The following is a 108,267-nucleotide window of genomic DNA, read 5'->3' as shown; positions in this document are numbered from 1 at the left end:
CGGGGCACGTGAAACCCTGTCTGAACATGGGGGGACCATCCTCCAAGGCTAAATACTACTGACCGACCGATAGTGAACCAGTACCGTGAGGGAAAGGCGAAAAGAACCCCGGAGAGGGGAGTGAAATAGAACCTGAAACCGTGTGCGTACAAGCAGTAGGAGCTCCGCAAGGAGTGACTGCGTACCTTTTGTATAATGGGTCAGCGACTTACTGTTCGTGGCAAGCTTAACCGTATAGGGGAGGCGAAGGGAAACCGAGTCTGATAAGGGCGCATAGTCGCGGGCAGTAGACCCGAAACCGGGTGATCTAGTCATGCCCAGGGTGAAGGTGCGGTAACACGCACTGGAGGCCCGAACCCACTCCCGTTGCAAAGGTAGGGGATGAGGTGTGATTAGGAGTGAAAAGCTAATCGAACCCGGAGATAGCTGGTTCTCCTCGAAAGCTATTTAGGTAGCGCCTCATATGTATCCTCTCGGGGGTAGAGCACTGTTATGGCTAGGGGGTCATCGCGACTTACCAAACCATTGCAAACTCCGAATACCGAGACGGACTGTATGGGAGACACACGGCGGGTGCTAACGTCCGTCGTGAAAAGGGAAACAACCCAGACCCACAGCTAAGGTCCCAAATTTTGTGCTAAGTGGAAAACCATGTGGAAAGGCACAGACAGCCAGGAGGTTGGCTTAGAAGCAGCCACCCTTTAAAGAAAGCGTAATAGCTCACTGGTCGAGTCGGTCTGCGGGGAAGATTTAACGGGGCTAAGCACAGAACCGAAGCTTGGGGTGCATAACTTTGTTATGCGCGGTAGAGGAGCGTTCCGTAAGCCGTTGAAGGTGGATTGAGAAGTCTGCTGGAGGTATCGGAAGTGCGAATGCTGACATGAGTAACGATAATGCGGGTGAAAAACCCGCACGCCGAAAGCCCAAGGTTTCCTTGCGCAACGTTAATCGGCGCAGGGTGAGTCGGCCCCTAAGGCGAGGACGAAAGTCGTAGTCGATGGGAAGCAGGTTAATATTCCTGCACCTCGCGTAAGTGCGATGGAGGGACGGAGAAGGTTAGGTGTACCAGGCGTTGGTTGTCCTGGGGAAAGGCGGTAGGTTTGGATCTTTGGCAAATCCGGGATCCTCTAAGACCGAGCACCGAGACGAGCCTTTATGGCAAAGTCACTGATACCACGCTTCCAGGAAAAGCTCCTAAGCTTCAGCTTACGCAGACCGTACCGTAAACCGACACAGGTGGGTAGGATGAGAATTCTCAGGCGCTTGAGAGAACTCGGGTGAAGGAACTAGGCAACATGGCACCGTAACTTCGGGAGAAGGTGCACCCTTTTTGGTGGCTCGTGCGAGCTATAGCTGAAGAGGGTCGCAGTAACCAGGCCGCTGCGACTGTTTATCAAAAACACAGCACTCTGCAAACACGAAAGTGGACGTATAGGGTGTGACGCCTGCCCGGTGCTGGAAGGTTAATTGATGGGGTCAGCCGCAAGGCGAAGCTCTTGATCGAAGCCCCAGTAAACGGCGGCCGTAACTATAACGGTCCTAAGGTAGCGAAATTCCTTGTCGGGTAAGTTCCGACCTGCACGAATGGCGTAACGACAGCGGCGCTGTCTCCACCCGAGACTCAGTGAAATTGAAATCGCTGTGAAGATGCAGCGTTCCCGTGGCAAGACGGAAAGACCCCGTGAACCTTTACTATAGCTTTACACTGAACGTTGAGTTCGTCTGTGTAGGATAGGTGGGAGGCTATGAAACCATGGCGCTAGCTGTGGTGGAGCCATCCTTGAAATACCACCCTGTCGTGCTTGACGTTCTAACCTGGGCCCATTATCTGGGTCGGGGACCGTGTATGGTGGGTAGTTTGACTGGGGCGGTCTCCTCCTAAAGAGTAACGGAGGAGCTCGAAGGTACGCTCAGCGCGGTCGGACATCGCGCACTGTGTGCAAAGGCATAAGCGTGCTTGACTGCAAGATCGACGGATCAAGCAGGTAGGAAACTAGGACTTAGTGATCCGGTGGTTCTGTATGGAAGGGCCATCGCTCAACGGATAAAAGGTACTCCGGGGATAACAGGCTGATACCGCCCAAGAGTTCATATCGACGGCGGTGTTTGGCACCTCGATGTCGGCTCATCACATCCTGGGGCTGTAGTCGGTCCCAAGGGTATGGCTGTTCGCCATTTAAAGTGGTACGCGAGCTGGGTTCAGAACGTCGTGAGACAGTTCGGTCCCTATCTGCCATGGGCGTTGGAGATTTGAGAGGGGCTGCTCCTAGTACGAGAGGACCGGAGTGGACGAACCTCTGGTGTTCCGGTTGTCACGCCAGTGGCATTGCCGGGTAGCTATGTTCGGAAGCGATAACCGCTGAAAGCATCTAAGCGGGAAGCGCGCCTCAAGATGAGATCTCCCGGGGCACAAGCCCCCTGAAGGAACCATGTAGACTACGTGGTTGATAGGTCAGGTGTGTAAGTACAGCAATGTATTGAGCTAACTGATACTAATGATCCGTGCGGCTTGACCATATAACCTCAAGTTGCCTTGGCTTTACGACAACGTCGTAAGAGCATCCAAGTGCACGCTACGTCACAAGAACTATGCGAGGCTGGCGCCTTGTCCCACAGGGACGAGTGCGACGCTCCAAAAGCCTCCCTGGTGAAATTAGCGCTGTGGAACCACCCGATCCCATCCCGAACTCGGAAGTGAAACGCAGCTGCGCCGATGGTAGTGTGGCTCAAGCCATGCGAGAGTAGGTCATCGCCAGGGTTTATACCCAAAACCCCGCTGCTGGCGCAGTGGGGTTTTTCTTTGTGCGCAGGAAACGTGGGTAGTGCCGACCGCTGGCCGGCAACCCGATGGCGTTACATCGCCCGGTGGATCCACGCCATGCGTGGATGCCGTCCACGAGGAAGCATTGCGCCAACCAAGGTTGGCCGCTACCAATCGATTGCCGGCCAGCGGCCGGCACTACCGGTAGATCCACGCCGTGTGTGGATGCGGCGCCAAACAGGGCTGGCCGCTCCTCACGGCAGATCCGGAAGCGGACTTTTCCTGACCCATCACGCAGAAGCAGGCAAAAAAACGGCGCCCTGCGGGCGCCGTCTTGACCAGGATCGCATTGCAGGCCCGGATCAGGCGGCCCGCGGGACCTCGTGCGGTTCCTGCTGGCGGAACACCGATACCGCCTCGGTAAGCGTCCCCGCCTGCGACTGCAGCTCGCGTGCGGCCGCGGTGGCTTCTTCCACCAGCGCCGCGTTCTGCTGCGTGGCCTGGTCCATCTGCACCACGGTCTGGTTGATCTGCTCGATGCCGGTCGACTGCTCCTGCGACGCTGCGGAAATTTCGCGCATCAGGTGGCTGACATCCTCCACGCCGCCGGCAATGCCCTGCATCCGCTTGCCGGCGTCGGCCACCAGCTGGGCACCTTCGCCCACCTGCCGGCCTGCCTCATCGATCAGCTTTTTGATTTCCTGTGCGGCGGCGGCGGAGCGCTGCGCCAACACGCGCACCTCGCTGGCCACCACGGCGAAGCCACGGCCCTGTTCACCGGCACGCGCGGCTTCCACCGCCGCATTGAGCGCGAGGATATTGGTCTGGAAGGCGATCCCGTCGATCACGCCGGTGATGTCGCCGATCCGCTTCGAGGCGCCTTCAATCGCCTGCATGGTGTCGACAACCCGCTGCATCGCGGTGTTGCCATCACTGGCGGCGCTCTGCGTGGACGCAGCCAGCTCACTGGCCTCGCGCGCATGCGCAGCATTCTGGCGCACGGTGGCGGTCAGCTCCTCCATCGAGGCAGCGGTTTCCTGCAGGTGCGCCGCCTGGCGCTCGCTGCGCTCGGACAGCGCACCATTGCCTGCAGCGATCTCGCTGGCGGCGGTACTGATCGAGGCTGCGCACTGCTGGATGCGCCCCACCATGCGCGCCAGCTGGCCGGCGGTGGCGTTGGCATCGCGCTGGATCGCGGCGAAGGCGCCGTGGTACTCACCGCGCATGCGCCGATCGAGATCGCCGTTGGCCAGCGCCGAAAGCATCTGTCGTACTTCATCGACGGTGCTGCCCAGCGTATCGAGCAGCTGGTTGATGCCACCGGTCAGGCCATCGAGGAAGCTGGCGCCTTCGGTTGCCTGCAGGCGCTGGCCCAGATCGCCGGCAGCGGCAGCAGCGACGATGCCGGCCACGGCGTTCTCAAGCGCCAGCTCCTGGGTACGGTCATGCCATTCCACGGCGAAGCCGAGGCGCATGCCCTGTGCATCGAACACCGGGGTGACCACCTGGGCGAAGTGCACCGGGCCGATCTGTACCTTGCCGTTGTGGCTGGTCTGCAGGCCATTGAGGATGGCGCGGATGCGGTCCGGGTTGGCATGGAAGCGATGGATGCTGCTGCCGACCAGGCGTTCGGCATCGAAGTCAGGGAAGGCCTGGCGCAGTGTCGCCTGCTGGTTGCGCAGCAGAGCCACCACCGAGCGGTTCACATAGCGGATCACGTGATCGTTGTCGGCGATCATCATCGCAGTGCGCGAGGCATCCAGCGCCTGGCGGATCTGCGCATTCTCGGCATGCGCCGCCGCCTCGAGTCCACGCTGGGTCTGCACGTGGCGTGCAGTGTCGGCCAGGGCGTGGGCGAGTGAACCCGGTGCATAGGCGCTGGTGTCGGCATGTGCACCAAGATCGGCACCGGTGGCAATGTCGCGTGCCAGCGCGGCAAGCCGACGCGGGCCGTGGCCAAGGGCCTCGGTCTGCTGCCGAAGGCGCAGTGCGACCTGGCCGAGGAACAAGGTCAGGCCCGCGAACATGCTGGCCTGCAGCAGCGTTGGCCACAGCGCGGCACCGTCCTGCAACGGCGCCAGCAGCGCGAGCGTGCCGATGCCACCGGCCAGCCATACCGGCAGGCGATCACGATGGCTCAACAGCACGCCCAGCAGCAGTGCAATCGGCAACGCCGGTGACAGGCCCGTGATCGCGCACAGCCCTGCCAGCTGCAGCGACAACAACAGCGCCAGGCCATTGCGGGTGACGCAATGGCCGGCCTTGGGACCGGCCAGCCATATGGCAGGCAGCACAGCGGCCGCAACCAGCGAGGCGGTCAGGGCATGAGGCCCGCGCAGGGCCAGCATCAGGCCGGCCACCGCCAGTGCCGCACTGCCGATCAGCAATCGGCGGTCAGCGCGGTGGGCGAGCTGCTGCAGATGCGGCAGGCGGGCGGTATCGGGGGGACGAGTGGATGCAGCGGACATCGGCGACTCCTGGATCAGCAGACGGCTACGGCCACACGGTGGCGCACGCACGAGTGCGTGGCCAGGGCATGGACCGGGAATTCGGGGAATGCGACGCAATCAACGTCGCGCAGACGGGGCGCCGTGACCACATCCTGTGGGTGACGGAGCAATGGAGCGGGCATGCGGACTTCCTTGCAGGACCAGACACACGCCGCAGGCCCGACCGGGCCCACGTGCTGCGGACGCAGTGGCCCGCAACCGATGTATCGGCCGCAACTGCGCAGAATGAAGTGCGCGGACGCTGCGACTCAGCCGGCGTTGTCGTTGCCGAGGAAGCGCAGGATCACCCCGGCGATGCGTGCCGGGTCTTCCATATGCAGGTGGTGGTTGCCGGGAAACACGGCCAGCCGTCCATCACGCAGGTGCTGCAGGCGATCACTGCGCATCGGCTCGGGATAGTAGGACTGCGCCGGCGTGGCATAGATCACCTGCGTCGGGCAGGCGATGGCCTGCAGCAGGTTGTCGATCTGGCCTTCGCTGAGGCGGATCGCGGTGGGCAGCATCAGGCGCGGGTCGCTGCACCAGCGGTAGCCACCTTCGACCGGTTCCACGCCGCGCTCGACCAGCAGCCGTGCGCAGGGTTCGCTGAGCTGGTTGGTCATCATCCGCGCGCGGATCGGCGCTGCCAGATCGGGAAACACGCGCAGCTGCTTGCGTGCCAACGCCCGCGTGGCGTTCACATGCTCGCGCAGGCGATGCGCCGTTTCTTCCTCGGGACCGCGCAGGCCGCCGAGTGCTTCGATCGCCACCAGCCGATCAACACGGTCGCTGACCGAGGCGGTAAGGCTGGCAATGCCGGCACCCATTGAATGGCCGAGCAGGCTGAATCGGTCCCAGCCCAGCGCGTCGGCGACATCGAGTACGTGGCAGATCGCGGCGGCCGTGGTGTAGCTGGCACCCGCCGGCAGGTGTGCGCTGTGACCGTGGCCGGGCAGATCGATGGCAACCAGCTGCAACGCCGACAGGTGCGGCGCCAGCGGCACGAAGCTGGCGGCGTTGTCGAGCCAGCCATGCAGGGCCAGCACGCGTGGGCCGCCGCCGTGGTTGCGCAGGCCGGCGACGCGTGCGCCCCCGACCTGGAGTTCAAACGGTTGCAGGCTCATGCCAGCGAGGACACGGCCAGCCGTGCCAGGGCGCGTGCATGCTCCGGCTCGGCGTTGAGGCAGGGGATGTAGCGCATCGTCGCACCGCGCTCGGCCAGTGTTTCGGTGAAGCCCAGCGCAACCTCTTCCAGCGTCTCCAGGCAGTCGGTGGCAAATCCGGGGCAGACCACGTCGATCTGCTTCACGCCGGACTCGGCCAGCGCCCACAGGCTGGGCTCGGCATACGGCTGCAACCAGCGCTCGCGGCCGAAGCGCGACTGGTAACCCATCTGCCAGTCGTCCTTGCCCAGGCCCAGTGCATTGGCGATGGCCTGCGCACTGGCCTCGCAGCGCTGCGGATACGGGTCGCCCGCGTCGGCCAGGCGCTGCGGGATACCATGGAAGGAAAACATCAGTTTCTGACCGCGACCGTGCTGTTCCCAGTAGCGGCGGATCGATCCGGCTACGGCCTCGACCCAGCCGGGATCGACCGAGTAATCCCGCACCAGGCTCACGGTCACGCCCGGGTTGCGGCGCTGCCACGCATCGACCCGGTCTTCGACCGAGGCGGTGGTGGTGGTGGAGTACTGCGGGTACAGCGGCAGCACCACGATCCGGCGCGCGCCGTCGGCGGCCAGACGGTCGAGCTCGCCGGCCAGCGCCGGTTCGCCGTAACGCATCGCATGGCGCACCGTCAGGGTCGGCAGCAGGGCCTGCATGGCCTGCGCCAGCTGGCGCGTATGCACCATCAGCGGTGAGCCGTCGGGCAGCCAGACCTGGGCATACTTGGCCGCCGACCGGCCACTTCGCAGCGGCAGGATCAGCCCGCGCAGCAGCGGCTGCCAGAGCAGTGCCGGAATCGCGACCACGCGCGGGTCGGACAGGAATTCGGCCAGGTAACGGCGTACGGCGGGGGCCGTCGGCGTCTCGGGCGTGCCTAGGTTGACCGCCAGCACGGCGGTATCGGGTGCGTCGAGCATGGGCGATATTGTCGCCTATCCGGCGCCGCACCGGGATGCAGGGTTCGGATTGCAGGCATAGCGCGCATCAATGCGGGCAGGGAACGCTCATTGGGGATTCATGGCAACACCACTAATTTCAGTCACTTGCTATATCTTCCTATGGACTGACTTCTGGAGCCTGCCATGCGTCGCCCGATCCAAGCCCTGCTGATCGCCGCCAGCCTGCTGTCCAGCCAGGCCATGGCCGGACCGCAGGAAGACCAGCGCGCCCGCAACGCCGTGCGCGTGCTGGCTGAAATCCAGGAAATTCCTGAACAGGGCATTCCGGATAAATTGCTCGACGAAGGCCGCGCGGTCATCGTCATTCCCGACACGATCAAGGCCGGTCTAGTCATTGGCGGTCGCCGTGGCCACGGCCTGATGTCGGTGCGCATGCCCAATGGCGCATGGTCCAACCCGGTGTTCGTGAAGCTCACCGGTGGCAGCATCGGCTTCCAGGCCGGCGTGCAATCTTCGGATGTGGTGCTGGTGTTCCGCAACGACCGCAGCCTGGACAATCTGGTCAACGGCAAGTTCACGCTCGGCGCCGATGCCGGCGTTGCCGCCGGTCCGGTCGGCCGCAATGCCGCCGCCGCCACCGACGGCCAGCTGAAGGCCGAGATCTGGTCCTGGTCGCGTGCCCGTGGGCTGTTCGCGGGCGTCGCGCTGGATGGTGCGGTGCTGCAGATCGACGATGCCGCCAACCTTGACGCCTACGGCAGCAACACCACGCCGCGCATGATCTTCGAAGGTCGCGCCGCCGGTGCGCCGTCGATGGACGTGGTCGCCTTCCGTGATCGTCTGGAAGAGGCCACCTACGCCGCCCGCAACAACCGCAACGGCAACGGTGGCAGTGCACCGCGTCCGGCGGCGACCCCGGCGGTTGCGCCGGCGCCTGTTCAGGCCGCGCCGGCCGCCCCAACCGAAGCCACCACCGCGCCGCTGCAGAACGTGCCGCAGAACCCGCCGCCGCAGCAGCAGGGCTTCCAGCCGGTCAACGACGGCGAAATCCGCACGGAAACGCTGGGCGGAAACTGACTTTCGTCACGCGCGCCGGCTGACACCCGGTGCGCTATGCTCGACAGCCTGATCACTAACGTAACGAGCGTCTTTATGGGCAGTTTCAGCATCTGGCATTGGTTGGTCGTGCTGGCCATCGTCCTGCTGGTGTTCGGCACCAAGCGCCTGACCAGTGGCGCCAAGGACCTCGGCTCGGCGGTCAAGGAATTCAAGAAGGGCATGCGCGACGAAGACAAGCCGAACGCGCAGCTGGGCGATGAGTCGCGTAGCCAGGACGCCTCGCGCACCGCGCAGGACGAGCACGACCGTAACGCTCGCTGATCCGGAGCGGTTGCGGTGTTCGATATCGGCTTCAGCGAACTGCTGGTGATCGCGGTGGTCGCCCTGGTGGTGCTCGGTCCCGAGCGCCTGCCCAAGGCGGCCCGCTTCGCCGGCCTGTGGGTGCGCCGTGCCCGCAATCAGTGGGATTCGGTGAAACAGGAACTGGAGCGCGAACTGCAGGCCGAGGACATCAAGCGGCAGATGCAGGACGTGCGCCAAGGCATGCAGGACACCGAGAACCAGCTGCGCGCCAGCGGTGAAGCGATCCGTCGCGAAGCGCAACAGGCGCAGCAGCAGGGCGATACGCTGGCGCAGGAGGTTCGCGCACCGGCGCCTGCGGATCTGCCGCCGCATATGAGCGCTGCGCCCGATGCCGATGCGCCGGCACAGGAGAGCGTTGCTCCCGAGCCGACGCCGGCGACACCCCCTGAAGCCGGTGCGCCGCCGCCGCAGAGCAGCCCGGAGCGCCAGCCATGAGTGAACAGGATTTCGGCGAAAGCTCGCTGGTCGAACATCTGGTGGAGCTGCGCGGCCGCCTGGTGCGCGCATTGCTGGGCCTGGGCGTGGTGCTGCTGGCGCTGCTGCCATTTACCCAGAAGCTGTACAACGCGCTGGCCGAACCGCTGGTCTCGCAGCTGCCCAACGGGCAGACGATGATCGCGACCAATCCGGCCGGTGCCTTCTTCGCGCCATTGAAGCTGACCTTCTTCGTGGCCCTGTTCGTGGCGGTGCCGTGGCTGCTGTACCAGCTGTGGGCCTTCGTCGCCCCGGGGCTTTACGCGCGTGAGAAGCGCCTGGCGGTGCCGCTGCTGGTGTCTTCGGTACTGCTGTTCTACACCGGCTGTGCCTTCGCCTACTTCCTGGTGCTGCCGGCGGTGTTCCATTTCCTGACCACCTTCAGCCCGGACGTGATCGCGATCACCCCGGATGCGAATGCCTACCTGGATTTCGTGCTGGCGATCTTCTTCGCCTTCGGTGGCAGTTTCGAACTGCCGGTGGCGATGGTGATCCTGGTCCTGCTGGGCTGGGTGACGCCGCAGCAGTTCAAGGAAGGACGTGGTTACGCGATCGTCGGCATCTTCGTGCTGGCGGCGGTGCTGACCCCGCCGGACGTGGTTTCGCAGCTGATGCTGGCGATCCCGATGTGCCTGCTCTACGAGCTGGGCATCCACGCCGCACGCTGGCTGGTGCCATCGTCGGCGGTGAAGAAACCCGCCGCCTAAAAAAGGGGACGGAGGGGATTAAGTCGTTATCGGCACAGTGGCACAAACGACTTAATCCCCTCCGTCCCCTTTTTCGTCAGGCGTGGAAGATGTCGCTTGAGGCCGGGGTGGTCGGGACCGGCGGTGCTGCGCGGCTGCCACGGTGCACGAACATCTGCTTCCACGCGGCGTAGACCGCGCCGACATACAGCGGCATCAGCACCGTGGTCAGCACCAGCTGGGCGATGAAGGCGGCGGCCAGCGGGCCTCCGATCAGCATCGCGATCTGGATCACGATCACGAACAGGATGTAGATGCAGAACGCGGCGATCAGGCCGAGCACGGCGAACACGATCATCGCGCCGATGTTCTCGATGCAGCCCTGCAGGCTCAGGCGCAGCGCGTGCATGCCGCTCTGCTTGTCGAACACCACCAGCGCCGGCTGGGTGAACATCGCCAGCGAGAGCGCCACCGCGCTCAGGAACACCAGCAGCATCCACAGTGCGATGCGCTTGGCCGGCAGGTTGGCGACCAGCGCCGCGGCATCGTCCGGCTTGATCTGCTGGCCACTGCGGCTGATCTCTTCCATCTTGGTCATGACCTCGCTGAAGGCGGTGAAGCCTTCGCGGCCGATCATCATGAACAGCAACGCGCCCAGCAGCAGCACCGCCAGCACCTGGATCGCCAGCGGCACCAGCAGGTGGCTGACACGGTGGTCGCGGATCGGCTGCAGCAGGTGCGAGGACAGGCCCGGGCGGCCTTCGTCGATCTCACCCACGGCGTAGAGCATGCCGCCGAACATGATCGGCGAGATGGCCAGGGTCATCAGCTGCACGGCCATGCCGGCGGCGCCGGGAATCAGCGTCGACAACAGGGTGACCACCCAGCTCACCAGCAGCCAGGCCAGGCCGATCCTGGCCAGCTGCAGCGGCGCACGCCGATACAGCGAGAACGTATCCAGCAACCACTGGGCGCCCGCCGAGGCCGGCAGCTTGCGAATCTCTTTCATGGACATCCGGGAAGGACAGGAGGGGACGGGCGGTTGCCCGTGCCGCTGATTATCCCTGTTTTGCCGCCGGCTGGGCTGAAGACAGCCGCGCCTGTCGGACGAAGCGGCGCAGCAGCTGGCGGGCCAGCGGTGCGGCGCTGACTGCGCGCTCGATGCTGCGCGCACAGCCGCCGTGGCGGCCGATGCAGTCGGCGCGGGCGCGCACGTAGCCGCGCATGTGGTGGGTGGCGAATTCGGGGTGGAACTGCACGCCCCAGGCCTGGCGCCCCCAGCGGAACGCGTGGCAGCCATCCAGCGGCGAGCGTGCCAGCACCTCGGCACCGTCGGGCGCGCGCAGCACGGTCTGCAGGTGGGTGGCGTGGGCGGCAAAGTGCTGCGGCAGGCCCTGGAACAGCGGATCCTGTGCCGCCTGTGGCTGCAGCTCCAGCTCGATCGTGCCGGACTCGCGCCCGGCCGGGTTGTAGGCCACCTCACCGCCCAGCGCATGCGCCAGCAGCTGGTGGCCGTAGCAGATGCCGAACACCGGCAGGCCGGCGTGGACGGTCTGGCGCAGCCACGCCGCGCTGCGCTCGCTCCAGTCGGCGTGGTCAGTAACGAAGGCGGCCGAGCCGGTCACCAGTACGCCGGCAAAACCGTGCGGATCGGGCAGGGCGCCACCGTGTTCGACATCGACCACCACCGTCTCGTGCTCTTCCAGCCCGGCGGCGACGCGGATCCAGTGCGGAAAGCGCCCGTAGCGGCGCAGCGACGGTACCGGGCGGCCGGTTTCAAGGATCAGGAAGGGGGCTGGGTTCATCCGGGGGCGGCAGCACTGACAGGACTTCCTCGATTGTAGTCAGCCCCTGCGCCACCTTTTCAAGCCCGGCCTGGCGCAGGGTTCGCAGCCCTTCAGCGCGCGCGGCACGGGTGAAACCGGCCAGATCCATGTCGGCGCGGATCTGCCCGCGCAGCCGCGAGCCCAATGGCAGCAACTCATACAGGCCGATGCGGCCGAGGAATCCGGTGCGCCGGCACTCCAGGCAACCGACCGGACGACAGGGCGTGGCGGCATCTGGATATGCAGCCTGGCTATCAGCGAGCACCGCCCAGTCGGCAGCAGCAAGGGTGTGCGGCTGCTTGCAGTGCGGGCACAGGGTACGCACCAGGCGCTGGGCGAGGATGCCGTTGAGGGTGCTGGCCAGCAGGTAGTGCGGCACGCCCAGGTCGAGCAGGCGGGTGACCGCCGACGGTGCATCGTTGGTGTGCAGGGTGGACAGCACCAGATGGCCGGTCAGCGACGCCTGCACCGCCATCTGCGCGGTCTCCAGATCGCGGATCTCGCCGATCATGATGATGTCCGGGTCCTGCCGCAGCAGGGTGCGCACGCCGCTGGCGAAGTCCAGGTCGATGTTGGCCTGCACCTGCATCTGGTTGAACTCGGGGGCGATCATCTCGATCGGGTCCTCCACCGTGCACACGTTCACGTCCGGCGTGGCCAGCCGCTTCAGCGTGGAATACAGGGTGGTGGTCTTGCCCGAGCCGGTCGGGCCGGTGACCAGCACGATGCCGTGCGGGCGCTCGACCAGGGCATTCCAGCCAGCGGCCTCCTGCGGGCTGAAACCGAGCTGGTCGATGCTCTTGAAGGCGGCATCGGGGTCGAAGATGCGCATCACGCACTTCTCGCCGAACGCGGTGGGCATGGTCGACAGGCGCATCTCGACCTCGCGGCCACCCGGCGAGCGGGTCTTGATGCGGCCGTCCTGCGGGCGCCGGCGCTCGGCCAGGTCCATTCGGCCGAGTACCTTGATGCGGCTGACCACCGCGGTCATCACCGCCGGCGGCACCTCGAACACCTTGTGCAGCACGCCGTCGATGCGGAAGCGCATGCGTCCCATCTCGCGGCGCGGTTCCAGGTGGATGTCCGAGGCGCGCTGCTCATAGGCGTACTGCAGCAGCCAGTCGACGATGTGCACGATGTGCTGGTCGTCGGCATTGACGTCGCCGGTGCGGCCCAGCTCGACCAGCTGCTCGAAGCTGGGCAAGGTGGTGTTGGCCTCGCCGCGGACGTCGCCGCGCGCGCCACGCACCGAACGGGTCACCCCGTAGAACTCCATGGTGTAGCGGTGCAGGTCGAGCGGATTGACCACCGCCAGCTCGATGCGGCGGCGGGTCAGGTGCTGCAGGTCGCGGCGCCATTCCTGCACCAGCGGCTCGCTGGTGGCCACCAGTACCCGTTCGGCATCCACTGCCAGCGGCAGGAAGCGGTGGCGACGGGCATAGGCGTGGGAGACCAGCGCGGTGACCGCAGCGACGTCGACCCGGGTCGGATCGATGCGCAGGTAGCGGCTGCCGGTGCGTTGGGCCAGCCATTCGGTCAGGCGTTCCAGGGTCAGTTCGCCGCCGTCGCGGGTGGCCAGCTTGAGGTTGGACAGCAGCACCAGCGGGTGCACTTCACTGGCATTGCGCGCGCCCTGTGCGGAAAACCGCATGCGCTCGCGGTCCTGCTCGGCCACCAGGTCATCGGCGACCAGAGCCGCGGCAATCTGCTCGAAATGCAGCCGTCCCCAGGGCAGCGGGACGCCGCCCGCCTCGCCGGGCGTGCCTGCCGGCAGCCGATGTTCCATCTGCCTGCTCCTCCCGGGTACGGAATGCCCCGCAGGTCGGCCGTTATACTAGCGCACCCCCTTGCCGGCCAAGACTCGTACGCATGTCCGCGACCCCGACCGTTCCGATCACCTTCCAGGGCCTGATCCAGACCCTGAACCAGTTCTGGGCCCAGCAGGGCTGCGTGCTCATCCAGCCGCTCGACCTGGAGGTGGGCGCCGGTACCTTCCACCCGGCCACCTTCCTGCGTGCGATCGGTCCGGAAAGCTGGAATGCGGCCTACGTGCAGCCGTCGCGGCGCCCGACCGATGGCCGTTACGGTGAGAACCCGAACCGCCTGCAGCGCTACTACCAGTACCAGGTGGCGATGAAGCCGGCGCCGGACAACATCCAGCAGCTGTACCTGGATTCGCTGAAGGCACTGGGCATCGATCCGCTGGTGCACGACCTGCGCTTCGTCGAGGACAACTGGGAATCGCCGACGCTGGGCGCGTGGGGCCTGGGCTGGGAAGTCTGGCTCAACGGCATGGAAGTGACCCAGTTCACCTACTTCCAGCAGGCCGGTGGCCTGGAATGCCGCCCGGTGCTGGGCGAGATCACCTATGGTCTCGAGCGCCTGTGCATGTACCTGCAGAACTGCGACAACGTCTATGACCTGGTCTGGACCTACGGCCCGGACGGCCAGCCGGTGACCTACGGCGACGTCTACCACCAGAACGAGGTGGAGCAGAGCACCTACAACTTCGAATACGCCGACGTGGACGAAATGTTCCACCGCTTCGATGCCTGCGAGCGTGAAGCGCAGAAGCTGGTGGAAGTGGGCCTGCCGCTGCCGGCCTACGAGCAGGTGATGAAGGCCAGCCACACCTTCAACCTGCTCGATGCGCGCCGCGCGATCAGCGTGACCGAGCGCCAGCGCTACATCCTGCGCGTGCGCGCGCTGGCCCAGGCGGTGGCCAAGGCGTATTACGAGCAGCGCGAGAAGCTGGGCTTCCCGGGTGCGAAGAAGGCCTGACCGCCTTCCTGCACCGTCGCGCTTTTCATCAACTACCCGGGGCGCCGGACGCGTTGCGCGCTGCGCCCCCACCACAGGATCGAACCGATGAGCCAATTGTCCCCCCTGCTGATCGAACTGGGCACCGAGGAGCTGCCGGTCAAGGCGCTGCCGGGCCTGGCCCAGGCGTTCTTCGACGGTGTTGTCGAAGGCCTGCGCAAGCGTGGCGTCGCGCTGGAGCTGGGCGATGCCCGCCCGCTGTCGACCCCGCGCCGGCTGGCCGTGCTGCTGCCGGGCGTCGGCCTGGAACAGCCGGAACAGCACAGCGAAGTGCTGGGCCCGTACCTGAACATCGCGCTGGATGCCGAAGGCCAGCCGACCAAGGCCCTGCAGGGCTTCGCCGCCAAGGCCGGGATCGACTGGACTGCGCTGGAGAAGACCACCGACAACAAGGGTGAGCGCTTCGTGCACCGCGCGGTGACCCCGGGCGCGAGCACCGCCAGCCTGTTGCCGGACATCCTGCGCGAGGCGATCGCGGCGATGCCGATTCCCAAGCCGATGCGCTGGGGCGACCACGCCTGGGGCTTCGCCCGCCCGGCGCATTGGCTGGTGCTGCTGCACGGCGCCAACGTGGTCGAGGCCGAACTGTTCGGCCTGCAGGCCGGCCGCGCCAGCCGTGGCCATCGTTTCCACCACGACCAGGTCGTGTCGCTGGCGCAGCCGCAGGACTACGTTGAAGCGCTGCGCGCCGCGTTCGTGCTGGTCGACCCGAGCGAGCGCCGCGCGCGCATCGTCACCGAGGTCGAGGCCGCTGCAGCCGGGGCCGGTGGCAGCGCCCGCATCACTGAAGACAACCTGGAGCAGGTGGTGAACCTGGTCGAATGGCCGTCGGCGGTGCTGTGCAGCTTCGAACGCGCCTTCCTGGCAGTGCCGCAGGAAGCACTGATCGAAACGATGGAGATCAACCAGAAGTTCTTCCCGGTGCTGGATGCCGCCGGCACGCTGACCGAGAAGTTCATCGGCATTGCCAACATCGAATCGAAGGACGTGGCCGAAGTGGCCAAGGGCTACGAGCGGGTGATCCGCCCGCGCTTCGCCGATGCCAAGTTCTTCTTCGACGAGGACCTGAAGCAGGGCCTGGTGTCGATGGGCGACGGCCTGAAGACGGTGACCTACCAGGCCAAGCTGGGCAGCGTGGCCGACAAGGTGGCGCGCGTGGCCGCACTGGCCGAAGTGATCGCAGCCCAGGTCGGTGCCGATCCGGCGCAGGCCAGGCGGGCTGCCGAGCTGGCCAAGAACGACCTGCAGTCGCGCATGGTCAACGAATTCCCGGAATTGCAGGGCATCGCCGGCCGCCACTACGCCGTCGCCGGTGGTGAATCGGCCGACGTAGCACTGGCCATCGACGAGGCCTACCAGCCACGCTTCGGTGGTGACGACATCGCGCTGTCGCCGCTGGGCAAGGTGCTGGCCATCGCCGAACGCGTGGATACGCTGGCCGGTGGTTTCGCTGCAGGCCTGAAGCCGACCGGCAACAAGGATCCGTTCGCGCTGCGCCGCAATGCGCTGGGCCTGGCCCGCACGATCATCGAAAGCGGCTTCGAACTGGACCTGCGCGCGCTGATGGCCAGCGCCAATGCCGGCCTGGCCGCGCGCAACGTGCAGGCCGATATCGGCGAGCTGTACGACTTCATCCTCGACCGCCTGAAGGGCTACTACGGCGACAAGGGCGTGCCGGCCACGCACTTCAACGCGGTGGCCGAGTTGAAGCCGGCCTCGCTGTACGACTTCGATCGCCGCCTGGATGCGATCGGCACCTTCGCCGCGTTGCCGGAGGCAGAGGCGCTGGCCGCGGCCAACAAGCGCATCCGCAACATCCTGCGCAAGGCCGAGGGCGAGATTCCGGCGCAGATCGACGCGGCACTGCTGCAGGAAGATGCCGAGCGCGCGCTGGCCGAAGCGGTGACCGCCGCCATCGATGACACCGGCGCCAGCCTGCACCAGAAGGATTATGTGGCGGTGCTGGCACGCCTGGCGCGCCTGCGTCCGCAGGTCGACGCGTTCTTCGATGGCGTGATGGTCAACGCGGAAGATCCGGCACTGCGTGGCAACCGCCTGGCGCTGCTGACGATGCTGGGCGAGCGCCTGGGCAAGGTGGCGGCGATCGAGCATCTGTCGAGCTGACGCCCGTATCGGTAGTGCCGGCCGCTGGCCGGCATTGCCCCCGATCTGTGGGGTGCCGGCCAGCGGCCGGCACTACCGGAACATCGCCGGCGTTGTCTATCGGGGTCATTGCCGACATCGTGGACGATGCCGGCATCCTGATTGGTCGGTTGCGACAATCGACACTTTGCGGTGTATTTTGACCGCCACTTAACAACCGATCCGCAATGACGTGATGCATTTCGCATCGTCACCTCCGGTCGGTATGCTGTGCCGCATGCAGCCAAAGAAATACGCCCTGCCGCTGATGGTCCTGTCGCTGGCCGCCACTTCCGTGGTCCATGCGCGCGGCACCATCGACAAGGTGGACATCAAGGGATTGGACAAGGGCGACGACGCCGCAATCATCGAGAACATCCAGGAATCGCTGTCGCTGTACGACACGATCGGCAAGGAGCAGGGCGAATCGCGCCTGGAGTACCTGCTGTCGCAGGCCGAGCGGCAGACCCGCCAGGCGCTGGAGCCGTTCGGCTACTACAACCCGGTGATCAAGGTCGAGGCGCCGCGTGAGGACGAGCACGTGCGCGTGCTGATCCACGTCGACAAGGGCGCCCCGGTGACCGTGCGCCGCGAGCACATCGACATCACCGGCCCGGCGATGTACGACCAGTACCTGCAGGACGACCTGGCCGCCTTCAAGCCGCGCAAGGGCCAGCGCTTCGAGCACACCCAGTACGAAGCCAGCAAGATCACCATCACCCGGCGCCTGGCCGAGCGTGGCTACTTCGATGCCGACTACACCCAGCGCCAGGTGCAGATCACCCGCGCCGACAACGCCGCCGACATCGACCTGACCTGGGACAGCGGCCGCCGCTACAACATGGGCCCGGTGCGCTTCGAGCAGGATTACTTCGTCGACAAGCTGTTCGATCCACTGGTGTACTGGGACCAGGGCAGCTACTACCACGAGGGCAAGCTGGACCGGCTGCGCGAGTCGCTGACCAAGCTGGACTACTTCAGCGTGATCGACATCCAGCCGCGCCCGGACCAGGCCGATGAAAACGGCGAAGTGCCGGTGGACGTGAAGCTGACCCGGGCCAAGCGCACCATCTACACCGCAGGCCTGAGCTACGGCAGCGAGAGCGGCCCGGGTGTGCGCGGTGGCATCGAGCGGCGGTTCCTGAACAACCGCGGCCACAAGATGAACACGCAGCTGGACTATGCGCAGAAGCGCAAGAGCCTGGTCACCAGTTACCGCATTCCGGCCTTCAACTGGCTTGATGGCTGGTACACCTTCGCCGCCAGCGCGTACGACGAGCAGACCGACTACATCGACCTGCGCAACTTCAAGCTGATCGCCAGCCGCAGCGGCGAGATCAACGAGCACTGGACCGCGATCGCCTCGATCAACGCGCTGCGCGAGCGCTGGCGCTATGCCTCCGGCACCGAATTCACCGACGCCGTCTACAACACCTCGACGCTGGTGTACCCGCAGATGGTTGCCGACTACGTCAACGTCGACGACGAGATGTTCCCGCGCAAGGGCATCAGCGGCGCGGCGACGGTGCGTGCCGGCGTGGAAGGCGCCGGCTCGGATACCAGCTTCGTGCAGGCCAATGCCGTGTTGCGCTGGTACATCCCGGTGGGTGAAAGCAATCGCCTGATCCTGCGCGGCGAGGGCGGCACCACCTGGACCAGCGATCTGGTGGCGATGCCGCCGAGCCTGCGCTATTTCGCCGGTGGTGACCGCAGCATCCGCGGCTACGCCTACCGTGAGGTCGGCCCGCGTACGCCGAAGCCGGACAAGTACGCGCTGGGTGCCAAGAACCTGGTGATCGGCTCGGCCGAGTACGAGCACTACTTCAACGGTGGCCCCTGGGGTGCGGCGGTGTTCGTCGATACCGGCAGTGCCTTCGACAACACCATCGACCTGCATACCGGCGTCGGCTTCGGCGTGCGCTGGAAATCGCCGGTGGGCCCGGTGCGCATCGACGTGGCGCACGGCCTGAACAACCCGGATTCGCAGTTCCAGCTGTACCTGAACATCGGAGCGGACCTGTGAGCACGCCCGCACCGACCCCGAACACCCCGCCGCCACGCGTGCGTTTCTATCGCCGTCGCCGCTTCTGGGCATGGTCCGGCGCCGGCGTGATCGGCCTGGTGCTGCTGGCCCTGCTGGCGGTGTACTGGCTGCTGCAGACCGTGGCCGGACGTGACGTACTGCTGGCCCAGGTGGTGGCGCGGCTGCCGGTGGGTGCCAGCTTCACCTGGGACAAGGTGGAGGGTCCGGTGGCCGGACCGCTGACCCTGTACAACGTCGACTTCCGCTATGACGACATCCATTTCCACGCCGAGCGTGCGCACCTGGAGCCAGACCTGCGCCCGCTGCTGGGCCGCAAGCTGCTGCTGGACAAGCTGGAGCTGACCAACGCGACGTTGAACCTGGCCAAGAGCGATGAGCCGTTCAAGCTGCCGTCCTGGCCCGATTCCCTGCCGCAGATCGAGATGCCGCTGGCGATCCAGGCCGATGCCATCGCCATCGATGGCTTCCGCATCAGCCAGGCCAACGAACCGGTGATCGACATCAGCCGCGTGCGCGGCGGCATCGAGATCGCCAACGGCGAGTTCCAGGCGCACAAGCTGGTGGTCGACAGTGACATGGGCAACTTCACTGCCCAAGGCCATTACATCCCGGCCAAGGACTACGACACCGACGTGACGGTGACGGCGGTGTTGCCGGCACCGCGTGGGCGCACGGCCGCTACCGTTGGCCTGGTCGCCCGCGGTGACCTGTCGCACATGGAAGTGGCGGTGGCCGGGCGTGCACCGAAGCCGCTGCACGCGATGCTGGTGTTCGATGGCCGCACCGACCCGACGTGGAATGCCAGCGTGCGCAGCGACGAGCTGGATCTGGCGCTGCTGTCGCCGGCATTGGCGAGCTCGGCGATCACGCCGTTGTCGCTGGATTTCACTGCTGCTGGCAAGGGCGGCAATGCCACCCTGCGTGGCAAGGTGAAGCAGGGCGAGCAGGAACTGGAACTGGCACCGTCCGTGGTGTCATTGCAGGACCAGGTGCTGAAGGTTTCGCCGCTGCTGCTGAAGGGTCTCGGTGGCGAAGCCCGCCTGGAGGGTACCGCCGATTTCAGCCAGGAAGACCAGCAGAAGCTCAACTTCTCGGTGGTCGCGCGTGACCTGACCTATGTACCGGCGCCTGATCCGAACACCGCCGGCAGCGCGCCGGTGCCGGTCACTCTGAAGGAAGCACGCTTCGGCCTGGCCGGTACCCTGAAGGCCTGGGCGGCGATCGGCCGCGCCGAGGTCGAACGCGAAAAGCAGAAGGCGCAGCTGCACTTCGATGTGCGTGGCAACGACCAGGCCGCGTCGATCCACCAGCTGCAGGCGCAGACGCCGGGTGGGCAGCTGCAGGTGGAAGGCCAGGTGGCGTGGGCGCCGCAGCTGGACTGGGACGCCAAGGCCACGCTGAAGGACTTCGACCCCGGCTATTTCGTGCCGGGCTGGAACGGCCGCCTGTCCGGCAACCTGGCCTCCAAGGGCCGCCAGCTGCCGCCGCCAGCAAACGCGCTGCCGGGCACCGCCGGCACGCTGGAAGCCACCGTCGACCTGCCGTCGCTGAAGGGCATCCTGCGCCAGCGCAATCTCGACGCACAGGGCAAGTTCGCGCTGCAGGGCGCGCAGGGCCAGGGCGACCTGAAGCTGTCGCTGGGCAGCAGCCGGGTGACCGCGTCGGGCAAGGTCGGCGACCGCCTCGACATCGACGCGCGTTTCGAACCGCTGCAGCTGAGCGATCTGCTGCCCGGCGCCGATGGCGGCCTGCGTGGACAGGTACAGGTGAAGGGCCCGCGCGATGCGCCGGACATCACCGCCGACCTGGTCGGCAACAACCTCGACTGGGATGGCTACGGCGCCGAGAGCGTGAGCATCAAGGGCCGCCTGCCGTGGCGCGGCGACAGCGGCACGCTGGCGGTGCAGGGCCAGCAGGTCAACGCGGGCATGCTGCTGGAGCGGCTGAACATCGACGCGCAGGGCAGTGTGTCCAACCTGCGCCTGGCTGCGCAGACCCGCAACGAGATGGGTGCGGTCGAGCTGCAGGGCAGCGTGCGCCAGCAGGGCACGCAGTGGCGTGGCGAGCTGGCGTCGCTGCGCATCGCACCGGTGAAGGGTGATGCCTGGGCGCTGCGTGCACCGGCGGCGTTCGCGATCAACGGCAGCACCTACACGCTGTCCGAAGCCTGCCTGGCCGCGGCCAGCAGCGGCGCGCTGTGCGCACAGGCCAACTGGCCGCGCGAAGGCCTGGTGGTGCGCAGCGACGCGCTGCCACTGGCGCTGGTGCAGCCGTGGTTGCCGCCGCAGTCCGGCCGGCGCATCTACCTTCGCGGCGATGTCAGCCTGGACGCGCAGATCCGCCCGCGCGGCAACGCTTGGGAAGGCCATGTGGAAGTGCGCTCGAAGGAAGGCGGCGTGCGCCTGGGCGAGAACCGCAACACTGTGGGCGATACCACCCGCGGCGAGCTGGTGCGCTATGACCAGTTCTCGCTGAAGCTCGACATGACCCCGGCCAGCATCAAGGGCTACCTGGGCATGGGCTTCCAGGGCAATGGCTTCGTCGACGCCAGGATGCAGACCGGCTGGGAAGCCAGTGCGCCGCTGAATGGTGAGCTCTACCTCAACATGTCGCGGCTGTACTGGCTGGAGCTGTTCTCGCCGGACATCGTGCGACCGACCGGCCTGATCGAAGGCCACGTCAGCCTGCGCGGGACGCGAGGCCAGCCGTCGCTGGGTGGCGACGCACAGCTGAGCAACTTCAAGGGTGAATTCCCGGCGCTCGGCCTGACCTTCGACCAGGGCAAGGGCAGCTTCGTGGCCCAGCCCGATGGTTCGGCAAAGATCACCGCGCAGGCCAACTCGGGCCAGGGCACGCTGTACGTGGACGGTGGCCTGTCGTGGTTCGGCGATGCGCAGCCGCTGCAGCTGAAGATCCATGGCGAGAACGTGCTGCTGTCCAACACCAGCGAACTGCGCATCGTCGCCAACCCCAACCTCGACTTCACCCTGGCCAAGGCGGCGATGGAGCTGCGCGGCACCGTGCACGTGCCCGAGGCCGACATCGACCTGGAACGCCTGGACCGCGGCACCTCGGTGTCCGAAGACGTGGTGGTGCTCGACCCGGCCGATCCGGAAGAGTCGCGCACCTCGCCGCTGGACATGGACCTGACCGTCAGCCTGGGCGACAAGGTCAAGATGACCGGCTTCGGCCTGAAGGGCGCGCTGACCGGCAAGATGCAGGTCTGGGCCAAGCCCGGCCGCGAAATGACCGCCAATGGCGGCCTGGAAGTGAGCGGCCGCTACAAGGCGTATGGTCAGGACCTGACCATCACCCGCGGCAACCTCAACTGGAACTACAACGCGGTGTCCGACCCACGCATCAACATCCGCGCCGAGCGCCGCATCGGTGATGTCACCGCCGGCATCGACGTGACCGGGCGTGCCCAGCAACCGCGTGCCGACGTGTGGTCCGATCCGGCGATGTCGCAGTCCGAGGCACTGGCCTATCTGGTGCTGGGACGCAGCCTGACCGGCGCCAGCAGCGACCAGGCGCAGCAGGTCAACGCGGCCTCGGCGGCGCTCTCGGCTGGCAGTGGCCTGCTCGCCTCGCAGCTGGGTGCCAAGCTGGGCCTGGATGATGCAGGCGTGAGTCAGTCGCGCGCGCTGGGTGGTTCGGTGATCGGCGTCGGCAAGTACATCTCGCCCAAGCTTTACGTGGGTTACGGCGTGTCGCTGGTGGGCGCCGGTTCGGTGATCACGCTGAAGTACCTGCTGCGCCGCGGGTTTGATGTGGAAGTGGAATCGAGCACGGTGGAAAACCGTGGTTCGATCAACTGGCGGCGGGAGAAGTAACCCGCCGTGGCATCCCTGTAGAGCCGAGCCATGCTCGGCTTCTGCGCGCAGCGCGGGTTGAAGGAAGAGCAGCCGAGCATGGGCTCGGCTCTCCCCGTCAGGTCCCCAACCATTGGCCGTTGCCCCATCCGGCCCCAGCGGCTATGGTCCCGGGCTGTTCTGTCGTACCGGATTGCCTCATGTCGCCACGCAAAGCCCTTCCCACCGCCCTGGCCCTGGGCCTGACCCTTGCCGCTGGTGCCCACGCCGATGAAGGCATGTGGATGCCGACCCAGCTGCCGGACCTGGACAAGCCGCTGCAGGCCGCTGGCTTCAAGGGCAATCCGGCCGACCTGGCCAACGTCACCGCGCCGCCGCTGAGCGCGGTGGTGCGCGCGGGCGGCGGCACCGGCTCGTTCGTGTCCAGCGACGGCCTGCTGCTGACCAATCACCACGTGGCGATGGGCGTGATCCAGTACAACAGCTCCCCAGAGCACGACCTGATCAACGGTGGCTTCATCGCCAGGGACCGTGCCGACGAGCGCCCGGCCAACCCGGACTTCCGCGTGCTGGTCACCGTCGGCTTCGACAAGGTGACCGACCAGGTGCTGGCGCAGGCCCGCGGCAAGACCGGCCGTGCCTACTTCGATGCCGTCGATGCGGCCAGCAAGCAGATCGTGGCCGAGTGCGAGAAGGATGGCAGCGTGCGCTGCTCGGTGGCCAACATGTACTACGGCACCGACTTCTACCGCATCGCCCAGCTGGAACTGAGCGACGTGCGCCTGGTGTACGCGCCGCCGCGTGCGATCGGCAACTATGGCGATGAGATCGACAATTTCATGTGGCCGCGCCACACCGGCGACTTCACCCTGCTGCGCGCCTATGTCGGCAAGGACGGCAAGCCGGCGCCCTACAGCAAGGACAACGTGCCCTACCAGGCGCCGGCACACCTGCAGATGTCGGTGGAGGGCCCGAAGGAGGGCGACTACGCGATGCTGGCCGGTTATCCGGGCATCACCTACCGCCACCGTACCGCGGCAGAATTCGCCGGCCAGATCGACACCGTGCTGCCGCGCCGCGTTTCGGTGTTCCAGCAGATGATCGACACCATCGAGGCGGCAACCGCCAAGGACGCGCAGGCACGTACCCGTTACGCTTCGCAGCTGCAGTCGCTGAAGAACAACCGCAAGCGCGCCGCCGGTGAGCTGGAAGGCCTGCTGCGCAGCGATGCCAAGGCCCAGCGTGCCGCCGACGAGACAGCCATGCTGGCCGCCACCGATCGCAGGTACCAAGGCGACATCAAGGCGCTGCTGGCCAACCTGTCACAGGGCGCGGCGGTGGGCGAGCGTGACCTGCTGCTGGACCAGATGGCCGCACAGAGCCAGTTGCTGCGCTCGGCGCTGCTGCTGGAGCGCCTGCGCATCGAATCGGCCAAACCGGACGCGCAGCGCGAGAGCGGTTACCAGCAGCGCGACCAGGCGATGATCGAAGGCGTGCTCAAGCAGGTCCAGCGCCGCTACGCACCGGAGGTCGAGAAGGCCCTGCTGACCACCCTGCTGACCCGTTACCAGCAGCTGCCGGACGCGCAGCGCGTGGCCGAGTTCGACGCCGCCTTCGGCCGTACCCCGCAGCAGCTGGCCAAGGCGCTGGACACCCTGTATGCGGGCACCCAGCTGGGTGACGAGGCGCAGCGCCTGTCGCGCTTCGCCGCCGCACGCGAAGGCAAGGCGCTGGCCGCCGATCCGCTGATCGCTGTGGCCGGCCCGCTGGTGGCCGCGCAGCTGCGCATCGAGAACGAGAGCAAGACCCGCGAAGGCGAGCAGCTGCGCCTGCGCCCGGCGTACATGCAGGCGCTGTTCGCCTGGCGTGCCAAGCAGGGCCGCGCCGTGTACCCGGATGCCAACCGCACCCTGCGCATCAGCTACGGCAAGGTCGAGGCGCTGCACCCGCGCGACGGCGTGACCTACTCGCCGGTGACCACCGTGGCCGGCATCGTCGAGAAGAACACCAACGCCTATCCGTTCGACGCACCCAAGCCGCTGCTGGCCGCGATCGCCAAAGGTGACTTCGGCAGCACCGCCGATCCGGCACTGAACACCCAGACGGTCAACTTCCTGACCAACCTGGACACCACCGGCGGCAACTCCGGCTCGCCGGTGCTCAATGCGAAGGGCGAACTGATCGGCCTGAACTTCGACAGCAACTGGGAGTCGGTCAGTGCCAGCTGGTGGTTCGACCCGCGCTACAAGCGCGCCGTGCACGTGGACATGCGCTACCTGCGCTGGCTGCTGGCCAAGGTCTACCCGGCGCCGGAACTGCTGAAGGAAATGGGCGTGCCGGCCCAGTAAGAAGCCGGCCACGACCCACGGTCGTGGCCCGCACCGCGTAGGCCCCCACCTGGGTGGGGGTGGTTGCCCCCAACGCGCCCGCACCCCCGGCCACGCCTGGCCTACACTGCGGGTTCTTCCCACGGAAACGCACGCGTGGTCTCCAGCTGGATCCTGCTGCTGGTCTCGGTTGCCTATGCCGCGCTGCTGTTCGGCGTGGCGTGGTGGGGCGACCGTCGGCCGATGTACCCCGACCGGCCGTGGCTGCGGCCGGTGGTCTACAGCCTGGCGCTGGCCGTGTACTGCTCCTCGTGGACGTTCTACGGCGCGGTGGGTACCGCCGTGCGCAATGGCGTGGGCTACCTGCCGATCTACATCGGCCCGCTGCTGCTGCTGTTGTTCGGCTGGCGCATCATCGAGCGCCTGGCGCTGATCGCACGCAGCCAGAACGTGGTCTCCATCGCCGATTTCATCTCCTCGCGCTTCGGTCGCTCGCGGCGGCTGGCGGCGCTGGTGGCGATCATCGCGCTGATCGGCATCATTCCGTACCTGGCGTTGCAGTACAAAGCGGTGGCGATGAGCCTGCAGGTACTGACCGGCAACACCGGCCCCACCGGCTTCTTCACCGACCCGGCGCTGTACGTGGCGCTGCTGATGGCGCTGTTCGCCACCCTGTTCGGCACCCGCCAGGTCGATGCCACCGAGCACCACCACGGCATGATGCTGGCGATCGCCTTCGAATCGGTGATCAAGCTGCTGGCGATGCTGGCGGTGGGCGTGTTCGCCTACCTGTGGCTGAGCAACCGCACCGACGCGGTGGTCGAGTCGGTGCATACGCTGTTCACCGGCCTGCCGCCGGTCGGCTTCATCTCGCAGACCCTGCTCAGCTTCCTCGCCATCATCTGCCTGCCGCGCCAGTTCCACGTGGCCGTGGTCGAGTGCGGCGATGTGCGCGACGTGCGCCGCGCGCGCTGGATGTTCGGCGGTTACCTGGTGCTGATCTCGGGCATGGTGCTGCCGATCGCCACCGCCGGCGTCACCCTGTTCGGCACCGGCGGCAGCGTCGCCGACGATTCGATGGTGCTGGCGCTGCCGTTGGCCGAAGGCCGCAATGCGCTGGCGCTGATCGCCTACGTGGGCGGCTTCTCGGCGGCCACCGGCATGGTCATCGTCTCGTCCATCGCGCTGGCGACCATGGTCAGCAACGACCTGGTGATGCCGGTGCTGCTGCGTCGGAGCGGTGACCACCAGGAAGCCGCCGACGTCGCCTCGCGCGTGCTGTGGATCCGCCGCCTGGCGATCCTGCTGCTGGCGCTGATGGCCTACAGCTACTACCGCACCAGCAGCAACGACAGCACGCTGGCCTCGTACGGCCTGATGGCGTTCGCAGCGGTGGCGCAGTTCGCGCCCGGCCTGATCGGCGGCCTGTACTGGCGCGGTGCCAGCCGGCGCGGCGTCGAAGTGGGCATGCTGCTGGGCTTCGCCACCTGGCTGTACACCCTGCTGCTGCCGGCGATGACCATGGCCGGCTGGGTCGACGCCGCCTGGGTGCAGCACGGCCCGTTCGGCATCGAGTGGCTGCGTCCGCAGCAGCTGTTCGGCATGTCCGGCTGGGATCCGCTGACCCACGGCACGTTCTGGTCGCTGCTGGTCAATGCGGCGACGATGATGCTGGTGTCCGCGCGCTGGCGGCCCGGCGTCGACGAGCGCCTGCGTGCGGCACCGTTCCTCGACCCGTATGCCGAGCGCCCGTCGGTGGCCGGCGGCTGGCCCGGCCACGTGCATGTGGGCGACCTGCTGGCGCTGGCCTCGCGCGTGGTCGGCGAGCGCCATGCGCGGCGTTCGTTCTTCGAGCAGGCGCAGTCACTGGGCCGTGAACTGCAATCCTCCGCGCCTGCAGACCGCCCGTGGGTGCAGTTCACCGAACGCCTGCTGGCCGCGTCGATCGGCGCGGCGTCCGCACGCCTGCTGCTGACCAGCCTGCTGCGTGGCTCGGGCATGGACCTGGGTGAAGTGGTGGCGGTACTGGACGAAGCCGGGCAGGAACTGCGCTTCAACCGCGAGATCCTGTCGACCACGCTGGAGAACATCAGCGCCGGGGTCAGCGTGGTCGATCCGGACATGCGCCTGACCGCATGGAACCGCCGCTACCAGGACATGTTCGGCTACCCCGACGGCATGCTCTACGTGGGCCGCCCGGTGGCCGACCTGATCCGCTACAACGCCGAGCGCGGCGAGCTGGGCGAGGGCGATATCGAAGTGCAGATCAACCGCCGCATCGGTTACATGCGCGCCGGTTCGCCGCACGTGTTCGAGCGCACCCGCAGCGACGGCAAGGTGATCGAGATGCGCGGCCAGGCGCTGCCGGGCGGCGGCTACGTGACCAGCTACAACGACATCACCGACTACAAGCACGCTGAAAGGGCGCTGCTTGAAGCCAACGAGACGCTGGAACAGCGCGTGGCCGAGCGCTCGCATGAGGCCGAGGTCGCGCAGCAGTCGAAGACGCGCTTCCTGGCGGCGATCAGCCACGACGTGCTGCAGCCGCTGAACGCAGCACGCCTGTTCGCTTCGGCACTGCGCGACAGTGATCACGTGAGCGACGAGCAGAAGCATCTGGCCGAGCGCGTGGACGCGTCGCTGCGCGCGGCCGAAGAACTGCTTGATGGCCTGCTGGACGTGTCGCGGCTGGATGCTGGTGGCCTGCACCCGGTGATCGGCGAATTCGACGTGAGTGCGTTGATGCGCGAGCTGGCGGCGCAGTACACGCCGGTCGCTGCGGGTCGCGGTCTGCGCCTGGACCTGTTCACGCGTCCGGCCTGGGTGCGCAGTGACCGCCGCCTGCTGCGCCGCGTACTGCAGAACTTCCTGGCCAATGCGCTGCGCTACACACGCCAGGGGCGCATCGTGCTGGCCGTGCGCCAGCGCGGCGACGAGGTGGAACTGCAGGTGTGGGACACCGGACCGGGCATTCCCGAACACCACATGCGGCAGATCTTCGACGAGTTCCACCGCTACCAGCAGCCGTTCGACTGGGGCGAGCAGGGGTTGGGCCTGGGCCTGTCGATCTGCCAGCGCATCTCGCGCCTGCTTGATCATCGGTTGAACGCACGCAGCCGCGTCGGCAAGGGCTCGATGTTCTCGATCATCCTGCCGCGGGTGGCGCCACTACCCGGGTATACCGAGTTGGCCACGCCGGTGCAGGCCGTGCCCGCACCGGTGCGCAGCGATTCGCTGGCGGGCCTGCGGGTGTTGTGCGTGGACAACGACGAGGAAATCCTCGACGGCATGCGCGCGCTGCTCGGCCGCTGGCAGGTGCAGGTGATCACTGCCGCCACCGTCGACCAGGCGCTGGAGAAGATTGCCGAGCGTCCGCAGGTGATGCTGGTGGACTACCACCTGCACGATCGCATGGATGGCCTCGATGCGCTGGTGGCGCTGCGCGAGGCGGCCGGCTATCCGCTGCCGGGTGCGCTGCTGACCGCCGATGGCCGCGACGAACTGAAGCGGATGGCACGCGAGCGTGGCTACCGCGTGCTGACCAAGCCGATCAAGCCGGCCTCGCTGCGCGCCTTCCTCGGCGCGCTGCGCGACGCCGGCAACAGCGATGCCTGATGGCAATGTAGAGCCGAGTCCGCACTCGGCTGCTGCGCGGGACATGGTGTTCCGTGGGCCGGCCGAACAGCAGCCGAGCATTGGCTCGGCTCTACAAAAATCCAGTTGCGGGGGCCCTCTGTAGAGCCGAGCCCGCGCGCAGCGACGTGCTGATATAGCCATCGCTATACAAACCAGCCCTGCCTGCGCGTTTCGATGGAAATGCGCCACGCGTGGATCGCGATGCTAAGCTTCGCGTCCCCTTGGGGAGTAGCCGGATTCCTTCGCAGGAATCGTCCACGTCAACATACTCGGCCAGTGCGCCGTGGCGTGGACAACCATGATGGTTGGCGAGACCAGCGGCCCGCGCGCGCAATGTCAGGTTGGGCGCGAGCGCAGGCCGTGCGTCCGTCCTAGCCCGACCTCAGCCGCTGTCCATGTCCCCCATTTCGATCCTCCTGATCGGCTTTGCCATGTCCACCGATGCCTTTGCCGCCGCGATCGGCAAGGGCGCGGCCATGCGCAAGCCGGTGTTCCGCGATGCCTTGCGTGCCGGCATCATCTTCGGCGTCATCGAGGCGATCACGCCCATCATCGGCTGGCTGCTCGGCCGCGCCGCCCTGCAGTATGTCGAAGCCTTCGACCACTGGATCGCGTTCGGCCTGCTCGGCGCGCTGGGCATCCACATGATCTACAACGGCCTGCGCCCGGACAGTGCTGACGAAGACGAAGACCCCTCGCAGCACCACGGCTTCTGGAAGCTGGCGTTGACCGGTTTCGCCACCAGCATCGATGCGATGGCGGTGGGCATCGGCCTGGCCTTCATGGACGTGCATATCGGCGTGATGGCCGCGGTCATCGGCCTGTGCACGCTGACCATGGTCACCGCCGGCATCATGCTCGGCCGCGTGCTGGGCAGCATGGTCGGCAAGCGTGCCGAGATCATCGGTGGCGTGATCCTGGTGATCATCGGCGCGACGATCCTGTACGAACACCTGCACGGCGTGGGGTGAGCAGGGAAACCTGTAGAGCCGAGCCCACGCTCGGCTGCTTTGCATGGCAGCCGAGCATGGGCTCGGCTCTACATCAGGGTGTTGGCTGACAAGCATTGCGGTGTTGCACTGATGGAGAGACTGGCATGCGTGCCATAGCCTCTTCGCATGGCCAGTCCCGCACTCCGTTATGGTCGTTGGTCGCATACCGGCAATGTCTATGCACTTACCACGGTGACGCATGCGCGTCGTCCCTGGTTCAGTGACAAGGCCAACGTCGATCTGCTGATCGAAGCCCTGCGCACCGTAGAGCGGACGGGGCGGACCTCCTCCCTCGCCTGGGTGGTGATGCCGGATCATCTGCACTGGCTGTTCGAACTCCGTACCGGCACGCTCGCCGGCTGCATGCAGATCCTCAAATCACGGAGCGGGCGTTCCATCGGCAGGCGCACTGAGGCGAACGCGCCGATCTGGCAGCCGGGATACTACGATCATGCGCTGCGCGGCGATGAGTGCCTGCGCACGCAGGCGATGTACATCGCGGCCAATCCCGTGCGTGCTGGGCTGGCCACGCGCATCGGGGAATACCCCTATGTGTGGAGTCGATGGTTGCTTGAGGAGTGATTGGTATTGAGGCAAAGAGCAGCCGAGCGTGGGCTCGGCTCTACAGGGGCATCATGACGTCTGTAGAGCCGAGCCCATGCTCGGCTCCGCAGTCCGTCACCTTCAGTCTTCTTCCGGCGGCAGCACGATGGCGTCGTCGTCGATCGCCAGCTTGCCGGCCATCAGCACGGCCTGGGTGCGGTTGGTCACGCCGAGCTTGCGCAGGATGGCGGTGACGTGGGCCTTGATCGTCGCTTCGGAGACGTTGAGGTCGTAGGCGATCTGCTTGTTCAAGCGGCCGGCGCCGAGCATCTGCAGGACGCGGAACTGCTGCGGGGTCAGCTCGCGCAGGCGCTGGCCGACTTCGCGTTCTTCGCTGCCGGTGGGCGGCACGTTGTGCGCTTCCGGCGGTGCCCAGGTCTCGCCATCGAGGATGGTGCCCAACGCATGGCCGATGGTGTCCGAATCCGCAGACTTCGGGATGAAGCCCAGCGCACCGTGGTCGAGCGCGCGGCGCATCACCGTGGCCTCTTCGCGCGCGGACACCACCACCACTGGCAGCTGGGGGTGCAGTGAGCGCATGTGCACCAGTGCGTTGAAACCCTGCGCACCGGGCATGTTGAGATCCATCAGGACCAGGTCGGCGTCGTTGTGCTGGTCGGCCAGCGCGTACAGCGCTTCCACGCTGTCGGCCTCGAACAGCTGCACGCCCGGGATGACCCGCTGCACGGCGCCGCGCAGGGCTTCGCGGAACAGCGGGTGGTCATCGGCAATCAGGAGGGTGGTCATGGTCGGGGGGAACCGTGGGGGAAAGCAGATGGGGTCAGAGCCCTTTCCTTGAGCAAAGGGATCCGACCCCGGGTCGTACGTCATCGCACCTTGCGCTCGTCCACCAGCGACGCCACCACCGATGGATCGGCCAGGGTCGAGGTGTCGCCGAGCTGGTCCGGTGCGTTCTCGGCGATCTTGCGCAGGATGCGGCGCATGATCTTGCCCGAGCGGGTCTTCGGCAGGCCCGGCGCCCACTGCAGGTGGTCCGGTGTGGCGATCGGGCCGATCTCCTTGCGCACCCAGGCGATCAGTTCCTTGTGCAGCTCATCGCTCGGCGCCTCTTCGGCCACCAAGGTGACGTAGGCGTAGATGCCCTGGCCCTTGACGTCGTGCGGGAAGCCCACGACCGCCGCTTCGGCCACCTTCGGATGCGAGACCAGCGCGCTTTCCACTTCGGCGGTGCCGATGCGGTGGCCGGACACATTGATCACATCGTCGACGCGGCCGGTGATCCAGTAATAGCCGTCCTCGTCGCGGCGGCAACCGTCGCCGGTGAAGTAGCTGCCGGGGTAGGTGCGGAAATACGTATCGATGAAACGCTGGTGGTCGCCGTACACCGTGCGCATCTGGCCCGGCCAGGAGTCACGGATGATCAGGTTGCCCTCGGTCGGGCCGTCCTGGATCTCGCCATCGGCATTGACCAGCGCCGGCTGCACGCCGAAGAAGGGCAGGGTGGCCGACCCCGGCTTGAGGTCCATCGCACCGGCCAGCGGCGAGATCAGGATGCCGCCGGTCTCGGTCTGCCACCAGGTATCGACGATCGGGCAGCGGCTGTCGCCGACCACTTCGTAGTACCAGCGCCAGGCTTCCGGGTTGATCGGCTCGCCGACGCTGCCGAGCAGGCGCAGCGACGCGCGCGAGGTCTTCTTCACCGGCTCCTCGCCCTCGCGCATCAGCGCACGGATGGCGGTCGGGGCGGTGTAGAAGATGGTCACCTTGTGCTTGTCGATGACGTTCCAGAAGCGCGAGGTGTCCGGATAGTTCGGCACGCCTTCGAACATCAGCGAGGTCGCACCGTTGGCCAGTGGCCCGTACACGATGTAGCTGTGGCCGGTGACCCAGCCGACGTCGGCGGTGCACCAGTAGATGTCGTCCTCGCGCAGGTCGAACACCGCTTCATGGGTGCAGGCCGCGTACAGCAGATAGCCGCCGGTGGTGTGCAGCACGCCCTTCGGCTTGCCGGTGGAACCGGAGGTGTAGAGGATGAACAGCGGATCTTCCGCGTTCATGCGTTCCGGTTCGCAGGTGGCCGGCTGGCTGTCCACCACATCGTGGAACCAGCGGTCGCGCGGGGCCTGCATGTCCACCGCGCCGCCGGTGTGGCGCACCACCAGCACGGTTTCAACCGTGTGAGTGCCCGGCAGCTTCAGCGCGGCATCAACGTTGGCCTTCAGCGGAATCCTGCGGCCACCGCGCAAGCCTTCGTCGGCGGTGATGATCAGCTTGCTCTGGCAGTCGCTGACGCGGTCGGCGATCGAGTTCGGCGCGAAGCCACCAAACACCACCGAGTGGATCGCACCGATGCGCGCGCAGGCCAGCATGGCCACCGCAGCATCGATGATCATCGGCAGGTAGATGGTGACGCGGTCGCCCTTTTTGACCCCGAGGTTGCGCAGCGCATTGCCGAGGCGGCAGGTGCGCTCATACAGCTCGCGATAGGTCACGTGCTGGGCCGGTGCATCCGGGCCGTCCGGCTCGAACAGCAGGGCGGTCTTGTCGCCGCGCGTCTCGAGCTGGCGATCCAGGCAGTTCACGCTGGCATTGAGCTCGCCATCCTCGAACCACTTGATGTGGAAGTCGGACAGGTCGTAGCTGACGTTCTTGATCTTCGTCGGCTTGCGCATCCATTGCAGGCGCTCGGCGGCCTTGCCCCAGAATCCATCCGGGTCGGTTACCGACGCCTGGTACTGCTGTTCATAGGTCTTCTTGTCGATGCGTGCCTTGGCGGCGAACTGCGGATCGACGGGGTAGATATCAGCCATGGCACCCTCACTTGCACGTTGACTTTGTATGTGCGGTCGCAGCATCGCAACGACCGATCCCCCTCAGTTTGCCCCATCCACCCCCGGCCGCGTCACCACCCTGGTTAGACCATGGTCGAAAGTGAGCGCCCTGCAGGGCCGGGTTCGACCAATGGCGAATAGCCGCTATACATAATCGCCCCGCAGTCTCGGCTCGACCGTGCCCCACGCGCGGCATCACCTTGCCACTTGGGAGAGAGGGCAACATGAGCCACCGTACGTTGAAAGCCGTGCGCACACCTTTGGCGGCCTGCCTGCTGGTCGCCCTGGTCGCACCGGGCATGGCGTTCGCAGAGACCGCCAAAGAGAAGGCACTGGAAGCACGCGTTGCCGAACTGGAACGCCAGGTCCAGCTGCTGCTGTCTTCGCAGCAACAACAACAGACCCAGATCAGCCAGACCCAGCAGGCGGTGACCGAAGTCCGCACGGTGCAGGCCGGGCAGAAGCCGGTCGCACAGGTGCCGGCCGGCAAGCAGCCGATCCAGGTCACCACCCTCACCCCGGGCGCGGCACCGGGCACCACGGTCAAGATCGGCGGCTTCATCAAGGCCGACTTCCTGGCCACCCAGACCAGCGATGGCCAGCTGGCCGACGACGCCACCGGCCGCTCGCTGTACCTGCCGGGCCAGACCCCGGTGGAAGGCGCTGGCGGCAGCGGCAAGCGGTCGGGCACCGATTTCAACGCCCATGCCAAGTTCTCGCGCTTCAACCTGGGCATCGACAACGTCAGCGAATCGGGCAACAAGGCCGGTGCGTTCTTCGAGATGGACTTCTTCGGCAACTCACTGGGCAACCAGACCGCCACCAATACCTACGGCGTGACCCTGCGCCACGCCTACATGTACTGGAACAACTGGCTGGCCGGCCAGACCTGGTCCAACTTCATGGACGCGGCCGCACTACCCGAAGCGGTCGACTTCGTCGGCCCCACCGACGGCGTGATCTTCGTGCGCCAGGCGCAGGTGCGCTACACCCAGGGTGGCTTCAGCGTCGCGCTGGAAAACCCGGAAACCACCACCCTCACCGGCACCCGCAACCCGGTCACCGGCGCCTGGACCAACGCCAGCGCCAACTCCGACCGTGGCAGCCTGCCCGACCTGACCCTGCGCTATGGTTGGAAGGGCGACTGGGGCACCTTCGGTGTCGGCGGCATCGTCCGCCAGTTGAAGGTCGACAACCAGGCGACCGGCGCGAAGGCCGACAAGGTGGCCGGCGGCCTGACCCTGGGTGGCAAGTGGGTGATGGGTGACAGCGATTCGCTGCATTACCAGCTGACCGGTGGCGAAGGCATCGCCCGCTACATCGGCCTGGGCATCACTGCCGACAGCGCCTATGACGTGGCCCGCGACGAACTCAACCCGACCGGCGTGCTGGCCGGCTATGTCGGCTGGCGGCATGCGTTCTCGCCGAAGCTGCGCACCAACCTGATCTACGCGCGCAGCGACTACGACAACGACAGCATCCTCGGCCCGCTGGTGACCAAGAGCGTGCAGAGCATCCGCGGCAACATCTTCTATTCGCCGCTGCCCAAGGTCGATATCGGCGCCGAGCTGATGTATGGCCGTCGCGAAGTGGAGAACGGCAACAAGGGTGACATCACCCGGTTGCAGTTCACTACGAAGTACAGCTTCTAAGAGCGTGCCGGCCGGCGGCCGGCACCTACCGAGATGGGGTGCCGGCCAAGGTCGGCATCTACCGAATTGAGTGCCGACCAACGGTCGGCACCCACCAACAACGATTGCTTCGGAGGGGAAGCGTCCCATGTCCAGTACACCCAGCACCGCACATAAAGCGGGCACCCTGACCAAGGGCCACAAGAAGGTCATCTTCGCCTCGAGCCTCGGCACGGTCTTCGAGTGGTATGACTTCTTCCTGTACGGCTCGCTCGCGGCCATCATCGCCAAGCAGTTCTTCAGTGGCGTCAATGAAACCACGGGCATGATCTTCGCCCTGCTGGCGTTCGCCGCCGGCTTCTTCGTGCGCCCGTTCGGCGCGGCCTTCTTCGGCAGCCTCGGCGACCGCATCGGCCGCAAGTACACCTTCCTGGTCACCATCCTGATCATGGGCATCTCGACCTTCCTGGTCGGCGTGCTGCCCAACTACGCCTCGATCGGGTTTGCCGCACCGGTGATCCTGATCATCCTGCGCCTGGCCCAGGGCCTGGCGATGGGCGGCGAGTACGGCGGTGCCGCCACCTATGTGGCCGAGCACGCGCCGGACGACAAGCGTGGCCTGTACACCAGCTTCATCCAGTGCACCGCCACGCTGGGCCTGTTCCTGTCGCTGCTGATCATCCTGGCCTGCCGCATGACGCTGGGCAACGAGGCGTTCGAAGCCTGGGGCTGGCGCATTCCGTTCCTGGTGTCGATCCTGCTGCTGGGCATTTCGGTGTGGATCCGCCTGCAGCTGAGCGAATCGCCGCTGTTCCAGCAGATGAAGGCTGAAGGCAAGGGCTCCAAGACCCCGTTCCGCGACAGCCTGAAGGGTGGCAACCTGAAGCTGATGTTGCTGGTCCTGCTCGGTGCAGCGGCTGGCCAGGCCGTGGTCTGGTACGGCGGACAGTTCTACGCGCTGTTCTTCCTCAGCAGCATGCTGAAGGTCGATGCCACCACCTCCTACCTGCTGATCGCCGCAGCGCTGGCACTGGGCACGCCGTTCTTCATCTTCTTCGGCTGGCTGTCCGACCGCATCGGCCGCAAGAAGATCATCCTGGCCGGCTGCCTGCTGGCGGCCATCACCTACATCCCGATCTTCAAGGGCCTGACCCACTTCGCCAACCCGGCCATCGAAGAAGCGCGCAGCAGCTCCCCGGCACTGGTCGTCGCCGACCCGGCCACCTGCTCGTTCCAGTTCGATCCGGTGGGCCTGCGCAAGTTCACCAGCTCCTGCGACGTGGCCACCGCCGCGCTGACCAAGGCCGGTGTGCCGTACGACGTGCAGCCCGCCGCCGCCGGTTCGCTGGCGATGGTGAACGTGGGCAGTGCCAGCGTCACCTCGTATGAGGCCGCCGGCCTGACCAAGGAAGAAGGCAAGGCCAAGGCCGATGCGTTCGGCGCGGAGCTGAAGACCGCGCTGACCACCGCCGGCTACCCGGCCAAGGCCGATGGTGCGCGCATCAACATCGCCGGCACCATCTTCATGCTGTGGCTGCTGGTGCTGTACGTGACCATGGTCTACGGCCCGATCGCCGCCTACCTGGTGGAACTGTTCCCGACCCGCATCCGCTACACCTCGATGTCGCTGCCGTACCACATCGGCAACGGCTGGTTCGGTGGCTTCCTGCCGGCGATCTCGTTCGCACTGGTGGCCGGTACCGGCAACCTGTACTACGGCCTGTGGTACCCGATTGCGATCGCACTGATGTCGGTGGTGATCGGCGGCCTGTTCCTGCGCGAGACCAAGAACGTGGATATCACCAAGTAGGAATGATGTTCACCGGATGAAGGAAAGGCCGCGGTGCAGACCGCGGCCTTTTCTTTTCCCTGTAGCGCCGAGCCATGCTCGGCGACCGCGCAACGCGCGGCACAGAGTTCCGCAGACGCGAACAGACAGCGCTCAATGCCGTCGATGTGTCCGCGCTCGGCGTTCAGGCCGACTGCCGCGACATCAATGGACTGCTCGCTGGCATCGGAAGCTCCGGCCACGAGAAGACATCCGGTCAGAAATGCAAATACGCGTCGCATCTACGCATGTTATTGGAGGTGGGATACTACCTTCAGCGCGCTGACGTCGTGCGGCAATGAAACAAGTACGAATCTACATATCAGCCCAGTATTTGATCGTACCGGTGCGGGATGACGTATCCAGCCACACGGAAGACGGGGACTTCTAGCAAGAACTGCCAACGTCTGACGCAAATGGCCCGAACTCCCTTTGTTCATCCGTACGCCCCATAGCATGTGTGATTCATCGAATCGGATCGGGGAATGCGCAGGGTACTTCTGGCAGCGATCATCACTGTCTCAGCGTCAGCGGCTGGCGCAGAAACGCATGTAGCTGCCGACGACGCGACACGGCAGGGAAGCCTGCGAGTCGAGGAAAGATCGCCCGTGATCAAGCAACTATGCGAGACAGAGACGGTCTGGCTGTCCTGGAACGACGCCGTACCAAGCGCAAGACTGGTGACCTGCGATTGCAGTTGCACATCGCATGACAACTCAGGATGGCTTGTCGAGGCGCAACCGGAAGTCGACACCTATCGGGTGCATCGAGTCTCTCTCGGCAAGGTTTTCAGTCCCACGGAGTTCCGTCGGGCTGGTGCGCGGATTCAGGACATCGTCTCGTCGCATCCGTGGTGCTCAGGCGCCAAACCGAGCATGCCGACGAATGCCGTGTTTGCGACGTTGGTGAAGCAGCCCACGGAATCGGGCGATGAGCCTTACTGCTTTACGCCCCACTTCTTCGTAGGTGATCGGAATGTCCCCCTGAAGAGGATTCCAATGTCGGGCGAACAGTTATCCGACGCGTCCGCAGCAGGATCAGCACTGATCGCGCGGGAGGTCAAGTTCCTGCGTGATTGGCGGCTGGAGTTTGCGCCTGAGTAGCGCATTCGTTCCCTCGGACAAAGTATGAGGGCTATACATTATGGGGTTTCAATGATGCTTGTTTTGAAGCGCGTGGTGCTGGCATTTCTTGCCGGCCCACCTCTGCTCCTATCTGCCTATGCTGTGGATGCGAGTGCGATCTATGGTGTCAACCACACCCACTGGGCGATCAACCGGTTCAGTGTCGATGGCCGTTCAGCCGTTGACAGCATTGGCCGATATCAAGGCGGCGGTGGAGGGTGCTGCTACAGCGCACCAGAACGCTGGCATTCTGGGCTGACGGTGCGGGTTGACTGGGAAACGGGTGCCGGAAGCTCGAGAGATTTTCCTGGAACCAGAGACTGGCCAAAATTTCTGGAGTGGGAGAAGAAAATCCTGGCGCAGAAGCGCAGGCATAGCAAAGTCGTCTCCGTCCCGGATTACACCGGCCAGGACGTCTGCGGCATCACCGTACATTTCCTGCCCTGCGATGAGATTCAGGTCACCACCTCCTGTTATGCCTACGGCAGCCCCGAGTACCCGATCAAGATTCCGCTTGAGTTGCCAGAACCCCAGTCTTGCCCGGCACAACCTACCGACCAGCAGAAGACGTAGTGATGGACGGGTTTGCATGAGGGGGTGAACGCATGCAAGGCGGTCGGGAGGTGTCCGAATGAGACCCCGTGCCACGGCGTGAAGGTTGGCATGCGAGCCGGGCACGGCTCGACCCTACAATCGGCCCATGACCACCACCGCCCCCGCCGACCTTCCCGCCATCCTGCACTCCCTGCGCAGTGCCTGGCAGTCGCAGCGGCCCACGCTCGACCAGCGCGAAGCCGACCTGCGTCGTCTGCGCGAGGCGCTGAAGGCGCGGCTGGATGAAATGGCCCAGGCCATCGCCGAGGACTTCGGCCACCGCGTCCACGTCGAATCGAAGCTGGCCGATGGCATGAGTGTGCTGTCGGCCATCGACCACCTGCGCCGCCACCTGCGGCGCTGGTCGAAACCGCAGCGGGCATCGGCGGGATGGAAACTGTGGCCGGCGCGCGCGCAGTTGCGGCCGACGCCGCTGGGCGTGGTCGGGGTGATCTCACCGTGGAACTACCCGGTCACGCTGGCGCTGGTGCCGCTGGTCACCGCCATCGCTGCCGGCAACCACGTACTGCTGAAGCCTTCGGAACACACGCCGCGCACCAGTGCGTTCCTAGCTGATCTGCTGGCCAGCGTGTTCCCGCCCGATCGGGTGGCGGTGGTGCAGGGCGGGGCGGATGTGGCCGCGGCGGTGTCCTCGCTGCCGCTGGACCATCTGCTGTTCACCGGCTCGACGGCCGTTGGCCGCAAGGTGATGGCCGCCGCCGCCGAGCATCTGGTGCCGGTCACGCTGGAGCTGGGCGGCAAGTCGCCGGCCATCGTCTGCCGCGATTTTCCGCTGGACAAAGCCGCTGCGCGGCTGGCCACCGGCAAGTGGTTCAACGCGGGCCAGACCTGCATCGCGCCGGATTATGTGCTGATCGATACGGTCCGCCAGCGCGAGTTCGTACAGGCGCTGCAGCAGCAGGTGCACGAGCGCTATGGCGACTTCAGCAATGCCGACGACTACACGCGCATCATCAACGAGGGCCAGTACCAGCGCCTGCAGGGCTATCTGGTGCAGGCGCGCGAACGTGGCGTGCCGGTGATTCCGTTGGCGCAGGTGGATGAGGCGCGCGCCGACCGCGAGCGTCTGCTGGTGCCGACCGTGGTGCTGGACCCGCCCGACGATCTGGACCTGATGCGCGAGGAAATCTTCGGGCCGATCCTGCCGGTGCGGGCCTATCCGGATCTGGATGCCGCGCTGGCCGACGTGCTGTCCCGCGACCGGCCGCTGGCGCTGTATCCCTTCAGCCATGACACGGCCACGGTGGAGCGCATCCTCGGCCAGGTGGCGGCCGGTGGCGTGACGGTAAATGACACGTTGCTGCACTTCGCCGCCGATGGCCTGCCGTTTGGCGGGGTGGGGGCCAGCGGTATGGGCGCGTACCACGGCCGGGCCGGGTTCGATGCGATGAGCAAGCGGCTGCCGGTGCTGTGGCAGTCGCGCTGGGCGGCCAGTGACCGGCTGCGCCCGCCGTATTCGAAGATTGTGGGGTTGTTGAAGCTGCTGCTGCGGTGAACCCAGGCAGGGCGTGGCACTACTGAATCAGGGCCCGATTCTTCTGTAGAGCCGAGCCCACGCTCGGCTGCTCCTGGCTGGGTGCCTGGTCAATGCAGCCGAGCGTGGGCTCGGCTCTACACGGGAATCCGGGCCGCCCCCATCCCGGCCACCCGGGTAGAATGCCCGCATGAAAATCGCCTCGTGGAACGTCAATTCGCTCAATGTCCGCCTGCCGCACCTGGAGCAGTGGCTCAAGGACTTCGGCCCGGACATCGTCGGTATCCAGGAAACCAAGCTGGAGGACCACAAGTTCCCCGACTCTGCGCTGATCGCCGCCGGCTACCGCAGCGTGTTCGCCGGCCAGAAGACCTACAACGGCGTGGCGCTGCTGTCGCGTGAGCCTGCACAGGACGTGCAGATCGGCATTCCCGGCTTCGAGGACGAACAGAAGCGCGTCATCGCCGGTACCTTCGGCGACCTGCGGGTGATCAACCTGTACGTGGTCAACGGCCAGGACATCGGTACCGACAAGTACGAGTACAAGCTGCGCTGGCTGGAAGCGGTGCATGCGTGGGTCGCGCAGGAGCTGCAGCGCCACCCGAAGCTGATCGTGATGGGCGACTTCAACATCGCCCCGGACGCCCGCGACGTGCACGACCCGGAGGTGTGGAACGACAACCACATCCTGACCTCCACCGCCGAGCGCGGCGCGCTCACCAAGCTGCTGCAGCTGGGCCTGCACGATGGCTTCCGCCTGCACAACGACGAGGCGGGTACCTTCAGCTGGTGGGATTACCGGGCGGCCGGTTTCCGCCGCAACCTCGGCCTGCGCATCGACCTGACCCTGGTCTCCGATGCGCTGAAGAGCGGTGCGGTGGCCTCGGGCATCGACCGCGAGCCGCGCACCTGGGAACGCCCGAGCGACCATGCGCCGGCGTGGGTACAGATCGGTTGAATGAACGAGGCCCGGCGATTGCCGGGCCCGTTCTGAAAGGCCCGCCGGCCAGCGGCCGGCGTTACCGCCGCGTCAGCGTATGCTCTTGCGGGTGAACAGGTTGACGATCGCCAGCAGGATCACCGCACCGATCAGCGAGAACAGGAAGGTTCGAATGGTGATCGCTTCGTTGATGCCGCCGCCGAACAGCCAGCCGGAAATCAGCGCGCCGACGATGCCGACCACGATGTTGAGGATGATGCCCTGCTGGGCATCGCGCTTCATGATGATGCTGGCCAGCCAGCCTACGATGCCGCCGACGATCAGCCAGATGATGATGCCCATGATCGAACCTCCGGTGGGGAACGGTGACCAGTTGACGCGCACGGCCGTGAACCCGTCGTGCAATCGTGTGACGGGCGCGTGCGCATGAGCCTGCCAGCCACCCTCGACGGCCCGTGGCGCTTTGGTCCGGTGACGGTCTGGCGGCGCCCGCACGTGCCCGGCCATCGCGGCGAACCGCAGGCACGGCAGGTGCTGGCGCAGGCCCTCGGGGCCGATCCGGAGACGCTGCCGCTGGTCCGCGATGACAAGGGCCGGCCGGAACTGAGCGGCGCATTGGCCCACTACGGCACTGGCTGGAGCCACAGCGGCGAGGTGCTGCTGGTGGCGCTGGGCGAAGGCGTGCGGCTGGGCGTGGACCTGGAACTGCTGCGGCCGCGCGCCCGCCTGCTGGAGATCGTGCAGCGCTTCTTCCACCCGGAGGAGGTGGCGTGGCTGGAAAGCCTGGACCAGGCCGACCGCGAACACTGGTTCTTCCGCGTGTGGTGCGCCAAGGAAGCGATGCTGAAGGCGCACGGCCAGGGTATCTCGTTCGGCCTGCACCGCCTGCAGCTGGCGCCGGGGGCCGATGGCGCCCTGCACCTGCGCTGGTGCGACCCGGAACTGGGCGAGGCCGCGCGCTGGCACCTGCACGAATGGCAGGCCACCGGTCAGTTCCGGGCGGCGTTGGCCTGGTATCCGCACTGAGGCGGGGAATCAGCGCGCAAAACCGGCGATAATGCCGGCATGAGCGAACACCCACTTCCCGCCAGCGTGGCTGCCACGCTGGAACAGGGCCTGGCCAGCATGGGCCTGGATGCCGCGCTGGCGCCGCCGCTGCTGCGCTACCTGGCCCTGCTGCACCGCTGGAACGGCACCTACAACCTCACCGCCATCCGCGACCCGCAGGAGATGGTCACCCGCCACCTGCTCGACTCGCTGGCGATGCAGCCGTTCGTGGCCGATGGCAGCCTGGCCGACCTCGGCACCGGGCCCGGGCTGCCCGGCATCCCGCTGGCCATCGCCTGCCCGGGCCTGCAGGTGACCCTGGTCGAGAGCAATGGCAAGAAGGCGCGCTTCATGCGCGAGGCCGTGCGCCAGCTCGGCCTGGGCAATGCCCGCGTGGCCGAATCGCGCGCCGAGGCGCTGGACGAGGCCGGCCGTTACGACCAGCTGACCGCGCGCGCAATGGATACCCTGGCCGGCATCGTCCGCGTCGGTGGCCATCTGCTGCGCCCCGGTGGCGTGCTGCTGGCCATGAAGGGCGTCTACCCGCATGAGGAGATCGCGGAACTGCCGGCGGGCTGGCAGGTGCGCGAGGTGACCCCGCTGAGCGTGCCCGGCCTGGCCGGCGAACGCCACCTGGTCACCGTTACAGGTCCCTGATTCCCGCCGCCAGCCCTTTGTGGAACAACGGGTTGGCGATCCACGATTTCCGCAAGGGGCCGGTTGTACGCATAATGACCGGTCCCAACCATCCGTCGACGAGGCACACCCGCATGGCCCGCATCATCGCCATCGCCAACCAGAAGGGTGGCGTCGGCAAGACCACGACCGCCGTCAACCTGGCCGCTTCCCTGGCCAATGCACCCAAGCGTGTGCTGCTGGTCGACCTCGATTCGCAGGGCAACGCGACCATGGGCAGCGGCGTGGACAAGCGTGAGCTGGCCGCCTCCACCTACGATCTGCTGCTGGGCGAGTCCAGCGCCGCCGATGTACGCGTGCAGACCGCCGAAGGCTACGACCTGTTGCCCGGCAACATCGACCTGACCGCCGCCGAGATCCAGCTGATGGCGCAGAGCGAGCGCGAGCAGCGGCTGAAGCGCGCGCTGGCACCGATCCGCGACGAGTACGACTACATCCTGATCGACTGCCCGCCGGCGCTGTCGCTGCTGACGCTCAACGCGCTGGCCGCCGCCGATTCGGTGATCGTGCCGATGCAGTGCGAGTACTACGCCCTGGAAGGCCTGAGCGCGCTGGTGGAAACCATCGAAGCGCTGCGTGCCGACCTCAATCCGGCGCTGGAGATCGAAGGCGTGCTGCGCACCATGTTCGATGTGCGCAACAACCTGGCCAACGCGGTGTCGGCCGAGCTCACCGAGCACTTCGGCGATCGCGTGTTCCGCACCATCGTGCCGCGCAACGTGCGCCTGGCCGAGGCACCCAGCCATGGCCAGAGCATCGTCGGCTACGACCGCGCCTCGCGCGGTGGCGTGGCCTACCTGGGCCTGGCCGGCGAGATCATCCGCCGCAACAACGAACGCAACAAGGCCACCAAGGCCGTGGAGACCGTCTGATGACCAGCAGCAAGCCGGCAGCCAAGAAGCGAGGCCTCGGCCGTGGCCTGGACGCGCTGCTGGGCCCGAAGGGCGCGGTCAGCCAGGTGCAGGCCACCACGGCGGTGATCGAGCCGCTGCCGGGGGAAGTGCTGCGCAAGTTGCCGGTCGGCCAGCTGCAGCCGGGCAAATACCAGCCGCGCCGCGAAATGGACGAGGGCAAGCTGTCCGAGCTGGCCGACTCGATCAAGTCGCAGGGCGTGATCCAGCCGATCCTGGTGCGCCAGCTGCCGGCGGGCAACTACGAAATCGTCGCCGGTGAACGCCGCTGGCGCGCATCGCAGCTGGCCGGGCTGGACGAAGTGCCGGTGGTGGTGCGCGAGCTGGAAGACCGCACCGTCATCGCGATGGCGCTGATCGAGAACATCCAGCGCGAAGACCTCAACCCGCTGGAAGAAGCCGAAGCGCTGCAGCGCCTGATCAGCGAGTTCACCCTCACCCATGCCGAGGCCGCCGAGGCCGTCGGCCGCTCGCGCGCGGCGGTGTCCAACCTGCTGCGCCTGCTGGAACTGCCGGTGGCGATCCGCCTGCTGCTGGAAACCCGCCGCCTGGAAATGGGGCATGCCCGTGCGCTGCTGACCCTGGCCCCCGAACTGGCCGGCAAGCTGGCCCAGGAAGCGGCCGACGAAGGCTGGTCGGTGCGCGAGGTCGAGCGGCGCGCGCAGGCCTTCGCCGCCGGCAAGGTGCCGAGCAGCCGTCCGGTGGCCACGCCGAAGGTGCAGCAGGCCGACATCGCCTCGCTGGAAACCGAGCTGTCCGAAGCGCTCGGCGCCAAGGTGGCGATCAGCCACGGCCGTGGCGGCAAGGGCAAGCTGATCATCCACTACACCGACCTGGACACCCTGGACGGCGTGCTGGAAAAACTGCGCACGCGCCAGGGCTGAGCCCGGCGCCACATCACGCCGGCCGACGCATCCCCGCGACGTCGGCCACGCCGATGGCAGCGGGGTGCTTTGATCGAGACCCGCGATGACCATCCTGCTCACCGGCGCTGCCGGCTTCATCGGTGCCTACACCGCCCGCGCGCTGCTGGAGGCCGGCCGGGCCGTGGTCGGTCTGGACAACTTCAACGATTACTACGACCCGCAGATCAAGCGTGACCGCGTGGCCGCGCTGTGTCCGGCGCTTGACCTGCGCACCCTGGACCTGACCGACCGCGAAGGCCTGGCCGCGCTGTTCGACGAGGTGCAGCCGACCGCGGTGATCCACCTGGCCGCGCAGGCCGGCGTGCGCTATTCGCTGGAAAACCCGCATGCCTACGTCGACAGCAACCTGGTCGGCTTCGTCAACATGCTCGAGCTGTGCCGCCACCGTGGCGTGCAGCACCTGGTGTACGCCTCCAGCAGTTCGGTCTACGGCGATTCGGCCACGCCGCCGTTCTCCGAAGACCAGCGCGTGGACCAGCCGCGCTCGCTGTACGCGGCGACCAAGGCCGCCAACGAGCTGATGGCCTACACCTACGCGCAGCTGTACGGCCTGCATGCCACCGGGCTGCGCTTCTTCACCGTGTATGGCCCGTGGGGCCGGCCGGACATGGCACCGCTGCTGTTCTCGCGCGCGGTGCTGGCCGGTCGGCCGATCGACGTGTTCAACGAAGGCCGCATGCAGCGCGATTTCACACATGTCTCCGACATCGTCTCCGGTATCCTCGGCGCCCTCGCGCATCCGGCCGACGGTCCGGTGCCGCACCGGGTGTTCAACCTCGGCAACCATACGCCGGTCGAGCTGGAGCGCTTCATCAGCGTGATCGAGCAGGCCGCCGGCCGCCCCGCGCAGAAGGTCTACAAGCCCATGCAGCCCGGCGACATGGTGCGCACGATGGCCGATACCCGGCGCGCACATGACGCTTTCGGCTTCGATGCGGTGACCCCGATCGAACAAGGCCTGCCGCCTGTGGTGCAGTGGTGCCGCGAGTATTTTGGTGATCGCGCCTGAGGACGGATCCTCACGCCGCCGGGTTCATCTTCGGATAACCTCGGTTTCGGAGAATGCGCGGTCTTTGTCCCCCCTTTGGCCGAGTGCCTTATGAGCCAACCCGAGCTTTCCGTTGTCGTCCCGGTGTTCAACGAGCGCGACAATGTTGCCCCGCTGGTCGCCGAAATCACCGCTGCGCTGCGTGGCCGGCTGCCGTTCGAGATCGTCTACATCGACGATCACTCGCGCGATGACACCCTGGCCGTGTTGCAGGGACTGAAGGCGACCACGCCGGAACTGCGGGTGCTGCACCATGTGAACCAGAGCGGGCAGAGCACCGCCGTGCGGACCGGCGTCAAGCATGCGCGGGCGCCGTGGATCGCCACCCTGGATGGCGATGGCCAGAACGATCCGGCCGATATTCCCAAGCTGCTCGCCGCACGCGACGCCGCCGAGGCGCAGGTGAAGCTGTTCGCCGGCTGGCGCGTCAACCGCCAGGACAGCGGCAGCAAGCGCTGGGCCAGCAAGTGGGCCAACGCCATCCGTGCGCGCATGCTGCGCGATGACACGCCCGACACCGGTTGCGGCATCAAGCTGTTCGAACGCAGCGCGTTCCTCGACCTGCCGTACTTCGACCACATGCATCGCTACCTGCCGGCGCTGATGCAGCGTGCCGGCTGGAAGACCATCAGCGTGCCGGTCAACCACCGCCACCGCACCGCCGGCGTGTCCAAGTACAACAACCTCGGCCGTGCGCTGGTCGGCATCCGCGACCTGCGTGGCGTGGCCTGGCTGATCACCCGAAGCAAGCGCACCGCGGTGGAGGAGCGCTGATGGATCTGGAGCTGCACTGGCTGGATCAGCCCTTGACCTGGCTGTACTGGACCGGCCTGCATGTGACCGGCTGGAAGCTGATCGGCTACACCGGCGCACTGATGTTCGGCGGCCGCTGGCTGGTCCAGTTCATCGCCTCCAAGCGCGCCGGCAAGCCGGTCATCCCGCGCCTGTTCTGGTACATGAGCGTGATCGGCAGCCTGATGACGCTGAGCTACTTCCTGTTCTCGGCCAAGCAGGACTCGGTGGGCGTGCTGCAGAACCTGTTCCCGGCGTTTACCGCCCTGTACAGCCTGCACCTGGATATCAAGCACCGCGGCTGGAAGCGCGACAGGGCCAGTCACTGAGGCTGCGCCGGGATGCGGTCTGCCGTGGGTAGAGTCGACTGTCAGTCGACTTTCGCGCGGAGCGCGGGCTTTCTTTGCCACGTCTGGCCGAAGAGCAGCCGACTAGCAGTCGGCTCTACCACGCGCCTTCGGCGCTGGGGCCCCGGCCTGCGGCCGGTTCCCGGTCCTGCCTGCGCTGCAGGCAGGACCTTCGTCCCATGCCATGAGCCGTGGGCGGTGCCATCATCGGGGCCTGCCTTCCCGGGAACCTGTGCTCGTGAAAACCCGCCTTGCCGTTGCCCTGCTGCTCGCCCTGTCCGCCCCCACCGTGGCCTCGGCCGCTGCGCCCACCGCCGCCGCCGCGCCCGCAAGCGTGGCCACCGAATCGCCCGCAGATGCCGCCTTCCGCGCGCTGTACGAGAAGGAATGGAAGTGGCGCCAGCAGGGAGGTGGTGAAGCCAGCGAGGACGAAGACGCGCCCGCCAACGCCACCCGCATGCCCGACGTCGGCCCGGCCGCGCAGCAGGCACGCCTGAAGGTGTGGGACGAGACCCTGGCCGCGCTGAAGAAGATCGACCCGAAGACCCTGTCGCCGGACAACCAGGTCAACTACGCGATCTACCACGACCAGGTGTTCAACCTGGCCGAAGAGACGCGCCTGCGCGGCTACGAAATGCCGTTCAACGCCGATTCCTCGTTCTGGTCCAACCTGTCCTTCATGGCCCGGCGCGAGATGAAGACCGTGCAGGACTACCAGAACTACATCGCACGGCTGAACGACGTGCCGCGTTACTTCGGCCAGCAGACCGAGAACATGCGCGCCGGCCTGAAGCGCGGCTTCAGCGTGCCGCGCGCGGTGCTGGATGGCCGCGAAGTGTCCATCGCCACCGTCGCCGAGCTGAAGGACCCGACCGAATCGCCGCTGTACGCGCCGTTCAAGAAGCTGCCCAACAGCATCCCGGCCGCCGAACAGGCCAGGCTGCAGGCGCAGGCGCGTGAAGCGATCAGCGGCAAGGTGGTGCCGGCGTTCCAGCAGCTGCGCACCTTCTTCGTCAACGAGTACGTGCCGCAGGCGCGCACCACCCTGGCCGCCGAAGCGATGCCCGATGGCAAGGCCTACTACAGGCAGCAGATCCACGAGTACACCACGCTGGACCTGTCGCCGGACGAGATCCACCGCATCGGCCTGGAGGAAGTCGCACGCATCCAGGGCGAGATGAACGACATCATCAAGCAGGTGAAGTTCAAGGGCAGCTTCGCCGAGTTCCTGACCTTCCTGCGTACCGATCCGCAGTTCTATGCGAAGACGCCGGAAGAGCTGCTGTCGCGCGCCGCGTGGATCTCCAAGCGCGCCGATGGCCAGCTGGGCAAGTACATGACGTTGCCGCGCGCGCGCTTCACCATCGTGCCGGTGCCGCCGGACATCGCACCGTTCTGGACGGCCGGCCGCGGTGGCATGGGCACCTACTGGCTCAACACCTACAACCTGCCGTCGCGCCCGCTGTACAACCTGCCGGCACTGACCCTGCATGAATCCGATCCGGGCCATTCGCTGCAGGGCGCGATCGCCGCCGAGCAGAAGAACCTGCCCGAGTTCCGCCGCAACGCCTACATCTCCGCCTATGGCGAAGGCTGGGCGCTGTACTGCGAGAAGCTGGGCGTGGAGATGGGCATCTACGAAACCCCGTACGAGGATTTCGGCCGCCTGACCTACGAGATGTGGCGCGCCGCGCGCCTGGTGATCGACACCGGCGTGCACAGCAAGGGCTGGACCCGCGAGCAGGCGCTGGCCTACCTGCGTGACCACACCGCGCTGAGCGAGCATGAAGTGACCACCGAAGTGGACCGCTATATTTCCTGGCCGGGCCAGGCGCTGAGCTACAAGCTGGGCGAAATCGCCATCGTGCGCCTGCGTGCGCAGGCCGAGAAGGAGCTGGGCGACAAGTTCGACATCAAGGGCTTCCACGACACCCTGCTCAAGCAGGGCTCGGTGCCGCTGCCGGTGCTGGAACAGCAGATCCAGGCCTACATCGCCGAGCGCAAGAAGGCCTGACCGGTACCGGGTAGTGCCGGCCGCTGGCCGGCAATCCGACCCGGTCACCGGGTCGGATCCCTTTCCCGTGGAAAGGGCTCCGACCCCCTCTCACCTCAGCCTACCGCCCGCGGCCTGGCCACCCGTGCTGCGAAGGTCGGCAGCACCAGCAGGGTCAGCACGGTGGCGGTGATCAGGCCACCGATCACCACCGTCGCCAGCGGCTTCTGCACCTCCGCACCGGAACCGCTGGCGATCGCCATCGGAATGAAGCCGACGATCGCCACCAGCGCCGTGGTCAGCACCGCTCGGATGCGGCTGGAGGCACCGTTGATCGCCGCCTGCAACGGCAGGTCGCCGGCGTCCAGGCGTTCGCGGATCGCCTGCATCAGCACCAGGCCGTTCAACGTGGCTACGCCGGAGACGGCGATGAAACCGACCGCCGCCGATACCGAGAACGGCATGCCTCGCAGCAGCAGCGCGAGGATGCCGCCGACCAGCGCCAACGGCACGCAGCTGAATACCAGAATGGCTTCCTTGCCGCTGCGCAGGGCCATGAACAGCAGGCTGCCGATCAGCAGGAACACTACCGGCACCACCGTTGCCAGCCGCTTTTCCGCGCGCTGCAGGTTCTCGAACTGGCCACCCCAGGTCAGATAGGCACCCGGCGGCAGTGCCACGTCGGCTACCGCGGCCTGCGCTTCGCCGACGAAGCCGCCCAGGTCGCGGCCACGCACGTTGGCCTGCACCACCACGCGGCGGCTGCCGTTGTTGCGGCTGATCTGGTTCGGCCCTTCGCTGACCGTGATGCGGGCAACCGACGACAGCGGAATCACCAGCCCCGACGGCGTGGCGATCGGCAGCGAGGCCAGCTGGTCCGGATCGTTGCGCGCGGCATCGTCCAGGCGCACCACCACGTTGTAGCGGCGGTCGCCTTCGAAGATCTTGCCGGCGGCGGTACCGCCGATGCCGGTGGACAGTGCATCACTCACATCCGCTGCAGTCAGCCCGTACTGCGCCGCCGCCACATGATCGATCGCCACGTTCAGCGTGGGCAGGCCGGAGATCTGCTCCACCCGCACGTCGGCCGCGCCCTCCACCGCACGCAGCTTCAGCGCCACCTGGTCGGCTACCTTCTGCAGCTGGCCGAAGTCATCGCCAAAGATCATCACCGCCAGATCGGTACGCACGCCGGAAATCAGCTCGTTGAAGCGCAGCTCGATCGGCTGGCTGAACTCGAAACTGTTGCCCAGCTGCTGCCCGGCCAGCTTTTCGAAACGGGCCACCAGCGCGTCCTTGGCCAACTTCGGATCGGGCCAGTCCTTGCGTGGCTTCAGCACGATCACGCTGTCGGAGATGTTGGTCGGCATCGGATCGATCGCCGCCTCGGCGGTACCGGTACGCGAGAACACGGTTTCCACTTCCGGCTGCTTGGCAATCACCTTTTCCAACGCCAGTTGCATGGCCAGTGACTGCTCCAGCGACGTCGACGGCACGCGCAACGCCTGCATCGCCACGTTGCCTTCATCCAGCGTCGGCATGAACTCGCGGCCCAGCAGCGAGAACGAGCCGATGCCCACCACCACCATCATCACCGCACTGGCCACTACCGTGCGCGGATGCGCCACGGCCTTGCGGATCACCGGCTCGATGCGCGCACGCAGCACGCGTATCAGCCTGGTCTCGTGCTCGCCGTCGTCCGCATGTGCATCGCCGTCCTTCAGCTTCGGCTCGCGCACCAGCAGCGCCGTCATCGCCGGCACGAAAGTGAAGGAGAACAGGAAGGCACCGACCAGGGCCAGCATGAAGGTCGCCGCCATCGGGTGGAACGTCTTGCCCTCCACACCTTCCAGGGTGAGGATCGGCGCGAACACCAGCAGGATGATCAGCTGGCCGAACGCCGCCGGGCGCGCCATCTTCAGCGCGGAATCGGCGGCCACGCGCAGCCGTTCCATCGCGGTCAGCGTCCGGCCCAGTTCGGCGCGGCGCTGGCCCAGCATCAGCAGCGTCGACTCGACCACGATCACCGCACCGTCCACCAGGATGCCGAAGTCCAGTGCACCCAGGCTCATCAGGTTGCCGCTGATGCCGAAGCGGTTCATGCCGATCACCGCGAACAGGAACGACAGCGGAATCACCAGCGCGGTGATGGTGGCCGCGCGCAGGTTGCCCAGCAGCAGGAACAGCACCACCACCACCAGCAGCGCGCCCTCGGTGAGGTTCCGGGCCACGGTCTTGATGGTGGAATTGACCAGCACACTGCGGTCCAGCACCGGTGCGGCCACGATGTCGGCCGGCAGCGAGGTGTTCACCTGTTCCAGACGTGCGGCCGCGGCCTGCGCCACGGTGCGGCTGTTGCCACCGGCAATCATCAGCGCGGTGCCCAGCACGGCCTCGTGGCCGTTGCGGCTGGCTGCACCCAGGCGCGGCGCGCGGCTCAGTTCCACGGTGGCTACATCGGCCACGCGCACCACCACGCCATTGCGGGTGGCCACCGGCGCCTGTGCAAGATCCTCGGTGGTCAGCGCCAGGCCATCGGCACGCACCACTAGGCCTTCGCCGGCCCGCTGCACGAAGCCGGCGCCGGCCTGCACGTTGGAACGCTGCAGGGCAGTGACCAGGTCGGCCAGGCCGAGGCCATGCGCGGCCAGTTTGGCGCTGTCCGGATGCACGCCATATTCCTTGACGTAGCCGCCGACCGTATCGACACCGGCCAGCCCGGGGCTGGAGCGCATCTGCGGCGCGATGATCCAGTCCTGCACGGTGCGCAGGTAGGTCGCGCGCTCTTCCGGCGTGCGCAGCAGGTTGCCTTCCGGCGTGCGGTAGACCTCGCCGGCCTGCCAGCCGGCTTCACCGGGCTTGGCCAGCCTGGCCGGATCGAACGCGGTGAAGTCCACCGTCCACATCAGCACCTCGCCAAGGCCGGTGGTGACCGGCGACAGCATCGGTGATGCACCATCGGGCAGGTCTTCCGATGCCTCGCGCATGCGTTCGGCCACCTGCTGGCGGGCGAAGTAGATGTCGGTGGCATCGGTGAAGATCGCGGTGACCTGCGAGAAGCCATTGCGTGACAGCGAACGCGTGGTGGTCAGGCCGGGAATGCCGGCCAGCGCGGTTTCCAGGGGATAGGTCACCTGCCGTTCGATCTGCTCTGGGGTCAACGCTGGGGCCACCGTGTTGATCTGCACCTGGCGGTTGGTGATGTCCGGCACGGCGTCGATCGGCAGCTTGCCCAGCTGGAACAGGCCCACGGCGGCGATCAGCGCCGCCATGAACACCACCAGCCAGCGGTGGCGCACCGCTGTTTCAATGATCAGCTTGAACATGGTTGCCTCCTCAGTGGCCGTGCTCGGCTTCGCCCTTGGCCAGCTCGGCCTTGAGCAGGAAGGCGTTGGCACCGACGATGCGCTCGTTGCCGCTCAGGCCACCGAGGATCTCGATGCGGTCACCGGCACGGCGCCCGGCCAGTACCGGCTGCGCCTTGAAGCCACCTTCGACGGCGACGAACACCGCGCTGCTGCCATCAACGTTCTGCACCGCATCGGCGGGCACGCTGAGCGAGCCGTCCTGGCCTTCGGTGACCACCACGGCCGATACCGGCGAACCGGCTGGCGGCAGCGACGCATCCACCGGCGTGGCGCGGATCACTGCGACGCCGCCCTGCTGCCGTACATCGGCGGCCGAACCGGTGACGGTAGCGGTGAAGCTGCCACCCGGCACGCTCACTTCCAGCGTCATGCCGGGCATGACCTGTGCAGCCAGCGCTGGCGGTGCGGTGAACACCAGCTCGTTCATCGACGGGTCGGCGACGTCGGCCACCGCACTGCCGGCGGCGACCACACCGCCCGGTGTGACCTGCACGTTGCCGACGATGCCGGCCACCGGGCTGGTGATGCGCACGCGTCCACTGGCATCGGGCGCGCCGTTGGCGGCGGCCTGTGCCTGCGCGGCAGCGGCCTGGGCCTGTGCCGCCAGCGAGCGTGCACGCGAGGCTTCCAGCTCCTGGCGGGCGACCACGCCCTGCTCGACCAGGGCCTTGTCGCGGCCATAGGCCAGGCGTGCGGCCTCGGCTTCGGCGGATGCGGCCAGCGCATTGGCGCGGAACACCGCTGCCTCGCCACTGACCACGATGGCCAGCGCCTGGTTCTGTTTCACCGCCGTGCCCGGCGCGACCAGTACGCGCTCGACGCGGCCGGTCACGGTCGAGGCCACCGAGGCACGGGCACCGACCGAGGGTTCCACCCGACCGGCGAGGCGGGTGGAACCGCCACCGCCGCGACCGACGGCAACCACTTCGATACCGGACGCCTTGATCTGCTCGGGCGTCAGCTGCACCACGCCTTCGTCGGCGTCAGCAGGCGCCTTCGCGATTTCTGCCTTGGCTTCCTTGCTGCTGCCGGCGTGGCCATGGCCATCGTCGGTGCCGGCCTTGGTCGCAGCCGGATCTTCATTGGCAGGTGTCTGCGCGTTGCCAGCGCAGCCGGCCAGCAGCACAGTCAGCAGCATGCCGCCGATGAGCGGAAAAGTACGGGAGAGAGTCATGGGGCCTCCACAAAGGGTGCGCGCCCTTCAAGGCGGGCAAGATCGATTTCCGCGCCGACGCGCGACAGGCGCGCATCCACGGCGGCGGCGCGGGCGGCGATAAGAGCGCTGCGCGTGCTGCGCAGTTCCAGCTGCGAGATGCGTCCGGCGTCGAAGCCGATGCGGGCCAGGCGATACGCCTCTTCGGCGGCGACCACGCTTTCATCGGCGGCGCGGGTTCGGCTGCCGGCGGCCTTCAAACCGGCCACGGCCGAGAGGCGTGCCGCCTCGCTGTCGCGGCGCTGCTGGTCCAGGCGCGCCTCGGCCGCGCGCTGGTCGGCATTGGCGGCGCGGATGCCACCGCGGTTGCGGTCGAACAGCGGGATGCTGATGCCGACGCCGAGGTTGTAGGCACGCTCGCCGCCTTCGCGGAAGCGTGTCTGCGCGGCGGTGACGCTGAGGTCGGGCAGGGCGCGCTTGCGCTCCACCTCGACCAGTTTGCCCGCCGCATCGGCTTCGGCTTCGGCGATGCGCACGGCCAGTGCTACATCGGTGGCACCGCGCGGCAGCGGCGGCGCACGGTCGAGCAGGCTGTCGTCGATCGACTGCACCGGCGCATCCAGCAGTGCAGCACCGGCCAGGCGGGCCAGCGCGGCATCGCGGAAGGCCTGCGCTTCATCCAGCGCGGCGTTGGCGTTGGCCACTTCGCTCTGCGCCTGCACCGCGCGCAGTTGCGGTTCGCGGCCCTGCTTGACCATCGCGTTGACGGCGTTGGCGTCATCGCGGGTGAGGCTCAGTGCCTCTTCGGCCAGGGTGTAGCGGCGCAGTGCACTTTCCGCCTGTGCGTAGACCACCGCCAGCTGGCTGGCCACATCGCTGCGGCTCTGCGCGCCACGCAGGTTGGCCGCCTGTGCCTCGGCGCGGGCCGCACGGACGCGCGCGCCACGCTGGCCCCAGACCTCCAGTGGCTGGGACAGGGTGAGCACAGTATCGGCCCTGCCCATGCCGACATAGGAGCCGGTACCCCAGGCGTTCTCGGCGGAATAGGAGAGTGAAGGGTTGGGTAGTGCGCGGGCCTGGTCGGCGCGCGCATCGGCGGCCTCGGCCAGCGCCGCACCGACGCGGGTGCCGGGCAGCTGGTCCAGGCGTTCAAGCAGGGTGTCATAGGAAGGGGCGGCTTGCGCCGACGCCTGCATTGCCGGGGCCAGGCCCAGCAACACGGCGACGACCCGCCCGGCCGCACGCAGCGACCGAGGTGTCAGGATCGACATAGGGGGATTCCGGTTGTGAGTGAAACGGGAGCCCGCAATCGCGGGACGCGCTCAACTCACGCCCGGGGGGGACGCTTCAATTCATCCTGGGCGACCGCATAGGTCGCCGCGTCGCCGGCATTCATCCAGCGCGCCGGCAGCGGCGCACCGAAGGCGGCGAGGGTGCTGGCCGGCAGGCTCAGGTTGGAGTGGTGGCAGTGGTTGTGGCTGCAGGCACCGGCGTGCTTGCCGTCACTGTCACCCTCGGCATCGTTGGCGTTGCTTTCCACGTGCACCGCAGTGGTGTCGTGCGGTTCGACCGCGCAGGCCAGCACGTCGGCCACCGGCACGACCACGAATGCCGCCATCAGCAGCATCATCAGGTACGTACGCAGTTGGCGGGTGATCCGGCGCATGGAAGGGAGGCTAGCAAGCGGTTTTCGCCGGATACAATATCAATGGCCGCTTCGGGAATACGTCGGATTCTCCCGTTCAGGTGGACCGGGCGCGGGGTCGGATCCCTTTCCTCCGGAAAGGGCTCTGACCCCACCGCGTTGCCGGCCAGCGGCCGGCACTACCCGGGTCACGGCAGCTTCGCGATCACCTTGATCTCGAACTGGAACCCATACAGCCAGGTCACACCGATACCGGTCAGGGTCGGGTGCGGCGCCTCGCCCCAGTACTCGGGCACGATCGCCCAGGCCTTCTCGAAGTTCTTCTCCGGATCGACCAGGAACACGGTCACGTCGATCACGTCATCGAAGGTGCAGCCGGCGGCAGCCAACACCGCATTGAGATTCTCGAAGGCGCGGCGCACCTGGGTTTCGAAGTCCGGTTCGGGCGAGCCGTCCTCGCGGCTGCCGACCTGGCCGGAGACGAACAGGAAACCGCTGGATCGGATCGCCGGCGAGTAGCGGTTGCGCTCGTACAGGGCCTGGCGGCCGGTGGGGAAAACGACATCACGCTGTGACATGGGAAGGAATCCGTGGGAGAGAACGCCATCCTCCGCGCCAGTGCTGTCTGGATAAACCGCGATGATCAGCCTAGATTGATTGCCAATCCCAAACAATCATGGCCCGCCATGGACCGTTTCGAGGCGATGCGGGCGTTTGCCCGGGTGGTGGAGACTGGCAGCTTCACCCGTGCGGCGCAGACCCTGCAGATCAGCCGCACCACGGCCACCCAGCTGGTGCAGCAGCTGGAGGCACACCTGCGGCTGCGCCTGCTCAACCGCACCACGCGCCGGGTCAGCGTCACCGCCGACGGTGCGGCCTACTACCCGCGCATCGCCCGCCTGCTGGCCGAGCTGGAAGAGGTGGAGGGCGGGCTGGGTGACGCAGCCAGCCAGCCGCGCGGCCGCCTGCGGGTGGATGTGCCGGGGCCTTACGCGCGGCTGCGGCTGGTACCGGCGCTGCCGGAGTTTCAGGCGCGCTACCCGGAGATCCAGCTGGATATCGGCGTCAGTGACCGCGAGGTCGACGTCATCGCCGACAACGTCGACTGCGTGATCCGCGGCGGCACCCCGGCCGACCCGGCACTGGTCGCGCGGCCGCTGGCGGCGCTGCCGATCGGTTTCCACGCCAGCCCCGGCTATGTGAAGCGTTTCGGCGTGCCGACCGACCCGCGCGCGCTGGAAGGGCCGGACCACCACATGGTCGGCTTCCTCAGCCCGCGCAGTGGTCGCGCACGCGTGTTCAGCGCGCAACGTGGCGATGAGCGCATCGAGGTGCAGGGCCGCTACACGGTCGGTTTCGACGACGGCAACGCCTATCTGGCGGCGGCGCTGGCGGGGCTGGGCGTGGTCGCGCTGCCCAGCTACATGGCCGCGCCGCACGTGGCGCGCGGCGAATTGCTGCCGCTGCTGCAGGACTGGCAGCTTCCACCCATGCCGATGCATGTGATGTTCCCGCCGAACCGGCACATGAGCCAGCGGCTGCGGGTGTTCATCGATTGGGTGGTGGAAGCGTTGGGGTGATGCACACGCACCTGTAGAGCCGAGCCCACGCTCGGCTGCTTCTCGCTCCAACGCTCAAGGCCCGCGCTTCGCGCGTGAGCCGAGCACGGGTTCGGCTACAGGGAGGGCTTCCTGCTGCAGGCATGCGAAAATCATCGCGGCACGCAACAGGAAACATCGCCACGCATGAATCGCATCGTCGCACTGGACACCGAAACCACCGGCATCTCCCACCGCCTGGGGCACCGCGTGATCGAAATCGGCGCCGTCGAACTGATCGACGGCCAGCTCAGCGGCCGCCAGTTCCACACCTACCTGCAGCCGCAGCGCAAGGTGGACTGGGGCGCACAGCGCGTGCATGGCATCAGCGATGCAATGCTGGTGGGCAAACCGCTGTTCTCCAGCAAGGCCGCTGAACTGCTGGACTTCCTGCGCGGCAGCGAGATGGTCGCGCACAACGCCACCTTCGACGTGGGTTTCCTGGACAACGAGCTGCGCCTGGCCGGCATTCCCGGCACGCTGGCCCAGCACTGCCGCATCACCTGCAGCCTGAAGCTGGCGCGCGGGCGCTGGCCCGGCCAGGGCAACAAGTTGGACGATGTGCTGCAGCGCCTGCGCATCCCCGGCAACCGGGGCCTGCACGGTGCGCTCAAGGATGCCCATCTGCTGGCCCAGGTGATTCCGCACCTGCGCTGAGGCTTGCCCGCTGTTACATCGGCCGTAACCAGCGCTCGATCATCGCCACGCCACAGGCCACCCCGTCTTCATCGCTCATCGCCACGCCCAGGGCCGCCGCGCGTGCGCGTACTGCGTCGGCTTCTGCGAAGGTGATGGCTGCTGCCAGCGTTGCTGCATCCAGTCGCTTCGGTGACAACGGTGCCGGTGCCACGCCCAACCGACACAGGCGATCGGCCCAGAAGAACTGATCCGCAGCGAACGGCATCACCAGCGAGGGAATGCCGGCCCGGCAGGCCGAATGCGTGGTGCCGCTGCCACCGTGGTGGATGGCGAGTGCGCAACGCGGGAACAGCGCTTCGTGTGGGGTCGGCCCCAGTACGAAGACCGAATCGGGCAAGCGCATCGCAGGCAGTCCCACCCAGCCAGGAAACAGCAGCACCCGGCGTGGCGCCAGCGCCTGCAGCAGGGCCGGCAGCACGCGTTCGCGATCAAAGCCGGTCATGCTGCCGAAGCCCAGGTAGACCGGCGGCGGGCCGGCATCAAGGAAGACCCGCAGATCGGCCGGGGGCGTCCAGGGCGCATCAGGAAGCCGCCATTGGCCACAGACGATGTGGTCGGCCGGCCAGTCCGCCGGTAGCGGCAGCAGCTGCGGTGAGATGCCATAGAGCATCGGCAGGCCGGACCACAGCGCGCGGCGCGGCGATTGCCCCAACTGCTGGCGTGCCGCGTTGATCGGCCGGCGGAACTGGCGCCAGATCAGGCCGTTGACCAGCCCATAGCTGGCGCGGTTCAACCAGCCCGGCGAGCGTCCCGGTGGCAGGAACGGAGAGCGGAAGGCCCGCGTCGGGGTCAGCGGAATCATGCCGCTGCCGATGACGGGAATCCTGCGGCGTTCGCCCACGCTCATGCCGACGAAGGCCGCCAGGCCACCGGTCAGAATCGCATCGCAGCCTTCGGCGGCGGCATCGGCTTGGCGCATCCAGCTGCTGACATGCTGCAGCGCCATCCGTGCCAGGCCGGTACTGGCGGCGGCAACGCCGTTGCCACGCGAGACCAGGGCGACCACGTCGTCATGGATGTCACCCTCAAGGGCCGCGTGGGGCACATCCAGGGCCTGCGCGCTGCCCAAGGTGCCGCCATCGGCCAGTAGCGTCACCTCGTGGCCCGCGCCGATCAGCCCATGGCAGAGCATGGCCAGGGGACGTGTGTCGCCTTCGGTTCCGTAGGTCAGGGCCAGCAGCCGCATGGGAAGCTCCGCAGTGGTACGGGCCAGTATGCCGGTTGGCGGAGTGCCCCCGGTCCTGCCGGTTCAGTCCCCGCCTGTGGGTAACTTGCGCAAGTGCTTGAACCGGTGCATAATGCGCGGCTCGCTGTGTCCGGTTTTCTACCGGGCGGCGTCCCCGGGAGCACGTCCCCGGCCGCCCAACGCCAGCGTAACCCTTTGATTCTCTTGACGTGTGGTGGGCAACCATCGAGGCCGCCGTCTCCCGGGCTACGGGCTGACAACTACTACTATCGAGGTGCGCAATGTCCCGCGTATGCCAGGTTTCCGGCAAGCGAGTGCAGACGGGTAACAACGTCTCGCACGCCAACAACAAGACCCGTCGTCGTTTCCTGCCGAATCTGCACGAGCGCCGTTTCTGGGTGGCCAGCGAGAACCGCTGGGTCAAGCTTCGTGTTTCCGCGCATGCACTGCGCACCATCGACAAGAACGGCATTGATTCCGTTCTGGCTGAGCTGCGTGCGCGCGGCGAAAAGGTCTGAGGAGTAAAGCATCATGGCAGGCAAGCGCGATAAGGTCCGTATGATTTCCTCGGCCGGTACCGGCCACTTCTACACCACGGACAAGAACAAGAAGAACACCCCGGGGAAGATGGAATTCCTGAAGTACGATCCGGTCGTGCGCAAGCACGTCCTGTACAAGGAAGGCAAGATCAAGTAATCCGCACGGATTGCTGATCCCCGCGAAGAAACCCGCCCTTGTGGCGGGTTTTTTCATGTCTGGCATTCGGGTGGTGGGAACTTCCTGCATTGCCGTGGTGGGTGCCGACCGTTGGTCGGCACTGGGCAGTCCCTGCGCACGCTGTCGCCAATGGCACCATGCCTGGAGCGAAGGGCTGAATGCGATAAGTGATTGTTCCTACCGGTTCCGGCGCCTCGCACGGTTCAAATCGATTGGAACGACGGGCGTGGCCGTGCCCATGATGGTGAGCCGCTGCGGTTGCAGCGGTCGGGCTTGCAATCCCGAGGAATCGAGTAACGGTAAATTCGCCAGCCGCTGTCTCTGCGTGTGCAGCGGCTGGCGACCCGCTCTGCCTTATGGCGGGCGGTGCGTGGGGGCCGCGTGCCCGCCGGTTTGGTTTCCGTTGCTTGTTCCCCGGTATTGCAACCACGCATCGTCCGCCACTTTCACGGTGGCCAGATCCGTTGAAGGAGGTTGCATGAACACCCCATCACACCGCCAGGACCTGGAACTGGGCTGGCTGCGCCTGCAGCGCATGCTGGAAGGCATCGAGGGCATGGCGCTGCTGCTGTGCGACCACCACCTGGCACTGGCCAACGGCGCACCGCCGACGCTGCCGGAGGCGCAGCTGGAGCGGGCCGCGCAGGCGATCGCCTGCATGGCGCTCAACGGCCGCCGTCACGCCGAATCGGTGCGGCAGCTATGCGAGGTGCCAGTGCGGCATTGAGGCTCTCCCTTGTAGAGCCGAGCCCACGCTCGGCTGCTCCGCTGTCGGGCCGAAAGGCAGTCGAGCATGGCTCGACTCTACTAATCCTGCTGGGCAGAATGGCCCATCACCTTCCGACGGGCGACACGATGCTGTTCGAGTGGTTGCTGGGTTCCTACCTGCTGCTGATCGACTGGCTGATCCGGCTGGTCGCGCTGTGCTGGATTCCCACCCGCACCACGCCGGGGGCGGCGCGCAGCTGGCTGCTGCTGGTCGGCTTCGTGCCGCTGCTGGGCCTGCCGCTGTACCTGCTGTTTGGCCACCCGTGGCTGTCGCGCGAGCGCATCCGCCGCCAGGCCGAGGCCTCGCAGGTCATCCGCGAGGAACAGGCGCTGCAGCATCGCCTGCGCTGGACACCGCAGCCGGACACCGCCAGCGCCGAAATCGTGCCGCTGGTGCAGCGCCAGGGCGATTTCATGCCGGTGCACGGCAACGCCGTCGATCTGCTGACCGACTACGACGAATCGCTGCACACGCTGATCGCCGACATCGACCAGGCCGAAGACCGGGTGCACCTGCTGTACTACCTGATGTTCGACGACGCGGTCGGCGAGGCTATCGTCGAGGCACTGCAGCGTGCGGCTGCACGGGGCGTGCAGTGCCGCGTGCTGCTGGATGCGGTGGGTGCCAAGCGCGGCCTGCGCGCCTATCGCAAGCGCCTGCAGGCGCGCGACATCGAGGTACGCGCGATGCTGCCCGGTGGCCTGCGCTGGCGCCGCAGCGGGCGTATGGATCTGCGCAACCATCGCAAGATCGCGGTGATCGACAACGAAGTGGCCTATGTCGGTTCGCAGAACCTGGCCGGCCCGCAGTTCGTGCCCGGCCACCCGAACCGCGAGCTGGTGGCGCGCGTGCGTGGCCCGGCAGTGGCGCACCTGGAAGCGGTCTTCGCCAGCGACTGGTACATGGAAACCGGCCAGCGCCTGGACGTCATCGCCGATGTGCCCGAGTGCAGCGACGACATCGCCACCCAGCTGCTGCCCAGCGGCCCGGCCTATCCGTACAGCAATGCGCGCGATGCGGTGGCGGCGCTGATCCACCTGGCGCGGCGCCGGCTGGTGATGGTCACCCCGTATTTCGTGCCCGACGAAGCCACGCTCAGCGCCTTGCGCATTGCGGCCTTGTCCGGCGTGCAGGTGCAGCTGATCCTCTCGGCCAGCAACAACCAGCGGCTGACGTCGTGGGCGCAGGAGGCCTACTACGACGAGCTGCTGCGCTGTGGCGTGCGCATCGCGCTGTACGAGCCGCAGTTCCTGCATGCCAAGCACATGAGCGTGGACGAGGACATCGCCGTGCTCGGCTCGATCAACATGGACATCCGCTCATTCGCGCTGAATGCCGAGATCGGCCTGGTCTGCTACGACCGCGCGCTGGTGCAGCAGCTGTGTGCGATCGAGGATGGCTACCTGCGTGAGTCGCGGCAGCTGGACCTGCAGCAGTGGCGCAGCCGCCCCACGTGGCGGCGCAGCCGCGAAGGCATCGCACGGCTGGCCGATGCGTTGATGTGAGGCGGCGGCAATCGCCCGCTTCGGCAACCCGGCCCGTCATCGCCGATGGCCTACAATCGGCGCATGACTGATTCATCGCGTAATGGCGAACTGGACCTGGCAATCATCGGTGGTGGTGCGGCCGGGGTGCTGGTGGCGATCCAGGTACTGCGCCAAGCCAAGGCGCCACTGGCGTTGGCCATTCTCGAACCGGCTTCGCAGCTGGCCCAGGGCATCGCCTATGCCACGCCGTGGCCGGAGCACCTGCTGAACGTGCCGGCGGCGAAGATGAGTGCGTTTGCCGACCAGCCTGGCGATTTCCTCGACTACCTGATGGCCGCCAACGCCTACCCGGGCGAGGCGCGCGAGGTGCTGGGCGAGCGTTACGTATGCCGCCACTACTTTGCGGCCTACCTGCAGCAGCGCCTGCAGGAGGCCGCTGCGGCCAGCCCGGCGCAGCTGCAGGTGATCGCGCAGCCGGTGCTGGGCCTGCAGCCGGATGACCATGGCTACCGGCTGACACTTGGCGATGCCCAGACGCTGCACGCCGTGCAGGCGGTGCTCGCCACCGGCAACAGCATGCGGCCGCTGCCGGTGGCCGGTGCCGAGGCACTGCCCGCCGATGATGTGATCGAGGCCTGGGACTACGACGGCGTGCGTACCCTGGCCGGTGAGCAGGCCGTGGCCATCGTCGGCTCCGGCCTGAGCATGGCCGACACCGTGCTGGCGCTGGTTGCCGCCGGCCACACCGGCCCGCTGCACGTGATCTCGCGCCATGGCCTGCTGCCGCTGCCGCATGCGCATGGCGGCCTGCCCACGTTCGACCCGGCCACGCTGCTGCCGATGCGCCTGCGCCAGCGCCTGCGCGCATTGCGCGGGTTCGCTCGCCAGGCGCAGGCCGACGGGCTGCCGTGGCAGGGCGTGATGGACCGCATCCGTCCGCATGGACAGGCGCTGTGGTGCAGCCTCGACGCGGCCGACCAGCGCCGCTTCCTGCGCCATGTGGTGCGCTACTGGGACGTGCATCGCCACCGCATCGCCGAAGAGGTCGACGCACAGCTGCAGGCGCTGATCGAAAGCGGCCAACTGCGCATTCACCGGTCCCGCCTGCAACGCGTCGGCCGCGAAGGCGATGCCCTGCGGCTGTCGGGTCGCGATGCCAACGGCAATGAACAGCACTGGACGATCGGCGGCGTGGTCAACGCCACCGGCGTGGAAACCCGCGCCAGTGCGCTGCGCAATCCGTTGCTGCAGCAGCTGCAGGCCGAGGGCCTGGCACGCCCCGGCCCGCATGGGCTGGGCCTGGACAGCACGGTGCCGGGCGACCGCCTGCGTGCTGCCGGTGGCCAGCCGCAGGCACGGCTGGGCGTGCTCGGCAGCCTGCGCATCGGCAGCCTGTGGGAAAGCCTGGCGGTGCCTGAACTGCGTCAGCAGGCGCAGGCGCTGGCCAGCCAGGTGGTCGCAGGAGCCGCGACGGCGATGCCGTAAAATGGAGGCATGGATGTCTCCCACCTGCTTGATGGCCTGAACCCGGCCCAGCGCGAAGCCGTCTCCGCTCCCCCCGGCCACCACCTGGTGCTGGCCGGTGCCGGTTCCGGCAAGACCCGCGTACTCACCCACCGCATCGCCTGGCTGCATGAAGTCGATGGCGTGCCGACCCACGGCATTTTCGCGGTGACCTTCACCAACAAGGCGGCCGGCGAAATGCGCCACCGCATCGACGCCCAGCTGCCCCATGGCAGCCGTGGCATGTGGATCGGTACCTTCCACGGACTGGCCAACCGCCTGCTGCGCCTGCACTGGCAGGACGCCAAGCTGCCAGAAGGCTTCCAGGTGATGGACTCGGACGACCAGCTGCGGCTGGTCAAGCGCGTGGTGCAGGCGCTGGAGCTGGACGACGGCAAGTACCCGCCCAAGCAGATCGCGTGGTGGATCAACGCGCAGAAGGACGAAGGCCGCCGCCCGCAGCACATCCAGCCCGAACCGCACGATGCGTGGCTGGAAACCATGCGCCAGGCCTACATCGAGTACCAGGCACGCTGCGACCGCGCCGGCCTGGTCGACTTCGCCGAGCTGCTGCTGCGCGCGCATGAACTGCTGCGCGACAACCCGGCCCTGCTGGCGCATTACCGCGCGCGCTTCCGCGAAATCCTGGTGGACGAGTTCCAGGACACCAACGCCATCCAGTACGCCTTCGTGCGCGTGCTGGCCGGCGATTCCGGCCACGTGTTCGTGGTCGGCGACGATGACCAGGCCATCTACGGCTGGCGCGGTGCCAAGGTCGAGAACGTGCAGGGCTTCCTGCGCGACTTCCCGGGCGCACAGACCATCCGCCTGGAGCAGAACTACCGCTCCACCGCCAACATCCTCGGCGCCGCCAACGCGGTGATCGCGCACAACCCGGATCGCATCGGCAAGCAGCTGTGGACCGACAGTGGCGACGGCGAGCCGATCGACCTGTACGCCGCGTACAACGAGATGGACGAGGCGCGCTACATCGTCGAGCGCGCCCGCCAGTGGGTGCGCGACGGTGGCAGTTACACCGAAGTGGCCGTGCTCTATCGCAGCAACGCGCAGTCGCGCGCGCTGGAAGAAGCGCTGCTGAGCGAGCAGGTGCCGTACCGCGTGTATGGCGGCATGCGCTTCTTCGAGCGCGCCGAAATCAAGGATGCGCTGGCCTACCTGCGCCTGCTGTCCAACCGCAACGATGACGCCGCCTTCGAGCGCGCGGTCAACACCCCGACACGTGGCATCGGCGACCGCACGCTGGACGAAGTGCGCCGCGAGGCGCGCGCGCAGGGCATTTCGTTGTGGGAAGCGACCATGCTGGTCACCCAGGGCAACGCGCTGGCCGCACGCGCGCGCAATGCGCTGGCCGGCTTCCTGGGGCTGGTCAACGAGCTGCAGGCGCAGACCGTGCACATGACCCTGGCCGAGCGCGTGGACCACGTGCTGGCCCGCTCGCAGCTGCGCGAGCACTGGAGCAAGGAAAGCCGCAATTCGCTGGATTCGGAATCGCGCACCGACAACCTCGACGAACTGGTCTCGGTCGCTTCGCGCTTCGTGCGCCGCGCCGACGACATCGAGGAAGTGGGCGAGGACATGGACGAGCTGGTCGCGTTCCTGGCCTATGCCGCGCTGGAGGCCGGTGAAGGCCAGGCGCAGGCCGGCGAGGATGGTGTGCAGCTGATGACCCTGCACTCGGCCAAGGGCCTGGAATTCCCGCTGGTGTTCCTGGCCGGCCTGGAAGAAGGCCTGTTCCCCAGCGCACGTTCGCTGGAGGAAAGCGGGCGGCTGGAAGAAGAGCGCCGCCTGGCCTACGTCGGCATCACCCGCGCGCGACAGAAGCTGGTGCTGAGCTATGCCGAATCGCGCCGCATCCACGGCCAGGACAACTACAGCCTGCCGTCGCGCTTCCTGCGCGAGATCCCGCGCGAGCTGCTGCACGAAGTGCGCCCCAAGGTGCAGGTCTCGCGGCCGGCCTCGATGGGCGCCAGCCGAGTGATGGGCCATGCCTCGATCGAGGCGCCGCCAGTCAAGCTCGGCGCGCTGGTTACCCATCCCAAGTTCGGCGAAGGCATGGTGACCGACTACGAAGGCAGCGGCGCGCACGCCCGCGTGCAGGTCGAATTCGCCGACGCCGGCAGCAAGTGGCTGGTGATGGCCTACGCCAACCTGACGGTGATCTGATCACCGCCGAGGGGTCGGATCCCTTTCCGTTGGAAAAGGGATCCGACCCCGATTAGGCTGCGCTCATGACCCGCAACGTGCTCTTCCTCTGCAGCCAGAACCGCCTGCGCAGCCCCACCGCCGAGCAGGTCTTCGCCGATTGGCCGGGCATCGAGACCGCCTCAGCCGGGTTGCTGGCCGACGCCGAGGAAGTGCTCAGCCCCGAGCTGCTGCAGTGGGCCGACCTGGTGTTCGTGATGGAGAAGGCGCACCGCAACCGGCTGTCCAGCCGCTACAAGCCGTGGCTGAAGGAGAAGCGAGTGATCTGCCTGGATATCCCGGATGACTACGAGTACATGGACCCGGTGCTGGTGGAGCTGCTCAAGCGCAAGGTGACCCCGTACCTGCGCTGACGGGCTGTTGTGGAGCCGAGCCCATGCTCGGCTGCTTCTGGCGGGAAAAGCAGCCGAGCATGGGCTCGGCTCTACAATAGGCGGCACTTCTTTCAGGAACGCTCCCATGACCGAACCCGCGCTGCACGTCACCGTGACGTTGAATGCCCGGCTGCAGCCCGAACATCGCCACGAACTGTTCGAGGACCCACTCGATGCGCTGCTGCAGGCGGCCAATGTCGGCGAGATCACCGGCGGCGGCACCGCGATGTCCGACGACGGCGAGGTCGAATACGGCGATATCGAACTGGCGCTGGTCGATGCCGATGGCGTGCCCAAGCTGATCGACCTGCTGGAGCAGCTGGGTGCACCGAAGGGCTCGAAGATCCAGGGCGCGGGTGAAGCCGATCGCAGCTTCGGCGTGACCGCGGGCCTGGGCATCTACCTGGATGGCCTGAACCTGCCGGACGAGGTCTACGAACAGTGCGATTCCAACCACGTGTTCGAGCAGCTGTCCGAGCGCATTGATGGCCTTGGCGAGATCTGCAGCTGGTGGCAGGGCCCGAGCGAGACCGCGCTGTACATGTACGGCCAATCGTTCGAGGCGATGCGCGATGCGATCGCTGAATTCGTGGGCAGCTACCCCCTGTGCCAGAACGCACGCGTGGTGCAGATCGCCTGAGGGCGGAAAATGTGGAGCCGAGTCATGCTCGGCTCATGCATCCGAAGCCGAGCATGGGCTCGGCTCTACAGAAGGGGGGCGGGCAAGCGGGTGGCGCGCACGGGCCGCTGCACGGCGCCGGATTGATCCTGCTCAAGGCGCCGCCTCCACATCCGGTGTGTAATGGTGTTGTTCCCATCTGGCAGACCGCCACGGAGCCCTACCATGTACAAGCGCATCCTGATTGCCACTGACGGGTCCGAGCTGGCCGACAAGGGCCTGGCCAAGGGCCTGGAGCTGGCCAAGGACCTCAATGCCGAGGTCGATATCGTGACCGTGTCCGAGCCGTGGGCCGTGGGCATGTATGACGCCATGGGCTGGAGTGTGGGCTACATGAACAGCCCGGAATACAAGGCTGACCGCGAGGAAGGCGCGCAGAAGGTGCTGCAGCCGGCGCTGGCCAAGGCCGCCGAGCAGGGCATCACGGCCAACCCGGTGCACGTGCTGGACCGCTACGCGGCCGACGGCATCATCGAGACGGCGGCCGAGCGCAACAGCGACCTGATCGTGATGACCTCGCACGGCCGCCGTGGCGTGACCCGTGTACTGCTGGGCAGCCAGACTGCCGAGGTGCTGGCGCGCAGCACGCTGCCGGTACTGGTCATCCGCTGATCCATACCCCCTGATTGAAGCGTTCCCCGGGGAGGGGACCCGACGCCGGTGCGCAGGATGCGTGCCGGCGTTGTTTTTTGTAGGGGGCTGGGGTGAATCCACGCATGGCGTGGATCTACTGGATCGCAGGGATCCGACCCGGTCACCTCACCAGCTGTACAGCTTCCAGTAGACCGGCGACACGCCATCCTTGTCGTTGTCGAATCGGCCATCGCCGTTCTTGTCGTACATGTAGAACGGGGCACCGCGCGACGGGGTCACCTTGACCATGCGCAGCTGGCCGGACACACGGTATTCCTCGATGACATCGCCGTTGTCCATGGTACGCCTGGACACATCCGCGCCCTTGACGTCCACCGGGGGAGCACCCGCGCCACCCATGCTGGCGCAGCCAGCGAGCAGGAGCAGGGAAGCCAGCATCAGGGTCTTCATCGGCGGGGGCCTTTGCCTGGAAAGAGCCCTGATTATGCCCCATCGCGGTGTGCGCGCCGTGTCGCCGCGGTGCAGGCACGGGCGCGTAGAATCGGCGCATGAGCAGATTAGTCCTGATCGACGGGTCCAGTTACCTGTACCGCGCGTTCCACGCGCTGCCACCCCTGTCCAATGCACAGGGTGAACCCACCGGCGCGCTGTTCGGCGTGGTCAACATGCTGCGTTCGACGCTGAAGGAGCGCCCGGCCTACGTCGCGTTCGTGGTCGATGCGCCCGGCAAGACCTTCCGTGATGACCTGTACGACCAGTACAAGGCCAACCGCCCGCCGATGCCCGATGAACTGCGCAGCCAGGTCGAGCCGATGTGCCGCATCGTCGAAGCGCTGGGCATCAGCATCCTGCGCATCCCCGGCGTGGAAGCCGACGATGTGATCGGCACGCTTGCGCTGCAGGGCCTGGCGCAGGACCTGAAGGTGACCATTTCCACCGGTGACAAGGACTTCGCCCAGCTGGTACGGCCGGGCATCGAGCTGGTCAACACCATGACCGGCAGCCGCATGGATTCCGACGCGGCGGTGATGGACAAGTTCGGCGTGCGCGCCGATCAGATCATCGACCTGCTGGCGCTGATGGGCGACGCGGTCGACAACGTGCCGGGCGTGGAGAAGTGCGGGCCGAAGACCGCCGCCAAGTGGCTGGCCGAGTACCAGCACCTGGACGGGGTGATGGCGGCCGCGCCGACCATGAAGGGCAAGATCGGCGAGAACCTGCGCGCTGCGCTGGAACGCCTGCCACTGAACCGCGAGTTGGTGACGATCCGCACCGATGTGGAACTGGAGGCCAGCCCGACCACGCTGGCGCTGCGCGAGCAGGATGTGCCGGCGCTGACCGAGCTGTATACGCGTTACGGTTTCACCCAGGCCCTGAAGGAGCTGGGCGCGCCTGTGCCGGCACCGGTGGCTGCCAGCGAGGCGACCCCGAGCCTGCGCGGCACTGCGGCCGGCTTCGCGCGTGGCAGCGTCGAGGCGCCCGCCGCCGGCACGCTGGATCCGGCACTGTCCGCGCCGGGTGAATACGAGACCGTGCTGACCAGCGGGCAGCTGCAGGCCTGGGTCGAACGCCTGCAGCAGGCCGAGCTGATCAGCTTCGATACCGAGACCGACGCGCTGGACGCGATGCGCGCGCGCCTGGTGGGCATCAGCCTGGCCGTCGAGCCGGGCAGGGCGGCGTACATTCCGGTCGGCCACGATTACCCGGGTGCGCCGGCCCAGCTGCCGATGCAGCAGGTGCTGGACGCACTGCGCCCGGCGCTGCAGGACCCAACGAAAAAGAAGCTGGGCCAGCACGGCAAGTACGACCTGCATGTGCTGCGCCGCCACGGCGTGGCGGTGCAGGGCTACCACGATGACACCATGCTCGAGAGCTTCGTGCTCAATTCCACCGCCACCCGCCACGACATGGATTCGCTGGCCCTGCGTTACCTGGGCTACAGCACCATCAAGTTCGAGGACGTGGCCGGCAAGGGCGCCAAGCAGATCCCGTTCTCGCAGGTAGGCATCGACGAAGCCAGCCGCTATGCGGCCGAAGACGCCGACATCACCCTGCGCCTGCACCACGCGTTGCAGCCGCAGCTGCTGGCCGAGCCGGCGCTGGACAGCGTGTACCGCACCATCGAGATGCCGCTGGTGCCGGTGCTGACCACGATCGAAGCCAACGGCGTGCGGATCGACACCGACGAACTTCGCCGCCAGAGCCAGGACCTGTCCTCGCGCATGCTGGCCGCGCAGCAGAAGGCCACCGAGCTGGCCGGCCGCAGCTTCAACCTCGATTCGCCCAAGCAGCTGCAGGCGGTGCTGTTCGACGAGCTGAAGCTGCCGGCAGTGGTGAAGACCCCGAAGGGCCAGCCCAGCACCAACGAAGAGGCGCTGGAAGCGATTGCCGACCAGCACGAACTGCCGCGGGTGATCCTCGACTACCGCGGGTTGGCCAAGCTGCGCAGCACCTACACCGACAAGCTGCCGGAGATGGTCAATCCGGACACGGGTCGGGTGCACACCAGCTACCACCAGTCCGGCGCCGCTACCGGCCGCCTGTCCTCGTCGGACCCGAACCTGCAGAACATCCCGATCCGCACCGAGGACGGCCGCCGCATCCGTCGCGCGTTCGTGGCGCCGGAAGGCTGCCAGCTTCTGGCCGCTGACTATTCGCAGATCGAGCTGCGGATCATGGCGCACCTGTCCGAGGATCCGGGCCTGGTGCGCGCCTTCGAGCAGGGCGCCGACGTGCACCGTGCCACCGCCGCCGAGGTGTTCGGGCGCACGCTGGAGGAGGTGACCCCGAACGAGCGCCGCGCCGCCAAGGCGATCAACTTCGGCCTGATGTACGGCATGAGCGCCTTCGGCCTGGCCCGCAACCTGGGCATCGACCGGGGCCAGGCGCAGGACTATGTGGCGCTGTACTTCAGCCGCTACCCGGGCGTGCGCGACTTCATGGAGCGGATGCGCCAGCAGGCCCGTGACCAGGGCTATGTGGAAACCCTGTTCGGCCGCCGCCTGTACCTGAACGACATCCACGCCCGCAACCAGGGCCTGCGTGCCGGGGCCGAGCGCGCCGCGATCAACGCGCCGATGCAGGGCACCGCCGCCGACATCATCAAGCGTGCAATGGTGGATGTGGACCAGTGGCTGCGCGACAGCGGGGCACCGGCACGGATGATCCTGCAGGTGCACGATGAACTGGTGTTCGAAACCGAAAGCGGTTTCTTGGAAAACTTGCGTTTGCAGGTGGTGGAGCGCATGTCGCAAGCGGCCAAACTGCGGGTGCCTCTGGTGGTCGACACGGGCGTCGGCAACAACTGGGACGAAGCGCACTGACGGCATTTCAGGCCGAAAACGACGTGAATGTGTTCATGAGTCGGGGGTTTCTGACTCGACCATGAATGTTGCCCCGATTGAATTTCATTAAATGGGGCCCCTTCACGAACCGTTAGTGTTCGGAGTGCTTCTATAACTCCCGACAGGCGCAATGCCTGTTGTGGATCTCTCCCATCCCCTGGAGCAGATCTCGGAACGGGGACTCCTCCCCAAGTGCCCGTTCCCCGGCCCCGTTGACCTCCCCCTGGTCAGCGGGGCTTTTTATTTGTGTCGCCGGAACCTCGGATGGGGTCAGATCCCTTTGCCCGACGGGCAAAGGGATCTGACCCCAGGTGCTAGGCTGGGCCACCGCTCCGCAGGGGAAGACGATGCCCGATCTGTTCGCACTGGCGATGCCGTGGTGGGAATTTATCCTGCGCGCGGTGGTGGTCTATGCGGTGGTGCTGGGCATGGTCCGGCTGGGCGGCAAGCGGGCTCTGGGGCAGATCACGCCCTTCGACGTGCTGCTGATCGTGCTGCTGGGCAACGCGGTGCAGAACGCGCTGCTGGGCACTGACACCTCGCTGGGCGGTGGCCTGCTGCTGGCGGCCACCCTGATCGTGCTGAACTATGGGGTGGGCTGGTTGACCACCCGGAATCGGCGCATGGAGCGGATGATCGAAGGAGAGCCCACCGTGATCGCGCGTGATGGCCGGCTGTTGGAGGGCGTTCTCCGCCGCGAACTGATCAGCCGTGCAGATTTCGACGCCGCGCTGCGCCAGCAGGGCGGGCTGCAGATCGAGGACGTGAAGATCGCCCTGCTGGAGACGACCGGGCACATCACGATCATCGCGCGGAAGAGCACCTGACGTGTAGCGCCGAGCCCAGGGCCGGCACGACCAGGCCGCCCCTCACAGCCAGTCGCGTGGCACCAGGTAGTCGGCCAGGCGCGATTCGGCACTGCCGGGTTCAGGCGAGAAGCCGTATTCCCAGCGCACCCGCGGCGGCAGGCTCATCAGGATGCTTTCGCTGCGGCCACCGCTCTGCAGCCCGAACAGGGTGCCGCGGTCGTAGACCAAGTTGAATTCCACGTAGCGGCCGCGGCGGTACAGCTGGAACTCGCGTTCGCGTTCGCCATGCGGGGTGTCCTTGCGCTGCTGCACGATCGGCAGGTACGCATCGAGGAAGCCGTCGCCGACCGCGCGCAGATAATCGAAATCGCGCTCGAAATCGCCGTGCAGGTCGTCGAAGAACAGACCGCCGACGCCGCGCGTTTCGTTGCGATGACGCAGGAAGAAGTATTCGTCGCACCAGCGCTTGTGCGCGGCGTAGCGTTCGTCGCCGAACGGCGCACACAGATCGCGTGCGACCCGGTGCCAGTGCTGCACGTCCTCGTCGAACGGATAGAACGGGGTCAGGTCGAAGCCGCCGCCGAACCAGCTGGCTACCACTTCACCGTCGCGCTGCGCCTGGAAGAAGCGCACGTTGGCATGGGTGGTCGGCACGTACGGGTTGAGCGGGTGGAACACCAGCGACACGCCGGTGGCGCGCCAGGAGGCGCCCGCCAGTTCCGGGCGGTTGGCCGAGGCCGACGGCGGCAGGCGACTGCCAGCGACGTCGGAGAAGCCGATGCCGGCCTGCTCGAACACCGCACCGTCGCGCAGCACGCGGGTACGCCCGCCACCGCCCTCGGCACGCTGCCACAGGTCTTCCTGGAAGCGGGCCCGGCCATCGACGGCCTCGATCGCCGCACAGATGCGGTCCTGCAGCTCGGTGAGGTAGGCGCGAACGCGCTCGAATTCGTTCATGTCGCGTACTTTACCGCAGGGCCCGGCCAACGCTGCGGACAGGACCTGGCAGGCTCAGCGCTTGCGATTGGAAGTGCGCGGAGCCGGAGCGTCCTCGGCCGTCGCTTCGTCCACCGCCTCCTGCAGGACGCGACCCAGCTCCAGGGCGCTCCAGTTTCCGGTGTCCAGCACATCGCAGGCGACGTGGCGCCCGCTGCGGTCGGCGGCGCACAGCCGCTCCAGCGTCGCATGGGCGTCGACGTCGCTGCTGCGGCCCTGCGCTGCGACCAGGTTCTCGCAGCCCTCGCGCACGCCGGCACGGCACACGGTGGTGTAGTGCTCTGCCGCCTGTCGCCACTGGCCGGACAGCGCAAGACGGTTGCCAAGAATGTTGCAGCCCTGCAGCTTGCCCTGCGCGCAGCAGGCTTCGGCACCGCCGCTGGCCAGCGCTTGCGGGCAGTCCTGCGGCAGCGGCAGCACCGTGTAGTGTTTCGGCGGGCTGCAGGTGCTCGCGCCCTCGCCGGTCGGCACGAACACCTGGAAGCGTGTCCACGTGTCCAGGCCCAGCAGCTGGCCGCCGGGCAACGGCCGCAGCACGAAGTCGCCGCCCTTGTCGTGGCGGATGCGGACGTCGCCGTCTTCGACACGGGCACGCAGCTGGCTGTCCCAGCCGATGCCGACCCGTCCTGCATCGCCGAAGTCCAGCGTATCCATCAGGCCACCTGCGGCGCGGAAGGTGCCGCAGGGCAGCGCCGTAGCCGGCTGCGGCCGCAACGAGGGGCCCAGCGCCTGCAACGCAGGCAGGCGCTCACAGGCGGCGCTGTCATTGCCGGGCGCGCACGCTGTGGCCAGTGCCTGCACCGCCTGCAAGGGGTCGCCGGATTCCCACGAGAGCTCGGCCACGCGGCTGCAGAAGCCGCCATGGCCGACCTGCTGGCACAACTGCAACAGCTGCTGGCGCTGCGCGGCCGGCACCACCACCGGCGTGGAGGGTGACAGCACGGAGCTCACGGCTTCGACCATCGCCGCACCCATCGCGGCCTTGACGATCTGCTCCTGCAGCGCCGGATCCGCTTCCAGCGCCGCTGCACAGGCCGGTGTCTCGTTGCTGAAGCCGCCATTCCGGCACGGCACGGGCAGTTCGATGCCGGCCAGTGCGGTATCGAGGATGGCCTGTTGCTGCGCCTCATCCGGCGTGGCCGGCGCCCTGGCCTCGTCATGCCAGCGATCGGCCAGCTGCAGGCACATGCCGGGCACGCCTTCCCGGCACGCCGCTGCCAGCGCGGTGGGGGTCGCCTCGTGGCGGTTGTCCAGGCAGGCCGCCGCATCGGCCAGGCAGCTGCCCGCAGCCGGCGCGGCGGCTGCGGCGCACTGTGCAGGGGCCTGCAGGGTGTAGACCGTGCCGTCCACCTCGAGGGTGCGGCCACGGTCGCGCACCTGCAGCGCGCTGGGCAGGCCATATTCCAGATTCACCAGCTGCAGCTCGCCTTCGATCTGCTGGAACGCGACCGGGGTCGGTGCGCTGCCGAAGTGCTTCTGCTCGCCACGGTTGGATGAGCTGACGCGCAGCGTGCTGCTGCCTTCGTCGGCCTTGAACAGGCCGCATTGCGGTGACTGTGCCGCGGCCACCGGCGTGGCCAGCAGCAACGCCCAGGCCAGCCAGTGGCGGTACGGTGCGAGTGAGAGCATGTCGTCTCCTTGACGATCAAAGGCAAAACGCCGGGTGCTGCCGGAGGCCCTGGCCCACGCCCGGAAGAACTCAGTGGAAGCGCGCGCGCACGTCGGGGCGCAGCAGGCGCCAGGCCAGCCAGCCCTGCAGGCCGAGAAGCACGAACGACATGCCGACCACGGTCAGCGTGATCAGCCAGCGTTTCAGCTGCAGTTCCTGCAGCAGGGCCGGGTCATCGGCCAGCAACGGAATGAAGTCGCCCATGAACAGGTCCAGCCACCAGGCGGCTGCGAAGTTGGTCAGGGCACTCAGCAGCAGCAGTACCACGAAGCTCCACAGGCCCCAGCGACGTTCACGCAGCAGGCCCCAACTGGACACGGTCGAGGCCAGGCACAACAGCGCGACGATCATTGACGCGGCCACCGGGTGCGCCAGCAGCCAGACCAGGCTGTGCATCTGCTGGAGCTGCACTTCGCTTTCCACCAGGCGCCACAGCGTGAGGTTCTGCAGCGGCCACAGCACCAGTCCCTGCAGCACGAAGTAGATCGTCAGCAGCAGTGACAGCCAGAACGAAGCCTGTGCGACCGGGCGCACCCAGGCGTGATAGGCCGGGGAAAGCGGCGAGGGGATCGACGGGATCGACATTGACATCCGATGTCCTTGCAGTCGGCGCCCGCCTGCTCAGCGGGCCGTCGCCCGGGTGGCGACGGCCGGCAGGATATGGTGTTCGCTCAAGGGTGCCAAGGGCAGGCCATGCGGCGGTTGCAGCGGCACCCAGGCCAGTTCGGCAATTTCGGCGCGCGCCTGCGGCGTGCCGTCCACCTGCACCCACCACGCCTGTGCCTGCACGCGGTGGCCGGGCTCGTTCACCGCCCAGTCCTCGAACGTGCCCAGCGCGATGGCGGCATCGGCGCGCAGCTGCACGCCCAGTTCCTCGTCCAGCTCGCGGGCTAGCGCCTGCAGGGGCGCCTCGCCGGGTTCGGGCTTGCCACCGGGCTGGATGAAGCGGCGCGCACCCTGCTTGCGCACCACCAGCGCCCGGCCGCGGTCATCCAGGATGACCGCAGCCACGATCCGGATCGTGGCTGCGGCGTTGCTCACTTCAGGTTCTGCTCGAACAGCTTGAGGATGCGCTTGTACTGGTCCAGCCAGGAATCGGCACGCACATAGCCGTGGCGTTCCAGCGGGTATGGGGCGATCGACCAGTTGTCCTTGTGCAGTTCGATCAGGCGCTGGGTGAGGTTCACCGAGTCCTGGAAGAACACGTTGTCATCCATCATGCCGTGGGCGATCAGCAGGTTGTCCTGCAGGTTCTGCGCGTACTCGATCGGCGAGGACACGCGGTACGCCTCCGGGTCGATGTCCGGGGTGTTGAGGATGTTGCTGGTGTAGCCGTGGTTGTAGTTGTGCCAGTCCACCACCGGGCGCAGCGCGGCGCCGGCCTTGAAGGTGCCCGGCGCACGGAACAGCGCCATGAAGGTCATGAAGCCGCCATAGGAACCGCCGTAGATGCCGGCGTGGTCGCGGTCACCCTGCTGGGTGTCGACCAGCCAGTCCAGGCCGTCCTTGTAGTCTTCCAGTTCCGGGTGGCCCATGTTGCGGTAGATGGCCGTGCGCCAGTCGCGGCCGTAGCCCTCGCTGCCGCGGTAGTCCATGTCCAGCACGATGTAGCCCTTCTGCACCAGCAGGTTGTGGAACATCTGCTCGCGGAAATAGGCCGGGTAGCGCTGGTGCACGTTCTGAAGGTAGCCGGCGCCGTGCACGAACATCACGATCGGATACTTGCGGCCCGGTTCCTTGTTTTCCGGTTCGTAGTACTTGGCCCAGACCACGCCGGCACCATGCTTGGACGGCACTGCCACCAGCTTCGGCTGGATCCACTGGCGTGCCTTGTAGTCGGCGGTGCGGGTGTCGGTCAGCACGCGCGCCTGGCCACCGGCACTGGGCAGTACCGCCAGCTGCGGCGGCAGGTAGGCGCCGGAGTAGCGCACCAGCAGCTGCTGGCCGTCGGGCGACAGCGAGAAATCCTCCACGCCGTTGAGGCTGGTCAGCTCGCGCACCTGGCGGCTGCCGGTGTCGACCGCGCAGACTTCGTAGTCATGCGGCGCCTGCTGGTTGCACAGGAAGTAGAAGCCCTTGCCATCGGCCGACGGCACCGGCGCCGAGGTTTCCCACTTGCCGCTGGTCAGCGCCTGCGGCTTGGCAGTGCCGGCCTGGGTGTACAGGTGCGAGAAGCCCGATTCCTCGGACAACAGCCACAGCGTGCGGCCATCGGCCATCCAGCCGAAATCGTTGAAGCCCCAGTTGATCCAGGCGTTGTCGGTCAGGCGGTGGCGGTTCTGCACGCGGCCGTCGGCAGCATTGACGCTGATGATCCAGCGGTCCTTGTTGTCGTTGGCGCGCAGCATCACCGCGGCCTGCTGGCCGTCGGCGCTCCAGCGGATGCCGCCGCCCATGAAGTCGCTCATCACCTGCACGCTGCGCTCGCCCTTCAGCGCATCCTTGCCGGCCTTGCGGCGCAGTTCGGCCAGCGGGTCGGTGCTGATGCCCGGCAGGCCGGACAGCGAGACCTTCTCGGCCTTGCCGGTGCGCACGTCCACGTACCACAGGGTGTGTGGCTCGAAGCCGTTACGGCCGACGCGGGTGCGGGTGTCCTCGGTTTCCTCGTAGCCCGACTCGGTCACGTACAGCGGCATCTTGCTGGTGCGGCCGTCGTCGAAGTCCTTCGGCTTGGTCACCACGATCAGGTGGGTCAGGTCCGGCGACAGCACGCTGTCACCGATCTCGACGTCGGCGCCCAGGTAGACCGGGCCCGGTGCGCGGGTCGGATCAGCCTGGCGCCAGCGCTGGTCCTGGTCCTTCAATGCCTCGCGCTGCTCGCGGTCGCGGCGCAGGGTTTCCAGCGTGCGCAGCTGCTGGTCGCGCAGCACGTCGGCCTTCGGCGGCGTGCGCGGGTCCTTCTCGGCCTTCAGGCTGGCCACCTGCTGCACGCCGCTGGCGGCGGTCCAGTGGAACCAGTTCTGGCCGACGCGCCAGATCACGCCGTTGTCTGCGGCAAAGTTCACGTTGCCGGCGCGCTCGTTGCTGCGGGTCAGCTGGGTCAGCGCGCCGCTGCGCAGGTCGCGCACGAACACATCGCCATTGCGCACGAAGGCGCTGCGGCCGCGGCTGCGGTCGTAGACCGGATCGGCGACGTCCAGGGTGCCGCGCTGGTCATCGGCCACCTGCGCGGCCACGCCGCCGGCCACCGGCTGGCGGAAGGTGTCGCGCACCGGGCTGCCGTTGCGCTTGAGCTGGTATTCCACCTGCTGGCTGTTCCACGACCACCAGGCCTTCTCGACCGGCGGACCGATCCAGTCCGGGTCGGCCATGGCCTGTTCGATGGTGATCGGCGTCGGCGCGGCATGCGCGGCCGGTGCGGCCAGCACGGCCGACAGCAGGAGGGACAGGGGCAGCACTCGGGACATGGGCGGACGGCACCAGAAGAGGAAACCGGGCAAGGGTAGCAGCCGTCCGGGCCGGGGGCAGGGGCCACAGGTCATGGCAGCGGCATTGGCAAAGTGGCGCAACCGGTTGCCGTGGTCGCGCATCCATTCTCCTGAACCCGCATCATCCACCGAACAGGAGCCCGACCATGCAGGAACTGATCCCGATCACCCTCTTCATCTGCATCGCCTACGCGATCCATGCCATTGCCGATGCGCGCGCGCGCAGCAAGCTGGTGGCCCCGCACGTACCGGAGGAAGTGATCCGCTCGCTGGCTGTGCTGGAAGAAGAGCGCCGCCGCCAGGGTGCGTTGCGCTGGGGCATCAGCCTGGTCTGCCTGGCCCTGGCCCTGGCCCTGCTGGAAGCCATCGGGGCCCGTGACCTGACCTTTGGCGCCGCTGCCGCGCTGGTCGGCAGTGCCGGCCTCGGCCAGCTGCTGGCCTGGCACTTCACCCGGCCTGCCGCGCGCAAGGGCTGAGGCAGGCATGCCACGGGCACAGGGGGCGCCCCGCGCATGAGCCTGCTGGGCGAAGCGCTGTCGGCACTGCGGGGCCGTCGCCGCGAGGATACGGCGGCGACGGCGGCCCCCGCCAAAGCGCTGGACGCGGACCAGGCCCTGGTGCGGGCCATCATCGATGGCTCGCAGTCGGCCTTCGCGCAGCTGGTGGAGACCCACCAGCGCACCTGCGCGCATGTGATCGGACGCATGGTGGGCGACCGCGACCAGGTCGCCGACCTGCTGCAGGAAACTTTCCTTGCCGTGTTCCGCCAGCTGCATCGGTTTCGTTTTGAATGCTCGCTGCGCACCTGGGTCTCAAGGGTGGCCTACACCACGGCGTTGCAGCACCTGCGCCGGCGGCGACTGGAAGCGCAGTGGATGGTGGCGGTGGAGGCGCCGGAGGAACTGGGGATCGGCGATGAAGGCCCCGGGCCGGCCGAGTTGAGCGAGGCGCTGCAGGCCGGGCGCGAGCTCGGCGCGGCACTGGAACGGCTGAGTCCGCCGCAGCGCCTGATCGTCGGCCTGCATTACCTGGAGGATTTCGATCTGGCCGAGATCGAACAGGTGACCGGGCTGGCGCGCGGTACCATCAAGAGCCATCTGCACCGCGCGCGCCAGATCCTGAAGCAGGAACTGACGCGGCATGCCACCGCCGGAGAGCTGCTGTGAATCCACCGACCGACCCTCGCGATGCGGAAGCGCGCGCGCTGGCACAGGCGTTGCGTGAGCAGGCACAGCAGGAAGACACGCCGGATGTGAGCGAGGCGCTGCAGAAGCGCATTGCCGCTGAGTCGCGCGACGGTGGCGTGGGTTATGTGGTGGTGCAGGTGCTGTTGTTTGGCGCCCTGCTGGCTGCGGCGGCCTGGTATTTCTGGCACTGAGGCACCCGCCGGGCAAGGGGCCGCTCCAATCGCGGTGGGTAGAGGCCGACCTGGGTCGGCGTTTGGGCGTGTGTGCCAACCAAGGTTGGCAGCTACCAGAACGGTTGACCCCTGCGACAAAGTGAAGCAGCGCGTCACCCGGTCGCATCCCGTTTTAACGAAATCCTCCTAAAGTGGTCCGGTATCCCACCGGTCGCAGGCAGGAGGCGTCCCTTGGACGCGTTGTTGTTGTCCCGGATCCAGTTCGGATTCGTCATCAGTTTCCACGTGCTGTTCCCAGCCTTCACCATCGGTACGGCCAGCTGGCTGGCCTTCATCGAGTGGCGCTGGCTGCGCACGAGGCTGCCCGTGTGGCGCGAGCTGTACTTCTTCTGGCAGAAGATCTTCGCGGTGTCGTTCGGCATGGGCGTGGTCAGCGGCATCGTCATGGCCTTCCAGTTCGGTACCAACTGGCCGCGGCTGAGCGAGGTGGCCGGCACGGTCATCGGCCCGCTGCTGACCTACGAGGTGCTGACCGCGTTCTTCCTGGAAGCCAGCTTCCTCGGCGTGATGATGTTCGGCTGGGGCCGGGTCTCGCCGCGCCTGCATTTCCTGTCCACCTGCATGGTTGCGCTGGGCACGCTGTTCTCCACGTTCTGGATCCTGTCGTCCAACAGCTGGCTGCACACGCCGGCCGGCTACGAGATGGTCAACGGCATCGTGCATCCGGTGAACTGGTGGCAGGTGGTGTTCAATCCCTCGTTCCCCTACCGCCTCGCGCACATGGCGCTGGGCTCGTTCATTACCACCTGTTTCGTGATTGGTGGCGTGGGCGCGTGGTACCTGCGCAAGGGCACGCACGTGGAAGCGGGCCGGCGCATGCTGATCGCCGCCGTGGCATTCGCCGCGCTGACCGTGCCGGTGCAGATCTTCGTCGGCGACATGCACGGCCTGAACACGCTCAAGCACCAGCCGATGAAGATCGCGGCGGTGGAAGCGCATTGGCATGAGACCCGGGAAGGCGAGGGCGTACCGCTGGTGGTGTTCGCGCTGCCCAACGAGAAGGAGGAGCGCAACGATTTCGAAGTGGCCATCCCGAAGCTGGGCAGCGTGATCCTGACCCACAGCCTGGACGGCACCTTCGACCCGCTGACCTCGGTACCGGCCAGCGAGCGGCCGCCGGTGACGCCGGTGTTCTTTGCCTTCCGCATCATGGTCGGGCTGGGCACGCTGATGCTGCTGCTGGCCTGGGTGTCGGCCTTCCAGCTGTGGCGCAACAAGCTGCTCGATTCGCCATGGCTGCTGCGCGGCTGGAACTGGATGCTGCCCAGCGGTTTCATCGCGCTGCTGTCGGGGTGGTTCGTCACCGAGATGGGGCGCCAGCCGTGGGTGGTGTATGGCCTGCTGCGCACCGCCGATGCGGTCGGCCCGCAGAGCGCGTGGATGACCGCGCTGTCGCTGGGTGTCTACGTGGTCGGCTACGCCTTCGTGTTCGGCTGGGGCATCTGGTACCTGGTGAAGATCCTGCGCCACGGACCGCAGCCCTACGCCGAAGGGCCGTCGCTGGACCACGGCAGCCACACCCCGGCGCGCCCGCTGTCGGCAGCCGACGAACCGCTGGAGGAGCGCTGACATGGACCTGATGACCTGGCTGCCGGTGGCGTGGTTCGCGGTGATCGGCTTCGGCGTGCTGATGTACGTGGTGCTGGACGGCTTCGTTCTTGGCATCGGCATCCTCGCCCCCTTCGCCGAGGACGAGGAGCAGCTGGACCTGATGATGAACACCGCCGCGCCGATCTGGGACGGCAACGAGACCTGGCTGGTGCTGGGGGGGGCCGGCCTGCTGGCGGCCTTCCCCAAGGCCTATGCGGTGCTGTTGTCGGCGCTGTACCTGCCGGTGCTGGTGCTGGTGGTGGCGCTGGTGTTCCGTGGCGTGGCCTTTGAATTCCGCTTCAAGGCACATCGGTCACGCCGGCTGTGGAGCGTGGCCTTCGGCCTCGGTTCGCTGCTGGCGACGTTCGCCCAGGGCGTGATCCTGGGCACGCTGGTGCAGGGCATCCCGCTGGTGGACGGTGTCTATCAGGGCGGGCCGTTCGCCTGGTTCAGCCCGTTCGCGATGCTGACCGGTGCCGCGCTGGTGGCCGGCTATGCGCTGCTGGGCAGCACCTGGCTGATCCTGAAGACAGAGGGACGCGTGCAGGCGCTGGCGCGGCAGATGACCCGGCCGCTGGTGGTGGCGGTGATCGCGGCGATGGGCCTGGTCAGCAGCTGGCTGCCGTTCCTCGATTCGCGGCTGATGGCGCGCTGGTTCAGCGACGGCAACTTCTGGTGGCTGTCGCCGGTGCCGCTGCTGACCCTGGCGGTAGCCGCCGCGCTGTGGCGCAGTGCCAACCACCCGCGCCATGACCTGCCGCCGTTCCTGCTCAGCCTGGCCCTGTTCGTGCTCGGCTTCCTCGGCCTGGTACTGGGCATGTGGCCCTACCTGCTGCCACCGTCGATGACCCTGTGGCAGGCCGCCGCGCCGGCCTCCTCGCTGGGCTTTACCCTGGTTGGCCTGGTCATTCTGCTGCCGGTCATCCTCGGTTATACGGCGTGGTCGTACCGGGTGTTCCGTGGCAAGGTGCACGCCGATACCGGTTACCACTGATCGTTTGAAGCGGGGCCGCCGGTGCCGGCTCCCGTGTTGGGGAATGTGAAACCTGCACACCCCGTGCAGGACGTGCTAGCGTGCGCTCCTTTCCGGCAGCCAGGGGGGCAGCCGGCGACGTCCTGGACGGACGCACGGCTGCAGGACTGGGGGGCCGCCGCGCGTCGCCGTAATGGCTCGTGCCTATCGTTCTCCCGTTGAAGCACCTTCGCTAAATGATCGAATTCTCCATCGTCGACTGGGCTGCCTGGGCGCCCGGCCTGAGCGAGCGTAGCCAGTGGCTGGGCTGGGCCGATGCGCCGTATCCGCCGGTTGGCGAAGACACGCCGGCGCTGGCCGAGATCCCGGCAATGCAGCGCCGGCGCATCGAGCGGCTGGGCCGGATGGCGATCCAAGCCGCCTGCTGGTGCGAGGAGGGGCAGGGGGCGGACAGCCAGGTCCCGCTGGTGTTCGCCAGCCGCCACGGCGACGTGGCCCGTTCAATGGAGCTGCTGGGGGCGCTGTCCAACGATCAGCCCTTGTCACCGACGGGGTTCGGCCTGTCGGTGCACAACGCGATTGCTGCGTTGTACTCGATCGCGCGCGGCCACCGTGGCAACTACCTGGCGCTGGCCGCCGGCCAGGCCACGGTCGAAACCGCCTGCCTGGAAGCGGCCGGTCTGCTCGCCGATGGCGCCGGCGAAGTGCGGGTGGTGGTGTATGAGTCGCGCCTTCCCGAGATTTACTCGACGTTCGCCGACGAACCCGACCCGTTCTTTGCCTGGTGTTGGCGTTTGACGGCGCCGATGCCGGGCCAGCCGACCCTCTCCCTGCAGTGGGAGGCGGCGCCGGAGGCCACTGCCACCGCCCCGGGCGCGCTGCCGCACGCGCTGGACCTGCACCGCTTCCTGCTGTCCGGTGCGCCGGGGCTGGAGCACGTGGCCCAAGGCCAGCGCTGGCGCTGGGGGCGCCGTGGCTGAGGCGCTGCGCCGTCTCGATCATGCCTGGCGGGTGCTCGGCACCGGCCTGAGCTTTGCCGCATTCGGCATGGGTGGCCTGTTGCTGGGTGTGCTGGTGATGCCGGTGCTGCTGCTGATGCGCGACCCGGTGGTCCGTCGCCGCCGGGCGCGCCGCGTGGTTCAGGTTGCCTTTGCCAGCCATCTGCGCCTGATGCGCGCGCTGGGGGTGATGACCTACCAGATCGAGGGCGGTGAACGCCTGCAGCGCGACGGTTTGCTGGTTCTGGCCAATCACCCGACCCTGATCGACGTGGTCTGCCTGATCTCGCTGCTGCCCAACGCCGATTGCGTGGTGAAACGGGCCGTGGCCCGCAACCCGTTCATGCGCGGTCCGGTGCGGGCGGCCGGCTACATCTCCAATGACGATGGCGCTGGCCTGGTCGATGACTGCGTGGCGGCGGTGCACGCCGGCGGCACCCTGGTGATCTTCCCCGAAGGCACCCGCAGCGTGCCGGGCCAGCCGCCGCGGCTGCAGCGCGGGGCCGCCAACATCGCCGTCCGCGGCCGGCTGGACATCACCCCGGTGCGGATTACCTGCACCCCGCCCACGTTGACCAAGGGACAGAAGTGGTATCGTGTCCCCTCACGTCGCTTTCACGTTCGGCTGCAGATCGGCGAAGATATCCCGATCGCGCCCTTCCTGGCCGATGACGACTCGCCAAGGGGGGATGCCTTGGCAGCCCGCCGCGTCACCGAGCACCTTTCTCGTTATTTCGACCTGTCTGGAGATCCGCCCCGTGCAAGCACTTGAGCACGAGATCAAGGAATTGATCATTTCCTCCCTTTCGCTGGAGGACATCACGCCGGAGGACATCGATCCGACCGCGCCGCTGTTCGTCGAGGGCCTCGGCCTGGATTCGATCGACGCGCTGGAGCTGGGCCTGGCGCTGCAGAAGAAGTACGGTGTCAGCCTCTCGGCCGATTCGGAAGAAACCCGTCGCCATTTCTCCAGCGTGCGCGCGCTCGGCGAGTTCGTCGCCGCCCGCCAGTCGTAACGGCGCCAGGAATTGCCATGACCAAGAATGAACTGTTCGAACGCATCGTCAGCATCCTGACCGACAGCTTCGAGATTGAAACCGCCCGGATCACCCCCGAGGCCCGCCTGTATGACGACCTGGACATCGACAGCATCGATGCGGTCGACCTGATCGTGCAGCTCAAGCCACTGCTCGGCCGCAACCTGCAGCCGGAAGCGTTCAAGGCCGTGCGCACCGTGCAGGACATCGTCGATGTCGTGCATGGACTGCTGCCGGACCAGGCAGCCGCCTGACCGCAGCGCCGGCGGCTTCGCCATGGCTCGCGCACGTACCGTCGTGGTGGCAGCGATTTCGCTTGCCTACCCGCTGCTGGTGTACCTGGCGATGGGCCGCTTCGAGCCGCGCTGGCTGTCGCTGCTGCTGTTCACCCTGGCCCTGCTGCGTGCGCTGAGCACGCGCCAGCCGTTGTGGTGGGCCGCCGCCGCCGGCACCGGCCTGCTGGCGGTGCTGGCCACCGTGCTCAACCAGGCCCTGCCGCTGAAGCTGTATCCGGCGCTGGTCAATGCGGTGATGCTGGCGGTGTTCGGCACCAGCCTGCGCTTCGGGCCGCCGTTGGTGGAGCGCCTGGCGCGGCTGCAGGAGCCGGACCTGCCCCCGTTCGCGGTGGCCTATACCCGCCGCGTCACCCAGGTGTGGTGCGGCTTCTTCGTTCTCAACGGCAGCCTGGCCCTGCTGACCGCGCTGTACGCGTCGGACCGGGCCTGGATGCTCTACAACGGATTGTTGGCGTACGTGATGATTGGCGTGTTGTTCGCAGGTGAGTGGCTGGTGCGGCGGCGGGTGAAGGCGGCGCACGCGCATGGCTGAGTGGATTGCCCTGGACCGGCTGCTGCTGGAGGCGCGGCCGCAGCGCAGCGTCGGCCTGTGCGACGGAGACATGGTTGACCACGCCTGCTTCCGCCAGCGCGTACGGGGCTGGCGCGCCGCCTTTGCGGCGGCTGAAGGCCGCGACTGGGCCCTGTATTTCGATGACGCCGTGGCCTTCGCTGCGGCGCTGTTCGGCGCCTGGCATGCCGGCAAGCGGGTGTTCCTGGCCGCTGACAACCTGCCGGCCACGCTGCAGGCGCTGCAGCCGCAGGTGAGCGGTTTCGCGGGCGACGTACCGGCCGACTACCGCCCGCTGGCGGCGCTGGACGCCACACTGGACGACGAACTGCAGGCGCTGGACGAGCGCGCCTGCGAGCTGTGCGTGTTCACCTCCGGCAGCACCGGCCAGCCCAGTGCGATCGGCAAGCGCCTGGACCAGCTGGCGCGCGAGGTGGAAGCGCTGCAGGCCGCGTTCGGTGCGCAGCTGGATGGCGCGCAGGTGCACGGCACGGTGTCCCACCAGCACATCTACGGGCTGCTGTTCCGCGTGCTGTGGCCGCTGGCCGCCGGCCGCCTGATCCATCCGCGTCGGTTCTTCCACGAAGACCTGGTGGGTGCGCTGGCCGGTACCGACACGGTGCTGGTGGCGACGCCGGCCCATCTCAAGCGCCTGCCCGAGCAGCTCGACTGGGCCAGCCTGCATGGCCGCCTGCGTGCGGTGTTCTCCTCCGGTGGCCCGCTGCCGGAGGACGCGGCGCGACAGGTGCGGCAGTGGTTGGGCGTGGCGCCGACCGAGGTCTATGGCAGCAGCGAGACCGGCGGTATCGCCTGGCGCCGCTGGGACACCGACCTGCCGCCGTGGCAGCCGCTGCCGGGTGTGCAATGGCGGATCGACGACGGCTGCCTGGCGGTGGCCTCGGCGCATCTGGAAACTCCCGGCTGGTGGCGCACCCAGGACCGCGTGGAAGCCTTGGCCGATGGCCGTTTCCGGCTGCTGGGCCGCGCCGACCGCATCGTCAAGATCGAAGAGCGCCGCGTCTCGCTGGATGCTCTGGAACGCGCGCTGCGCGAAGACACCGAAGTGGATGACGTGCGCGTGCTGGTGCTGCCCGGGCAGCGCGAGCAGCTGGCCGCCGTGGTGGTTCCGGCCGATCCGGCGCTGCTGGAGGGCGGCGACGCCGCGCGCCGTGCGCTGGGCCAACGCCTGGGCGCGCGCCTGGCGCATGCGCATGACGCGGTGACCCGGCCGCGCCGTTGGCGGCTGGTGCAGGCGTTGCCGATCAACGCGCAGGGCAAGGTGACCCAGGCGGCATTGGCGGCGCTGTTCCAGCCACTGATGCCGGTGCCGGTCTGGGACTGCCGCGACGCCGCCAGCGCCACGCTGCGCATGACCCTCGACCCGGCGCTGCGGCCGTTCCAGGGCCACTTCCCGCAGGCGGCGATCCTGCCCGGTGTTGCGCAGCTGGACTGGGCGATGCGTTTCGGCCGCCAGGCATTTGCGATGCCGCGCGCGTTCCTGCGCATGGACGCGGTGAAGTTCCAGCACGTGGCCCGCCCCGGCGATGAGTTGACCCTGCAGCTGGACTGGGATGCCGCACGCAACGTGCTGGCCTTCCGCTATACCTCCAGCCACGGTGTGCATGCCAGCGGCAAGGTGGTTTTCGCCGATGCGGACTGACCCGGCCGTTGCCGGTGCCGCGTTCGCGCCACTGGTGGTGATTCCCGTCTACGACCACGAGCACGCCATCGTGGCGGTGGTCGACGGTGTGCAGGCCGCTGGCCTGCCTTGCCTGCTGGTCGACGATGGTTCGCATGAGGCGTGCGCGGCGGTGCTGCGCACGCTGGCACAGCGCCAGGGCGTCGACCTGCTGCGCCTGGACGCCAACCAGGGCAAGGGTGGGGCGATGCTGGCCGGTTTTGCTGAAGCCGGCGCGCGTGGCTACAGCCACGTGCTGCAGATCGACGCAGACGGCCAGCACGATACCGCTGACCTGCCACGCTTCATCGAGGCCGCGCGTGTGCATCCCGACGCGGTGATCTGCGGCATTCCGGCCTACGACGCCAGTGTTCCCAAGGCACGCCTGTATGGCCGTTACGCCACCCACGTCTGGGTCTGGATCAACACGCTGTCGCTGCACCTGCGCGACACCATGTGCGGATTCCGGGTGTATCCCCTGCCACCGGTGCTGCGCCTGATCGGTGAAGAGACCATCGGCCGGCGCATGGATTTCGATACTGAAGTGATGGTGCGCCTGTACTGGCGCCAGCTGCCGGTCGAGCACCTGGCCACGCGCGTGACCTATCCCGCCGATGGCGTGTCGCACTTCGATGTGTGGCGCGACAACGTGCGCATCAGCCGCATGCACACCCGCCTGTTCTTCGGCATGCTCTGGCGCGCACCGCGGCTGCTGTGGCGCCGCCTGCAGGGGCAGCGCTGAGATGGCGACCGCGCAGGACGCCCCGCACTGGGCCGACATCGGCGAATCGACGTCGGTGGCCGGCGTGCTGTTCCTGTGCTGGGTGCACCGCTGGTTCGGGCGCTGGCCATTCCGCCTGTGCGCGTGGCCGGTGGTGGCCTGCCATTGGCTGGGTAACCGTGTGGGGCGACAGGCCTCGATGCAGTACCTGCAGCGGCTGCAGGCATACAGCGGCGTGCTCGGCCGCGCGCCAACCCGGCGCGACAGCCTGCGCCACTTCTTCGCCTTCGCCGACACGATGCTGGACAAGATCCTCGGCCTGGGCGGGCGCTACCCGGCCAACCGTATCCACCTGCACCGCGACCTGGTGCTGCAGAAGATCGCGCGCCGCGAAGGCGGTCTGATCCTCACCGCGCACATCGGCTGCCTGGAACTGTGCCAGGTGCTGGCCGAACAGGTGCCGGGGTTCCGCATCACCGTGCTGGTGCACACCGCGCATGCGCAGCGCTTCAACCGCCTGCTGCAGCGGCTGGACCCGCTGGCGGCGGTGGAGCTGGTGCAGGTGACCGGAATGGGGCCGGCCACAGCGATGATGCTGGCCGAGCGCGTGGCGGCGGGTGGCTTCGTCGCCATCGTCGGCGACCGCACGCCGGTGCAGGGCGGTCGCAGTGTCACCGCCGATTTCCTCGGCCACCGCGCACCGTTCCCTATCGGCGCTTACGTGCTGGCTGCGGCGCTGGGCTGCCCGGTCTACACCATGGCCTGCCTGCACCAGGGCGAGGGCTACCGCGTGGCTTTTGAACAGTTCGCCGAACGCATCGTGCTGCCGCGTGGCTCGCGCGACGCGGCACTTGCCGAACAGGCACAGCGCTTCGCGCGCTGGTTGGAACTCCAGGTCATCCAGTCCCCGTTGGACTGGTTCAATTTCTTCCCCTTCTGGGATCAGGCTCCGCATGACGACTGACGCCGTACCCGTGTGCCGCTTTGGCGATGCACCGTTGACCATCGAAGACGTGGTTGCCCTGGCCCAGCGCCAGTGCGAGGCCGCACTGAGCGACGCGCCGGCGTTCCGCGCGCACATCCAGCGCGGTGCCGACTTCCTTGACCGCCTGCTGCGCGAAGATGGCGTGATCTACGGTGTGACCACCGGCTATGGCGATTCGTGCACGGTGAACATCCCGCCGGCACTGGTGGCTGAACTGCCGCACCACCTGTACACCTACCATGGCTGCGGCCTGGGCCGTTACCTGGACCCGGTCGAGACCCGTGCGGTGCTGGCCGCGCGCCTGGCGTCGCTGGTGCGTGGCATGTCCGGTGTCAGCATGCCGCTGCTGGAAGGCCTGGCCACGCTGCTGCAGCACGACGTGCTGCCGATGATCCCGGCCGAAGGCTCGGTGGGGGCCAGTGGTGACCTGACCCCGCTGTCCTACGTGGCGGCGGTGCTGTGCGGCGAGCGCGAGGTGCTGCACGATGGCCGCGTGCAGCCTGCTGCCGAGGTGCTGGCGAAGATCGGCATGACCCCGCTGAAGCTGCGGCCGAAGGAAGGCCTGGCGATCATGAACGGCACCGCGGTGATGACCGGCCTGGCCTGCCTGGCCTGGCAGCGCGCCGACTACCTGGCACGGATGGCCACGCGCCTGACCGCGTTCAACGTGCTGGCCAGCGACGGCAACGCGCACCACTTCGACGAAACCCTGTTCGCGGCCAAGCCGCACCCGGGCCAGGGCCGCATCGCCGCGCGCCTGCGCAGCGACCTGCACAGCGAGCGTCCGCCACGCAATGAACAGCGCCTGCAGGACCGCTATTCGCTGCGCTGCGCACCGCACGTGATCGGCGTGCTGGAGGACAGCCTGCCGTTCCTGCGCCAGCTGATCGAAACCGAACTGAACAGCGCCAACGACAATCCGCTGATCGATGCCGACGGCGAGCGCATCCTGCATGGCGGCCACTTCTACGGCGGCCACATCGCGCTGGCGATGGACACCCTGAAGAACACCGTGGCCAACGTTGCCGACCTGCTCGACCGGCAGCTGGCGCTGGTGGTGGATGCCCGTTACAACCATGGCCTGCCGGCCAACCTGTCGGCGGCCACCGGCCAGCGCGCGGCCATCAACCATGGCCTGAAGGCGCTGCAGATCAGCGTGTCGGCCTGGACCGCAGAAGCACTGAAGCAGACCCTGCCGGCCAGCGTGTTCTCGCGTTCCACCGAGTGCCATAACCAGGACAAGGTCAGCATGGGCACCATCGCCGCGCGCGACTGCCTGCGCGTGATCGAGCTGACCGAGCAGGTGGTGGCCGCGATGCTGATCGCCGCCCGCCAGGGCCTGGCGCTGCGCGAACGGGTTGGCCTGAACGCCCAGCTGCATGGCAGTCTGGCCGACATGTACGCCGACCTGGGGCAGCGCATCGCCCTGGTTGAAGAAGACCGCGCGCTGGATCGCGAACTGCGGGAACTGCTGGTGGAGATCCGCGCGCAACGTTGGGAGCTGTATGCCGGTGAATGAGGCTATTGAACGGGTTGGCGAAATTGCGTTGACCCCCGCCTTCCATGACTGCGATCCGATGAACGTGGTCTGGCATGGCAACTACTTCAAGTACTTCGAGATCGCGCGCTGCGCGCTGCTTGGGCGCTACGACTACGACTACCCGCAGATGCTCGAATCGGGCTACCTGTGGCCGGTGGTCGATGCGCGGGTGAAGTACGTGCGCCCGCTGCTGTTCAACCAGGCGCTGCGCGTGATTGCGCGCATCGTGGAATGGGAGAACCGGCTGAAGATCGAGTACGAAATCGTCGATGCGCAGAGCGGCCAGGTACTGACCCGCGCGATGACCATCCAGGTCGCGGTGGACGCGGCCAGCAGGGAAATGCTGTACCAGTGCCCGCCGGTACTGTGGGAACGCCTGGGAGTGCCTGCGCCTTGAACATGCTTGCCCGTCTTTCCAGCGTGCTGCTGTGCGCGCTGATGTTCATTGCCGCACCGCAGGTGCAGGCCGCCGACCCCGCCATCGATGCGATCACCCAGGCGGTGGCGCGGCCGGACGTGCTGCGCGGCCAGTTCAGCCAGGAAAAGCAGGTCAGCGGCTTCAAGAACCCGCTGCGCTCGCAGGGCCAGTTCGTGGTCGCGCGCCAGCACGGCGTGATCTGGACCACGCTCAAGCCGTTCCCCTCCGAAGTGGTGGTCACCGCCGACCGCATCCTCAGCCGCCAGCGCGATGGCAGCACCCGTGTCGAGCTCGATGCACGGCAGCAGCCGGCGATGCGTTCGGTGAACGCGATCATGTTCGCGCTGATGAGTGGCGACGTTCAGGCGCTGTCCGGCCAGTTCAACGTGGCGGCCAGCCGTGAAGGGCAGGGCTGGCGGCTGCGGCTGACGCCGAAGTCGGCGATGCTGGCCAAGGCGTTCCAGTCGCTGACCCTGCAAGGTGACCGCTACGTGCGCCAGGTCGAGATCGTCGAGGCCAACAAGGACCGCACGCAGATCCAGTTCAGTGCACTGAGCGAAGCGCCGGCCACGCTCACCACCGACGAGGCACGCCGCTTTGAGTGAGGGGGCAGCATCGAACGGGCCGGACCGGTTGCGGCGCTGGTGGCACTGGCTGGGCATCGCCTGGCTGGTGCTCCTGCTGGTGTTGGGTGCGCAGCAATGGCGCCTGTGGAGCCAGCAGTCGCGGATCGACACCGACATCCTCGCCCTGCTGCCGCAGGACGCGCATGACCGCCTGTTGAGTGACGTCACCCGGCGCATCGCCGACGGCAGCTCGCGCCAGGTGGTGGTGCTGCTGGGCAGCAAGGATGGCGCCGCCGCCAAGCGCGCACAGGCGGCGTTCGCTGCGGCGATGGCGGCGGATGCCGACAGCGCGTTGCTGGTGCCCAGCGGTTCGATCGGAGGCTGGTTCGACGAGGCGCGCGCGTTCTACGCGCCGTACCGCGACCGCCTGCTGACCCCGGCCCAGCGCGAGCAGCTGCAGGGCAGCGAGCCGGGCGCGTTGGCCGAGCAGGCGTTGGCTGCGCTGTACGGTCCGATGGGCGCACCGCGCCTGACCGATTGGCGGCAAGACCCGCTCTCGCTGTGGCCGCAATGGTGGCAGCAGCAGGCGCAGGGGTCGGGGTTGCGGCTGGGCGATGACGGCCTGCTCGAAGCCGAGGGCAGGCATTGGGCCGTACTGCAGTTCGATACGCCGGGGTCGGCGTTCCAGCTTGACGGCGAGCGCCATCTTGACGGCCTGCTGGAACGTGCCGGGCTGGCCGCCAGGACGGCGGCGCCAGAACTGGAAATCCTGCATGCGGGTGTGCCGCTGCACGCCGAAGCGGCGGCGGTGCAGGCCAACCAGGAGATCAACACGATCGGCTGGGGCTCGCTGGCCGCGGTGCTGCTGCTGGTGTGGCTGGCGTTCCGTTCGCTGCGACCGATTCTGCTGGTTGCCGCCTCACTGCTGATCGGCTGTGGCGTGGCGCTGGCGGTGACCGTGCTGGTGTTTGGCAAGGTGCATGTGCTGACCCTGGTGTTTGGTGCGTCGCTGGTGGGCGTGGCCGAGGACTACGGCATCCACTGGTTCGCTTCGCGCCAGGCCGAACCGGCTGATCGTCGCTGGAAACTGCTGCGGCACCTGCTGCCCGGCCTGTGGCTGGCCCTGCTGACCAGTGCGCTGGCCTACCTGGCACTGGGCCTGGCCCCGTTCCCGGGCCTGCGCCAGATGGCATTGTTCTCGGTGGTCGGCCTGGCCGCCGCCTTCCTCACGGTGATTTTCTGGTTCCCGTGGCTGGATGGCGGTGAGATCCGCCAGACCCGTTTCTCGCAGTGGCTGGGCAACACGCTGGAGCGCTTCCCGCGGTTGCATGGCCGCCGGCCGGTGACGGTGTTCGTGGTGATCACGCTGGCGCTGTCTGCCATCGGCATTGCCCGCCTGAACAGCAACGACGACCTGCGCAGCCTGCAATCGTCGCCGCCGGCGCTGATGGCGCAGCAGATCCGCTTGAGCCAGCTGCTGGGCATGCCCAGCCCGGCACAGTTCTACCTGGTACAGGGCACCGACGCGGCGCAGCTGCTGCAGCGTGAGGAAGCGTTGACCGAACGCCTGCGCGTACTGGCCAACCAGAAGCGCATTGGGGGCTATCGCGCGATCAGCGATTGGCTGCCGTCGCCGTCGCGCCAGCAGGCCGATGCGGCGCTGACTGCGAAGGTTGAACCGGGTGTGCTTGCGGCCGTGTCCGAGGCCGTGGGAGAGCCACTGCAGCGACCGCCGTTCGCGGACGCGCCACTCACCGCCGAAGCGTTCCTGGCCTCGCCGGCCTCGCAGCCGTTCCGGCACCTGTGGGTGGGCCAGGTCGGCGGGCAGATGATCAGCGTGGTGATGGTCGATGACCTGTCGCGCGCGGATACGCTGGCCACCCTGCGCGGTGCCGCCGAAGGCCTGCCCGGCGTTCGCTGGGTGGATCGCACCGCCGACTTCTCGCAGCTGCTGGGCCACTACCGCAAGCTGATGGGCGGGCTGCTGCTGGTCGGCATCGTGCTGGTGTTCGGCGCGCTGTGGCTGCGCTACCGCCGCCAGGCCTGGCGCGTGTTCGCGCCGACCCTGATTGCCGGCGCATTGACCTTGGGCCTGCTGGGCCTGTTCGGCCAGCCGCTGCAGCTGTTCAACGTGCTGGCACTGATGCTGCTGCTGGGCATGGGCATCGACTACGGCATTTTCCTGATCGAGCACCGCGGCGACGCCAGTGCCTGGCTGGCCGTGTGCGTGGGCGCGGCCAGCACCTGGCTGTCGTTCGGCTTGCTGGGCCTGTCGCAGACCCCGGCGTTGCGCGCGTTCGGCCTGACCCTGCTGTTCGGCATCGGCCTGGTCTGGCTGATCTCGCCGCTGTTCCGTCCGCCGCCGCACGATCTGCCGCCGGCCTGAGCCTGTTTTCCGACTTCCTTCTTTCCATTTGATCGAGCAACAAGGACGCACCGATGAACACTGCTGTGGATGCTGTCGAACGCACTGAAATCCTGATCATCGGCGCCGGCCCGGCCGGTTCCGTGGCCGCGGCGATGCTGCGCCAGCAGGGCCGCCAGGTCCTGATGCTGGAGCGCCAGCAGTTCCCGCGCTTCTCCATCGGCGAAAGCCTGCTGCCGCAGAGCATGGAGTACATCGAGGCGGCCGGCCTGCTGCAGGACGTGGTCGAGGCGGGCTTCCAGTACAAGAACGGTGCCGCCTTCGTGCACGGCGAAGCCCGTACGGCGTTCGATTTCAGGAAGAAGTTCTCGCCGGGTTGGGGCACCACCTACCAGGTGCAGCGCGCCGACTTCGACAACGTGCTGGCACGCGGCGCCGAGCGCATGGGCACCACGCTGCGCTTCGGCGACGAAGTGCTTGCGGTCGAGCCGGGCGAGCAACCGGCGGTGACGGTACGTCGCCCGGACGGCAGTGAATACCGCATCGAGGCCGATTTCATCCTCGATGCCTCCGGCTTCGCGCGGCTGCTGCCGCGGCTGCTGCAGCTGGAGTCGCCGTCCAACTTCCCGGTGCGCGGCGCGATCTTCTGCCACGTGCGCGACAACATTCCGGCCGAAGCGGACTTCGATCGCAACAAGATCCTGATCACCACCCACCCCGAGCACATCGACGTCTGGTACTGGACGATCCCGTTCTCCAATGGCTGCTGTTCGCTGGGCGTGGTCGCCGAGCCGTCGTTCTTCGAGCGCTACGAGGGTGACGACCTGCAGAAGCTGCAGGCCATCGTCGGCGAGGACCCCAACCTGACCCGCCTGCTGGCCAACGCCGAATGGGCGGTGCTGCCGGTGCGCCGGATCACCGGCTATTCGGCCAACGTCAGTTCGCTGTGGGGGCCCGGCTACGCGTTGCTGGGCAACGCCGGCGAGTTCCTCGATCCGGTGTTCTCCTCCGGCGTGACCATTGCCTTCAAGTCCGCGCAGCTGGCCAGTGAATGCCTCAAGCGCCGCTATGCCGGCCAGGCCGTGGACTGGGAGGCCGAGTTCTCAATCCCGCTGCGTGCCGGCGTGAAGACCTTCCGGCGCTTCGTCGAAAGCTGGTACGAGGGCGGTTTCCAGAAGATCATCTACCACCCGCAACAGCAGCCCGAAGTGCGCGACATGATCAGCTCCATCCTGGCCGGCTACGCCTGGGACACCAACAACCCTTACGTGGCCGACGACAGCGGCCGCCGCATGCGCGTGCTGGAGCAGCTGTGCGGCGCGTGATTGCCCGTACTGCGGTGCTGCTGCTGTGCCTGCTGCTGGCCGCCTGTGCCGGCCGCATGCCGAAACCGCAGGTGGAACTGCCGCCGCTGCGCCTGGCGCCGGCCAGCCTGCCGGCGCCGCTGGCGCTGCAGCAGCAGCTGCATTTCCGCTTCGGCACGCATGAGCGCGATCTCGACGCGCTGCTGGAAGCCGACGCCCAGCAGGTGCAGCTGGCCGTGCAGGCGATGGGCCAGACCGGCGTGCGCCTGCAATGGGACGGCCAGCAGCTGACCCAGCAGCGCGCGCCATGGCTGCCACCGCAGGTGCGCGCCGAGCGCGTGCTGGATGACCTGCAGTTCGCGTTGTGGCCGACCGCGGCCATTGCCGCCGTGCTGCCGGCGGGCTGGCAGGTCAGTGATGATGGCCATCAGCGCAGCCTGTCGCGTGAGGGCACCGTGTGGCTGCACCTGCAGCGGCTGGACGATGGCAGCGTGCAGCTGGACAACCGCGCCGAAGGCTATGCGCTGCGCATCGAATCGATCGACATGGCCGGGCCGGACCGATGAGCGCACCGATCTACCTGAACGACCTGGGTGTGGTCTGTGCACTCGGCGCTGGCCGCGCCGCAGTGACGTCGGCACTGTTCGCCGACGCGCCGGGCGGGCTCAGCGACAACGACAGCCTGTTGCCGGGGCGCACCCTGGCGCTGGGAGAAGTACGTACGCCGCTGCCGGCGCTGGATGATCTGCCGGTGGCCCTGCGCGGGCGCAACAATGCCCTGCTGGACGTGGCATTGGCTCAGATCGCGCCGGCAGTGGCCGCGGCGATCGCCCGCCATGGCGCCGAGCGCGTGGCGGTGGTGCTGGGCACCAGCACCTCGGGCATTGGTGAATCCGAGCAGGCATTGCGCAGCCATGCCGAACAGGGCCAGTGGCCGCAGGGCTTTGACTACGCCCAGCAGGAAATGGGCACCGCCGCGCAGTTCGTGCGCCAGCGCAGTGGCGCACAGGGGCCGGCATGGACCCTGTCCACTGCCTGCTCGTCCAGTGCCAAGGCGCTGATGTCGGCTGCACGCATGCTGCGCGCCGGCATCGTCGATGCGGTGATCGCCGGTGGCGCCGATTCGCTGTGCCGCTTCACCGTGGCCGGCTTCAGCGCGCTGGAATCGGTCGCGGCCCAACGCTGCAATCCGTTCTCGCAGCATCGTACCGGTATCAACATCGGCGAAGGCGCCGCGCTGTTCCTGCTCACCCGCGAACCCGGCCCGGTATGCCTGGCGGGGTGGGGCGAGTCGGCCGACGCCCACCACATGTCCGCCCCGGACCCGCAGGGCCTGGGCGCCATCGACGCCCTGCAGCAGGCGCTGCAGCGTGCTGGCTGGGCCGCCGGCGAAGTGGACTATGTGAACCTGCATGGGACCGCGACCGGCCACAACGATGCGATGGAAAGCCTGGCCGTGTCGCAGGTGCTGGGCTGCCACGTGCCGGCCAGTTCGACCAAGCCGTTGACCGGCCACACTCTGGGTGCCTCGGGTGCCATCGAGGCGGCGCTGTGCTGGATCGTGCTGGCCGAGAACCCGCAGCAGCTGCTGCCGCCGCACTGGTGGGACGGCGTGGCCGACCCGGCACTGCCGGTGCTGCCGCTGGTCGCACCGGGCACGCGCCTTGCGCAGCCGCCACGGCGGGTGCTGAGCAATTCGTTCGCCTTCGGCGGCAGCAATGCCGTGCTGGCACTGGAGCGTCGATGAACACGCTGTACGCGATCGAAGACGTGGTGCCGCACCGCCAGGACATGTGCCTGCTGGAGCGCATCACGCAGTGGGACCAGGACGCCATCGAGGCCGAACTGGTGGTGCCCGAGGCCGGCCTGTTCGTCGAGGATGACCAGGTGCCGGCATGGGTCGGCATCGAGTACATGGCGCAGGCCATCGCGGCCTGGGCCGGTTGCCGAGCGCGTGCGGCCGGCAGGCCACCGCAGCTGGGCTTCCTGCTCGGCAGCCGCCGCTACAGCAGCGCGCGCAGCAGCTTCCCCAGCGGTTCGCGGCTGCGCGTACAGGCGCGCTGCGAGCTGTTGGGTGACAATGGATTGGGGATGTTCGCCTGCCGCATCCTGGCAGGCGAGGAAGAATGGGCGACAGCCAACGTGTCGGTGTTCGAACCGGCCGACGCGATGGCCTATCTGGAGAGTGGACAGGCATGACAGGGAATCGAAGCGTGCTGGTGACCGGCGCCAGCCGGGGCATCGGCCGGGCCATCGCGCTGCGCATCGCGCGCGATGGCTTCGACGTGGTGGTGCATTGCCGCAGCCGCGTGGATGAAGCACAGGCGGTGGTCGCCGAGATCCAGGCACTGGGCCAGCAGGGCCGCGTGCTGGTGTTCGACGTGGCCGACCGCGCGTCTGCGCGGGCCGCTCTGGAGGCCGATGTCGAAGCGCACGGCGCTTACTACGGCGTGGTCTGCAATGCCGGCATCGCCCGCGATGGCGCCTTCCCGGCGCTGTCAGCGGACGATTGGGACCAGGTCATCCACACCAACCTGGATGGCTTCTACAACGTGCTGCATCCGCTGATCATGCCGATGGTGCGGCGGCGCAAGCCGGGCCGCATCGTCACCCTGTCGTCGGTCTCCGGACTGGCCGGCAACCGCGGGCAGGTCAACTACAGTGCCGCCAAGGCCGGCATCATCGGCGCCACCAAGGCCCTGGCGCTGGAACTGGCCAGCCGCCAGATCACCGTCAACTGCGTGGCCCCGGGCCTGATCGAGACCGAAATGCTCAACGACGAAGTGGTTGAACACGCGCTCAAGCTGATTCCCGCCGGCCGCGTTGGCCGCCCGGACGAAGTGGCGGCTACCGTGGCGTTCCTGCTGTCCGAACCGGCCGGCTACATCACCCGGCAGGTGATCTCGGTGAACGGAGGCATGCTCTGATGGCCGCCGATCGTCGCGTGGTGGTTACCGGCGCCGCTGCCATCAGTCCACTCGGCCACGACTGGCCGACCATCGAAGCGCACCTGCGCAGCTGCCGCAACGCGGTGCGTGCGATGCCCGAGTGGGATGTCTATGCCGGGCTGAACACCAAGCTGGCCGCGCCGGCGCAGGACTTCGAGCTGCCGCCGAACTACAACCGCAAGACCACCCGCTCGATGGGCAAGGTCGCGATCATGTCGGTGCGCGCCACCGAGGTGGCGCTGCGCGAGGCCGGCCTGAATGAGCATCCGGTGCTGCGCAGTGGCCGTACCGGCGTGGCCTATGGCTCCTCGTCCGGCAGCCACGAGGCCACCGGCGAATTCGGGCGCATGCTCAACGAATTCACCACCGATGGCATCAGCGCCACCACCTACCTGAAGATGATGAGCCACACCGCGCCGGTCAACATCGGCGTGTTCTTCGGCCTGTCCGGGCGCGTGTACACCACCTCCAGCGCCTGCACGTCGGGCAGCCAGGGTGTGGGCGCGGCCTATGAAGCCATCCGCAGCGGCAAGCAGACGGTGATGGTGGCCGGCGGTGCCGAGCAGCTCGATGCCACCGCTGCAGCGGTGTTCGACACGCTGTTCGCCACCAGCGTGCGCAATGACGCGCCGCAGACCACGCCTCGCCCGTTCGATGCCGGCCGCGATGGCCTGGTGCTGGGCGAGGGCGCGTGCACGCTGATCCTGGAAGACCTGGAACACGCGCAGGCGCGCGGCGCCACCATCCTTGCAGAGGTGGTCGGCTACGGCACCAACAGCGATGGCCAGCACGTCACCCAGCCCAGTGCCGACACCATGGCCCAGGCCATGCGCCTGGCATTGGAGGACGCCGGCCTGGACGCGGCGCAGATCGACTACGTCAACGCCCATGGCACCGCCACCGACCACGGCGACATCGCCGAGACCCAGGCTACCGCACAGGTGTTCGGCAGCCGCGTGCCGATCAGCTCGCTGAAGAGCTACGTCGGCCACATGCTGGGTGCCTGTGGCGCGTTCGAGGCCTGGGTGAGCATCCAGATGATGCGTGCCGGCTGGTTCGCGCCCACCCTGAACCTGGCCGAGGTCGACCCGCGCTGTGGCCAGCTCGACTTCATCACCGGGCAGGGCCGCGAACTGCAGGCCGAGTACGTGATGAGCAACAACTTCGCCTTCGGCGGCATCAACACCTCGCTGGTGTTCCGCCGCTGGAGCGAGTGATCCACTGCGCCAACACACCGTTCCCGTTACCCCCGCACCCTCGACAAGGAGATGTTCCGATGCGCCGCACTCTCATGATCGCCACGGCTACCGCGCTGCTGGCCCTGACTTCCACCGCTTCCGCCCGCGACACGCGTGTCGAACAGTCCCTGCAGGAACTGGTCAATTCGCAGGCCGCCAAGGACGCCGGCATCGACGGCAGCGTGCGCTTCTATCTGGCCGGCCAGCCGGTCAGCGTGCAGCAGCGCCTGGGCGAAGACGTGACCAACAAGAAGACCAACGCCGCCAACAAGAGCGATGCCGAGGCCTGCCGCTGGGTTGCGCTGTCGGCACTGCGCGCGCTGCAGGACGGTGCCAAGTCGCGCGGCGCCAACGCCGTGGTCGACATCGTCAGCTATTACAAGAAGAACGAGTTCAAGAGCAGCACCAACTACGAGTGCTACGCCGGTGCCATCCTCGCGGGTGTCGCGCTGAAGGGCACCTACGCCAAGGTCAAGTAAGCGCCCGTGTGGCGGCGGCGCAGCCTGAACGTCGCCGCCACATTGCTGAACCCCGCAGGCGAAACGCCGCCGATCGCGCCGCCATCGTCGGCTGACGGCTTTCCCCGGTGTCGGCTTTCCGACACAATCATGGCTCTTCCCGGGTTATCGTCCCGCGGACATGCACGCCTACGTCTATAAAAGCCAACTCAAGCCGGACACCTACGTCTACGTTCCCCGACGCGATGATTTCAGCGCGCTGCCCGCGCCGCTGCTCACCTCGCTGGGGACGCTCGCCTTCGTGCTGGAGGTGGCCCTGGATGCCCAGCGCCGCCTGGCACAGGCTGACCCGGAAAAGGTCCGCAGCGAAATGAGCGAGCGCGGGTTCTACCTGCAGGTGCCGCCGTCGGTGGCCAGCCTGATGCCGCGCCACTATGACTGACGCCTCCCGTCCGCGCATTCTGTCAATTGCCTTCGCCGCGGGCGCCGTGCTGGCGCTGGGCGCCGCCGTGGGCGGCGTTCCGGGTGCGGTCCTTGCCGCACTGGCGCAGCCCGCGTTCGCGTTGGCGATATCGTGGTGGCGCCGCAGCCGCGCGCTGCTGCCGCTGAAGGTGGTCGCACGCCAGGACCTGCCGGCGCTGCTGGCCTTGTGGGCAGCCGCCCCGCTGTTGCTGGCGCTGCTGCTGGCCTGGCCGCTCGCAGCACTGCGTGACAGCGGCAGCCTGGCGGCAGTGCTTGGCCTGAGCGTACTGGTCAGTGCCGGCCTGTTGGCGGCCTGGCGCACCTGGCCATTGTGGAACGATGTCGAACGCCTGGATGGCAGCCTGGCCCAGCACTGGCAGGCGCTGGCGGGGCGCGACCTGACTGCCTGGCGTGGCCTCGGCGTGGCCGCGCTGGTCATTGCGCTGGCCGCGCTGGTGGTGCTGCCGGCCTGGCCGGGCCTGTTGCCGGAAAGCGCGCGCTGGCCCGCCGCACTGGCGGTCGTACTGCTGTCGCCGGTGCTGCACCTGCTGCTGCAGCGGGTCGCGCCTGCGCCGCTGGTGTCGCTGCGCTCCAGCCCGTTGGCGGCGTCCAGCGATGAACCCGAACCGATGTTCGCAGCGGCGGCCGAAACCGTGCCGCTGGAGGCGATGGCGCCGCAGGAACTGACACCGGCGCTGTATGAAGCCGCCCGCCAGGGCCGCATCGACCGGGGCCTGCAGCTGCTGCAGGCCGGTGCCGATCCGTATGCGCTGCCGGACCCGAACTGGCGTGACCAGCGCAGCCTGGCGGTGCTGGCTGCGGTGCTGCCGGACCTGCGCCTGCTGCGCGAACTGATTGCCCGCGGCGTCGATGTGAATGCGCCGCACCGGGGCATGACCCCGCTGCTGGCGGCGACCCGCGACAGCTGGCATGGCCGCCCCGAAGCGGTGATGACCCTGCTCGCCAACGGCGCCGACTCGCGTGCCACCGACAGTGATGGCAACACCCCGCTGCACCATGCCGCACGCAGTTCCGACCCGGGGGTGGCCGCGCTGCTGCGCGATGCCGCTGCCGAAGTCGATGCGCTGAACCGTGATGGCTGGTCGCCGCTGGCGGTGGCCTGCCAGGTGGGCAACTGGCGTCTGGCCCGCTTCCTGCTCGAACGCGGTGCACGCTGCGAACCGGCCGATGGCACCCCGGTGCTGCTGGCCGCCGCCGCCACCGAGGATGATGATCCGGCGGGCGTGCAGCTGCTGCTCAAGCACAAGGCACGGGCCGACGCCCGCGATCGCCAGCGCCGCAGTGCGCTGTATGAGGCGGCCCTGGCCGGCCATGTCGAGATCATCGGCGTGCTGCTCGGCGCGGGCGCCAATCTGGAGGCGCGCGATGCACTGGGGCGTACGCCGTGGCTGGAAGCGGCCCGTGCCGGTCGCGCCGCCGCGATCGAGCACCTGCTGCCGCACAAGCCGGACCTGGTCGCGGTGGACGGCGAAGGCCGCAATGCGGTGCAGCTGGCGGCGATGGCCGAGGATGTCTCGCCGCTGCTGATCAAGCGCCTGGTCGAACTGGGCATCGCGGCCGATGCCACCGATCCGCTCGGCCGCCGTGCGGTGGACTACGCCGCCGAGGCCGGCCGCTGGGCGATCGTAGCCCTGCTGGACCCGTCCTATCCGTTGCCGGCCGCGGTCAGTGATGGCCTGGCCGATCGTGGCGAAGCGGCCAGTGCCAGCGGCCTGCTGCCGGATCGTCCGCCGCTGACCCTGCTGCGCGAGGCCCTGGGCTTCGGCAATACCGACGGCATGGCGGCGCTGGCCAGGCTGTGCCAGCCGGAGGAACTGGGCGGGCTGCTGCTCGATCCGGAGTTGGCGCTGGAACCGCGTGCGGTGGACTGGCTGCTGGGCCACGGCGCCGATCCCTATGTGCGTGATGCCTGCTCCGATACGCCGATGTTCGCGCTGTTGTCGCGCGGCATCGATGCGGTGCCGGCGTTGCAGGTGATGCTGCAGCGTGGCCTGTCGCCGGCCGGCCGCGGTGGCCTGGCGCGCTTCCTTGCTGCCTGCGCACAGCACGACCAGGCCGCGCGCGGCCTGGAACAGCTGGCACTGGAACTGCTTGAGCGTGGCGCCGATCCGTTCGCCGCCTCGCCGGCGGGCGATCCGCCGCTGTCGCTGGCGGTGCGCCTGGGCTGGCTGCGCCTGCAGCAGGCCCTGCTCAAGGCGGGCGTCGATCGTGAAGCGCGCGACAGCCATGGCATGACCGCATTGCACCTGGCCACCGCATTGGCCCGCGAAGGCGCGCTTAAGCTACTGGTGCAGCATGGTGCCTCGCCCGAAGCACGTGCCGCCGACGGCCAGACACCGCTGGGCGTGGCGCTGTCGATCGGTCGCCGCGATCTGGCCGACTGGCTCGATTGGCGGGTGTGGCCGTTGCCGCGCCGGACCCTGCGCGAGGCCGATCTGCCGGCCGCCGCAATGGCCGGTGACGTCGATGCAGTGCGCCGCCTCATCGATCTGGGCTTCGCCGTCGACGCGGTCGACGCACAGGGCTGCACCGCGCTGCTGCGTGCTGCCGGTGGCGGCCACCTGGCGGTAACCGACCTGCTGCTGGCGCGCGGCGCCGATCCGCAGCACGCGGCGGCCAGTGGCGCGACGCCGCTGTCGGCGGCGGTCAGCATGCGCCAGGTGGACATCGTTTCGGCCCTGCTCGACGCTGGCGCCAAGCTGGAACACCGCCTGCCGGGTGGCGTGACGGTACTGATGCTGGCCTCCGCGCTGGGCCTTCCGGACATCGTCGCGCGCCTGCTCACGGCGGGTGCCGACGTGCATGCCGGTGACGCGCAGCAGCTGGGTCCGCTGCACTGTGCCGCGCTGTACGGTTTCAGTGCCCGCGACCGCTCGCGCCTGCTGGCCCTGCTCGACACCCTGCTGCTGGCCGGTGCCGAACCGGACCAGGCCGCCGCTGGTGCTGTCACGCCGCTGCTGCTGCTGCTGGGCGCGCGCGCCGAGCCGGGTACCGCCTGCGACGAGCAGGTGGTGATGGCCGCAGTGGAGCGCCTGCTGGACGAGGACGTAAGCCTGGACGTACGCGACCCGCGCGGCTTCGGCCCGCTGCACCTGGCCGCGCTGCATGGCCTGCCGTTGCTGGTGCAGCGCCTGCTGCGCGCCGGCGCCGATCCTGAAGCGCGCGACAGCCTCAACCGCAGTCCGCGCGAGATCGCAGTGATGCGCGGCTTCATCGACGTGGCTGGCGAGTTCGAGCCGCGCGTGCCGGGCGTCTCCTCGATGGCCCGGTTCCTGCGCGACAACGGCTGATCCCTGGAAAAGGGTAGTGCCGGCCGCTGGCCGGCTACCTCATGACATCTCCGGGATCACGGGATTGCCGGCCAGCAGCCGGCACTACCGGGTCCGCCATCGATCAGGTGGATGCCGACCGTTGGCCGGCACACCTACTCGCCGTCGCTTTCCGCGTCAGCTTCGAACAGGTGCATCAGGTCGTTGCGTGCATCACGCGAGGTCTGGATCACCGCGGCCTCGTCGTCGTACACCAGGTACTGGTCGCGCAGCAGCTGTTCATCATGCTCACGGAAACGCTGCACATGGCGCTCGGCCACGTCCGGTGCCACGCCCAATGCGGTCAGCACGCGCCCGCTCATTTCCAGACTGGTGCCGAACACTTCGCGGAACGGCTCGGCCGACATGTCCATCAGTCGCCAGGCATGCTGGCGGTTGCGTGCACGCGCCAGCACCTTCGCGTCCGGGTACAGCCGGCGCACCATGCGCACCGCGCGCAGGTTGGTCTCCGGGTCGTCCACGGTGATGACGAACACATCGATGTGTTCGCCACCCGCTGCACGCAGCATCTCCGGGCGGGTCGGGTCGCCGTAGTACAGCTGGTTGCCGAAGCGGCGCAGGTCGGCCACGGTGTCCGGGTTCGCCTCCAGCGCCACGAACGGCACCTTCTGTGCGGTCAGCAGGCGTGCGATCACCTGGCCGAAGCGGCCCATGCCGGCGATCAGCACCTTGGGCCGGTTGTCCGGTGCCACCTTGTCGGCCTCGGCGGTCCCGCGCGGTGGAGCCTTCTCCTGGCCGAGCAGCTTGAGCAGCGCGATCATCAGCAGTGGCGTGATCGCCATCGACAGGCCGACGATCGCCACCAGTCGATCGTGATTGGCGTTGCCGAGCAGGTGCGCGCGCTGCGCTTCGTTGAACACCACGAAGGCGAACTCGCCCCCCAGCCACAGCACGCTGCCCAGCAGCAGCGACTGCCGCGGACTGAGCTTTGCAATACGGCCAATCACATACAGCAGGCTGAACTTGACCACCAGCAGGATCGCCACGCCGGCGGCGATCAGCCACGGCTCTGCGGCGATGCGGTCGAGATCGATGCCCATGCCCACCGCGATGAAGAACAGCCCCAGCAGCAGGCCCTTGAACGGCTCGATCTGCGCTTCCAGTTCGTGCCGGAACTCCGAATCGGACAGCAGCACCCCGGCCAGGAACGCGCCCAGGCTGGGGCTGAGGCCCGCTTCCTGCATGAACCAGGCAGTGCCCAGCACCACCAGCAGAGCGGTGGCGGTGAACACTTCCGGGCTACGGGTGCGCGCGATGATGCTGAACACCTTGCGCAGCACCGGTCGCCCGCACAGGATCACCACGGCCAGCGCGCCGAGGGCCACGGCGGCGTCTTCCCAGCGCAGGGTCTCGTTCTTCGCCCCGCCCAGCAGCGGGATGGCCGCCAGCAGCGGGATCGCGATCAGGTCCTGGAACAGCAGGATGGCAAAACCCAGCCGGCCATGGTCGCTGTTGATCGCCTTGTGCTCGGACAGCAGCTGCAGGCCTACCGCGGTGGATGACAGCGCCAGCGCAACACCGACCACCAGCGCGCTCTTCCACTGGAAGTGGTCGAGCAGCAGCAGGCCGCCCAGCACCAGCCCGGACATCGCCACCTGCGCCGCGCCCGCGCCGAACACCGAGCGCCGCATCACCTTCAGACGTGCCGGCGACAGCTCCAGGCCGATCACGAACAGCAGCATCACCACGCCGATCTCGGCCGCGCCGAGGATGCGGTCGGCGTCCTGCACGAAGCCCAGCCCGTCCGGGCCCAGCACCACGCCGGCCGCCAGGTAGCCCAGCACCGCGCCGAAGCCGAACTTCTTGAACACCGGCACGGCAATGACCGCCGCCAGCAGCAGCACCAGGGCCAGTTCCAGACCGCCGCTATGCATGGGAATACCTGGTCATCGGGGAAGCCCGCAGTGCGTCCGTTCGGGTGGGGAAAGCGTGGCGAGCGCCACCCGGCCATTATGCGCGCCGGTCGGTGTATGCACGAGAACAACCGGCCGGCCGGCGCCCGGCGCAGGGATGCCGGGTTGACCTGCATGGCCCGCGGGTCCAGACTGCCCGCCGCTGGCGGCGCACCGCCGGCACGCGCATTCCGGAGTCCCCAACCCATGTCCAGCGACAGTAGAAGTCGACCTCGTTCGACGCCAGCGATGGCCACCGCCTGACATCGGGACGGTTTGCCTGCGTTGGCGTTGCGCGAGGTCGCACCCCCACAAGGCAAAACCGATGAACCAGAAGCAATTGCTGCGCCCGGTGGCCGATGCCGCCGCATTGGCCGCACCGCTGGCGAACTACAACACCGCCGATGCGGTGGAATTCCTCAACACACTGGAACTGGCCCGCGCTGCGGAAACGCTGGCCGCGCTGCCGTTGCCGCGTGCAGTGAAGATGCTGGAAGCGCCGGAACTGCACCGCAGCGGTGAGCTGGTGGCCGCGCTGCCGCCGGCACGCGCCGCTGCCCTGCTCGGGTTGATGGCTGACGATCGCGCCACCGACATCGTCCACGAGCTGAATGAGGAAGAACGCGCGCGGCTGATCCCGCTGCTGGGCACCGACGCCCGCCAGGCCATCCAGAAGCTGCTGAGCTATCCGCCGAACACCGCCGGCGCGCTGATGACCACCGAGTACGTGGCGGTACCCGCCAGCTGGACCGTGGCGCAGACCCTGCAGCACATCCGCCAGGTCGAGCGTACCCGCGAGACGGTGTACGCGATCTACGTGCTGGAGCCGGCCACCCAGCAGTTGCAGCAGGTGGTGACCATGCGCCGGCTGATCACCGGCCTGCCCGAGGAATCGATCCTGGACGTCGCCCAGGTCAATCCGCCGGTGACGGTGGACGCGCTGATGGACCAGGAAGAAGTGGCGCGGCTGATCCGCCGCCACGACCTGCTGGCGATCCCGGTGGTCGACGCGCAGCAGCAGATGCTCGGCATCGTCACCGTGGACGACGTGCTCGATGCGCTGATCGAGGAATCCACCGAGGACGCGCACAAGTTCGGCGGCATGGAAGCGCTGGACAAGCCGTACATGCAGATCGGCTTCTTCGAGATGCTGCGCAAGCGCGCCGGCTGGCTGAGCGTGCTGTTCCTGGGCGAGATGCTGACCGCCAGCGCGATGCAGCACTACGAAGACGAACTGGCGCGCGCGGTGGTGCTGACCCTGTTCATCCCGTTGATCATGAGCTCGGGCGGCAATTCCGGCTCGCAGGCCACCTCGCTGCTGATCCGCAGCCTGGCGCTGCGCGAACTGCGCCTGCGCGACTGGTGGAAGGTGGCCATCCGCGAGATCCCGACCGGCATGGTGCTGGGTGCCATCCTCGGCTGCCTGGCGATCGTGCGCATCGTGATCTGGCAGCTGGGTGGCCTGCATGACTACGGCGAGCACTGGATCCTGTTGGCGATCACCATCGGTGCCGCGCTGGTCGGCATCGTCACCTTCGGTTCGCTGTCCGGCTCGATGCTGCCCTTCATCCTGAAGCGGCTCGGCTTCGACCCGGCCAGCGCCTCGGCCCCGTTCGTGGCCACCCTGGTGGATGTGACCGGCCTGGTGATCTACTTCAGCATCGCCGCGCTGATCCTGCACGGCACGCTGCTGTAACAGAAAAAGGGGACGGAGGGGATTAAGTCGTTTGTGCACAAACGACTTAATCCCCTCCGTCCCCTTTTTTGGGTACCGTAGGCGCATGAGTACCTACCACCTGCAGTCTGTGTTCCGTCCGCAGTCGGTCGCGGTGATCGGCGGCAGTCCGCGTGAGCGTTCGGCCGGCCGCGCGGTGATGCGTAACCTGCGCGGCACCGGTTTCCCCGGCAAGGTGGCGTGGATCAACCCGCGGCATGCCGAAATCGATGGCATCCGCACGGTCAAGCGCTTGAAGGATCTGGACTGGGTACCGGACCTGGTCGTCATCACCGCACCGGCGGCGATCGTGCCGCAGGTGGTGCGTACCGCCGCCGAGCGCGGCGTGCAGGCGGCGATCATCCTCACCGCGCACCTGGGCGAAGGCCCGGGTTCGTTGTCCGCACAGGTAGAGGCGGTGGCGCGCAAGCATGGCCTGCGCATCCTCGGGCCGCACTGCCTGGGCGTGATCGCGCCGCACGCGCGACTGAATGCCAGTATCGCCGCACATTTCCCGCAGGCAGGCGACCTCGCGCTGATTTCCGAATCCTCGGCGATCGCCGCCGCGCTGGTGGAGTGGGGCGTGGCGCGCTCGGTCGGGTTCTCCGCCGTGGTCTCGCTGGGCGACACGATGGACGTCGACTTCGGCGACCTGCTCGATTACTTCGCCACCGACTACCGCACCCGCGCCATCCTGCTCTATGTCGAGCAGATCAAGGACGCGCGCAAATTCATGTCGGCCGCGCGTGCCGCCGCCCGCGCCAAGCCGGTGGTGGTGGTGAAGTCCGGCCGCGCCGAGCGCGTGCAGCCGGGCAGCCGCGACACCCATGTGCAGGCCCTGGCGCGTGCCGATGATGTGTACGGCGCGGCCTTCAACCGCGCCGGCCTGCTGCGCGTCGGCGCGCTGGACGAGCTGTTCACCGCCGCCGAATCGCTGGGGCGGCTGGGTACCTTCCCCGGTCGTCGCCTGGCCATTCTCAGCAATGGCGGTGGTGTCGGCCGCCTGGCCGTGGACCAGCTGATCGCGCTGCGTGGCACGCTGGCCACCCTGTCCGACAGCACGGTGCAGAAGCTCGATTCGGTATTGCCGCAGGGCTGGTCGCGCAGCAATCCGGTCGACATCGTGGTCGATGCCGATGGCGAGCGCTATGCCGCGGCCATCGAAGCGCTGCTGGCCGACAACGAGAACGACGCGGTGATGGTGGTCAACGTGCCAACCGCGTTCACCTCGTCCGCAGACGCTGCGCAGGCACTGACCCGCACGCTCGGCCTGCGCCCGCGCCATCATCGCGACAAGCCAGTGTTCGCGGTCTGGCTGGGCAACGATGACCAGGCCACCGCCACGCTCAACGCGGCGCGGGTGCCGACCTATCCGACCGAGGCGGAGGCAGTACGCGGCTTCCAGCATCTGGTGCGTTACCGCGAAGCGCAGAACGCCCTGATGGAAACGCCACCCAGCCTGCCGCAGGACTTCAATGTCGATGCGGCGGCCGCGCGAGCGTTGGTTGATGCTGCGCTGGCCAATGGTCAGCAGTGGTTGGACCCGCTGGCCACGCATGAGCTGCTCAAGGCCTACGGCATCCCGTCCGCGCCGGTGATGCACGCGCGTGATGCGCACGAGGCGATGGACCTGGCGCAGCCGCTGCTGGAACGCGGTGCCACGGTCGCGTTGAAGATCCTGTCACCGGACATCCCGCACAAGTCGGAAGTGGACGGCGTGCGCCTGAACCTGTCCACGCTGCCGGCGGTGCAGAGCGCGGCCAACGCGATCCTGTCGCGTGCGCGCCAGCTGCGGCCGGATGCGCGCATCGATGGCCTGCTGGTGCAGCCGACCATCGTCCGCCCGAAGGCGCGCGAACTGATTGTCGGCATCGCCGATGACGCGACGTTCGGCCCGGTGATCGTGGTCGGCCGTGGCGGCACCGCCGTCGAAGTGATCAACGACAAGGCGCTGGCCCTGCCGCCGCTGGACCTGCGCCTGGCCCACGAGCTGATCGGCCAGACCCGCGCTTCGCGCATCCTCAAGGCCTACGGCGATGTGCCCGCCGCCGACGAGCGCGCACTGGCGCTGGCGCTGGTCAAGCTGGCACAGCTGGCCGCCGATATTCCCGAAGTGCGCACGCTGGACATCAACCCGCTGCTGGTCGACAGCAAGGGCATCCTCGCCCTCGACGCGCGCGTGGCAGTGGCACCGTCGCGCATCCTGCACAAGGGCCGTGGCCATCCGCGCTTTTCGGTGTTTCCGTATCCGAAGGAGTGGGAGCGCACCATCGAACTGTCCGATGGCGGCCGGGCCTTCGTGCGCCCGGTGCGGCCGGAGGATGACGCGCTGTTCCGTGCGTTCTTCGCCCGTGTCAGCGACGAGGACCTGCGCCTGCGCTTCTTCCAGTCGGTGAAGCACTTCAGCCACGAATTCATCGCGCGCCTGACCCAGCTCGACTACGCGCGCTCGATCGCGCTGGTAGCGATCGAACCGCGCAGCGGCGAGATGCTGGGCGCAGTGCGCCTGCACGCCGATGCCGATTACCACCGTGGCGAGTACGGCATCCTGATCCGCTCGGACCTGAAGGGCCACGGCATCGGCTGGCGGCTGATGGCGATCATGATCGAGTACGCGAAGTGGCTGGGCCTGGACGTGGTCGAAGGCCAGGTGCTGCGCGAGAACAGCACCATGCTGGCGATGTGCCAGAGCCTGGGATTCAAGACCAGGCTGGACCCGGACGACCCGACGGTGATGATGGTGACCTTGCCGGTGCAGCAGGTCGAGGTGCCCGACGTGCCGCCGGTGGCGTAATTCCAGTAGAGCCGAGCCTACGCTCGGCTGCTTTTGCGTACGCTTGGCGGCTGCATCACCGCACCGGCTCTACCACCACCGCCGTGCCATAGCACAGCACTTCGGTCAGCCCGGTCATCACATCGGTGGCGTCGTAGCGCATGCCGATGATCGCGTTGGCACCCAGCTGCCGCGCGTGCTTGACCATGTCGCGGTAGGTTTCCTCGCGAGCCTGTTCGCACAGCTCGGTGTAGATGGTGATGTTGCCACCGAAGAGCGTCTGGATGCCGCCCAGGAAGTTGCCGACGATCGAACGCGAGCGCACGGTGATGCCGCGCACCACGCCGAGGTTGCGCACGACGCGATGGCCGGGCAGCTCGAAGGCGGTGGTGACCAGCGCATCGTCGAAGCGCAGTGCCGGCGGGGAAGGGGTGCCGCTGTTGTAGGGGTCTGCCATGGTCGCGTCCGTGTCGCTGCCTTCTGTAGA

At 67.5% G+C, this 108,267-nt stretch carries 91 protein-coding genes, 2 rRNA genes and 1 riboswitch (1 of these 94 only partly in view); of the genes, 70 read left to right on the top strand and 23 right to left on the bottom strand.

Translation table 11 applies throughout. From position 1 onward, the window contains the following. Together ACUDTM_RS12360 and rrf are read left to right on the top strand one after the other, a co-directional pair. Positions 1-2,517, top strand: a 23S ribosomal RNA gene (locus tag ACUDTM_RS12360); it begins 363 nt to the left of the window's first position. Between the two features lie 126 nt (positions 2,518-2,643). Next, positions 2,644-2,758, top strand: a 5S ribosomal RNA gene (gene rrf / locus ACUDTM_RS12355). Positions 2,759-3,123: 365 nt separating this feature from the next. Here rrf and ACUDTM_RS12350 read toward each other — a convergent pair. The 3 genes from ACUDTM_RS12350 to hemH form a co-directional block, all read right to left on the bottom strand. Continuing rightward, positions 3,124-5,229, bottom strand: coding sequence for a methyl-accepting chemotaxis protein (locus ACUDTM_RS12350; RefSeq protein ID WP_111008391.1), 2,106 nt, complete (start codon positions 5,227-5,229; stop codon positions 3,124-3,126). 290 nt (positions 5,230-5,519) lie between these two features. After that, the gene (locus tag ACUDTM_RS12345) at positions 5,520-6,374 is read right to left on the bottom strand and encodes an alpha/beta fold hydrolase (RefSeq protein ID WP_065177800.1); all 855 of its coding nucleotides are present in this window, start codon (positions 6,372-6,374) and stop codon (positions 5,520-5,522) included. Continuing rightward, positions 6,371-7,333 carry a ferrochelatase gene (gene hemH / locus ACUDTM_RS12340; protein ID WP_065177801.1) on the bottom strand — a complete coding sequence of 321 codons (963 nt, stop codon included), beginning with the start codon at positions 7,331-7,333 and terminating at the stop codon, positions 6,371-6,373. Before hemH ends, ACUDTM_RS12345 begins: the two co-directional genes overlap by 4 nt. A 165-nt stretch (positions 7,334-7,498) precedes the next feature. Between hemH and ACUDTM_RS12335 the strand changes: the two genes are divergently transcribed. The 4 genes from ACUDTM_RS12335 to tatC all read left to right on the top strand — a co-directional run bounded on the left by ACUDTM_RS12335 (position 7,499) and on the right by tatC (position 9,918). Further along, positions 7,499-8,392, top strand: coding sequence for a lipid-binding SYLF domain-containing protein (locus ACUDTM_RS12335; RefSeq protein WP_061480672.1), 894 nt, complete (start codon positions 7,499-7,501; stop codon positions 8,390-8,392). A gap of 75 nt (positions 8,393-8,467) precedes the next feature. Next, a complete protein-coding gene (gene tatA / locus ACUDTM_RS12330) occupies positions 8,468-8,695 on the top strand; it encodes a Sec-independent protein translocase subunit TatA (protein WP_005420453.1) in 228 nt (75 codons plus the stop codon). A 15-nt stretch (positions 8,696-8,710) separates the two neighbouring features. After that, on the top strand, positions 8,711-9,172 hold the full coding sequence (tatB, locus tag ACUDTM_RS12325) for a Sec-independent protein translocase protein TatB (protein WP_072168854.1): 462 nt from the start codon (positions 8,711-8,713) through the stop codon (positions 9,170-9,172). Beyond that, the gene (gene tatC / locus ACUDTM_RS12320) at positions 9,169-9,918 is read left to right on the top strand and encodes a twin-arginine translocase subunit TatC (protein WP_005420449.1); all 750 of its coding nucleotides are present in this window, start codon (positions 9,169-9,171) and stop codon (positions 9,916-9,918) included. The genes tatB and tatC overlap by 4 nt, the downstream gene beginning before the upstream one ends. Before the next feature lie 76 nt (positions 9,919-9,994). On the opposite strand, the gene ACUDTM_RS12315 is transcribed toward tatC, so the two are convergent. The 3 genes from ACUDTM_RS12315 to ACUDTM_RS12305 are packed head-to-tail and all read right to left on the bottom strand — an operon-like array spanning position 9,995 to position 13,509. Beyond that, the gene (locus ACUDTM_RS12315; protein WP_072168855.1) at positions 9,995-10,906 is read right to left on the bottom strand and encodes a BPSS1780 family membrane protein; all 912 of its coding nucleotides are present in this window, start codon (positions 10,904-10,906) and stop codon (positions 9,995-9,997) included. A gap of 49 nt (positions 10,907-10,955) precedes the next feature. Next, the gene (locus tag ACUDTM_RS12310) at positions 10,956-11,702 is read right to left on the bottom strand and encodes a glutamine amidotransferase (protein WP_072168856.1); all 747 of its coding nucleotides are present in this window, start codon (positions 11,700-11,702) and stop codon (positions 10,956-10,958) included. After that, positions 11,674-13,509, bottom strand: a complete 1,836-nt coding sequence (locus ACUDTM_RS12305; RefSeq protein ID WP_111008389.1) for a GspE/PulE family protein — start codon at positions 13,507-13,509, stop codon at positions 11,674-11,676. The genes ACUDTM_RS12310 and ACUDTM_RS12305 overlap by 29 nt, the downstream gene beginning before the upstream one ends. A gap of 83 nt (positions 13,510-13,592) precedes the next feature. On the opposite strand from ACUDTM_RS12305, the gene glyQ reads away from it, so the two are divergent. The 8 genes from glyQ (at position 13,593) to ACUDTM_RS12265 (ending at position 30,078) form a co-directional block, all read left to right on the top strand. Continuing rightward, complete coding sequence (glyQ, locus tag ACUDTM_RS12300) at positions 13,593-14,504, top strand: glycine--tRNA ligase subunit alpha (protein ID WP_049412007.1); 912 nt, start codon at positions 13,593-13,595, stop codon at positions 14,502-14,504. 87 nt (positions 14,505-14,591) lie between these two features. Further along, on the top strand, positions 14,592-16,667 hold the full coding sequence (gene glyS, locus ACUDTM_RS12295) for a glycine--tRNA ligase subunit beta (RefSeq protein ID WP_088496642.1): 2,076 nt from the start codon (positions 14,592-14,594) through the stop codon (positions 16,665-16,667). Between the two features lie 244 nt (positions 16,668-16,911). Beyond that, positions 16,912-18,708 (top strand): autotransporter assembly complex protein TamA, encoded by a 1,797-nt coding sequence (locus ACUDTM_RS12290; protein WP_032954656.1) that lies wholly within the window; start codon positions 16,912-16,914, stop codon positions 18,706-18,708. Further along, positions 18,705-22,562, top strand: coding sequence for a translocation/assembly module TamB domain-containing protein (locus ACUDTM_RS12285; protein ID WP_334271661.1), 3,858 nt, complete (start codon positions 18,705-18,707; stop codon positions 22,560-22,562). Before ACUDTM_RS12290 ends, ACUDTM_RS12285 begins: the two co-directional genes overlap by 4 nt. A gap of 179 nt (positions 22,563-22,741) precedes the next feature. Continuing rightward, a complete protein-coding gene (locus tag ACUDTM_RS12280) occupies positions 22,742-24,889 on the top strand; it encodes a S46 family peptidase (protein ID WP_353080493.1) in 2,148 nt (715 codons plus the stop codon). Between the two features lie 135 nt (positions 24,890-25,024). Continuing rightward, entirely contained in the window at positions 25,025-28,483 is a 3,459-nt protein-coding gene (locus tag ACUDTM_RS12275; RefSeq protein ID WP_072168862.1) for a hybrid sensor histidine kinase/response regulator, read from the top strand. 238 nt (positions 28,484-28,721) lie between these two features. Next, positions 28,722-28,811, top strand: a riboswitch (yybP-ykoY riboswitch). 88 nt (positions 28,812-28,899) lie between these two features. Next, complete coding sequence (locus ACUDTM_RS12270) at positions 28,900-29,475, top strand: manganese efflux pump MntP (protein WP_049449888.1); 576 nt, start codon at positions 28,900-28,902, stop codon at positions 29,473-29,475. Positions 29,476-29,622: 147 nt separating this feature from the next. Beyond that, entirely contained in the window at positions 29,623-30,078 is a 456-nt protein-coding gene (locus ACUDTM_RS12265) for an REP-associated tyrosine transposase (RefSeq protein WP_252744795.1), read from the top strand. 102 nt (positions 30,079-30,180) lie between these two features. Here the strand turns inward: ACUDTM_RS12265 and ACUDTM_RS12260 are convergent, their stop codons facing one another. Both ACUDTM_RS12260 and acs read right to left on the bottom strand, forming a co-directional pair. Continuing rightward, the gene (locus tag ACUDTM_RS12260; protein WP_005420420.1) at positions 30,181-30,846 is read right to left on the bottom strand and encodes a response regulator transcription factor; all 666 of its coding nucleotides are present in this window, start codon (positions 30,844-30,846) and stop codon (positions 30,181-30,183) included. 80 nt (positions 30,847-30,926) lie between these two features. After that, positions 30,927-32,870 carry an acetate--CoA ligase gene (gene acs, locus ACUDTM_RS12255; protein WP_353080492.1) on the bottom strand — a complete coding sequence of 648 codons (1,944 nt, stop codon included), beginning with the start codon at positions 32,868-32,870 and terminating at the stop codon, positions 30,927-30,929. Positions 32,871-33,115: 245 nt separating this feature from the next. Between acs and ACUDTM_RS12250 the strand changes: the two genes are divergently transcribed. The 7 genes from ACUDTM_RS12250 to xth all read left to right on the top strand — a co-directional run bounded on the left by ACUDTM_RS12250 (position 33,116) and on the right by xth (position 40,521). Next, positions 33,116-34,543: a DcaP family trimeric outer membrane transporter gene (locus ACUDTM_RS12250; RefSeq protein WP_057494015.1), complete on the top strand. Its 1,428-nt coding sequence runs from the start codon at positions 33,116-33,118 to the stop codon at positions 34,541-34,543. 127 nt (positions 34,544-34,670) lie between these two features. Next, a complete protein-coding gene (locus ACUDTM_RS12245; RefSeq protein ID WP_049412037.1) occupies positions 34,671-36,332 on the top strand; it encodes an MFS transporter in 1,662 nt (553 codons plus the stop codon). Between the two features lie 74 nt (positions 36,333-36,406). Continuing rightward, entirely contained in the window at positions 36,407-36,652 is a 246-nt protein-coding gene (locus ACUDTM_RS12240) for a hypothetical protein (protein ID WP_088496647.1), read from the top strand. Between the two features lie 306 nt (positions 36,653-36,958). Further along, positions 36,959-37,453: a hypothetical protein gene (locus tag ACUDTM_RS12235; RefSeq protein WP_143592515.1), complete on the top strand. Its 495-nt coding sequence runs from the start codon at positions 36,959-36,961 to the stop codon at positions 37,451-37,453. Positions 37,454-37,507: 54 nt separating this feature from the next. After that, the gene (locus ACUDTM_RS12230) at positions 37,508-38,047 is read left to right on the top strand and encodes a DUF3304 domain-containing protein (protein WP_445391344.1); all 540 of its coding nucleotides are present in this window, start codon (positions 37,508-37,510) and stop codon (positions 38,045-38,047) included. 127 nt (positions 38,048-38,174) lie between these two features. Next, positions 38,175-39,584 carry a coniferyl aldehyde dehydrogenase gene (locus ACUDTM_RS12225; RefSeq protein ID WP_088496650.1) on the top strand — a complete coding sequence of 470 codons (1,410 nt, stop codon included), beginning with the start codon at positions 38,175-38,177 and terminating at the stop codon, positions 39,582-39,584. A gap of 169 nt (positions 39,585-39,753) precedes the next feature. Beyond that, positions 39,754-40,521 carry an exodeoxyribonuclease III gene (xth, locus tag ACUDTM_RS12220; RefSeq protein WP_088496651.1) on the top strand — a complete coding sequence of 256 codons (768 nt, stop codon included), beginning with the start codon at positions 39,754-39,756 and terminating at the stop codon, positions 40,519-40,521. 72 nt (positions 40,522-40,593) lie between these two features. On the opposite strand, the gene ACUDTM_RS12215 is transcribed toward xth, so the two are convergent. Next, a complete protein-coding gene (locus tag ACUDTM_RS12215) occupies positions 40,594-40,845 on the bottom strand; it encodes a GlsB/YeaQ/YmgE family stress response membrane protein (RefSeq protein ID WP_005411656.1) in 252 nt (83 codons plus the stop codon). 84 nt (positions 40,846-40,929) lie between these two features. Here ACUDTM_RS12215 and ACUDTM_RS12210 point away from each other — a divergent pair, with 84 nt between their 5' ends. The 8 genes from ACUDTM_RS12210 (at position 40,930) to ACUDTM_RS12175 (ending at position 48,284) form a co-directional block, all read left to right on the top strand. Then, positions 40,930-41,529, top strand: a complete 600-nt coding sequence (locus ACUDTM_RS12210; RefSeq protein ID WP_061480448.1) for a 4'-phosphopantetheinyl transferase family protein — start codon at positions 40,930-40,932, stop codon at positions 41,527-41,529. A 39-nt stretch (positions 41,530-41,568) separates the two neighbouring features. Then, positions 41,569-42,207: a 16S rRNA (guanine(527)-N(7))-methyltransferase RsmG gene (gene rsmG / locus ACUDTM_RS12205; RefSeq protein WP_012481632.1), complete on the top strand. Its 639-nt coding sequence runs from the start codon at positions 41,569-41,571 to the stop codon at positions 42,205-42,207. 113 nt (positions 42,208-42,320) lie between these two features. Then, positions 42,321-43,118: a ParA family protein gene (locus ACUDTM_RS12200; RefSeq protein WP_088496652.1), complete on the top strand. Its 798-nt coding sequence runs from the start codon at positions 42,321-42,323 to the stop codon at positions 43,116-43,118. Beyond that, a complete protein-coding gene (locus ACUDTM_RS12195; RefSeq protein ID WP_049415931.1) occupies positions 43,118-44,041 on the top strand; it encodes a ParB/RepB/Spo0J family partition protein in 924 nt (307 codons plus the stop codon). Before ACUDTM_RS12200 ends, ACUDTM_RS12195 begins: the two co-directional genes overlap by 1 nt. Before the next feature lie 85 nt (positions 44,042-44,126). Further along, the gene (locus ACUDTM_RS12190) at positions 44,127-45,092 is read left to right on the top strand and encodes an NAD-dependent epimerase/dehydratase family protein (RefSeq protein ID WP_088496653.1); all 966 of its coding nucleotides are present in this window, start codon (positions 44,127-44,129) and stop codon (positions 45,090-45,092) included. A gap of 90 nt (positions 45,093-45,182) precedes the next feature. Beyond that, the gene (locus ACUDTM_RS12185) at positions 45,183-45,905 is read left to right on the top strand and encodes a glycosyltransferase family 2 protein (RefSeq protein WP_072167786.1); all 723 of its coding nucleotides are present in this window, start codon (positions 45,183-45,185) and stop codon (positions 45,903-45,905) included. Continuing rightward, positions 45,905-46,252: a lipid-A-disaccharide synthase N-terminal domain-containing protein gene (locus ACUDTM_RS12180; protein WP_049415940.1), complete on the top strand. Its 348-nt coding sequence runs from the start codon at positions 45,905-45,907 to the stop codon at positions 46,250-46,252. The genes ACUDTM_RS12185 and ACUDTM_RS12180 overlap by 1 nt, the downstream gene beginning before the upstream one ends. A gap of 256 nt (positions 46,253-46,508) precedes the next feature. Continuing rightward, complete coding sequence (locus tag ACUDTM_RS12175; protein ID WP_088496654.1) at positions 46,509-48,284, top strand: DUF885 domain-containing protein; 1,776 nt, start codon at positions 46,509-46,511, stop codon at positions 48,282-48,284. A 95-nt stretch (positions 48,285-48,379) separates the two neighbouring features. Here the strand turns inward: ACUDTM_RS12175 and ACUDTM_RS12170 are convergent, their stop codons facing one another. The 5 genes from ACUDTM_RS12170 to ACUDTM_RS12150 all read right to left on the bottom strand — a co-directional run bounded on the left by ACUDTM_RS12170 (position 48,380) and on the right by ACUDTM_RS12150 (position 55,007). Beyond that, positions 48,380-51,589, bottom strand: a complete 3,210-nt coding sequence (locus ACUDTM_RS12170) for an efflux RND transporter permease subunit (RefSeq protein WP_445391343.1) — start codon at positions 51,587-51,589, stop codon at positions 48,380-48,382. Between the two features lie 10 nt (positions 51,590-51,599). Next, positions 51,600-52,805 carry an efflux RND transporter periplasmic adaptor subunit gene (locus ACUDTM_RS12165; RefSeq protein ID WP_353761676.1) on the bottom strand — a complete coding sequence of 402 codons (1,206 nt, stop codon included), beginning with the start codon at positions 52,803-52,805 and terminating at the stop codon, positions 51,600-51,602. Further along, on the bottom strand, positions 52,802-54,055 hold the full coding sequence (locus tag ACUDTM_RS12160) for a TolC family protein (RefSeq protein WP_353761678.1): 1,254 nt from the start codon (positions 54,053-54,055) through the stop codon (positions 52,802-52,804). Before ACUDTM_RS12160 ends, ACUDTM_RS12165 begins: the two co-directional genes overlap by 4 nt. 56 nt (positions 54,056-54,111) lie before the next feature. Continuing rightward, positions 54,112-54,450, bottom strand: a complete 339-nt coding sequence (locus ACUDTM_RS12155) for a hypothetical protein (RefSeq protein WP_111201077.1) — start codon at positions 54,448-54,450, stop codon at positions 54,112-54,114. 167 nt (positions 54,451-54,617) lie between these two features. Further along, positions 54,618-55,007, bottom strand: a complete 390-nt coding sequence (locus tag ACUDTM_RS12150; RefSeq protein WP_053498809.1) for a RidA family protein — start codon at positions 55,005-55,007, stop codon at positions 54,618-54,620. A gap of 108 nt (positions 55,008-55,115) precedes the next feature. Between ACUDTM_RS12150 and ACUDTM_RS12145 the strand changes: the two genes are divergently transcribed. Then, complete coding sequence (locus tag ACUDTM_RS12145; RefSeq protein WP_111008164.1) at positions 55,116-56,009, top strand: LysR family transcriptional regulator; 894 nt, start codon at positions 55,116-55,118, stop codon at positions 56,007-56,009. 165 nt (positions 56,010-56,174) lie between these two features. Next, positions 56,175-56,684, top strand: coding sequence for a DNA polymerase III subunit epsilon (gene dnaQ / locus ACUDTM_RS12140; protein ID WP_005420353.1), 510 nt, complete (start codon positions 56,175-56,177; stop codon positions 56,682-56,684). Positions 56,685-56,697: 13 nt separating this feature from the next. Here dnaQ and ACUDTM_RS12135 read toward each other — a convergent pair whose 3' ends face one another. Next, positions 56,698-57,912: a glycosyltransferase gene (locus tag ACUDTM_RS12135; protein WP_072167794.1), complete on the bottom strand. Its 1,215-nt coding sequence runs from the start codon at positions 57,910-57,912 to the stop codon at positions 56,698-56,700. Positions 57,913-58,193: 281 nt separating this feature from the next. On the opposite strand from ACUDTM_RS12135, the gene rpmB reads away from it, so the two are divergent. The 9 genes from rpmB (at position 58,194) to ACUDTM_RS12090 (ending at position 66,276) form a co-directional block, all read left to right on the top strand. Then, positions 58,194-58,430, top strand: a complete 237-nt coding sequence (gene rpmB, locus ACUDTM_RS12130) for a 50S ribosomal protein L28 (RefSeq protein WP_005411638.1) — start codon at positions 58,194-58,196, stop codon at positions 58,428-58,430. 10 nt (positions 58,431-58,440) lie between these two features. Further along, positions 58,441-58,608 carry a 50S ribosomal protein L33 gene (gene rpmG, locus ACUDTM_RS12125; RefSeq protein WP_169411268.1) on the top strand — a complete coding sequence of 56 codons (168 nt, stop codon included), beginning with the start codon at positions 58,441-58,443 and terminating at the stop codon, positions 58,606-58,608. A gap of 499 nt (positions 58,609-59,107) precedes the next feature. Continuing rightward, positions 59,108-59,356, top strand: a complete 249-nt coding sequence (locus ACUDTM_RS12120; protein WP_180883646.1) for a hypothetical protein — start codon at positions 59,108-59,110, stop codon at positions 59,354-59,356. 128 nt (positions 59,357-59,484) lie between these two features. Then, entirely contained in the window at positions 59,485-60,903 is a 1,419-nt protein-coding gene (gene cls / locus ACUDTM_RS12115; protein WP_014648869.1) for a cardiolipin synthase, read from the top strand. A gap of 45 nt (positions 60,904-60,948) precedes the next feature. Further along, positions 60,949-62,370: an FAD/NAD(P)-binding protein gene (locus ACUDTM_RS12110; RefSeq protein ID WP_445391342.1), complete on the top strand. Its 1,422-nt coding sequence runs from the start codon at positions 60,949-60,951 to the stop codon at positions 62,368-62,370. Between the two features lie 9 nt (positions 62,371-62,379). Further along, the gene (uvrD, locus tag ACUDTM_RS12105; protein WP_353076093.1) at positions 62,380-64,572 is read left to right on the top strand and encodes a DNA helicase II; all 2,193 of its coding nucleotides are present in this window, start codon (positions 62,380-62,382) and stop codon (positions 64,570-64,572) included. Between the two features lie 65 nt (positions 64,573-64,637). Then, positions 64,638-64,964, top strand: coding sequence for a low molecular weight protein tyrosine phosphatase family protein (locus tag ACUDTM_RS12100; RefSeq protein WP_072167797.1), 327 nt, complete (start codon positions 64,638-64,640; stop codon positions 64,962-64,964). A 106-nt stretch (positions 64,965-65,070) separates the two neighbouring features. After that, positions 65,071-65,625: a hypothetical protein gene (locus tag ACUDTM_RS12095; RefSeq protein ID WP_445391341.1), complete on the top strand. Its 555-nt coding sequence runs from the start codon at positions 65,071-65,073 to the stop codon at positions 65,623-65,625. Positions 65,626-65,829: 204 nt separating this feature from the next. Then, positions 65,830-66,276, top strand: coding sequence for a universal stress protein (locus tag ACUDTM_RS12090; RefSeq protein ID WP_005420335.1), 447 nt, complete (start codon positions 65,830-65,832; stop codon positions 66,274-66,276). A 147-nt stretch (positions 66,277-66,423) separates the two neighbouring features. On the opposite strand, the gene ACUDTM_RS12085 is transcribed toward ACUDTM_RS12090, so the two are convergent. Continuing rightward, positions 66,424-66,708 (bottom strand): DUF2782 domain-containing protein, encoded by a 285-nt coding sequence (locus ACUDTM_RS12085; protein WP_049443782.1) that lies wholly within the window; start codon positions 66,706-66,708, stop codon positions 66,424-66,426. A 98-nt stretch (positions 66,709-66,806) separates the two neighbouring features. Here ACUDTM_RS12085 and polA point away from each other — a divergent pair, with 98 nt between their 5' ends. Next, on the top strand, positions 66,807-69,581 hold the full coding sequence (gene polA, locus ACUDTM_RS12080; RefSeq protein ID WP_188241465.1) for a DNA polymerase I: 2,775 nt from the start codon (positions 66,807-66,809) through the stop codon (positions 69,579-69,581). A gap of 368 nt (positions 69,582-69,949) precedes the next feature. Beyond that, the gene (locus tag ACUDTM_RS12075) at positions 69,950-70,429 is read left to right on the top strand and encodes a DUF421 domain-containing protein (protein WP_334271650.1); all 480 of its coding nucleotides are present in this window, start codon (positions 69,950-69,952) and stop codon (positions 70,427-70,429) included. A 42-nt stretch (positions 70,430-70,471) separates the two neighbouring features. Here ACUDTM_RS12075 and hemF read toward each other — a convergent pair whose 3' ends face one another. The 5 genes from hemF to ACUDTM_RS12050 form a co-directional block, all read right to left on the bottom strand. After that, the gene (gene hemF, locus ACUDTM_RS12070) at positions 70,472-71,368 is read right to left on the bottom strand and encodes an oxygen-dependent coproporphyrinogen oxidase (protein WP_072167801.1); all 897 of its coding nucleotides are present in this window, start codon (positions 71,366-71,368) and stop codon (positions 70,472-70,474) included. Between the two features lie 54 nt (positions 71,369-71,422). After that, positions 71,423-73,036 carry a hypothetical protein gene (locus ACUDTM_RS12065; RefSeq protein WP_445391340.1) on the bottom strand — a complete coding sequence of 538 codons (1,614 nt, stop codon included), beginning with the start codon at positions 73,034-73,036 and terminating at the stop codon, positions 71,423-71,425. A gap of 70 nt (positions 73,037-73,106) precedes the next feature. Then, positions 73,107-73,667, bottom strand: a complete 561-nt coding sequence (locus tag ACUDTM_RS12060; RefSeq protein WP_227837048.1) for a hypothetical protein — start codon at positions 73,665-73,667, stop codon at positions 73,107-73,109. A gap of 30 nt (positions 73,668-73,697) precedes the next feature. Further along, positions 73,698-74,117, bottom strand: a complete 420-nt coding sequence (locus ACUDTM_RS12055) for an NUDIX hydrolase (RefSeq protein WP_088496995.1) — start codon at positions 74,115-74,117, stop codon at positions 73,698-73,700. After that, positions 74,114-76,483 (bottom strand): S9 family peptidase, encoded by a 2,370-nt coding sequence (locus tag ACUDTM_RS12050; RefSeq protein ID WP_334271647.1) that lies wholly within the window; start codon positions 76,481-76,483, stop codon positions 74,114-74,116. The genes ACUDTM_RS12055 and ACUDTM_RS12050 overlap by 4 nt, the downstream gene beginning before the upstream one ends. A gap of 167 nt (positions 76,484-76,650) precedes the next feature. Here ACUDTM_RS12050 and ACUDTM_RS12045 point away from each other — a divergent pair, with 167 nt between their 5' ends. The 26 genes from ACUDTM_RS12045 (at position 76,651) to ACUDTM_RS11920 (ending at position 101,362) form a co-directional block, all read left to right on the top strand. Next, complete coding sequence (locus ACUDTM_RS12045) at positions 76,651-76,980, top strand: hypothetical protein (protein WP_153854822.1); 330 nt, start codon at positions 76,651-76,653, stop codon at positions 76,978-76,980. Positions 76,981-77,016: 36 nt separating this feature from the next. Beyond that, the gene (locus ACUDTM_RS12040) at positions 77,017-77,670 is read left to right on the top strand and encodes an RNA polymerase sigma factor (RefSeq protein ID WP_353762366.1); all 654 of its coding nucleotides are present in this window, start codon (positions 77,017-77,019) and stop codon (positions 77,668-77,670) included. After that, complete coding sequence (locus ACUDTM_RS12035; protein WP_053498343.1) at positions 77,667-77,882, top strand: hypothetical protein; 216 nt, start codon at positions 77,667-77,669, stop codon at positions 77,880-77,882. Before ACUDTM_RS12040 ends, ACUDTM_RS12035 begins: the two co-directional genes overlap by 4 nt. Positions 77,883-78,095: 213 nt before the next feature. After that, positions 78,096-79,493: a cytochrome ubiquinol oxidase subunit I gene (locus tag ACUDTM_RS12030; protein WP_188241462.1), complete on the top strand. Its 1,398-nt coding sequence runs from the start codon at positions 78,096-78,098 to the stop codon at positions 79,491-79,493. A gap of 1 nt (position 79,494) precedes the next feature. Then, positions 79,495-80,508, top strand: coding sequence for a cytochrome d ubiquinol oxidase subunit II (gene cydB, locus ACUDTM_RS12025; protein WP_111201092.1), 1,014 nt, complete (start codon positions 79,495-79,497; stop codon positions 80,506-80,508). 215 nt (positions 80,509-80,723) lie between these two features. Beyond that, positions 80,724-81,467, top strand: coding sequence for a beta-ketoacyl synthase chain length factor (locus tag ACUDTM_RS12020; RefSeq protein ID WP_188241460.1), 744 nt, complete (start codon positions 80,724-80,726; stop codon positions 81,465-81,467). Continuing rightward, positions 81,460-82,257, top strand: coding sequence for a lysophospholipid acyltransferase family protein (locus ACUDTM_RS12015; protein ID WP_072167809.1), 798 nt, complete (start codon positions 81,460-81,462; stop codon positions 82,255-82,257). The genes ACUDTM_RS12020 and ACUDTM_RS12015 overlap by 8 nt, the downstream gene beginning before the upstream one ends. Next, positions 82,244-82,501 carry a phosphopantetheine-binding protein gene (locus ACUDTM_RS12010; RefSeq protein ID WP_005411610.1) on the top strand — a complete coding sequence of 86 codons (258 nt, stop codon included), beginning with the start codon at positions 82,244-82,246 and terminating at the stop codon, positions 82,499-82,501. The genes ACUDTM_RS12015 and ACUDTM_RS12010 overlap by 14 nt, the downstream gene beginning before the upstream one ends. Positions 82,502-82,518: 17 nt before the next feature. After that, on the top strand, positions 82,519-82,776 hold the full coding sequence (locus ACUDTM_RS12005; protein ID WP_005411609.1) for an acyl carrier protein: 258 nt from the start codon (positions 82,519-82,521) through the stop codon (positions 82,774-82,776). 22 nt (positions 82,777-82,798) lie between these two features. Then, positions 82,799-83,350 carry a hypothetical protein gene (locus ACUDTM_RS12000; protein WP_445391339.1) on the top strand — a complete coding sequence of 184 codons (552 nt, stop codon included), beginning with the start codon at positions 82,799-82,801 and terminating at the stop codon, positions 83,348-83,350. Then, positions 83,343-85,028, top strand: coding sequence for an AMP-binding protein (locus tag ACUDTM_RS11995; protein ID WP_334271643.1), 1,686 nt, complete (start codon positions 83,343-83,345; stop codon positions 85,026-85,028). Before ACUDTM_RS12000 ends, ACUDTM_RS11995 begins: the two co-directional genes overlap by 8 nt. Beyond that, a complete protein-coding gene (locus ACUDTM_RS11990) occupies positions 85,018-85,788 on the top strand; it encodes a glycosyltransferase family 2 protein (protein WP_065196793.1) in 771 nt (256 codons plus the stop codon). The genes ACUDTM_RS11995 and ACUDTM_RS11990 overlap by 11 nt, the downstream gene beginning before the upstream one ends. Position 85,789: 1 nt before the next feature. After that, positions 85,790-86,731 carry an LpxL/LpxP family acyltransferase gene (locus tag ACUDTM_RS11985; RefSeq protein WP_088497001.1) on the top strand — a complete coding sequence of 314 codons (942 nt, stop codon included), beginning with the start codon at positions 85,790-85,792 and terminating at the stop codon, positions 86,729-86,731. Further along, complete coding sequence (locus ACUDTM_RS11980; RefSeq protein ID WP_151355158.1) at positions 86,721-88,271, top strand: HAL/PAL/TAL family ammonia-lyase; 1,551 nt, start codon at positions 86,721-86,723, stop codon at positions 88,269-88,271. The genes ACUDTM_RS11985 and ACUDTM_RS11980 overlap by 11 nt, the downstream gene beginning before the upstream one ends. After that, entirely contained in the window at positions 88,258-88,689 is a 432-nt protein-coding gene (locus tag ACUDTM_RS11975; protein WP_111128544.1) for an acyl-CoA thioesterase, read from the top strand. Before ACUDTM_RS11980 ends, ACUDTM_RS11975 begins: the two co-directional genes overlap by 14 nt. Before the next feature lie 2 nt (positions 88,690-88,691). Beyond that, on the top strand, positions 88,692-89,315 hold the full coding sequence (locus ACUDTM_RS11970) for a LolA family protein (RefSeq protein WP_445391338.1): 624 nt from the start codon (positions 88,692-88,694) through the stop codon (positions 89,313-89,315). Continuing rightward, entirely contained in the window at positions 89,308-91,662 is a 2,355-nt protein-coding gene (locus ACUDTM_RS11965) for an MMPL family transporter (RefSeq protein ID WP_445391337.1), read from the top strand. Before ACUDTM_RS11970 ends, ACUDTM_RS11965 begins: the two co-directional genes overlap by 8 nt. Before the next feature lie 53 nt (positions 91,663-91,715). Further along, positions 91,716-92,966 carry an NAD(P)/FAD-dependent oxidoreductase gene (locus tag ACUDTM_RS11960; RefSeq protein WP_069138858.1) on the top strand — a complete coding sequence of 417 codons (1,251 nt, stop codon included), beginning with the start codon at positions 91,716-91,718 and terminating at the stop codon, positions 92,964-92,966. Further along, entirely contained in the window at positions 92,954-93,511 is a 558-nt protein-coding gene (locus ACUDTM_RS11955; protein WP_005420289.1) for a DUF3261 domain-containing protein, read from the top strand. Before ACUDTM_RS11960 ends, ACUDTM_RS11955 begins: the two co-directional genes overlap by 13 nt. Beyond that, positions 93,508-94,692: a beta-ketoacyl-ACP synthase gene (locus ACUDTM_RS11950; RefSeq protein ID WP_353080484.1), complete on the top strand. Its 1,185-nt coding sequence runs from the start codon at positions 93,508-93,510 to the stop codon at positions 94,690-94,692. Before ACUDTM_RS11955 ends, ACUDTM_RS11950 begins: the two co-directional genes overlap by 4 nt. Then, entirely contained in the window at positions 94,689-95,144 is a 456-nt protein-coding gene (locus tag ACUDTM_RS11945; RefSeq protein ID WP_005420287.1) for an ApeP family dehydratase, read from the top strand. The genes ACUDTM_RS11950 and ACUDTM_RS11945 overlap by 4 nt, the downstream gene beginning before the upstream one ends. Next, positions 95,141-95,872 carry a 3-ketoacyl-ACP reductase FabG2 gene (locus tag ACUDTM_RS11940; protein ID WP_111174844.1) on the top strand — a complete coding sequence of 244 codons (732 nt, stop codon included), beginning with the start codon at positions 95,141-95,143 and terminating at the stop codon, positions 95,870-95,872. Before ACUDTM_RS11945 ends, ACUDTM_RS11940 begins: the two co-directional genes overlap by 4 nt. Continuing rightward, positions 95,872-97,110 (top strand): beta-ketoacyl-ACP synthase, encoded by a 1,239-nt coding sequence (locus tag ACUDTM_RS11935; protein ID WP_353080483.1) that lies wholly within the window; start codon positions 95,872-95,874, stop codon positions 97,108-97,110. The genes ACUDTM_RS11940 and ACUDTM_RS11935 overlap by 1 nt, the downstream gene beginning before the upstream one ends. A 59-nt stretch (positions 97,111-97,169) precedes the next feature. Beyond that, a complete protein-coding gene (locus tag ACUDTM_RS11930) occupies positions 97,170-97,610 on the top strand; it encodes a hypothetical protein (protein WP_005420284.1) in 441 nt (146 codons plus the stop codon). Between the two features lie 160 nt (positions 97,611-97,770). Continuing rightward, a complete protein-coding gene (locus tag ACUDTM_RS11925; RefSeq protein WP_014648833.1) occupies positions 97,771-98,031 on the top strand; it encodes a YcgL domain-containing protein in 261 nt (86 codons plus the stop codon). Continuing rightward, entirely contained in the window at positions 98,024-101,362 is a 3,339-nt protein-coding gene (locus tag ACUDTM_RS11920; protein ID WP_445391336.1) for an ankyrin repeat domain-containing protein, read from the top strand. Before ACUDTM_RS11925 ends, ACUDTM_RS11920 begins: the two co-directional genes overlap by 8 nt. 134 nt (positions 101,363-101,496) lie before the next feature. On the opposite strand, the gene ACUDTM_RS11915 is transcribed toward ACUDTM_RS11920, so the two are convergent. After that, the gene (locus ACUDTM_RS11915) at positions 101,497-103,275 is read right to left on the bottom strand and encodes a monovalent cation:proton antiporter-2 (CPA2) family protein (protein WP_072168053.1); all 1,779 of its coding nucleotides are present in this window, start codon (positions 103,273-103,275) and stop codon (positions 101,497-101,499) included. 343 nt (positions 103,276-103,618) lie between these two features. Here ACUDTM_RS11915 and mgtE point away from each other — a divergent pair, with 343 nt between their 5' ends. Next, positions 103,619-104,989, top strand: coding sequence for a magnesium transporter (gene mgtE, locus ACUDTM_RS11910; protein ID WP_445391335.1), 1,371 nt, complete (start codon positions 103,619-103,621; stop codon positions 104,987-104,989). A gap of 85 nt (positions 104,990-105,074) precedes the next feature. Beyond that, the gene (locus ACUDTM_RS11905) at positions 105,075-107,801 is read left to right on the top strand and encodes a bifunctional acetate--CoA ligase family protein/GNAT family N-acetyltransferase (RefSeq protein ID WP_088497005.1); all 2,727 of its coding nucleotides are present in this window, start codon (positions 105,075-105,077) and stop codon (positions 107,799-107,801) included. A gap of 55 nt (positions 107,802-107,856) precedes the next feature. Here ACUDTM_RS11905 and ACUDTM_RS11900 read toward each other — a convergent pair whose 3' ends face one another. Further along, on the bottom strand, positions 107,857-108,237 hold the full coding sequence (locus ACUDTM_RS11900) for a YbjQ family protein (RefSeq protein WP_065185897.1): 381 nt from the start codon (positions 108,235-108,237) through the stop codon (positions 107,857-107,859). Between the last annotated feature and the right edge of the window lie 30 nt (positions 108,238-108,267).

Source organism: Stenotrophomonas maltophilia group sp. vghtpe118, from assembly GCF_052605195.1.
Note: the sequence above shows the minus strand (reverse complement) of the source record. Positions and strands in the feature narration are given on the sequence as shown.

What these genes read in the sequence shown, in the direction of transcription:
- ACUDTM_RS11975 (WP_111128544.1), top strand. Translation starts at nt 88,258, where the DNA reads ATGCCGGTGAATGAGGCTATTGAACGGGTTGGCGAAATTGCGTTGACC.
- rsmG (WP_012481632.1), top strand. Translation starts at nt 41,569, where the DNA reads ATGAGCGAACACCCACTTCCCGCCAGCGTGGCTGCCACGCTGGAACAG.
- acs (WP_353080492.1), bottom strand. Translation starts at nt 32,870, where the DNA reads ATGGCTGATATCTACCCCGTCGATCCGCAGTTCGCCGCCAAGGCACGC.
- ACUDTM_RS12155 (WP_111201077.1), bottom strand. Translation starts at nt 54,450, where the DNA reads ATGCGCCGGATCACCCGCCAACTGCGTACGTACCTGATGATGCTGCTG.
- ACUDTM_RS12170 (WP_445391343.1), bottom strand. Translation starts at nt 51,589, where the DNA reads ATGTTCAAGCTGATCATTGAAACAGCGGTGCGCCACCGCTGGCTGGTG.
- ACUDTM_RS11970 (WP_445391338.1), top strand. Translation starts at nt 88,692, where the DNA reads ATGCTTGCCCGTCTTTCCAGCGTGCTGCTGTGCGCGCTGATGTTCATT.
- ACUDTM_RS11935 (WP_353080483.1), top strand. Translation starts at nt 95,872, where the DNA reads ATGGCCGCCGATCGTCGCGTGGTGGTTACCGGCGCCGCTGCCATCAGT.
- ACUDTM_RS11950 (WP_353080484.1), top strand. Translation starts at nt 93,508, where the DNA reads ATGAGCGCACCGATCTACCTGAACGACCTGGGTGTGGTCTGTGCACTC.
- ACUDTM_RS12225 (WP_088496650.1), top strand. Translation starts at nt 38,175, where the DNA reads ATGACCACCACCGCCCCCGCCGACCTTCCCGCCATCCTGCACTCCCTG.
- ACUDTM_RS12350 (WP_111008391.1), bottom strand. Translation starts at nt 5,229, where the DNA reads ATGTCCGCTGCATCCACTCGTCCCCCCGATACCGCCCGCCTGCCGCAT.
- ACUDTM_RS12195 (WP_049415931.1), top strand. Translation starts at nt 43,118, where the DNA reads ATGACCAGCAGCAAGCCGGCAGCCAAGAAGCGAGGCCTCGGCCGTGGC.
- ACUDTM_RS12230 (WP_445391344.1), top strand. Translation starts at nt 37,508, where the DNA reads ATGCTTGTTTTGAAGCGCGTGGTGCTGGCATTTCTTGCCGGCCCACCT.
- ACUDTM_RS12335 (WP_061480672.1), top strand. Translation starts at nt 7,499, where the DNA reads ATGCGTCGCCCGATCCAAGCCCTGCTGATCGCCGCCAGCCTGCTGTCC.
- ACUDTM_RS12075 (WP_334271650.1), top strand. Translation starts at nt 69,950, where the DNA reads ATGCCCGATCTGTTCGCACTGGCGATGCCGTGGTGGGAATTTATCCTG.
- ACUDTM_RS12050 (WP_334271647.1), bottom strand. Translation starts at nt 76,483, where the DNA reads ATGTCCCGAGTGCTGCCCCTGTCCCTCCTGCTGTCGGCCGTGCTGGCC.
- ACUDTM_RS12280 (WP_353080493.1), top strand. Translation starts at nt 22,742, where the DNA reads ATGTCGCCACGCAAAGCCCTTCCCACCGCCCTGGCCCTGGGCCTGACC.
- ACUDTM_RS12240 (WP_088496647.1), top strand. Translation starts at nt 36,407, where the DNA reads ATGCTCGGCGACCGCGCAACGCGCGGCACAGAGTTCCGCAGACGCGAA.
- ACUDTM_RS12005 (WP_005411609.1), top strand. Translation starts at nt 82,519, where the DNA reads ATGACCAAGAATGAACTGTTCGAACGCATCGTCAGCATCCTGACCGAC.
- cls (WP_014648869.1), top strand. Translation starts at nt 59,485, where the DNA reads ATGCTGTTCGAGTGGTTGCTGGGTTCCTACCTGCTGCTGATCGACTGG.
- ACUDTM_RS11915 (WP_072168053.1), bottom strand. Translation starts at nt 103,275, where the DNA reads ATGCATAGCGGCGGTCTGGAACTGGCCCTGGTGCTGCTGCTGGCGGCG.
- glyQ (WP_049412007.1), top strand. Translation starts at nt 13,593, where the DNA reads ATGTCCGCGACCCCGACCGTTCCGATCACCTTCCAGGGCCTGATCCAG.
- ACUDTM_RS12200 (WP_088496652.1), top strand. Translation starts at nt 42,321, where the DNA reads ATGGCCCGCATCATCGCCATCGCCAACCAGAAGGGTGGCGTCGGCAAG.
- ACUDTM_RS11985 (WP_088497001.1), top strand. Translation starts at nt 85,790, where the DNA reads ATGGCGACCGCGCAGGACGCCCCGCACTGGGCCGACATCGGCGAATCG.
- ACUDTM_RS11905 (WP_088497005.1), top strand. Translation starts at nt 105,075, where the DNA reads ATGAGTACCTACCACCTGCAGTCTGTGTTCCGTCCGCAGTCGGTCGCG.
- ACUDTM_RS12270 (WP_049449888.1), top strand. Translation starts at nt 28,900, where the DNA reads ATGTCCCCCATTTCGATCCTCCTGATCGGCTTTGCCATGTCCACCGAT.
- ACUDTM_RS12110 (WP_445391342.1), top strand. Translation starts at nt 60,949, where the DNA reads ATGGCCTACAATCGGCGCATGACTGATTCATCGCGTAATGGCGAACTG.
- ACUDTM_RS12190 (WP_088496653.1), top strand. Translation starts at nt 44,127, where the DNA reads ATGACCATCCTGCTCACCGGCGCTGCCGGCTTCATCGGTGCCTACACC.
- ACUDTM_RS12160 (WP_353761678.1), bottom strand. Translation starts at nt 54,055, where the DNA reads ATGTCGATCCTGACACCTCGGTCGCTGCGTGCGGCCGGGCGGGTCGTC.
- tatA (WP_005420453.1), top strand. Translation starts at nt 8,468, where the DNA reads ATGGGCAGTTTCAGCATCTGGCATTGGTTGGTCGTGCTGGCCATCGTC.
- ACUDTM_RS11995 (WP_334271643.1), top strand. Translation starts at nt 83,343, where the DNA reads ATGGCTGAGTGGATTGCCCTGGACCGGCTGCTGCTGGAGGCGCGGCCG.
- ACUDTM_RS12305 (WP_111008389.1), bottom strand. Translation starts at nt 13,509, where the DNA reads ATGGAACATCGGCTGCCGGCAGGCACGCCCGGCGAGGCGGGCGGCGTC.
- cydB (WP_111201092.1), top strand. Translation starts at nt 79,495, where the DNA reads ATGGACCTGATGACCTGGCTGCCGGTGGCGTGGTTCGCGGTGATCGGC.
- ACUDTM_RS12290 (WP_032954656.1), top strand. Translation starts at nt 16,912, where the DNA reads ATGCTGTGCCGCATGCAGCCAAAGAAATACGCCCTGCCGCTGATGGTC.
- ACUDTM_RS11960 (WP_069138858.1), top strand. Translation starts at nt 91,716, where the DNA reads ATGAACACTGCTGTGGATGCTGTCGAACGCACTGAAATCCTGATCATC.
- ACUDTM_RS12210 (WP_061480448.1), top strand. Translation starts at nt 40,930, where the DNA reads ATGAGCCTGCCAGCCACCCTCGACGGCCCGTGGCGCTTTGGTCCGGTG.
- ACUDTM_RS12100 (WP_072167797.1), top strand. Translation starts at nt 64,638, where the DNA reads ATGACCCGCAACGTGCTCTTCCTCTGCAGCCAGAACCGCCTGCGCAGC.
- ACUDTM_RS12250 (WP_057494015.1), top strand. Translation starts at nt 33,116, where the DNA reads ATGAGCCACCGTACGTTGAAAGCCGTGCGCACACCTTTGGCGGCCTGC.
- ACUDTM_RS12065 (WP_445391340.1), bottom strand. Translation starts at nt 73,036, where the DNA reads ATGCTCTCACTCGCACCGTACCGCCACTGGCTGGCCTGGGCGTTGCTG.
- ACUDTM_RS11930 (WP_005420284.1), top strand. Translation starts at nt 97,170, where the DNA reads ATGCGCCGCACTCTCATGATCGCCACGGCTACCGCGCTGCTGGCCCTG.
- ACUDTM_RS12260 (WP_005420420.1), bottom strand. Translation starts at nt 30,846, where the DNA reads ATGACCACCCTCCTGATTGCCGATGACCACCCGCTGTTCCGCGAAGCC.
- ACUDTM_RS11940 (WP_111174844.1), top strand. Translation starts at nt 95,141, where the DNA reads ATGACAGGGAATCGAAGCGTGCTGGTGACCGGCGCCAGCCGGGGCATC.
- tatC (WP_005420449.1), top strand. Translation starts at nt 9,169, where the DNA reads ATGAGTGAACAGGATTTCGGCGAAAGCTCGCTGGTCGAACATCTGGTG.
- ACUDTM_RS12120 (WP_180883646.1), top strand. Translation starts at nt 59,108, where the DNA reads ATGAACACCCCATCACACCGCCAGGACCTGGAACTGGGCTGGCTGCGC.
- ACUDTM_RS12090 (WP_005420335.1), top strand. Translation starts at nt 65,830, where the DNA reads ATGTACAAGCGCATCCTGATTGCCACTGACGGGTCCGAGCTGGCCGAC.
- ACUDTM_RS12095 (WP_445391341.1), top strand. Translation starts at nt 65,071, where the DNA reads ATGACCGAACCCGCGCTGCACGTCACCGTGACGTTGAATGCCCGGCTG.
- ACUDTM_RS11945 (WP_005420287.1), top strand. Translation starts at nt 94,689, where the DNA reads ATGAACACGCTGTACGCGATCGAAGACGTGGTGCCGCACCGCCAGGAC.
- ACUDTM_RS12020 (WP_188241460.1), top strand. Translation starts at nt 80,724, where the DNA reads ATGATCGAATTCTCCATCGTCGACTGGGCTGCCTGGGCGCCCGGCCTG.
- mgtE (WP_445391335.1), top strand. Translation starts at nt 103,619, where the DNA reads ATGAACCAGAAGCAATTGCTGCGCCCGGTGGCCGATGCCGCCGCATTG.
- ACUDTM_RS12310 (WP_072168856.1), bottom strand. Translation starts at nt 11,702, where the DNA reads ATGAACCCAGCCCCCTTCCTGATCCTTGAAACCGGCCGCCCGGTACCG.
- uvrD (WP_353076093.1), top strand. Translation starts at nt 62,380, where the DNA reads ATGGATGTCTCCCACCTGCTTGATGGCCTGAACCCGGCCCAGCGCGAA.
- ACUDTM_RS12000 (WP_445391339.1), top strand. Translation starts at nt 82,799, where the DNA reads ATGGCTCGCGCACGTACCGTCGTGGTGGCAGCGATTTCGCTTGCCTAC.
- ACUDTM_RS12345 (WP_065177800.1), bottom strand. Translation starts at nt 6,374, where the DNA reads ATGAGCCTGCAACCGTTTGAACTCCAGGTCGGGGGCGCACGCGTCGCC.
- ACUDTM_RS12145 (WP_111008164.1), top strand. Translation starts at nt 55,116, where the DNA reads ATGGACCGTTTCGAGGCGATGCGGGCGTTTGCCCGGGTGGTGGAGACT.
- ACUDTM_RS12265 (WP_252744795.1), top strand. Translation starts at nt 29,623, where the DNA reads ATGGCCAGTCCCGCACTCCGTTATGGTCGTTGGTCGCATACCGGCAAT.
- ACUDTM_RS12245 (WP_049412037.1), top strand. Translation starts at nt 34,671, where the DNA reads ATGTCCAGTACACCCAGCACCGCACATAAAGCGGGCACCCTGACCAAG.
- ACUDTM_RS12165 (WP_353761676.1), bottom strand. Translation starts at nt 52,805, where the DNA reads ATGACTCTCTCCCGTACTTTTCCGCTCATCGGCGGCATGCTGCTGACT.
- glyS (WP_088496642.1), top strand. Translation starts at nt 14,592, where the DNA reads ATGAGCCAATTGTCCCCCCTGCTGATCGAACTGGGCACCGAGGAGCTG.
- ACUDTM_RS12315 (WP_072168855.1), bottom strand. Translation starts at nt 10,906, where the DNA reads ATGAAAGAGATTCGCAAGCTGCCGGCCTCGGCGGGCGCCCAGTGGTTG.
- ACUDTM_RS11900 (WP_065185897.1), bottom strand. Translation starts at nt 108,237, where the DNA reads ATGGCAGACCCCTACAACAGCGGCACCCCTTCCCCGCCGGCACTGCGC.
- ACUDTM_RS12215 (WP_005411656.1), bottom strand. Translation starts at nt 40,845, where the DNA reads ATGGGCATCATCATCTGGCTGATCGTCGGCGGCATCGTAGGCTGGCTG.
- polA (WP_188241465.1), top strand. Translation starts at nt 66,807, where the DNA reads ATGAGCAGATTAGTCCTGATCGACGGGTCCAGTTACCTGTACCGCGCG.
- ACUDTM_RS11990 (WP_065196793.1), top strand. Translation starts at nt 85,018, where the DNA reads ATGCGGACTGACCCGGCCGTTGCCGGTGCCGCGTTCGCGCCACTGGTG.
- hemH (WP_065177801.1), bottom strand. Translation starts at nt 7,333, where the DNA reads ATGCTCGACGCACCCGATACCGCCGTGCTGGCGGTCAACCTAGGCACG.
- ACUDTM_RS11925 (WP_014648833.1), top strand. Translation starts at nt 97,771, where the DNA reads ATGCACGCCTACGTCTATAAAAGCCAACTCAAGCCGGACACCTACGTC.
- ACUDTM_RS11980 (WP_151355158.1), top strand. Translation starts at nt 86,721, where the DNA reads ATGACGACTGACGCCGTACCCGTGTGCCGCTTTGGCGATGCACCGTTG.
- dnaQ (WP_005420353.1), top strand. Translation starts at nt 56,175, where the DNA reads ATGAATCGCATCGTCGCACTGGACACCGAAACCACCGGCATCTCCCAC.
- hemF (WP_072167801.1), bottom strand. Translation starts at nt 71,368, where the DNA reads ATGAACGAATTCGAGCGCGTTCGCGCCTACCTCACCGAGCTGCAGGAC.
- ACUDTM_RS12045 (WP_153854822.1), top strand. Translation starts at nt 76,651, where the DNA reads ATGCAGGAACTGATCCCGATCACCCTCTTCATCTGCATCGCCTACGCG.
- ACUDTM_RS12180 (WP_049415940.1), top strand. Translation starts at nt 45,905, where the DNA reads ATGGATCTGGAGCTGCACTGGCTGGATCAGCCCTTGACCTGGCTGTAC.
- ACUDTM_RS12135 (WP_072167794.1), bottom strand. Translation starts at nt 57,912, where the DNA reads ATGCGGCTGCTGGCCCTGACCTACGGAACCGAAGGCGACACACGTCCC.
- ACUDTM_RS11920 (WP_445391336.1), top strand. Translation starts at nt 98,024, where the DNA reads ATGACTGACGCCTCCCGTCCGCGCATTCTGTCAATTGCCTTCGCCGCG.
- ACUDTM_RS12040 (WP_353762366.1), top strand. Translation starts at nt 77,017, where the DNA reads ATGAGCCTGCTGGGCGAAGCGCTGTCGGCACTGCGGGGCCGTCGCCGC.
- ACUDTM_RS12060 (WP_227837048.1), bottom strand. Translation starts at nt 73,667, where the DNA reads ATGTCAATGTCGATCCCGTCGATCCCCTCGCCGCTTTCCCCGGCCTAT.
- ACUDTM_RS12150 (WP_053498809.1), bottom strand. Translation starts at nt 55,007, where the DNA reads ATGTCACAGCGTGATGTCGTTTTCCCCACCGGCCGCCAGGCCCTGTAC.
- rpmB (WP_005411638.1), top strand. Translation starts at nt 58,194, where the DNA reads ATGTCCCGCGTATGCCAGGTTTCCGGCAAGCGAGTGCAGACGGGTAAC.
- ACUDTM_RS12085 (WP_049443782.1), bottom strand. Translation starts at nt 66,708, where the DNA reads ATGAAGACCCTGATGCTGGCTTCCCTGCTCCTGCTCGCTGGCTGCGCC.
- xth (WP_088496651.1), top strand. Translation starts at nt 39,754, where the DNA reads ATGAAAATCGCCTCGTGGAACGTCAATTCGCTCAATGTCCGCCTGCCG.
- ACUDTM_RS12185 (WP_072167786.1), top strand. Translation starts at nt 45,183, where the DNA reads ATGAGCCAACCCGAGCTTTCCGTTGTCGTCCCGGTGTTCAACGAGCGC.